This is a genomic window from Amycolatopsis keratiniphila subsp. keratiniphila (assembly GCF_001620365.2).
In the GTDB taxonomy this organism is placed as follows: domain Bacteria; phylum Actinomycetota; class Actinomycetes; order Mycobacteriales; family Pseudonocardiaceae; genus Amycolatopsis; species Amycolatopsis keratiniphila.
In genome coordinates this window covers 1-115,343 of the sequence record NZ_LQMT02000029.1, presented here as the reverse complement: position 1 = coordinate 115,343, position 115,343 = coordinate 1, and the positions used below count along the sequence as shown (strand labels likewise).

General features: G+C 69.4%; 97 protein-coding genes, 1 pseudogene and 1 riboswitch (1 of these 99 running past the window's edge). Of the genes and pseudogenes, 40 read left to right on the top strand and 58 right to left on the bottom strand.

What is annotated here, in order from left to right; translation table 11 throughout:
• Window positions 1–558: the 3' portion of an SDR family oxidoreductase gene (locus AVR91_RS28135; protein ID WP_063275979.1), read on the top strand. It extends 333 nt beyond the left edge of the window; 558 of the gene's 891 nt are visible here — the last part of the coding sequence; its start codon lies beyond the left edge, outside the window; the stop codon is at window positions 556–558.
• Between the two features lie 15 nt (window positions 559–573).
• On the top strand, window positions 574–921 hold the full coding sequence (locus tag AVR91_RS28130) for a darcynin family protein (RefSeq protein WP_063275980.1): 348 nt from the start codon (window positions 574–576) through the stop codon (window positions 919–921).
• Between the two features lie 211 nt (window positions 922–1,132).
• Here the strand turns inward: AVR91_RS28130 and AVR91_RS28125 are convergent, their stop codons facing one another.
• The 7 genes from AVR91_RS28125 to AVR91_RS28095 all read right to left on the bottom strand — a co-directional run bounded on the left by AVR91_RS28125 (window position 1,133) and on the right by AVR91_RS28095 (window position 8,768).
• The gene (locus AVR91_RS28125; protein WP_063275981.1) at window positions 1,133–2,737 is read right to left on the bottom strand and encodes an alpha/beta hydrolase; all 1,605 of its coding nucleotides are present in this window, start codon (window positions 2,735–2,737) and stop codon (window positions 1,133–1,135) included.
• Window positions 2,738–2,893: 156 nt separating this feature from the next.
• Window positions 2,894–3,316: a nitroreductase family deazaflavin-dependent oxidoreductase gene (locus AVR91_RS28120; protein WP_063275982.1), complete on the bottom strand. Its 423-nt coding sequence runs from the start codon at window positions 3,314–3,316 to the stop codon at window positions 2,894–2,896.
• A 46-nt stretch (window positions 3,317–3,362) separates the two neighbouring features.
• Window positions 3,363–4,340: an L-histidine N(alpha)-methyltransferase gene (egtD, locus tag AVR91_RS28115; RefSeq protein ID WP_063275983.1), complete on the bottom strand. Its 978-nt coding sequence runs from the start codon at window positions 4,338–4,340 to the stop codon at window positions 3,363–3,365.
• Complete coding sequence (gene egtC, locus AVR91_RS28110) at window positions 4,337–5,101, bottom strand: ergothioneine biosynthesis protein EgtC (RefSeq protein ID WP_063275984.1); 765 nt, start codon at window positions 5,099–5,101, stop codon at window positions 4,337–4,339. Before egtC ends, egtD begins: the two co-directional genes overlap by 4 nt.
• 5 nt (window positions 5,102–5,106) lie before the next feature.
• Window positions 5,107–6,456 (bottom strand): ergothioneine biosynthesis protein EgtB, encoded by a 1,350-nt coding sequence (egtB, locus tag AVR91_RS28105; protein WP_063275985.1) that lies wholly within the window; start codon window positions 6,454–6,456, stop codon window positions 5,107–5,109.
• Entirely contained in the window at window positions 6,453–7,715 is a 1,263-nt protein-coding gene (locus AVR91_RS28100; RefSeq protein WP_063275986.1) for a glutamate-cysteine ligase family protein, read from the bottom strand. The genes egtB and AVR91_RS28100 overlap by 4 nt, the downstream gene beginning before the upstream one ends.
• A 129-nt stretch (window positions 7,716–7,844) precedes the next feature.
• Window positions 7,845–8,768: a LysR family transcriptional regulator gene (locus tag AVR91_RS28095; protein WP_063275987.1), complete on the bottom strand. Its 924-nt coding sequence runs from the start codon at window positions 8,766–8,768 to the stop codon at window positions 7,845–7,847.
• A 163-nt stretch (window positions 8,769–8,931) separates the two neighbouring features.
• Here AVR91_RS28095 and AVR91_RS28090 point away from each other — a divergent pair, with 163 nt between their 5' ends.
• Window positions 8,932–10,119, top strand: coding sequence for a Glu/Leu/Phe/Val family dehydrogenase (locus AVR91_RS28090; protein WP_063275988.1), 1,188 nt, complete (start codon window positions 8,932–8,934; stop codon window positions 10,117–10,119).
• A gap of 44 nt (window positions 10,120–10,163) precedes the next feature.
• On the opposite strand, the gene pip is transcribed toward AVR91_RS28090, so the two are convergent.
• Complete coding sequence (gene pip, locus AVR91_RS28085) at window positions 10,164–11,111, bottom strand: prolyl aminopeptidase (RefSeq protein ID WP_143254126.1); 948 nt, start codon at window positions 11,109–11,111, stop codon at window positions 10,164–10,166.
• A 256-nt stretch (window positions 11,112–11,367) separates the two neighbouring features.
• Between pip and AVR91_RS28080 the strand changes: the two genes are divergently transcribed.
• On the top strand, window positions 11,368–12,189 hold the full coding sequence (locus AVR91_RS28080; protein ID WP_063275989.1) for an SCO6745 family protein: 822 nt from the start codon (window positions 11,368–11,370) through the stop codon (window positions 12,187–12,189).
• 4 nt (window positions 12,190–12,193) lie between these two features.
• Here AVR91_RS28080 and AVR91_RS28075 read toward each other — a convergent pair whose 3' ends face one another.
• From AVR91_RS28075 to AVR91_RS28060, 4 genes are read right to left on the bottom strand one after another with little or no spacing between them, the layout of a single operon-like run.
• Window positions 12,194–12,925 (bottom strand): ESX secretion-associated protein EspG, encoded by a 732-nt coding sequence (locus AVR91_RS28075; protein WP_083737769.1) that lies wholly within the window; start codon window positions 12,923–12,925, stop codon window positions 12,194–12,196.
• Between the two features lie 24 nt (window positions 12,926–12,949).
• Window positions 12,950–14,287 carry a hypothetical protein gene (locus AVR91_RS28070; RefSeq protein ID WP_083737767.1) on the bottom strand — a complete coding sequence of 446 codons (1,338 nt, stop codon included), beginning with the start codon at window positions 14,285–14,287 and terminating at the stop codon, window positions 12,950–12,952.
• Entirely contained in the window at window positions 14,284–14,910 is a 627-nt protein-coding gene (locus AVR91_RS28065) for a DUF3558 domain-containing protein (RefSeq protein WP_063275992.1), read from the bottom strand. The genes AVR91_RS28070 and AVR91_RS28065 overlap by 4 nt, the downstream gene beginning before the upstream one ends.
• Before the next feature lie 2 nt (window positions 14,911–14,912).
• The gene (locus AVR91_RS28060) at window positions 14,913–15,311 is read right to left on the bottom strand and encodes a hypothetical protein (RefSeq protein ID WP_037337342.1); all 399 of its coding nucleotides are present in this window, start codon (window positions 15,309–15,311) and stop codon (window positions 14,913–14,915) included.
• Window positions 15,312–15,514: 203 nt separating this feature from the next.
• Between AVR91_RS28060 and AVR91_RS28055 the strand changes: the two genes are divergently transcribed.
• The 5 genes from AVR91_RS28055 (at window position 15,515) to AVR91_RS28035 (ending at window position 20,325) form a co-directional block, all read left to right on the top strand.
• Window positions 15,515–16,111: a TetR/AcrR family transcriptional regulator gene (locus AVR91_RS28055; RefSeq protein WP_063275993.1), complete on the top strand. Its 597-nt coding sequence runs from the start codon at window positions 15,515–15,517 to the stop codon at window positions 16,109–16,111.
• A 148-nt stretch (window positions 16,112–16,259) separates the two neighbouring features.
• Window positions 16,260–17,606 carry a hemolysin family protein gene (locus tag AVR91_RS28050; RefSeq protein ID WP_063275994.1) on the top strand — a complete coding sequence of 449 codons (1,347 nt, stop codon included), beginning with the start codon at window positions 16,260–16,262 and terminating at the stop codon, window positions 17,604–17,606.
• The gene (locus AVR91_RS28045) at window positions 17,603–18,646 is read left to right on the top strand and encodes a hemolysin family protein (protein WP_063275995.1); all 1,044 of its coding nucleotides are present in this window, start codon (window positions 17,603–17,605) and stop codon (window positions 18,644–18,646) included. Before AVR91_RS28050 ends, AVR91_RS28045 begins: the two co-directional genes overlap by 4 nt.
• Entirely contained in the window at window positions 18,643–19,545 is a 903-nt protein-coding gene (locus AVR91_RS28040; protein ID WP_063275996.1) for a hypothetical protein, read from the top strand. Before AVR91_RS28045 ends, AVR91_RS28040 begins: the two co-directional genes overlap by 4 nt.
• A gap of 93 nt (window positions 19,546–19,638) precedes the next feature.
• Window positions 19,639–20,325 carry a hypothetical protein gene (locus tag AVR91_RS28035; RefSeq protein WP_063275997.1) on the top strand — a complete coding sequence of 229 codons (687 nt, stop codon included), beginning with the start codon at window positions 19,639–19,641 and terminating at the stop codon, window positions 20,323–20,325.
• Between the two features lie 123 nt (window positions 20,326–20,448).
• On the opposite strand, the pseudogene AVR91_RS28030 reads toward AVR91_RS28035, so the two are convergent.
• Window positions 20,449–21,273: pseudogene (locus AVR91_RS28030) on the bottom strand (aldo/keto reductase).
• A gap of 48 nt (window positions 21,274–21,321) precedes the next feature.
• Complete coding sequence (locus AVR91_RS28025) at window positions 21,322–22,140, bottom strand: helix-turn-helix domain-containing protein (protein WP_063275998.1); 819 nt, start codon at window positions 22,138–22,140, stop codon at window positions 21,322–21,324.
• A gap of 114 nt (window positions 22,141–22,254) precedes the next feature.
• Here AVR91_RS28025 and AVR91_RS28020 point away from each other — a divergent pair, with 114 nt between their 5' ends.
• The gene (locus AVR91_RS28020) at window positions 22,255–22,617 is read left to right on the top strand and encodes a nuclear transport factor 2 family protein (RefSeq protein ID WP_063275999.1); all 363 of its coding nucleotides are present in this window, start codon (window positions 22,255–22,257) and stop codon (window positions 22,615–22,617) included.
• Between the two features lie 3 nt (window positions 22,618–22,620).
• On the opposite strand, the gene gcvP is transcribed toward AVR91_RS28020, so the two are convergent.
• Window positions 22,621–25,500 carry an aminomethyl-transferring glycine dehydrogenase gene (gcvP, locus tag AVR91_RS28015; protein ID WP_063276000.1) on the bottom strand — a complete coding sequence of 960 codons (2,880 nt, stop codon included), beginning with the start codon at window positions 25,498–25,500 and terminating at the stop codon, window positions 22,621–22,623.
• Window positions 25,501–25,670: 170 nt separating this feature from the next.
• Window positions 25,671–25,772, bottom strand: a riboswitch (glycine riboswitch).
• Window positions 25,773–25,818: 46 nt separating this feature from the next.
• The gene (locus AVR91_RS28010; RefSeq protein ID WP_005150040.1) at window positions 25,819–26,400 is read right to left on the bottom strand and encodes a MerR family transcriptional regulator; all 582 of its coding nucleotides are present in this window, start codon (window positions 26,398–26,400) and stop codon (window positions 25,819–25,821) included.
• 267 nt (window positions 26,401–26,667) lie between these two features.
• On the opposite strand from AVR91_RS28010, the gene AVR91_RS28005 reads away from it, so the two are divergent.
• Window positions 26,668–27,312, top strand: a complete 645-nt coding sequence (locus AVR91_RS28005; RefSeq protein WP_063276001.1) for a TetR/AcrR family transcriptional regulator — start codon at window positions 26,668–26,670, stop codon at window positions 27,310–27,312.
• Window positions 27,313–27,390: 78 nt separating this feature from the next.
• Here AVR91_RS28005 and AVR91_RS28000 read toward each other — a convergent pair whose 3' ends face one another.
• From AVR91_RS28000 to AVR91_RS27975, 6 genes are all read right to left on the bottom strand, one after another.
• On the bottom strand, window positions 27,391–27,864 hold the full coding sequence (locus tag AVR91_RS28000) for a bifunctional nuclease family protein (protein ID WP_005150031.1): 474 nt from the start codon (window positions 27,862–27,864) through the stop codon (window positions 27,391–27,393).
• Window positions 27,865–28,084: 220 nt separating this feature from the next.
• Entirely contained in the window at window positions 28,085–28,846 is a 762-nt protein-coding gene (ftsR, locus tag AVR91_RS27995) for a transcriptional regulator FtsR (protein WP_043848101.1), read from the bottom strand.
• The gene (gene garA, locus AVR91_RS27990; protein ID WP_016334077.1) at window positions 28,843–29,310 is read right to left on the bottom strand and encodes a glycogen accumulation regulator GarA; all 468 of its coding nucleotides are present in this window, start codon (window positions 29,308–29,310) and stop codon (window positions 28,843–28,845) included. Before garA ends, ftsR begins: the two co-directional genes overlap by 4 nt.
• Window positions 29,311–29,435: 125 nt before the next feature.
• Window positions 29,436–29,819 (bottom strand): glycine cleavage system protein GcvH, encoded by a 384-nt coding sequence (gcvH, locus tag AVR91_RS27985; protein ID WP_005150021.1) that lies wholly within the window; start codon window positions 29,817–29,819, stop codon window positions 29,436–29,438.
• 63 nt (window positions 29,820–29,882) lie between these two features.
• Window positions 29,883–30,494 (bottom strand): CDP-alcohol phosphatidyltransferase family protein, encoded by a 612-nt coding sequence (locus AVR91_RS27980; protein WP_063276002.1) that lies wholly within the window; start codon window positions 30,492–30,494, stop codon window positions 29,883–29,885.
• Between the two features lie 37 nt (window positions 30,495–30,531).
• Window positions 30,532–30,765 (bottom strand): hypothetical protein, encoded by a 234-nt coding sequence (locus AVR91_RS27975; RefSeq protein ID WP_016334075.1) that lies wholly within the window; start codon window positions 30,763–30,765, stop codon window positions 30,532–30,534.
• A 569-nt stretch (window positions 30,766–31,334) separates the two neighbouring features.
• Between AVR91_RS27975 and AVR91_RS27965 the strand changes: the two genes are divergently transcribed.
• Window positions 31,335–31,583 (top strand): hypothetical protein, encoded by a 249-nt coding sequence (locus AVR91_RS27965; protein ID WP_063276003.1) that lies wholly within the window; start codon window positions 31,335–31,337, stop codon window positions 31,581–31,583.
• 23 nt (window positions 31,584–31,606) lie between these two features.
• Complete coding sequence (locus tag AVR91_RS27960; protein ID WP_063276004.1) at window positions 31,607–31,984, top strand: hypothetical protein; 378 nt, start codon at window positions 31,607–31,609, stop codon at window positions 31,982–31,984.
• 15 nt (window positions 31,985–31,999) lie between these two features.
• Here the strand turns inward: AVR91_RS27960 and AVR91_RS27955 are convergent, their stop codons facing one another.
• Window positions 32,000–32,386 (bottom strand): hypothetical protein, encoded by a 387-nt coding sequence (locus AVR91_RS27955; RefSeq protein WP_228709376.1) that lies wholly within the window; start codon window positions 32,384–32,386, stop codon window positions 32,000–32,002.
• Window positions 32,387–32,530: 144 nt separating this feature from the next.
• Between AVR91_RS27955 and AVR91_RS27950 the strand changes: the two genes are divergently transcribed.
• From AVR91_RS27950 to AVR91_RS27935, 4 genes are read left to right on the top strand one after another with little or no spacing between them, the layout of a single operon-like run.
• On the top strand, window positions 32,531–33,499 hold the full coding sequence (locus AVR91_RS27950; protein ID WP_063276005.1) for an adenylate cyclase: 969 nt from the start codon (window positions 32,531–32,533) through the stop codon (window positions 33,497–33,499).
• A gap of 2 nt (window positions 33,500–33,501) precedes the next feature.
• Window positions 33,502–34,476, top strand: coding sequence for a hypothetical protein (locus tag AVR91_RS27945; RefSeq protein WP_063276006.1), 975 nt, complete (start codon window positions 33,502–33,504; stop codon window positions 34,474–34,476).
• Entirely contained in the window at window positions 34,473–35,666 is a 1,194-nt protein-coding gene (locus AVR91_RS27940; protein ID WP_063276007.1) for an adenylosuccinate synthetase, read from the top strand. The genes AVR91_RS27945 and AVR91_RS27940 overlap by 4 nt, the downstream gene beginning before the upstream one ends.
• Complete coding sequence (locus tag AVR91_RS27935) at window positions 35,663–36,295, top strand: NUDIX domain-containing protein (protein ID WP_063276008.1); 633 nt, start codon at window positions 35,663–35,665, stop codon at window positions 36,293–36,295. Before AVR91_RS27940 ends, AVR91_RS27935 begins: the two co-directional genes overlap by 4 nt.
• Window position 36,296: 1 nt before the next feature.
• Here the strand turns inward: AVR91_RS27935 and AVR91_RS27930 are convergent, their stop codons facing one another.
• The 3 genes from AVR91_RS27930 to AVR91_RS27920 form a co-directional block, all read right to left on the bottom strand.
• Window positions 36,297–37,055 carry a D-Ala-D-Ala carboxypeptidase family metallohydrolase gene (locus AVR91_RS27930; protein ID WP_063276009.1) on the bottom strand — a complete coding sequence of 253 codons (759 nt, stop codon included), beginning with the start codon at window positions 37,053–37,055 and terminating at the stop codon, window positions 36,297–36,299.
• Between the two features lie 260 nt (window positions 37,056–37,315).
• Window positions 37,316–39,019 carry an AMP-binding protein gene (locus tag AVR91_RS27925; RefSeq protein WP_063273544.1) on the bottom strand — a complete coding sequence of 568 codons (1,704 nt, stop codon included), beginning with the start codon at window positions 39,017–39,019 and terminating at the stop codon, window positions 37,316–37,318.
• Window positions 39,020–39,059: 40 nt separating this feature from the next.
• Window positions 39,060–39,902 (bottom strand): crotonase/enoyl-CoA hydratase family protein, encoded by an 843-nt coding sequence (locus AVR91_RS27920; protein WP_063273543.1) that lies wholly within the window; start codon window positions 39,900–39,902, stop codon window positions 39,060–39,062.
• 128 nt (window positions 39,903–40,030) lie between these two features.
• Between AVR91_RS27920 and AVR91_RS27915 the strand changes: the two genes are divergently transcribed.
• Both AVR91_RS27915 and AVR91_RS27910 read left to right on the top strand, forming a co-directional pair.
• Window positions 40,031–40,918 (top strand): alpha/beta fold hydrolase, encoded by an 888-nt coding sequence (locus tag AVR91_RS27915; protein WP_063273542.1) that lies wholly within the window; start codon window positions 40,031–40,033, stop codon window positions 40,916–40,918.
• The gene (locus AVR91_RS27910) at window positions 40,908–41,468 is read left to right on the top strand and encodes a GNAT family N-acetyltransferase (protein WP_063273541.1); all 561 of its coding nucleotides are present in this window, start codon (window positions 40,908–40,910) and stop codon (window positions 41,466–41,468) included. The genes AVR91_RS27915 and AVR91_RS27910 overlap by 11 nt, the downstream gene beginning before the upstream one ends.
• On the opposite strand, the gene cobA is transcribed toward AVR91_RS27910, so the two are convergent.
• The 6 genes from cobA to rpmB all read right to left on the bottom strand — a co-directional run bounded on the left by cobA (window position 41,456) and on the right by rpmB (window position 44,152).
• On the bottom strand, window positions 41,456–42,673 hold the full coding sequence (cobA, locus tag AVR91_RS27905; protein WP_063273540.1) for a uroporphyrinogen-III C-methyltransferase: 1,218 nt from the start codon (window positions 42,671–42,673) through the stop codon (window positions 41,456–41,458). The two genes, AVR91_RS27910 and cobA, sit on opposite strands and share 13 nt — an antisense overlap.
• Window positions 42,674–42,727: 54 nt before the next feature.
• Window positions 42,728–43,135 (bottom strand): ankyrin repeat domain-containing protein, encoded by a 408-nt coding sequence (locus AVR91_RS27900; protein ID WP_063273539.1) that lies wholly within the window; start codon window positions 43,133–43,135, stop codon window positions 42,728–42,730.
• 63 nt (window positions 43,136–43,198) lie between these two features.
• Window positions 43,199–43,447, bottom strand: coding sequence for a 30S ribosomal protein S18 (gene rpsR / locus AVR91_RS27895; RefSeq protein ID WP_016334059.1), 249 nt, complete (start codon window positions 43,445–43,447; stop codon window positions 43,199–43,201).
• Window positions 43,444–43,749, bottom strand: coding sequence for a 30S ribosomal protein S14 (gene rpsN / locus AVR91_RS27890; RefSeq protein ID WP_016334058.1), 306 nt, complete (start codon window positions 43,747–43,749; stop codon window positions 43,444–43,446). Before rpsN ends, rpsR begins: the two co-directional genes overlap by 4 nt.
• Window positions 43,749–43,916, bottom strand: coding sequence for a 50S ribosomal protein L33 (gene rpmG, locus AVR91_RS27885; protein WP_016334057.1), 168 nt, complete (start codon window positions 43,914–43,916; stop codon window positions 43,749–43,751). Before rpmG ends, rpsN begins: the two co-directional genes overlap by 1 nt.
• A complete protein-coding gene (rpmB, locus tag AVR91_RS27880; RefSeq protein WP_005149951.1) occupies window positions 43,916–44,152 on the bottom strand; it encodes a 50S ribosomal protein L28 in 237 nt (78 codons plus the stop codon). Before rpmB ends, rpmG begins: the two co-directional genes overlap by 1 nt.
• Window positions 44,153–44,236: 84 nt before the next feature.
• Here rpmB and mrf point away from each other — a divergent pair, with 84 nt between their 5' ends.
• Genes mrf through AVR91_RS27860 form a run of 4 tightly spaced genes read left to right on the top strand, consistent with a single transcriptional unit; the run spans window position 44,237 to window position 46,972 of the window.
• On the top strand, window positions 44,237–45,490 hold the full coding sequence (gene mrf, locus AVR91_RS27875) for a ribosome hibernation factor-recruiting GTPase MRF (protein WP_063273538.1): 1,254 nt from the start codon (window positions 44,237–44,239) through the stop codon (window positions 45,488–45,490).
• Window positions 45,487–45,744: a type B 50S ribosomal protein L31 gene (locus AVR91_RS27870; protein ID WP_016334055.1), complete on the top strand. Its 258-nt coding sequence runs from the start codon at window positions 45,487–45,489 to the stop codon at window positions 45,742–45,744. Before mrf ends, AVR91_RS27870 begins: the two co-directional genes overlap by 4 nt.
• Window positions 45,744–45,902 (top strand): 50S ribosomal protein L32, encoded by a 159-nt coding sequence (rpmF, locus tag AVR91_RS27865; RefSeq protein WP_063273537.1) that lies wholly within the window; start codon window positions 45,744–45,746, stop codon window positions 45,900–45,902. The genes AVR91_RS27870 and rpmF overlap by 1 nt, the downstream gene beginning before the upstream one ends.
• Entirely contained in the window at window positions 45,899–46,972 is a 1,074-nt protein-coding gene (locus tag AVR91_RS27860; RefSeq protein WP_063273536.1) for a GTP-binding protein, read from the top strand. The genes rpmF and AVR91_RS27860 overlap by 4 nt, the downstream gene beginning before the upstream one ends.
• A gap of 89 nt (window positions 46,973–47,061) precedes the next feature.
• Here the strand turns inward: AVR91_RS27860 and AVR91_RS27855 are convergent, their stop codons facing one another.
• The 10 genes from AVR91_RS27855 to AVR91_RS27810 all read right to left on the bottom strand — a co-directional run bounded on the left by AVR91_RS27855 (window position 47,062) and on the right by AVR91_RS27810 (window position 56,588).
• Window positions 47,062–47,358 carry a hypothetical protein gene (locus AVR91_RS27855; protein ID WP_063273535.1) on the bottom strand — a complete coding sequence of 99 codons (297 nt, stop codon included), beginning with the start codon at window positions 47,356–47,358 and terminating at the stop codon, window positions 47,062–47,064.
• A gap of 96 nt (window positions 47,359–47,454) precedes the next feature.
• Complete coding sequence (locus AVR91_RS27850) at window positions 47,455–48,870, bottom strand: class I adenylate-forming enzyme family protein (RefSeq protein WP_063273534.1); 1,416 nt, start codon at window positions 48,868–48,870, stop codon at window positions 47,455–47,457.
• 21 nt (window positions 48,871–48,891) lie between these two features.
• Complete coding sequence (locus AVR91_RS27845; RefSeq protein ID WP_063273533.1) at window positions 48,892–49,584, bottom strand: DUF899 domain-containing protein; 693 nt, start codon at window positions 49,582–49,584, stop codon at window positions 48,892–48,894.
• On the bottom strand, window positions 49,581–50,030 hold the full coding sequence (locus AVR91_RS27840; RefSeq protein ID WP_063273532.1) for an SRPBCC family protein: 450 nt from the start codon (window positions 50,028–50,030) through the stop codon (window positions 49,581–49,583). Before AVR91_RS27840 ends, AVR91_RS27845 begins: the two co-directional genes overlap by 4 nt.
• Complete coding sequence (locus tag AVR91_RS27835) at window positions 50,027–50,362, bottom strand: ArsR/SmtB family transcription factor (RefSeq protein WP_016334049.1); 336 nt, start codon at window positions 50,360–50,362, stop codon at window positions 50,027–50,029. The genes AVR91_RS27840 and AVR91_RS27835 overlap by 4 nt, the downstream gene beginning before the upstream one ends.
• Entirely contained in the window at window positions 50,352–50,783 is a 432-nt protein-coding gene (locus AVR91_RS27830; RefSeq protein ID WP_063273531.1) for an SRPBCC domain-containing protein, read from the bottom strand. Before AVR91_RS27830 ends, AVR91_RS27835 begins: the two co-directional genes overlap by 11 nt.
• A 76-nt stretch (window positions 50,784–50,859) precedes the next feature.
• The gene (locus AVR91_RS27825; RefSeq protein WP_063273530.1) at window positions 50,860–52,260 is read right to left on the bottom strand and encodes a pyridoxal phosphate-dependent decarboxylase family protein; all 1,401 of its coding nucleotides are present in this window, start codon (window positions 52,258–52,260) and stop codon (window positions 50,860–50,862) included.
• Window positions 52,257–53,561, bottom strand: coding sequence for an MFS transporter (locus AVR91_RS27820; protein WP_016334046.1), 1,305 nt, complete (start codon window positions 53,559–53,561; stop codon window positions 52,257–52,259). The genes AVR91_RS27825 and AVR91_RS27820 overlap by 4 nt, the downstream gene beginning before the upstream one ends.
• A gap of 34 nt (window positions 53,562–53,595) precedes the next feature.
• Window positions 53,596–54,555 (bottom strand): sphingomyelin phosphodiesterase, encoded by a 960-nt coding sequence (locus AVR91_RS27815; RefSeq protein WP_063273529.1) that lies wholly within the window; start codon window positions 54,553–54,555, stop codon window positions 53,596–53,598.
• A 17-nt stretch (window positions 54,556–54,572) separates the two neighbouring features.
• Window positions 54,573–56,588 carry a neutral/alkaline ceramidase gene (locus AVR91_RS27810; protein WP_063273528.1) on the bottom strand — a complete coding sequence of 672 codons (2,016 nt, stop codon included), beginning with the start codon at window positions 56,586–56,588 and terminating at the stop codon, window positions 54,573–54,575.
• A 324-nt stretch (window positions 56,589–56,912) separates the two neighbouring features.
• On the opposite strand from AVR91_RS27810, the gene AVR91_RS27805 reads away from it, so the two are divergent.
• Window positions 56,913–58,250, top strand: a complete 1,338-nt coding sequence (locus tag AVR91_RS27805; RefSeq protein ID WP_323807898.1) for an IS1380 family transposase — start codon at window positions 56,913–56,915, stop codon at window positions 58,248–58,250.
• Window positions 58,251–58,595: 345 nt separating this feature from the next.
• Here AVR91_RS27805 and AVR91_RS27800 read toward each other — a convergent pair whose 3' ends face one another.
• Window positions 58,596–59,621, bottom strand: a complete 1,026-nt coding sequence (locus AVR91_RS27800) for an LLM class F420-dependent oxidoreductase (RefSeq protein WP_063273526.1) — start codon at window positions 59,619–59,621, stop codon at window positions 58,596–58,598.
• A 12-nt stretch (window positions 59,622–59,633) separates the two neighbouring features.
• Window positions 59,634–60,554, bottom strand: a complete 921-nt coding sequence (locus tag AVR91_RS27795; RefSeq protein ID WP_063273525.1) for an oxygenase MpaB family protein — start codon at window positions 60,552–60,554, stop codon at window positions 59,634–59,636.
• A gap of 90 nt (window positions 60,555–60,644) precedes the next feature.
• On the opposite strand from AVR91_RS27795, the gene AVR91_RS27790 reads away from it, so the two are divergent.
• Window positions 60,645–61,238: a TetR/AcrR family transcriptional regulator gene (locus tag AVR91_RS27790; RefSeq protein WP_063273524.1), complete on the top strand. Its 594-nt coding sequence runs from the start codon at window positions 60,645–60,647 to the stop codon at window positions 61,236–61,238.
• Here AVR91_RS27790 and dmpG read toward each other — a convergent pair.
• Complete coding sequence (dmpG, locus tag AVR91_RS27785; protein ID WP_016334040.1) at window positions 61,229–62,263, bottom strand: 4-hydroxy-2-oxovalerate aldolase; 1,035 nt, start codon at window positions 62,261–62,263, stop codon at window positions 61,229–61,231. The genes AVR91_RS27790 and dmpG overlap by 10 nt on opposite strands.
• Window positions 62,260–63,162 (bottom strand): acetaldehyde dehydrogenase (acetylating), encoded by a 903-nt coding sequence (locus tag AVR91_RS27780; RefSeq protein ID WP_063273523.1) that lies wholly within the window; start codon window positions 63,160–63,162, stop codon window positions 62,260–62,262. Before AVR91_RS27780 ends, dmpG begins: the two co-directional genes overlap by 4 nt.
• 41 nt (window positions 63,163–63,203) lie before the next feature.
• Between AVR91_RS27780 and AVR91_RS27775 the strand changes: the two genes are divergently transcribed.
• A complete protein-coding gene (locus tag AVR91_RS27775) occupies window positions 63,204–63,971 on the top strand; it encodes an IclR family transcriptional regulator (protein ID WP_063273522.1) in 768 nt (255 codons plus the stop codon).
• Window positions 63,972–63,976: 5 nt separating this feature from the next.
• Here AVR91_RS27775 and AVR91_RS27770 read toward each other — a convergent pair whose 3' ends face one another.
• The 3 genes from AVR91_RS27770 to AVR91_RS27760 all read right to left on the bottom strand — a co-directional run bounded on the left by AVR91_RS27770 (window position 63,977) and on the right by AVR91_RS27760 (window position 66,424).
• Window positions 63,977–65,080, bottom strand: coding sequence for an LLM class flavin-dependent oxidoreductase (locus AVR91_RS27770; protein ID WP_063273521.1), 1,104 nt, complete (start codon window positions 65,078–65,080; stop codon window positions 63,977–63,979).
• Between the two features lie 90 nt (window positions 65,081–65,170).
• Complete coding sequence (locus tag AVR91_RS27765) at window positions 65,171–65,881, bottom strand: MBL fold metallo-hydrolase (RefSeq protein ID WP_063273520.1); 711 nt, start codon at window positions 65,879–65,881, stop codon at window positions 65,171–65,173.
• An 18-nt stretch (window positions 65,882–65,899) separates the two neighbouring features.
• Window positions 65,900–66,424: a DinB family protein gene (locus AVR91_RS27760; RefSeq protein WP_063273519.1), complete on the bottom strand. Its 525-nt coding sequence runs from the start codon at window positions 66,422–66,424 to the stop codon at window positions 65,900–65,902.
• A gap of 134 nt (window positions 66,425–66,558) precedes the next feature.
• On the opposite strand from AVR91_RS27760, the gene AVR91_RS27755 reads away from it, so the two are divergent.
• Window positions 66,559–67,410: a DMT family protein gene (locus AVR91_RS27755; protein WP_063273518.1), complete on the top strand. Its 852-nt coding sequence runs from the start codon at window positions 66,559–66,561 to the stop codon at window positions 67,408–67,410.
• On the opposite strand, the gene AVR91_RS27750 is transcribed toward AVR91_RS27755, so the two are convergent.
• Both AVR91_RS27750 and AVR91_RS27745 read right to left on the bottom strand, forming a co-directional pair.
• On the bottom strand, window positions 67,391–68,428 hold the full coding sequence (locus AVR91_RS27750; protein ID WP_051552942.1) for a FecCD family ABC transporter permease: 1,038 nt from the start codon (window positions 68,426–68,428) through the stop codon (window positions 67,391–67,393). The two genes, AVR91_RS27755 and AVR91_RS27750, sit on opposite strands and share 20 nt — an antisense overlap.
• A gap of 20 nt (window positions 68,429–68,448) precedes the next feature.
• Complete coding sequence (locus AVR91_RS27745; protein ID WP_063273517.1) at window positions 68,449–69,492, bottom strand: FecCD family ABC transporter permease; 1,044 nt, start codon at window positions 69,490–69,492, stop codon at window positions 68,449–68,451.
• Between the two features lie 104 nt (window positions 69,493–69,596).
• On the opposite strand from AVR91_RS27745, the gene AVR91_RS27740 reads away from it, so the two are divergent.
• The 3 genes from AVR91_RS27740 (at window position 69,597) to AVR91_RS27730 (ending at window position 74,229) form a co-directional block, all read left to right on the top strand.
• Window positions 69,597–71,282, top strand: a complete 1,686-nt coding sequence (locus AVR91_RS27740) for an ABC transporter ATP-binding protein (protein WP_063273516.1) — start codon at window positions 69,597–69,599, stop codon at window positions 71,280–71,282.
• Window positions 71,279–73,030, top strand: coding sequence for an ABC transporter ATP-binding protein (locus AVR91_RS27735; protein ID WP_063273515.1), 1,752 nt, complete (start codon window positions 71,279–71,281; stop codon window positions 73,028–73,030). The genes AVR91_RS27740 and AVR91_RS27735 overlap by 4 nt, the downstream gene beginning before the upstream one ends.
• Before the next feature lie 113 nt (window positions 73,031–73,143).
• Window positions 73,144–74,229, top strand: coding sequence for an iron-siderophore ABC transporter substrate-binding protein (locus tag AVR91_RS27730; RefSeq protein ID WP_063273548.1), 1,086 nt, complete (start codon window positions 73,144–73,146; stop codon window positions 74,227–74,229).
• A gap of 375 nt (window positions 74,230–74,604) precedes the next feature.
• Here the strand turns inward: AVR91_RS27730 and AVR91_RS27725 are convergent, their stop codons facing one another.
• The 4 genes from AVR91_RS27725 to AVR91_RS27710 form a co-directional block, all read right to left on the bottom strand.
• Window positions 74,605–75,627, bottom strand: a complete 1,023-nt coding sequence (locus AVR91_RS27725) for a metallophosphoesterase family protein (protein WP_228709375.1) — start codon at window positions 75,625–75,627, stop codon at window positions 74,605–74,607.
• Between the two features lie 110 nt (window positions 75,628–75,737).
• Window positions 75,738–75,947 carry an MbtH family protein gene (locus AVR91_RS27720; protein ID WP_007029404.1) on the bottom strand — a complete coding sequence of 70 codons (210 nt, stop codon included), beginning with the start codon at window positions 75,945–75,947 and terminating at the stop codon, window positions 75,738–75,740.
• Window positions 75,944–98,170, bottom strand: a complete 22,227-nt coding sequence (locus tag AVR91_RS27715) for a non-ribosomal peptide synthase/polyketide synthase (protein ID WP_228709373.1) — start codon at window positions 98,168–98,170, stop codon at window positions 75,944–75,946. Before AVR91_RS27715 ends, AVR91_RS27720 begins: the two co-directional genes overlap by 4 nt.
• Window positions 98,171–98,201: 31 nt before the next feature.
• Window positions 98,202–99,545: a lysine N(6)-hydroxylase/L-ornithine N(5)-oxygenase family protein gene (locus AVR91_RS27710; RefSeq protein WP_063273512.1), complete on the bottom strand. Its 1,344-nt coding sequence runs from the start codon at window positions 99,543–99,545 to the stop codon at window positions 98,202–98,204.
• A 137-nt stretch (window positions 99,546–99,682) separates the two neighbouring features.
• Here AVR91_RS27710 and AVR91_RS27705 point away from each other — a divergent pair, with 137 nt between their 5' ends.
• The 7 genes from AVR91_RS27705 to AVR91_RS27675 all read left to right on the top strand — a co-directional run bounded on the left by AVR91_RS27705 (window position 99,683) and on the right by AVR91_RS27675 (window position 107,578).
• Window positions 99,683–100,630, top strand: a complete 948-nt coding sequence (locus AVR91_RS27705; RefSeq protein WP_063273511.1) for a methionyl-tRNA formyltransferase — start codon at window positions 99,683–99,685, stop codon at window positions 100,628–100,630.
• Between the two features lie 100 nt (window positions 100,631–100,730).
• Window positions 100,731–101,696 carry an RNA polymerase subunit sigma-70 gene (locus tag AVR91_RS27700; protein WP_063273510.1) on the top strand — a complete coding sequence of 322 codons (966 nt, stop codon included), beginning with the start codon at window positions 100,731–100,733 and terminating at the stop codon, window positions 101,694–101,696.
• Window positions 101,696–102,133: a PPOX class F420-dependent oxidoreductase gene (locus AVR91_RS27695; RefSeq protein WP_063273509.1), complete on the top strand. Its 438-nt coding sequence runs from the start codon at window positions 101,696–101,698 to the stop codon at window positions 102,131–102,133. The genes AVR91_RS27700 and AVR91_RS27695 overlap by 1 nt, the downstream gene beginning before the upstream one ends.
• A 231-nt stretch (window positions 102,134–102,364) precedes the next feature.
• Window positions 102,365–104,473, top strand: coding sequence for an alpha-galactosidase (locus AVR91_RS27690; protein ID WP_063273508.1), 2,109 nt, complete (start codon window positions 102,365–102,367; stop codon window positions 104,471–104,473).
• A 126-nt stretch (window positions 104,474–104,599) separates the two neighbouring features.
• Complete coding sequence (locus AVR91_RS27685) at window positions 104,600–105,868, top strand: extracellular solute-binding protein (RefSeq protein ID WP_063273547.1); 1,269 nt, start codon at window positions 104,600–104,602, stop codon at window positions 105,866–105,868.
• Between the two features lie 7 nt (window positions 105,869–105,875).
• On the top strand, window positions 105,876–106,763 hold the full coding sequence (locus AVR91_RS27680; RefSeq protein WP_228708289.1) for a carbohydrate ABC transporter permease: 888 nt from the start codon (window positions 105,876–105,878) through the stop codon (window positions 106,761–106,763).
• Window positions 106,760–107,578: a carbohydrate ABC transporter permease gene (locus AVR91_RS27675; RefSeq protein WP_063273507.1), complete on the top strand. Its 819-nt coding sequence runs from the start codon at window positions 106,760–106,762 to the stop codon at window positions 107,576–107,578. The genes AVR91_RS27680 and AVR91_RS27675 overlap by 4 nt, the downstream gene beginning before the upstream one ends.
• Before the next feature lie 186 nt (window positions 107,579–107,764).
• On the opposite strand, the gene AVR91_RS27670 is transcribed toward AVR91_RS27675, so the two are convergent.
• Complete coding sequence (locus AVR91_RS27670; RefSeq protein WP_063273506.1) at window positions 107,765–109,402, bottom strand: ABC-F family ATP-binding cassette domain-containing protein; 1,638 nt, start codon at window positions 109,400–109,402, stop codon at window positions 107,765–107,767.
• 147 nt (window positions 109,403–109,549) lie between these two features.
• Here AVR91_RS27670 and AVR91_RS27665 point away from each other — a divergent pair, with 147 nt between their 5' ends.
• Window positions 109,550–110,440, top strand: a complete 891-nt coding sequence (locus tag AVR91_RS27665) for a PaaX family transcriptional regulator (RefSeq protein WP_076153644.1) — start codon at window positions 109,550–109,552, stop codon at window positions 110,438–110,440.
• Window positions 110,441–110,476: 36 nt separating this feature from the next.
• Entirely contained in the window at window positions 110,477–111,256 is a 780-nt protein-coding gene (locus AVR91_RS27660; RefSeq protein WP_063273505.1) for an enoyl-CoA hydratase/isomerase family protein, read from the top strand.
• A 4-nt stretch (window positions 111,257–111,260) separates the two neighbouring features.
• Here the strand turns inward: AVR91_RS27660 and AVR91_RS27655 are convergent, their stop codons facing one another.
• Both AVR91_RS27655 and AVR91_RS27650 read right to left on the bottom strand, forming a co-directional pair.
• Complete coding sequence (locus AVR91_RS27655) at window positions 111,261–112,169, bottom strand: CU044_5270 family protein (protein ID WP_063273504.1); 909 nt, start codon at window positions 112,167–112,169, stop codon at window positions 111,261–111,263.
• Window positions 112,162–112,764 carry an RNA polymerase sigma factor gene (locus AVR91_RS27650; RefSeq protein WP_063273503.1) on the bottom strand — a complete coding sequence of 201 codons (603 nt, stop codon included), beginning with the start codon at window positions 112,762–112,764 and terminating at the stop codon, window positions 112,162–112,164. Before AVR91_RS27650 ends, AVR91_RS27655 begins: the two co-directional genes overlap by 8 nt.
• Window positions 112,765–112,984: 220 nt before the next feature.
• Between AVR91_RS27650 and AVR91_RS27645 the strand changes: the two genes are divergently transcribed.
• Window positions 112,985–115,201, top strand: a complete 2,217-nt coding sequence (locus tag AVR91_RS27645) for a glycosyl hydrolase family 18 protein (RefSeq protein ID WP_063273502.1) — start codon at window positions 112,985–112,987, stop codon at window positions 115,199–115,201.
• The last annotated feature ends 142 nt before the right edge of the window (window positions 115,202–115,343 follow it).

Below are 115,343 nucleotides of genomic sequence, written 5' to 3'. Positions count from 1 at the left end.
TCGACCCTCGCCACCGGACGCCCCGCCACCGAGACCGACCTCTCCCCCGCCGTCGGCCCCGGCTCCCACCGTGGCGGAGCCGAGAACCTCGCGCTCGAATACGCCGGAAAGGGCATGCGGGTGATCAGTGCCCGCTTCGCGCCGTCCGTGCACGGCGTGGGCGACCACGGTTTCGTCGCCGCCCTCGTCGCGGCCGCCCGCAAGCACGGCGTATCGGGGTATCTCGGCGACGGCAGTGCGGCGTGGGCCGCCGTGCACCGCACCGACGCGGCCCGGCTCGTCCGCCTGGGACTGGAAGGCGCGCCCACCGGCTCGCTGCTCCACGCGGTCGCGGAAGAAGCCGTCACCACGAAGGAGATCGCCGGAGCCATCGGACGGACGCTCGACGTCCCGGTGATGTCCGTGGCCCCGGAGAACGCCGCCGAGCACTTCGGTTTCGTCGGCCGGTTCTTCGCACTGGACATGTCCGCGTCCAGCGACCGCACGCGCGAACTCCTGAAGTGGACCCCCTACGGACCGAGCCTGGCCGAGGACATCGAAGCCGGCGCTTACGCCTGATCGAGAGGAAGCACCATGTCCGAAGTGACCGCTTTCATGCTGGTGAAGACCACACCCGAATGGCTCGGGCTGACCGTCGAACAGCGCGTGGAGGCCTTCAAGACCGAGATCCTCCCCGCCATCGAAAGCAAGGTGAAGGGCGTCCGGTCCCGCTTCTTCGACACCGAGTTCTACTCCGCGCGAGTGACCGACGTGTGGGTCTGGGAGGCCGAAGACCACCACTCGTACCAGCTGCTCGTCGAGGCGCTGCGCGAGACGCCGTTCTGGGACCGGTACTTCGAGGTGGTCGACCTGCTGGTCGGGGTCGAGAACGCGTACGCCTCGAACTACGGTCTGGACGCCTACGCGAGCGTCAGCGTCTGAAACCGAGGGGTGAGCCAGGCGCACCGGCGGCCGCGACCAAGCCGAAGCCGGTGCCCTGGTTACCCACCCGGATCTCCTGGACGTGGGGTTCGCCCAGGGGCCGATCCGGCCCTCCCCGTCCGGAACCCTAGGGCCGGGAGTTCGGGACCGGTCCCCGGACGCCACGAAGGCCACCGCCGAGACGGTGGCCTTCGTGGTCTTCAGCCCTGGATCAGGCGGTTTCGAACGGCTGGACGTTCGGCTGGAAAACCTGGCCGTTGGCCGGGACCTTCAGGTCGATCAGGTAGTCGGCCGTCACCTTGTCCACCCCGAGCGAGTCGCCCAGGATGCAGTGCCCGAAGGCGTCGACCGAGAGGAGCCGGGCGTTGCCCAGCTGGTCGGCCATCCGCTTCGAGAACAGGTACTGGGTCGCCGGGTCGTAGTAGTTGCCGACGACCAGGACCGGGGTGTCGGTCTTGGCCTGCCACGGGCCGCGGTAGACGTCCGGCTTCTTCACCGGCCACACCGGGCAGCCCGCCACGTCCGAGAACGCCTGGTAGCGACCGAAAGTGGGCGATTCCTTCTCCCACTTCGCGGCGATCTCGGGGACCTTCTCCTGCTTGATCGTGATCTTCTTGTCCGAGCAGTTCACGGCGAAGTACGAGTCGTCGCCGGTGTACGGGCTGTCCGGATTCGCGTCCGCGCGCCCGTTCGCCCCGGACCGCAGCACCTTCAGCTCGACGGCCTGCGCCGCCTGCGTCTGCGCCGCGGGCGGGTGGACGACGTTGTACAGCGCCTGCAGGTCGTCGGCCAGCGGCGGGAACGACGTCGGCGAGTACAGCACCCCGGCCACCGTGCTGGTGAACGCGTTGATGTCGTAGCTGCTCCCGTCCGGCAGCTTGATCGGCTGCTGGCGCAGGTGGTCGCGGATCTCGTCGAACTTGTCCCGCGGCGTGCCCGCGCTGAACGAGCACTTCGGCCCGACCTGCGCGCACTTGCGCAGGAAGGCGTCCAGCGCGATCTCGAACCCGCGAGCGCGCTCGCGGTCGTACTGCACGCCGTCGCTGGTGCGCAGCGCCGGATCGACGTTGCCGTCGATGACGATCGCCCGGCTCTGCTTCGGGAACATCGAGGTGTACGTCGACCCGATCAGGGTCCCGTACGAGAAGCCGGCGAACGTCAGCTTCTGGTCGCCGACGGCCGCCCGCATCTTGTCGAGGTCACGCACGACGTCCTTGGTGGACATGTGGTTCAGCAGCGCGCCCGCGTTGTTCTTGCAGAACTGGCCGTAGTCGCGGTACGAGGCCAGCGTCCCGGAGATCTCCTGCCGCGACAGCGGCACGGGGATCTGCGCGGCGAAGACGTCGTCCGCGTCCTCCTGCGTGGTGAAGCATTTGAGCGGGTTGCTGGCCCCGACGCCGCGCGGGTCGAACCCGATCAGGTCGAACCGGTCCAGCACCTGCGGCTGGAAGTAGTTCGTGGCGCCGATCGGCATCCGGAACCCGGAGCCGCCCGGACCGCCCGGGTTCAGGAACAGCGAACCGACCTTCTTGTCGGGCGTCTTCGCCGCCCGCTTCAGCATCGCGATGTCGATCGTGCCGAGCGCCGCGTTGTCGTGGTCGATCGGCACGCGATACCGGGCACAGCTGTAGAACTTCACCTGATCGGCCGGAACACCGCGGAGCTGGTCCGCCGTGCAGGCACCCCAGTTCACCGGCGCCGTCGCGCCGACCTGGGCGGCGGGCGGCCCGGCTTCCTGGGCGGCGACCGCCGTCCCGGACGCCCCGGTCAGCGCGGCGCCGGCCACGAGTGCCCCTACCAGTGCGAAACCGCGCACCGGCCTCCTTGTGGATCTCGGCAAAACGACTCCTCCCTCGGCTGGCGACGTGACGGACCACGTCGCACGATGCGCCGCCGACGTCACGGCGCGTAACACCAAAGGAGCCTCGCACAGGCCGGTAACCCAGTCACCGGCCGAAAGGATGGTACGAACCTATCGAGTGGTTGTCTTCAACTCGAAAATCGGTAACACACGGCGAGCGGCCTCGGCCTCCATGGAGTAACCGGGCCAGAACTCCACCAGCAGTTTCCACATCGCTTCGTACTCGTCACCGAGCAGTTCCCTGGCCCTGACCGGGATCTCCTTGCCTGCCAGCGCGACGACCGCCTCGGGATTCGAGCGCAGGTTGTGTGTCCACGCAGGATCGTTCGGCTTCCCCCAATTGGAGCCGACGAGCACGAAATCCTCACCGTGCGGGAAGTACAAAAGATTGGTAGCGCGGGGCAGCCCGCTCTTCCGCCCGGTCGTGGTCAGCCGCAGGGAAGGGAGCCCGGCCAGCGCGACCAGGCTCACCTTCCCCTTGAACAGCCGGTGAAGTCTCTTGTCCACCCAGATGATCCCGCCCGCGAGCCCCATCAGCCACGGTTTGGTGCCGAGTACGCGGGCGAGCGATGTGAGAGGGTTAGCCACGGACAGATCTTGCCAGGCTCACCCCGAACCGCGATTCCGAGTCCGTCCACCATTTCTCCACGGAGAAACCGGCTTCGGCCAGTTCCGCGGCGATTCCCTCCCGCCGGAACTTCGCGGAGATCTCGGTGCGCACGTATTCCCCCTCGGCGAACTTCACCTGCAGGTCGGCGCCCGGGATGTCGACGGTCAGCGCCTCACGCGCACGCAGGCGCATTTCGATCCATTCGTTCTCCTCGTCCCAATACGAGACGTGGTCGAACGCGGCCGGGTCGAAGTTCGCGCCGAGGCCGTTGTTGATCACGTGGAGCATGTTGCGGTTGAACTCGGCGGTCACCCCGGCCGCGTCGTCGTACGCGCGCTCCAGGGTCTCCCGGTCCTTCACCAGATCCGTCCCGAGAAGGAACCACTCCCCTTCGTCGAGCACCTCCCGGACCGAGCGCAGGAAGGTGGCGCGGTCCGCGGGGAGGAAGTTCCCGATCGTGCCGCCGAGGAAGACCACCATCCGCGGCCGGTCGCCCGGCAGCAGGTCGAGGTGCTGGGTGAAGTCGCCGACCACGCCGCGGACCTCGAGGGACGGGTAGTCGGCGGTGATGGCTTCAGCCGCCTCGGCGAGCGCGGTTTCGGACACGTCCAGCGGGACGAACTCCTTCAGCGTGCCGTGACTCGTGAGCGCGTCGAGCAGGAGCCTCGTCTTCTCGCTCGATCCGGAGCCGAGTTCGACGAGGGTGTGCGCGCCCGAGCTCGCGGCGATCTCACCACCGCGCACGGCGAGCACCTCCCGCTCGCTCCGGGTCGGGTAGTACTCGGGAAGGGCGGTGATCTTCTCGAACAGCTCGCTGCCGCGCGCGTCGTAGAACCATTTGGGCGACAACCACTTCTGGTCCGCCTCCAGGCCGGTCCGGACGTCCGCGCGCAGCTGCTCGGTGATATCCGATTCGCTGTGGTGTACGTCGAGGTCGAGTTCGGTCATCGTGCCTCAGGGCTCCGATCGGCTTCGAGGGGCAGGATCTCCACGCCCGCGCCGGTGACCCGGACGGCGTGGCGGTCGGGAACGGGAGTCCATCCGGGATCGTCGTCGCACGGTTCCGACGCGACGAGCACACCGTCTCCGGTGTCCCGATAGGACAGGGAATGCGTCCACGCGGTACCGATGAGCGTCCGGCCGTCGGTCAATAGGAGATTGAGCCGAGAACCCGGCCCCGCCTCCTCGACCACTCCGGTCAGCCAGGTGACGGCCGCGAGCGGGTGTTCGCCCGCCTCCAGCCGTTCACGCAGCAAAGCCCACAGCAGTACCGAATCCGTGGTCGCCTCCAGGGTCATCAGCCGGGTGATCGGCAGCTTCGCGGCGAGCTCGGCCATCGAGTCCGGCCAGCCCCGGACCAGCCCGTTGTGGCTGAAGAGGTAGCCGCCGCCGGTGAACGGCGCGTTCGCCGCCTCGACCACGGGCATCCCCGTCGTACCGTTACGGACCGCCGCCAGGAAGGCGTGCGAGCGGACCGATCCGGCGAGGGCGGGCAGATCCCCGTCCGTCCACAAGGGAGCGGACCGGCGCAGCCGCAGCGGCTCGGGGCCTTCGGCGTACCAGCCGAGGCCGTACCCGTCCGCGTTGACCGAGCCGCCGCCCCGCATGTCACGGGGGGCGTACGACTGCACGAGCAGCGAATGAGGGGCGTGGAAGAGCGTCTCGGCGGGCGAACGCGGCTCGCCGAGATACGCGACGTGACGGCACATGCCGCTCAGGCCACCTCGCTCGGCCGCGCGTCCCGGGCACAGCGGAACCCGGAGAAGATCTGCCGCCGGATCGGGTGATCCCAGTTGCGGAACGTGCCGCGGATGGCCGCCGCGTCCGTCCCGAACGAGCCACCGCGCAGGATCCGGTAGTCCCCGCCGAAGAAGACCTCCGAGTACTCCTTGTACGGGAACGCGGCGAATCCCGGATACGCCTCGAAACCGCTGCTGGTCCACTCCCAGACGTCGCCGATCAGCTGGTGGACGCCCAGCGGCGAGACACCCGCCGGATACGCGCCGACCTCCGCGGGCCGCAAATGCCGCTGCCCGAGGTTGGCGTGGTCGGGGGTCGGCTCCTCGTCGCCCCAGGGGAACCGGCGCGACCGGCCGGTCGCCGGGTCGAACCGGGCGGCCTTCTCCCACTCCGGCTCCGTCGGCAGGCGACGCCCCGCCCAGGCGGCGTACGCCTCGGCCTCGTGGAAGGAAACGTGGACCACGGGTTCCGCGGCGGGCACCTTCTCGTAGACGCCGAACCGCGTCCGCCACCAGCCGTCCTGCTCCCGTTTCCAGAAACGTGGCGCGTCGATGCCGTGCTCGCTGCGGTACGCCCAGCCGCGCTCGCTCCACCACTTCGGGTCTTCGTAACCGCCGGAATCGAGGAACTCGGCGTACGCCCCGCAGGTGACCGGCGTGGTGTCGATGAAGAAGGCGTCCACCGCGACCTCGTGCGCCGGACGTTCGTTGTCCAGCGCCCACGGCTCGGCGGAAGTGCCCATGGTGAAGGCACCGCCGGGCACGAACACCTCCGCGGGCAGCGGCCCGGACCGTGACGGCGGCGGGGCGGGCGCGTGCAGCACCGGATCACCCTTGCGCAGCTGATGGGTGGCCAGCATCGTCTCGTCGTGCTGCTGCTCGTGCTGGGTGATCATGCCGAAGGCGAAGGCGTCCTCGGTGAGCCGCCTGCCTTGCAGCGGAACGGTTTCCAGGATGTCGAAGGATTTCTCCCTGACCTCGCGGACGTACTTGCGCGCTTCCTCCGGGCCCAGCAGTGGCAGCGCCGGGCGATCCGCGCGGGCGTGCTGGAACGCGTCGTAGATGTCGTCGATGTCGGGCCGGAGCGCCTCGCGGCCGCCGACGTCGCGTACCAGCCAGAGCTCCTCCTGGCTGCCGATGTGCGCGAGGTCCCAGACCAGCGGCGACATCAGTTTCGAATGCTGGCGGACCAGGTCTTCGTCGTCGACGCTCGTCAGCGCGACACTGCGCTCGCGGGCCCTGGTGAGCGCCTCGGCCGCGTGGGCCCGCAGGTCTTGCGGGCTCAGCGCGCGAAGCGGGTTGGTCTCGGTGCTTTCCACGCTCATGACTGGTGGCTCCTCGAACCCCTCACGAGGGATTGCACGCCCTCGCTGATCTCGGTGATGGTCTCCGGCGGCAGACCGGTCGTGCCCAGCTCCGCACAACCGAGGTCCACCACCTTGCTCGCGACGTCGGCGATCGCCTGGTCGGCGAGGCCGAACCGGGCCGCGCACTCCCATCTGCCCACGACCGGTTCGCACAGTTCGAGCACCTTGTCCACTGTGGACGGACGCGCGAGCAGTGCGGCCAGCAGGGCCACCGGATGCAGCCACCTGGCGGCGGGCTGGGCGTCCAGGTAGCGGATCTCCAGGTACCCCTGTGGACGGACCGGGGTGAAGAACGTCGTCAGGTGATAGGCCAGGTCTTCCTCGGTCGGCTTGCCGAGCCCGGCGCCCTCGCCCCGTCCGTCGATCCAGTCGGCGAAGGTCAGGGAATCGGGCGCGTCCCAGTGGCCGTCGGAACCCGGAAGCACCATCAGCGGGGTGTCCAGGATCCTGTCCGCCCACTCGGCGGCCGGATCCTTGCCCGGTTCCGCCGACCGGGTGCGGGCCTTTTCCGTCTCCATGACGGCGAGCCAGCGCGCGGACGCGTGGCCGGTGTCGCGTCCGGCGTGGATCCGGGAATTGGCGAAGGTGGCGAGCAGCGGCGGACCGAGCGCGTGCACGGCGGCCCAGCGGACGGCCAGGTCGTGCGCCTCGCCGGCGTCCACACAGACCTGCAGGCCCGCGGTGCTGCACATCATCGTCGCGCCGCCGGCGCCCATCGGGGCGAAGCGGCGTTCCATCGCGGCGTAGCGAGGGGTGCCCAGCTTGCGGGCGGGCGCGCGATGCCTGTCTATCCCGGTGTCCCCCAGGTACAGGCCTTGTGCGGCGAGAAGACTTTCGAGATGGGCCAGATCGGCCGAGACGACGGCGTCCAGGTGGCGCAGCGTGGTCTGTGGTCGAGCGGAGATCTCCACCTGGCATCCGGGCTCGAGGCTCAGCGGTGAACCTGCCGGAAGCGGGAGGGCGGGGCTGTCGGGGCGCAGTGTCCGCGGCGTATGCGGGCCGAGCGCGGCGGCGAGATCGTCGGGATCGAGGGGCCGGGCGGGATCGTCGGCGTAGTGCACGGTGAATTCCAGCTCTACGCCGAGAAGTCTCGGTGGCCCGTGTTTGAAGCACACGGAAGCCACATACGCCTCACCTTCGGCGCGGTCCGACAGAACCTTCGCCGTCGCGTTCGACGCGCTCCCGGACTTCTCGGGGAAATCATGAACAGTAGTCATCTTTCCGCCGTCCAGTCGGTTGTCCGATAACTGAGATACCTTGACTTCGGACGCTACACGCGAGGTCCGACAAAATCAGGCCGGTTCTTGCCGGGCAGGATTCCCGGACCACCGTCCGGGACGGGACGATCAGGGCAAAGCGGGCTCCGTGCCCAGGCCCAGTGCGGCCGCCGCGTTCCGCACCGCCTCGATCACCAGCTGCAGCGCCGGCCGCCGTGACGAGGTCGTCCGGTAGGCGATCGAAACCGTCCGGAGCAACGGTGTGGTCAACGCGACGACGTCGATCCCCGGCGGCCGCAGCCCGAGCCCGAGGTCGGAAACGAGGGTCACCCCGAGCCCCGCCCTGACCATCGCCATCGCCGTCGACTGCTCCTCGACCTCGTGGTTGATCTTCGGTTCGAATCCGTGCCGATGACAAGCCGTGCGCACCGCGCGACCGAAATGACTCTTCGGGCTGGCGAGGATCCAGGGATGCTCACCCAGTTCGGGCAGAGAAGCACTCCCGGCGGGTACCGCACCGGCGGGTACGGCGGCGTGCAGCCGTTCGACCGCGATCACCGCGCGCTCCAGTCCCGCGTCCCACGGCATCGGCGCGTCGGAATAGTCGAGGACGAACGACAGATCCAGTTCGCCGTCACGGACGGCGTCGGCGGTGTCCTCTGGAGCCAGCTCACGGGTCCGGACCTGGATGCCCGGATGCTCACCCGCGAGCGCGGCCAGCGCGTGCGGCAGCAGACCGGACGCGACCGAAGCCCACACCCCGGCCATGAGACGGACCGAAACGGTCTCCTGTGCCTCCTCCAAGGCCAGTGTCGCCCGTTCGACCGACCCCAGGATCTCCTCGGCGTGCTCGGTGAGCAGCAACCCCAGTTCGGTCAGCTGCACCCGTCTGCCGAATCGTTCGAACAGCTTCGCGCCCACGTCCCGCTCCAGCTGAGCCAGCTGCTGCGATACCGCCGAAGCGGTGTAATGCAGCGAAGCGGCCGCCGCCGTGACGGTGCCGCGCCTGCTCAGCTCGCGGAGCATCCGCAGGCGGTGCAACGAAAGCTCCATAACCCCAACGTAATCGGGTGCGGTCGCGGACGCCCGGTGACGCGTTACACCAGTTTCTCTGCACATCATCGTTCAGATTCGGTAAATGGACGCGCGCGCCCGCGCGGGCGCACCCTCGGAAGTGGCGCAGGAACGACCCCGAATCCACGAAGGAGGTGGCCGCATGGCCGCGAGGAACGCCGAACCGCTGATGAGGCTCGTCTGGACCGACCCCGTCACCGGTGCCACCGGCTACCTCGTAGTGCACAGCCTGGTCTCCGGCATCGCGACCGGCGGGACCCGGATGCGCGCGGGCTGCACGATGACCGAGGTCGAGGACCTGGCGAGGGGGATGGCGAACAAGACCGCGACCTTCGGCCTGCCGGTGGGCGGAGCCAAGGGCGGTATCGACTTCGATCCGAAGGACGAACGTGCTTTCGGTGTGCTGGAACGGTTCTGCTCGTTCCTGCGGCCGTGGATCGAGAACCACTGGGTGACCGCCGAAGACCTCGGCGTGCCCCAGCACCTGATCGACGAGGTGTTCGCGAAGCTCGGGCTCGAGCAGTCGTACCACGCCGCGATCCGTCGTTCGGCCGATCCGGCGCACACCCTTCGGCGTGTGCAGGCCGGGCTGAACACCCCTGTCCCCGGCGGGCTCCTGCTCGGCGACGTGATCGGCGGCTACGGCGTCGCACAGGCCTGCCTCGGTGTCGCCGACGCGTGGGAATGGGACGCCGACGAGACCACGGTCGCCATCCAGGGCATCGGCACGATGGGCGGCGGCGCGGCCTGGTACCTGCACGAAGCCGGGATGAAGGTGGTCGCGGTCGCCGACGCGGCCGGCACGCTGTACCGGCCCGAAGGCCTCGACATCCCGGCTCTGCTGGAACTGCGTGACTCCTACGGCGAGGTCGACCGGAGCCGGCTCCCCGCCGACGTACGGTTGCTCCCCCGCGACGAGATCGTGGCGACCGAGGCGGACATCCTCGTCCCGGCGGCGATCTCCTACGCGTTGCGCGCCGGGAACCAGGGCGCCCTCAAGGCGAAGGTCGTCATCGAAGCGGCCAACGCGGCGACCACACCCGACGCGGAAGCGGCACTTGCGGCCCGCGGTATCCCGGTGATCCCGGACTTCGTCGCGAACGCCGGCGCGGCCGCGTGGGCCTGGTGGCTCCTGCTCGGCGAGGTCGGCGCCGACCCCGCCGATTCGTTCCTGCGCCTGCGGACCGAGATGCGGGCGAAGGTGGCCCTGCTGCTGAGTTCGTGGAACCTCGACCGGATCGCACCCCGCACGACGGGTTTGCGACTGGCCGAAACCACCCGTTCGGACGCCACCGCCCCGGAATCCGCCCCCGCGCTGGTCATCCCCTGACAACGAGGTGAAGGCCCCTCCCTCCGAGGGGCCTTCACGCTCGTTCAGGAAGCGAAGCGGTCCGTCGCCCCGATGAGGACTTCGCGCATCGGCTCGTCCTGGGTGCTGTGGCCGACCTCGTCGATGATCACCAGTTCGCTGCCGGGCCACGCGTGTGCCAGCTCCCACGGCGTGCCGATGAGGTTGCCCAGGTCGAGACTTCCTTCGGCGAGCACTGCCGGGATGTGGGCCAGTTTCCCGGCCTCCCGCAGGACCACGCCTTCGTCCAAAAAGGACCCTTGGCTCCAGTAGTGCGTGACCAGCCTGGCGAAGGCGAGCCGGAACTCCGGACTTTCGAAGCTCTTGTACGGCGGGGAGGTCGGGATGATCGCGTCCTCCCAGGCGCACCAGTCGGCCGCCGCCTTCCCGTGCACCTTCGGATCGGGGTCCATCAGCAACTTCAGGTATGCCGCCGCCAGGTCACCGTAGCGGTCCTCCTCGGGAACGCCGTCACGGAACTTCGCCCATGCCTCGGGGAAGACGCCACCGAGGCCGCGAGTGAGCAGGTCGGTCTCGCTCCGCCGTCCGGTCGCCAAGCCCATCAGGACCATCTCCGAGACCCGGTCCGGATGGCGCTCGGCGTAGACCAGCGCGAGCACCGAGCCCCAGGAACCGCCGAAGAGCAGCCACTTCTCGATGCCCAGGTGCTCGCGAAGCCGTTCCATGTCGGCGATCAGGTGGTCGGTGGTGTTGGTGGAGAGGTCGGCCTCGGGCTCTCCCGCGTGCGGGGTGCTCCGGCCGCAGCCTCGCTGGTCGAACAGCACGACGCGGTACTTGGCCGGGTCGAAATACCGGCGAAGGCCGGTGCTGCAGCCGGTCCCGGGGCCACCGTGCAGCGTGACGGCGGGTTTGCCGTCGGGATTACCGCAGACCTCCCAGTACACGAGGTGCCCGTCGCCGACGTCGAGCATCCCGTGGTCGTACGGTTCGATTTCCGGATACAGCCGTGTCACGTTCTCGTCCTCCCAGACCCAGCCAGAAATACAACAGCGCTGTCACAATAGCGGCAGTGAGTGTCCGGGCGCGCGCTTTTTGTTGGCATCCGAAGTGGGGTGAAGGGGACTTTCCTCGCGTCGGATGCGGTGAAAGTCCCCTTCACCCCACGTTCCCCGAATTTCCGTCAGCCAGAGTGTCTGTTCAGGCCTTGGACGTTCGTGGACAAGGTGAGCGGCCACCATGAGGGTGCCGCCACGAACCTCAGGGGATGAGATGTCGCACGCCCGCCGCATGTACGACCTGGTCGAGCCCATCGGCCTGGTGCCCTACTTCGCCGACGAGTCGGACGAGGCGCTGATCGCGCTCGGCCTGCGCAACCCATGGGACGCCTACTTCGCGGGCCGGGCCGCACCGTTCGGCCGGTCGGTGCCCGCCGAGGTGATCCACGCGATCTTCTACAACTTCGCCCCCGGCGAGGTGGCCCGCCACATCCCGAAGGTCTGGGAGTTGACCACGCCCGAGGCGGCGCTAGCCGCCCGCGAACGGGGCTGCGTCGCGGGGATACGGCGGATTCTCGGCGAGCTCGCCGACTCCCCTCGGGTCACCCGTGCAGGTGACCTTCTCCTGAAAGCGGCGACCAGCGCACCGGTGGAGGGACGTGCCCTCTACGCCGCCCTTCGCACGCTTCCGGTCCCGCAGGAGCCCGTGGCCAGGCTGTGGCACGCCGCCACCCTCCTGCGTGAACACCGCGGCGACGGCCACACCGTCGCCTTGCTGGCCGAAGGCATCGGCGGAACCGAGTCCCACGTGCTCCACGCCCTGTCGACCGGCATCCCCGCGAACAAGTTCGGCCGGGTCTGGCACCTTCCCGCCGACCAGCTGACCACGGTCGTCGACGGTATGCGCGACCGCGGTCTCATCGGGACGGACGGCTGGCTCACCCCCGACGGCCGCGCCGCGAAGGAACGCGTCGAGGCCATGACCGACCGGCTCGCGGAGACGCCGTACGGCGCCCTGAGCGCCCACGAACTCGAGCAACTCGTCGCCGACCTCGAACCGATCTCGGCCGCGCTCCGGGCGGTGTTTCCGTGGTGACGGCCTAGCCGGCCAAGGTGCTGGAGACGTGCTGAAGCGCGTCTACCAGCTCCGCCGGGCCGGCGGGTCCGATGTGGACGACGGCGTCGTTGCCGTGGCCGGTCGTGTAGCTGAGGTACCGGCCCCAGTCGGTGTCGGCGAAGTGGAGCGGATCCTCGGCGGCCACATGCCTGCCGACCTCGTCCCGCTTGCCGACGTAGAGCTCGCCACTCCCCTCGACCGGCCGCTGCACGAGGCTGACGATGTCCGCGATCACCGGCGGCAGCGAATGCGTGTCCGGGCCGCGGCGGGCCGCTTCCTCGAGCTCGTACGCGCGGACCGTGCGCAGCCTGCCGCCGCCCGCCGGGACGGGCGGCAGCTGCTCGATCAGCGTTTCGGGCAACCGTCGCCGATCGATCTCCTGCAACCCGACCCAGTCGCCGGACGCCACCGCCAGGACCGCCTGCAGTCCCAGCGAAGCGGCGAGCACGCCGTAGGTCTGGCCTCCGGTGTTCACCCAGCCGTAGTACTCGATGGCCGGTTTCGTGAGCACCGGAAGCCAGTCCAGGAAGTCGACCGACGCGCGGCCGCTCGAATCCAGCAGCCCGGCCTGCGCCAGCGCCGCTTCCACTCGCTTGTCCGCCTCCGCGCGGGCCGTCCTGGACAGCCAGCGCGGTTCGGGACGCAGCGTGATGTGCAGCTCGCCGACGCGTTCGCGTTCGGCGAGCGCCGCCAAGGCTTCGACCGGGACGTCCACCCGGCCTGTTCTCACGGTCATCCGCTACTCGCCGATGACCGGCGGACTGGTCCGCTGGTCGGTGCCGAAGATCGCGTCCGGGTCGGCCTCGATCAGGTAGTCGGGACGCTGGTGCTCGTCGTCCTCGTCGCCGTCCGCGCGCCTGCCACCGGCTCCCATCGGGCCGCCCATCGCCCCCGCGCCGCCACGGCCGGCGCCGCCACGGCCACCGGCCAGGTGGTCGGCACCGCCCAGGCCTCCGATGCCGCCAATACCGGAGCCCCTACCCGAGCCGAGACCGCCGGAACCGGGAGCGCCGGCCTTGCCGCCGGTGCCGCCCTCGCCACCGAGCAGCCTGCCCGCGGCACTGTTGGACGGGGGCACGTTGCGACCACCGCTGGTTCCCGGCGGATTCTGGCCCGGGCCATTGGGGTTGTAGTTCTGGCCGGGGCCGTTCGGCAGGCCGATGACGTTGTCCGAGTCTCCGCCGGGACCACGTCCGGGAGTCCTGCCGGGGATATCGGTCGTCGGGCCCGGCTTGCCCTTGCCACCGCCGGTCGGGCGTGTGGTGTCGTCCCCGTCGCCCGGCTTGCGCGTCGTGGGGGGCGGGATGGTGGGGTCGGGCCGGTCCCTCGGGATCACCGAGCGGTCGTCGTTGGGGCCCGGTTTGGTCGGGGTGCGGTCGTCGCCGCCCGGCCTGTTCTGATTCGGGTTGGTGCCGTTGTCGTCCGTGCCGCTGGTGTCGGTGCCGTCGTTGTCGTCCCCGCCGCCGTTCCTGATCGGCTTGACCGGGATGACCGGCGGGTGGACCGGGGGCGTACCGCCGGGGGTCTTGACGCTGACGTCCGCGCCGTCGCTCTTCAGCACGCCGTAGTCGGTCGGCAGGCTGGAGCTCGTGCTGCTGGTGACCGAGTCGTACTGGTCCATCACGCGGACGTTGTTCTGGTTCGCCGCCTCGTGCTTCGCGACGCCCTCTTGGTAGTTCTTGATGTCGTTGTTGACCATGAACGGCCCGGCGATCGGGATCGCGCCCTTCAGGCCGGTCGTCCAGGGGTTGGGCTTGTCCGGCTTCGGCGGCACGGGGACGACGGACGACCCCGAATCGTCGAAGCTGTCGGCCTGCGTCGTCACCGAGTCCCTGGTCTGGAACAGCGGGTCGGCGGTCTCCTTGAAGGCCTGCTCGAGCGGGCCGGCACCGGCGTTGGCCGCGTCGGCGGCGGAACCGGTCCAGGACGCCGTCATCCGCGTCTGCAGGGACTTGATGGCCATGCCACGCTCGACGTAGGCGTTCGAGAGCTCCGCGACGCGATCGGCCGCGCTGCGCAGGTTGCGAGTGTCGCCCTGGGTGAAGTTCTCGTAGATCTGTTTGCCGTCCACCCTCATGCCCCCTTGAGTGTCTTGATCAGGGCCGACGCGACCTTCTGCGCGGTCCCACAGGAATCCTGTTCGTCGCCGTAGCCGGCGGCCAGGGTGTTGACCGTCAGGTCGTCCGCGACGCCCACCGCGAGATCGCAGTTACCGCGCGCCCGCCGGTCCTGGATTCCGTAATAGACGGTCGGGTAGCCGTCGACCTCGGGGCCCGGCTCCAGAAACCGCAGCTGCCCGGATTCCTTGGCCTTGTACATTCCGGCCAGGCCGCCCGTGCCCTTTTCGCGGTTTCCGCTGCCGAGGATGACCTGCAGTGTCTCGCCTTTGCCCCTGATGAACCAACCGCAGCTCGGATTGCTCGACTCGGACCTGGGCTCGCCGGGCTCGGTGAACCCCAGCTCCGCCGCCGAGGCGGCGGGAAGCAGCTTGCAGGCGTCACCGACGTACGCCGAAGCGTCCAGCGGATTCGCCACCTTCGGGACGTTCGGATCCTCCGGTGCGCCGGAAGACTCCGACGACGGCGCCGACCCACTGCTGGGCGACGGTTTCCCGGGGTTCTCCCCCGTGCAGCCCGCCACCGCGACGGATACGAGCACGAGCGCCGCCACAGCGGCGCGTTTCCTCAACACGTTCGGCATCCTCAGGTCGTGCGCATGGTGTTGGCTTGGTCGGTGACCATCGTCTTCGTCCTGGCGATCTCGAGCTTCGCGATGTAGCCGGTGATGTATTCCTTCATCGAGTCGTTCTGCTTCTGCAAGGCGAGCAGCGAATCAACGCCGGAATCGACATAGCTGGAGCTGGCCTCGTCCCGGCCCGGCGGACTCAGATCGGCGAGGATGTCCTCGATCTTCATACCGTCCTCGGAGACCTTCTTCAGCTCGTCCTGCCACAGCCCGATGACGGTCTTCAGCTCCTCGGGGCTCATCTCGAACCCGCCGCCACCGCCGCCCCCACCGCCGTAAACGGTCGGTTCCTTCGGCGTGGTGAGGTCACCCCAGACGGCCTTGATCGCGCTCGCGGCGTCGCCGATGATGTTCACACCCGCACCTTCCCCTCAGCACTCACACACGGTGATGGACAAAGAGTAGCCAAGCGGCGGACGACGTGTCAGCCGATCCGGCCGAGTGATCGGACGTGTCTCGGAGCCGTCCGGTTCCCGCTGAGGGTGGATCATCCCGCGAACTGGTCACAGTACGTACGTACGGATTGCATTAACCGGGTTCCCGGTGACAGGATTCCAGGATGCCACGGGTCAGCCAGGATCACCTCGACGCACGCCGGCGCCAGATCCTCGACGGCTCGCGCGTGTGCTTCGCACGCCATGGTTACGAGGGTGCCACCGTCCGGCGGCTGGAAGAGGCCACCGGCCTGTCCCGTGGCGCGATCTTCCACCATTTCCGCGACAAGGAGTCCCTCTTCCTCGCCTTGGCCGAGGACGACGCGGTGCGCATGGCCGACATCGTCGCCGAGCAGGGTCTCGTCCAGGTGATGCGCGAGCTGCTGACGAACCGCAGCGAACACCCCGCCGACTGGCTCGGCACGCGGCTGGAGGTCTCCCGCCGGTTACGCACCGACCCCGAGTTCCGTGCCCGCTGGGCCGAGCGGTCCCATCAGCTGACCGCCGCGACCCGCCGTCGTCTGGAGCGCCAGCGCGAGGCCGGGATCCTGCGTGACGACGTCGACGTCGTCATCCTGACCGCGTATCTCGAACTGGTTCTCGAAGGTCTCGTCTCCCACCTCGCGATGGGCCAGCCGGGTGACGATCTCGGCCCCGTGCTCGACCTGGTCGAGGAGAGCGTGCGGCGGCACCGTGCCCACGCGACCGGGGGAACGCGTTAAGATTGTCCCATCGTCGCAGTACAGCGGCGGTGTCAGTTGATTCCGATCGAGGAGTGACTCTTTTCGTGCGCGACGCGCAGTCACCTGGTGACAGTATCGAGCCGGGTGGCACACCCGGCTGTTCCGCGGCTCTTCCCGCCGGCAGGAAATGATGGAAATCCTGCTCGCCGTTCTCGGCATTCTCCTGTTCCTCCTGCTGACCGTCGGCACCGGCCTCGCCGTCGCCGCCGAGTTCTCCCTCACCGCGCTCGAACGCAGCACGGTCGACGCGAACGTCCGCCAGGTCGGCGACAAACGTGCGCACACCGTGCAGAAGGCGCACCGCACGCTCTCGTTCCAGCTCTCCGGTGCCCAGGTGGCGATCACCATCACCACCCTGATCACCGGTTACCTCGCGGAACCGGTGATCGGTGACCTGCTGCACCCGCTGTTCACCGCCGTCGGGTTCTCCGAAGGCGTGGCGAACGGTGTCTCGCTGGCCGTCGCGCTGATCCTGGCCACGTCGCTGTCGATGATCCTCGGCGAAATGATGCCGAAGAACCTCGCGATCGCCCGGCCGCTGCAGACCGCGCGTGCCGTCGCGGGATACCACTCGAGGTTCTCGTCGCTGTTCCGCTGGCTCATCACCCTGATGAACAACAGCGCCAACTTCCTCGTCCGCAAGTTCGGCGTCGAGCCCCAGGAGGAACTGCGGTCGGCCCGGTCGCCGCAGGAACTCGGCTCGATCGTGCGCTCCAGCGCGGAAAGCGGCACGCTCGACACGTCGACGGCCGAACTGCTGGACAAGTCGCTGCGCTTCGGTGAGCGGACGGCCGACGAGCTGATGACGCCGCGCGTCCAGCTCGAATCACTGACCGTGGACGACACGATCTCCGATCTCATCGAGATCTCGCGTCGCACCGGCTTTTCGCGTTTCCCGGTCTACACCGAGGATCTCGACGACGTACAGGGTGCGGTGCACATCAAGCAGGCGTTCACCGTCCCGGCCGCCCAGCGCGCCACGGTGCGGATCGGTTCGGTCATGCGGCCGATCCCGACGGTTCCCGAATCGCTGCCGGGCGACTCGCTGCTCAACCGGCTGCGGGATTCCCGGTTCCAGCTGGCGATCGTCGTCGACGAGTACGGCGGCACCGCGGGCCTGGTGACCCTGGAGGACGTCGTCGAGGAGATCATCGGCGACGTCCGCGACGAGCACGACGAGCGTGAAGCGCCGTCCTCCCAGCAGGTCGGCGCCGACAACTGGCTCGTGTCCGGACAGCTTCGCGCCGACGAGGTCACCGACGAGACCGGGTTCCGGATGCCCGACGGCGACTACGAGACCATCGCCGGGCTGATCCTCGAACGGCTCGGCCGGATCCCCTCCCCCGGCGACGCCACCGATCTCGACGCCTGGCGGCTCACGGTGACCAAAATGGACCGTCTCCGCATCGCCGAGGTCGAAGTCCGCCGGGTCAGCGAAACCGCGACCTCCGCCGAGCAGGAGCCCGCCCGATGAGCGACTGGTTCAACATCTTCCTCGTCGTGGTCCTGCTGCTGGCCAACGCGTTCTTCGTCGGCGCCGAGTTCGCGCTCATCTCCTCGCGCCGCGACCGGCTGGAAGCCTTGCTGGAGCAGGGGAAGACCCGCGCCCGGATCGTCATCAACGCGAGCAAGAACGTCTCGCTGATGCTGGCGGGCGCGCAGCTCGGCATCACCATCTGCTCGCTGCTGCTGGGACGGCTCGGCGAGCCGGCCGTCGCGCACCAGCTGGCCGGATTCTTCGAGCTGCTCGGGATTCCCGATGTCCTGCTGCACCCGATCTCGTTCGCGATCGCGCTGGCGTTCATCACCATCCTGCACGTCCTCATCGGCGAGATGGTGCCGAAGAACCTCGCGATCGCCGAGCCGGAGAGGCTGGCGCTGTGGCTGGTCCCGGTGCACGTGGCCTGGGTGAAGCTCGCCAACCCGTTCATCTGGCTGCTGAACTTCGTGGCGAACTCGCTGCTGCGGGTGGTCAAGGTCGAGCCGAAGGACGAGCTCGAAACCGCCTACACCTCCGACGAACTCGCCGAACTGCTCAGCGAGTCGCGGCGCGAGGGGCTGTTGGAGCACTCCGAGCACCAGCGGCTGAGCAAGACACTGTCCTCGGTGGAGAAGACGGTGGCGGACGTGCTGGTCCCGACGGCTCAGCTGACCACGCTGCCCTGCTCGCCCACGCTGGGCGATGTCGAGCGCGCGGTGTCCTCGACCGGGTTCTCCCGCTTCCCGGTGTGCACCGACGACGGGACGCTGACCGGCTACATCCACGTCAAGGACATCCTCGACCTCGTCGGCGAGGATCCGACCACCGTGGTGCCCTCGGACAAGACGCGGGCGCTCACCGAACTGCACGCCGACGCCCGGCTGGACGAGGCGTTGTCGGCGATGCGCAAGGAAGGCAGCCACCTGGCGCGGGCGCTGAGCCCGGCCGGCGCCGCGGTCGGCGTCGTCGCGCTGGAGGACCTCGTCGAGGAATACGTGGGAACCGTCCGCGACGGTACCCACGTCATGTCATGACCGTCCTTCCCGAGCCCGTGTGGCGGGCCCGGGAGGACGAGCACGTGACGCGGATGCGGCGCTGGACGACACCGCACCAGCGCCGCCGCTCGCGGGGCGAGAAGCATCCGGTGCTCGACTTCCTCTTCAGCTACTACTCGCACCGGCCAGGGCATCTCGAGCGCTGGCAACCGGGCCCGGGCGTCGTGCTCGAAGGCGCGTCCGCGCGCCGGTTCCTGGAGCGGAAGGGCTACCTGGAGACACCGGACGGCGTCATGCTCGATCCGGCGGGCTTCACCGAGGGCCGGGCCAAGACCGCCGAGTTCGTCCTCCGGCTGCTTTCCGCGACCGCGTCCCGCTCTCCGAGACTCAGTTGTTTCGGGCTTCACGAATGGGCAATGGTTTACCGGGAATCCGCGAATGAGGTTCGCCACTCACAGCTTCCGCTCCGGCTCGGTTCGGCGGGGACCGACGGCGTCGTCGAGTCGCTGGAGATCCGATGCGGACATTTCGACGCGTTCCGGTTCTTCACCGAGCCCGCCCGGCCGCTCAACATCCTGCGGCCGGCGCGGGAGGACCAGGTCGACTTCGAGCAGCCGGGCTGCCTGCACGCCAACATGGACCTGTTCAAATGGGCGTACAAACTCGACCCGTTCGTCCCCGCCGAGCTGGTCGGGGACTGCTTCGAGCTGGCCGCGGACATCCGCGAGCTGGACATGCGGGCCAGCCCGTACGATCTGGCGTCGTTCGGGTACTCGCCCGTGCGGATCGAGACCCCGGAAGGCCGAGCCGCGTACGCCCGCGCACAGGCCGGTTTCGCCCGCCGGGCCGCGCCGCTGCGTGAGCACCTGATAGCGCATTGCCAACGACTTCTGAGCGAGTTAAGGAAAGTTCCCGCGACACGCGGAAAACAACTGTGAGTCGTCGCATTCCCCGTAACATCCTCCCCTGTTAGAGTGATAACGGTTTGATTGCATACGCAGCGCGAGCGCGCACGTTTCGAAAGGACAACGATGGGGCGACACAGCGCGGTCGAGGAGCCGGTGCCGCATCCCCTCGACCCGCCGAAGCGGCCTCAGGGTCGTGGTGAGGCGACCGGTTCGCACCGGATCGTCGGGAAGAAGGCCCCGCGGCGGCGGATCGCCAAGTGGCCCATCGCCTGCCTGGTCCTCGTGGTCCTGGTCGCGATCGGCGTGCTCGGCTGGAACTGGGCGGACGGCGAGCTCAACACCCGCGCCGAGGCCCAGGCCAAGGCGTGCAGCGCAGGCGACACCCCGATGCGGGTCATCGTCACCCCCAGCATCGAGAAGCCGGTCCGCGCGGCGGCCGAGCGGTGGAACAACGCCGCGACCGTGGTCCGCGACCACTGCGTGGTCATCCAGATCGACGCGCTTTCCTCCGCGTCCGTGCTCGACGGCCTCGTCGGGCGGACCAACCTCGACTCCATCGGCGGCCTTCCCGCCGCCTGGATCCCCGAGTCCTCCTACTGGGTGACCGAGCTGAACACCGCGAAGCCCGAACTGGTCGGTTCACCCGCCCAGTCGGTCGCGACCGCGCGGTCCGCCGACTACCCGCTCGTCGGGCTCGCCGGCAAGACCATCGACGAGGTCCAGATGCGCGCCGCGCAGACGTTCCGCCAGTACCTTCAGCAGCCCGCCCAGCAGGCCGACTTCGCGGCCGCGGGTATCAAGGCCACCTGAGGCCCCGAACCACGGGAAAGGCCCCTTCGCCGCTCGGGAAGGGGCCTTTCCCGTACCTCGTGAGTGATGAGGCCGGCGTGCGCGCAGCCGTGACTCGCGTGATTGAACCCGCAACTCGCGTGATCACGAGGAGAAGGTGTCCGGGTCCGGGCCGGTGCGCGTTCCGTCGTCGAACTCGGCGAGCGCCGCGAGATCGTCTTCGGCGAGTTCGAAGTCGAAGACGTCGAAGTTCTCGCGGATCCGGGACGGTGTCACGGATTTCGGGATGGCGACCGTGCCGAGCTGCAGATGCCAGCGCAATACGAGCTGCGCGGGGCTTTTGCCGTATTTGGCGGCGAGGGCGGTCAGCGTCGCGTCCGAGAGCAGGGATCCCTGCGCGAGCGGGCTCCACGCCTCGGTGACGATGCCGTGCTCGGCGTGGAACTCCCGCAACGCCTTCTGCTGAAGCCGGGGATGCAGCTCGACCTGGTTGACCGCGGGCACGATCCCGGTCTCGTCGAACAGCCGCCGCAGATGCGGGACATGGAAGTTCGACACCCCGATGGCCCGCGCCCGGCCGTCCGCGTAGAGCTTTTCCAGCGCCCGCCAGGTTTCGACGTACTTCCCGCGGGCGGGCATCGGTCAGTGGATCAGGTACAGATCGACGTGGTCCAGCCCGAGCTCCGCGAGGCTCGCGTCGAACGCCCGCAGCGCCTCGTCGTAACCGTGGCCCGGATTCGGCAGCTTCGTGGTGACGAACAGGTCGTCGCGGGGCACTCCCGCCGAGCGGATCGCCTCGCCGACCCCGGCTTCGTTCCGGTACGACGCGGCGGTGTCGATGCTGCGGTACCCGGCCTCGATGGCGGTCCGGACGACCTTGGCCGTGTCGCCCGCGGGCACCTGCCAGACGCCGAAACCGAGTCGGGGGATGGCTACCTCGTTGTTCAGGACGACGGAAGGCACGGCCATGGAAGGGAAATCCTCACTGGGGTCTGCGGCTGGGCTTCTTGTCCCGCATCATTCCATCCCACGCGCGGCGTACGCGCGCAGATATTCGGCCGTGTCCGCGTCGGCCGGGAAGAAGGACTCGATCACCAGCTCGGCGACCGTGACGTCCAGCGGCGTCCCGAAGGTGGAGACCGTGCTGAAGAACGTGAGTTCGGCGTCCTCGTGCCGCAGCTTCAACGGGACGAAGATGTCACCCGGTCCGGGGACCTCCACCTCGGGAACGGGGTCCGCACACGGATAGGTGAGCAGTTCCTCCAGCAGCTCGGTCAGCATCGGGTCGGCGGTCTGGATCACCTGACGCCGCAGCCTGCCGAGCAGATGGGCACGCCACTCCCCCAGGTTCAGTACGTACGGCGCCATCCCCTCCGGATGCAGCGTCACCCGCAGGACGTTGACCGGCGGTGTCAGCAGGGCCGGCGAGACCAGGCCGGTCATGAGCGAGATGCTCGCGTTGGCGTCGACCAGGTTCCACCAGCGGTCGACGACGGCGGCCGGGTACGGCTCGTGGCCGGTCATCAGCTGGCGCACCGCCTCGCGGACGGCCGCCAGCTCCGGGGCGGCGAGACCGGTTTCGGCGTACGCGGGCGCGTACCCCGCGGCCAGCAGCAGCTGATTGCGTTCCCGCAAGGGCACCTCCAGATGTTCGCCGAGCCGCAGCACCATCTCGCGGCTGGGCTTGGACCGGCCGGTTTCGACGAAGCTCAGGTGCCGGGTGGAGATGTCCGCCGAGATGGCGAGATCCAGCTGGCTGATCCGGCGGCGGTCACGCCATTCACGGAGGAGTTCCCCGACGGGGCGGCCCGCGCTCACTGTGGTCGTCACGATCACGAACCTACGGCCCCGGGTGCCGCGCCGCCATTACCTCCCGCGTAATCGACGGGACCCGCCCTCGGCCGACAGAGTTGCGGCATCGGTTACCCCACAACGAAAAGAGGAGACACCATGTCGGACATCCAGCGCGTCGCCGAGCAGTACATCGCCGTGTGGAACGAGACCGACGCGGACAAGCGCCGCGCCCTGATCGCCGACGTCTTCACCGAGGACGCCGCCTACACCGACCCGCTCGGCGCCGTCACCGGCCACGACGGCGTCGACGGCTTCATCGCCGGCGCGCAGGCCCAGTTCGCGGGGCTGAAGTTCAGCCTGCCCGCGGCGCCCGACGCGCATCACGACATCGCGCGGTTCCAGTGGTACCTCGGCCCGGAGGGCGCGGAGGAGCCGCTGGCGATCGGTTTCGACGTCATCACCGTCGAGGACGGACGGATCAAGCAGGTGCTGGGTTTTCTCGACAAGATGCCCGGCTGACCCTCACGCGAAGGCCTCCGGTGGCGGACAGGAGCAGACGAGGTTGCGGTCACCCGCGCCCCCGTCGATCCGGCGCACCGGGGGCCAGATCTTCGAGGCGGTGAACCCGGCCGGGAAGACCGCGATCTCCCTGCTGTACGGGCGATCCCACTCACCCGCGAGACAACGCGCGGTGTGCGGCGCGTTCCGCGGCGGGCTGCCCTCCAGCGGCCACTCCCCCGCGGCGACCTTCTCGATCTCGCCGCGGATCGCGATCATCGCGTCGCAGAACCGGTCGAGTTCGCCGAGATCCTCGCTCTCGGTGGGCTCGACCATGAGCGTCCCCGCGACCGGGAAGGACATCGTCGGCGCGTGGAGCCCGTAGTCGGCCAGCCGCTTGGCGACGTCGTCCACGGTGACGCCGGTCCGTTTGGTGAGCGCGCGGAGATCGAGGATGCATTCGTGCGCGACCAGGCCGTCGTGCCCGGAGTACAGCACCGGGTAGTGCTCGGCGAGCCGTTTGGCGACGTAGTTGGCGTTCGCGACCGCGGTCAGCGTCGCCCGCTTCAGGCCTTCCGCGCCCATCATCCGGACGTAGGCCCAGGAGATCGGGAGGATCGACGCGCTCCCCCACGGCGCGGCGCTGATCGGCCCCACCCCGGTCGCCGGGCCCGCGTCCGGCTGCAGCGGATGGTTCGGCAGGTACGGCGCCAGATGCGCGCGAACCCCGATCGGGCCGATACCCGGTCCGCCGCCACCGTGCGGGATGCAGAAGGTCTTGTGCAGATTGAGATGCGAGACGTCCGCGCCGAACTTCCCGTACTGCGCCACCCCGATCAGGGCGTTCAGGTTCGCGCCGTCGACGTACACCTGGCCGCCCGCGTCGTGCACCAGCGCGCAGACCTCGCGGACGGTGTCCTCGTACACGCCGTGCGTGGAGGGATAGGTGATCATGATCGCGGCGAGGTCGTCCGCGTGCTCGTCCACAGTGGACTTGAGGTGTCCGAGGTCGATATTGCCCTCGTCGTCGCATTTCACGACGACCACGCGCATCCCGGCCATGACCGCGCTGGCCGCGTTCGTCCCGTGCGCGCTGGACGGGATCAGGCAGACGTCACGGGCGGCGTTCCCGCGTTCACGGTGGTACGCGCGAATCGCCAGGAGACCGGCGAACTCGCCCTGGCTTCCGGCGTTCGGCTGCAGGGAGACCGCGTCGTAACCGGTGATCCCGGCGAGCCATCGCTCCAGATCCTTGACGACGGTGAGCAGACCGGCCGCGTCCTCGGCGGGCGCGAACGGATGCAGCCCGGCGAACTCGGGCCACGTGATCGGCTCCATCTCGGCCGTGGCGTTGAGCTTCATCGTGCACGAGCCCAGCGGGATCATGCTCCGGTCGAGCGCGACGTCCTTATCGGACAACGCCCTCAGGTACCGCAGCAGCGCCGTCTCGGAGCGGTGTGCGTGGAAGACCGGATGGGTCAGATAGTCGCCGGTGCGGCGCAGATCCGGCGGGAAACCGTCCGCGGTGTCCGTGTCGAGCGAGTCCACATCGGACACCGCGACCCCGAACGCCTTCCACACCAAGGAAAGATGCTCACGGGTGGTCGTCTCGTCGCAGGTGACGGCGACGTGGTCGGAGTCCACGAGCCTCAGATTGACCCCGAGTTCCCGTGCCGTGCCGACGATCCCCGCCGCACGGCCCGGGACGGAAACCGTGACAGTGTCGAAGAATTCGCAGTGCACGACGTCGACACCGCTCTCGGCGAGGCCCGCCGCGAGCACCGTGGCCATCCGGTGCGCGCGGTTCGCGATGGCGCGCAGCCCTTCCGGGCCGTGGTACACCGCGTACATCGACGCGATCACCGCCAGGAGCACCTGTGCGGTGCAGATGTTGCTCGTCGCCTTCTCGCGGCGGATGTGCTGTTCGCGGGTCTGGAGCGCGAGCCGGTACGCGGGCGCGCCGTCGGCGTCCTTCGACACCCCGACCAGCCGGCCGGGCAGTTGCCGTTCGAGCCCCTGCCGGACGGCGAGGTACGCCGCGTGCGGTCCGCCGAAGCCCATCGGGACGCCGAAGCGCTGCGTCGATCCGATCGCGACGTCGGCGCCGAGTTCACCGGGCGGCCGCAGCAGGGTCAGCGCGAGCGGATCCGCGGCCATCACCACGGCCGCGCCCAGCGCCTTGACCTCGGCGATGGTGTGCTCCCATTCGCGGACGACCCCCGAAGCACCCGGATACGACAGCAGCACGCCGAAGAAGTCGCCGCCGAGCCCGAGTCCGGTGATGCCCTGGGACAGGTCCGCGGTCACCAGGTCGATGCCGAGCGGTTCGGCGCGGGTGCGCAGCACCTCGATCGTCTGCGGAAGGGTGTCCTCGTCGACCACGAACCGGTTCGATTTCGCCTTGCCCGCTCGGCGGACCAGCGTCATCGCCTCGGCCGCGGCGGTCGCCTCGTCCAGCATGGAAGCGTTGGCGATCGGCAGGCCGGTCAGGTCGGACACCATGGTCTGGAAGTTGAGCAGCGCTTCGAGGCGCCCTTGCGAGATCTCCGGCTGATACGGCGTGTACGCGGTGTACCAGGCCGGGCTCTCCAGCACGTTGCGGCGGATCACGGGCGGGGTCACGGTGTCGTGGTAGCCGAGGCCGATCATCTGGACCATCGGCCGGTTGCGCGCGGCCAGCGCGCGGAGTTCGGCGAGCGCGCCGGTCTCGGTGGCGGGCGGCGGCAGGTCGGGCGGGGTCGCGGACTCCCGCAGCGACGCGGGGACGGCCCGCTCGGCGAGCTCTTCGAGGGAGGCGACGCCGACGACGTCGAGGATGCGCTCGAGCTCTTCGGCACCGGGACCGATGTGCCGGTCCGCGAAGGGGGTTCCGGATTCGAGAGCGGCCAGTGACACGGGCTCCATCGGGGACCTCCCAAGACGCGGGGGTGGGGCCGGGACGATTGTCCTGGCCCTCCCCACTCTGTCCGTACCCCCGAGGGGGCGCCTGAGAGTTTCGCCCGAGTGTTGAGCCGGGCTTGCACCGTCGGCGGGGCCGCCAGGCTGTGACCTGGCGAACCACTTTCCAGAGGCGTCTCTTCCGCGCGGTCCAGGGTGCCTGAGAGGTTCCGGGGAGGACTTGCTCCTTCGGCGCCGAGCTCAACGGTTATCGACTCGGTCTCTCCCGCGCGGATTCGTCGACCGCGGAAGTGAGCCTACCCTGCCGCTCCCGCGGCCTCATGATCAGCCGGTGCGACGGGCGTTGCGGCGCTGCGTGAGCTCGTCCGGCGTGACCGTTTCGATCACGCCGCCGTCGGCCCGCTCGGCCGGGAACTCGTGGATGGTGCCGCTGATCTCCTGCATCGCGCCGCTGACCGCGATCCCGAAGACACCCTGCCCGCCCTGGAGTAAATCGACGATCTCTTCGGGCGAAGTGCACTCGTAGACGGTGGTGCCGTCCGAGAACAGGGTGACCTTGGCGAGGTCGCGGACGCCGCGCAGGCGCAGGTGGTCGACGGCGACGCGGATGTTCTGCAGGGAGACGCCGGTGTCCAGCAGCCGCTTGACCACCTTCAGGACGAGGATGTCCTTGAACGAGTAGAGCCGCTGCGAGCCGGAACCGTGTGCCGTGCGGATACTCGGCGCGACCAGCTTCGTGCGGGCCCAGTAGTCGAGCTGCCGGTACGTGATCCCGGCGATCTGGCAGGCGGCGGGGCCGCGGTAGCCGACGAGTTCGTCCGGGAGGGAAGAGTCGGGGAACAGCTCGCCCTGCTCGCCGTCAGCGACCGGAACGAGCGGCTCTTGAGGGCTACCAGCCTCGACCACGCCATGCCTCCCCTCGCCCGACCTGGCGGCCGGCGAACAAAGCCGCGCGGACCCACGGGAGTCCGCACCGGAGTTCCTCGTCAAGACGAATGCCCCAGACATCCGAATCACACCTTGGCGATTCACCTTCATTGACGGTAAGCGCGTCCGGCAAACCGGTCAACGCGACGCGCGGTCGGCCTCAAGCTCTTCTTGAGGCTTGTCGAGGACAGTCGCCCGTTCGGCCGCATGGTTGCCGGTTTTACTCAGTCGTGTTAATTTTTACTCATGCAAGTAAATCCCTCCACCCAGAGTGCCCTGCAAGAGGTCCAGGCGGAGCTGGGGCTGTCGGTCACCGAGGCGGCCCGGCGGGCCCAGATCGTCGGGGCCGCGATCGCGACGATCGCCGACTTCGGCTACCACAAGACGTCGTTCGCGAAGATCAAGGAGCGGGCCGGGCTGTCCAGCACCCGGATCATCTCCTACCACTTCACCAACAAGGCCGGCCTGATGCAGGCCGTGGTCACCACCGCGACCGGGATGAAGGACAAGTTCCTCGAAGAGCGCATCGAGGGCAAGACCGACCGTGCCGGGCTGCTGCGCGGCTACATCGAGGCGGAGATCGCCTTCCTCGGCTCGTACCCGGAACTGGTGCGGATCATGGTCGAGATGGCGTCCAGCGGCTCGGACGCCGAGGGCTGGTTCATGTCGGCGCCGCTCGTCGAGGAGTTCCGGACCGGGCGGCTCGAACGCCAGCTGCGCCAGGGCCAGCAGGAAGGCGCTTTCGGCGACTTCGCGGCGGATGTGATGGCACTGTCGATCGCGCAGGCAATAGACGGCGTCGCGGCGAAGTTCGCGGCGGATCCGAAGTTGGACCTGGAGCGGTACGGCCGGGAGCTGGCCGACCTGTTCCTCAAGGCGACCGCGGCCTGATCCGCATTCAGAGGACTAAACGCGCACGAAGAAGGGGCGGCACCAGCAGGCGCCGCCCCTTCGGTCAAGTTCCCGGGATCAGGTGTCCGCGCCGCGGAAGTCCTCCGGCGAGACCGAGTCGAGGAACTCGCGGAACTTCTCGACCTCGTCCTCCTGCTCGTCGGGGATGATGAGGCCCGCTTCTTCCAGCACCGCGTCGACGGCGTGGATCGGCACCCCCACCCGCAGCGCCAGCGCCACCGAATCGCTCGGCCGCGCCGAAACCCGGATGTCCCCGTCGAAGACCAGTTCCGCGAAGAACGTGCCTTCCTTCAGGTCGGTGATCACGACCTGTTCCAGCTCACGGCCCAGCGCGCCGATGACCTCCTTGAGCAGGTCATGGGTCAGCGGACGGGCCGGGCGGACTCCCTGCTGCTCCAAGGCGATGGCGGTGGCCTCGACCGAGCCGATCCAGATCGGCAGGTAACGCTCGCCTTCGGTTTCCCGCAGCAACAAGATCGGCTGATTCGCGGGTAGCTCCACCCGCACGCCGACGACGCGCATCTCGCTCATCGGGCTTCGCCTCCCTCTCGTGCGCACGGGCCGCAACGCTTGTCTCGACGACCAAGCGACGGTAGTCCCGACGCTACCCGTCTTCCGAGCGCTGTGCTCGCTGTCTCCGACATTCTCGGTTCGCCCGTGGCAAACCCGACTCTCACGGTACGGCATAGGGTGCCGAACATTCAGGCATTGACAAGTGGCCTCACAACGGCTCCCGGCCCCCTGGAACCGTTCAACCGCCCGTGACAGCCCGTATTCCGGCCTTCACCAAGAGCGTGTGCAACGCCACGGTCAAGGCCGCGAGTTCCCGGACGACCTCGTCGCCCCTCGCTTTGGCGTCCTCGTCACGATGCCGATACACCGGGGTCACGATCTGCTCCAGCAGGCCGACCTCGCGGTCGGCCGCCGCCCGGAAGGCACGCAGATGTCTCGGCTCGATACCGAATTCGGTCATCGCCTTCACGGTCTTGGCCACGAGGACCGCGTCGGGGTCGAAGAACCCCGCCGCACCTGGGCGCACCAGACCGTATTGCCGCAGCTCAGCCAGGGTGGCGGCGTCGATGCCGGCCTGGCGGAGCAGATCTTCCTCGGTCAGCCTGATCTCGCGATCGGTCTCGAAGTCCCCGGGGGACGGCAGTCCGCCGTTCTCCCCCGGGGCTTCGAGTGAAACGAGTTTCCGCGGCAGCCTCGGCATCGCCGCTTCCGGCGCGGCACCCCGATCCGCCGCGTCCAGCTGTTCCTTGATGACCTTCAGCGGCAGGTAGTGATCCCGCTGGGCGGACAGGACGAACCGCAACCGCTCCACGTCCGCCGGAGCGAACTGCCGGTACCCCGACGGGGTCCGGCCCGGCTGGACCAGACCCTCCGCCTCGAGGAACCGGATCTTGGAGATGGTGACATCGGGGAAGTCGCCGCGCAGCTGTGCCAGCACGGCCCCGATGCTCAACCCATCGCGCTGCGACGCATCCCGATCAGGCCGCCCGGCCGCCGTCACCGTGCCCCCTGGCCCCCGGAACCCGGGCCGGTCAGGAAGACCAGGCGGAACTTGCCGATCTGCACCTCGTCGCCACCCGCGAGGACGGCCTGGTCGACCGGCTCGCGGTTGACGTAGGTGCCGTTGAGGCTGCCGACGTCGATGACGACGAACTCGCCGCCCTCACGGCGGAACTCGGCGTGCCGCCGGGAGACCGTGACGTCGTCGAGGAAGATGTCGCTGTCCGGGTGCCGTCCCGCGCTGGTGGTGTCGCGGTCCAGCAGGAAGCGCGAACCCGCGTTCGGGCCGCGCTTGACGACCAGCAGCGCGGAACCCGCGGGCAGCGCGTCCACACCCTGGACGGGGGCCTCGGCAGCCGGAGGAGCCTCAGTGCCTTCGACGTCGGCCAGGAAGTCGGCCCGGAAGACAGAAGTCCGCTCCGGAGACTGCTCCGGGGGAACGCCGGGCCCGTCGTTCGTGCTCACCTGAGCTCTCCTAACGCATGTGTGTTGCCACTACTCAAGAACGTGTGGAGGTCAAACGTACCGTGCCTGATCGAATCTCCGGCCCGCGGCTCCCCCTACTCTTCCCGAAGGGCCACGGCCTGCGGCTATTCCTTGATCAGCGCCTGGTACGCCTCGGCCTCCAGCAGGGATTCCACCGAGCTCGCGTCGTCGAGACGGAGCTCGATCAGCCAGCCCTCGCCGTACGGGTCGCTGTTGATCAGCTCGGGCGACTCGGTCACCGCGTCGTTGACCGCGACCACCTCGCCGTCGAGCGGGGCGAACAGCTCCGAGACGCTCTTGGTCGATTCGACCTCGCCGAACGCGTCGCCCGAACCGACCTGCTTGCCGACCTCGGGCAGTTCGACGAACACCACGTCACCGAGCTGATCCTGGGCGTACTCCGTGATGCCCACGCGCACGAGCCCGCCGTCGCGCACGGAGACCCACTCGTGCTCCTCGGTGTACCGCAGTTCTTCTGGAGTGGACAACGCCGCTCCCCTTTCTGATGCCCTCACTCGAAACCGACGCGCGCAGTTTCGCATCCCGCCGGGTCACGCGCCCGGCGCCTCCCGCAAGGCGCGCACGGTCTGGACGATGTACAGCACGCCCGAATAGACGTACAGGACGGCACCCCACGCCGTGAAGGCGTAGCCGATCGGCCGGGCGATCGCGGCGATGTCGGAGCCGCCCTGGGTGAGCAGCAGGAACGGGAAGGCGTACATCAGCACGAAGGTGGCGCCCTTGCCGATGTAGGTGACCTCCGGCGGGGCGAACCCCCGCCGCCGCAGCAGCAGGACGCAGACGCCGAGGACTACCTCCCGCACGACCAGCGGGACCACCAGCCACCACGGGATGATGTCGCGGATCAGGAAGGCGATGAGGGTCGCGAGGATGTAGAGCCGGTCGGCGGCGGGGTCCAGCAGCTGGCCGAGCCGCGACATCTGGTTGAGCCAGCGGGCGAGTTTGCCGTCGAGCCAGTCGGTGAGCGCGCTGAACACGAGCAGCGCGAGCGCCCAGCCGTCCTCCTTCGGGCCGAGGAGCAGCCACAGGAAGACCGGCACTCCGGCGAGCCGGAGGATCGAAAGCATGTTGGGGACGTTCAGGGCCTGCCGCAGCAGGGAAGGCTCTTCGCTGGTCACGCTCGGTTCGGGGGGCGTACTCACCCGCTCAGCCTAGCCAGCGGCGGCAGGTCCTCCCGCGTCAGCTGGCCCGGGTGTGCGTCCAGCCGCGGCGTTGCAGGTCCGCGCTGGTCAGCGCCACGGGCCTGCCTCGGTGGTCGGTGCCCATCCAGCGATGGTGGCCGGCCGAGTTCTCCAGGACGTACGGGCGGCCGCCACACCAGACGACGGTGCACGGGGCCGTCGGGGGAAGCTCCGTGCTCGCCGGTGCGGTGGCCTGGGGTGACGCGGGGTCGGTCTGTTCGTCGGTCTTCATCGCTCTCACGGTTTCGGTGACGGGGACTGGGACACGCCGGAGCGCTACTTTCCTTTTCGGCAGAACGGGGCCGCGCGTTAACGGCTCGGCACCGGATTCGTCCGATCGGTTCGCGACGACAGCAGGGTGTTGCCGCGCCGTGAACGGCATATTAATTGTCCACAGTGGACAGTGGTCGGGCGGTCCTCGCGTATCGCGGCGGCACGGTCGCGATAGCCTCCCGCGAATCGAACGTGGCTCAATGCCACGACATCGGGCCCGGCCGGGTCAGAATGGGCCGGCCACGACCGGCCGACGAAAGGATCGCCTTGCCCGTCTCGACGACCACGGGAACGTGGCGGCGCCTGTTCGCGGTCTGCGCCGTCGCCGGAACGCTCGCCGCCTGTTCGGGCGAAGCTCCGCCACCGCCAGTCACTTCGATGTCGGTCTCACCGCCGTCACTCTCTTTGAGCGCTTCCCCCGTCTCGGTGCCACCGATCCCGTCGCAAACCGCGCCGAGTCCGTCCGCCGCCCCGACTTCCGCCCCCGCACCGAAACCCGCTGAACCGGTACAGGGCTCCTGCGGGACGGTGACCGCGGCGAGCGGGCTGACCCTGCAGGTGCTCAACGGGCCGGGTGTCTCCTGCGCGGACGCGACCGGGGTCGTCGATTCGTTCCACAAGAGGATCGCCGGACGTCAGTCCGCGGGCTCGGACGAGCCGGTCAGCGAGACCGTGGACGGCTGGCTGTGCGTCTCCGGCGCCCCCGCCGCCCAAGGCGGCACCAGTTGCAGCAAAGGCGAGCAGAACGTGTTCGCCGCCGTCGTCCCCGTCGAATGAACCATCCCCGAGAAGAAGGGCCCATGAAGAGCCTCGCCGTGCTTCCCGCCGCGCTCGCCGTCGTCCTGCTGGGCGGTTGCGGCGCCGATCCCGCGCCCGCGGCCGCACCGCCGCCGTCCTCCCCCGCTTCCACGCCGGCACCCGCCGGAACACCCTGCGGCGAGATCGCCGGACTTCAAGGCGCGAAGAACAAGGTCGTGGCACGCGGGAAAACCGACTGCGGCGAAGCGACACAGGTACTCACGGACTACTTCGCCAAGCTGACACCCGCCGAAGCGGCGTCGCCGCAGGGCCCCGGACCGGTGGTGATCGGCGCCTGGACCTGCGGGAGCGGACCGAACGATCCAGTGACGAGCTGTTCGACCGAGGACGACCGGCAGATCGACGCCACCCGGAGCTGAGCACGGCCGGCGGCGTCACTTCCCGCGACGCCGCCGGTACAGGACGCCCAGTCCGATCAGCATTCCGAGCAGGACCAAGCCGACGAGCGCGACGACAACCAGGCTCAAGACCCGCGAAGTCTTCGACCGGTAGGCGAATCCGTCACCGGCGAAGATCCTGTCGCCTTCCGCGACCCTCTCACCGTCGATCCTCCCCTGAGCGGTGCGCCCGTCGTCGAATCGCCACCCGGCCGAGCAATACGGGAAGCTGCCGCTCATCGGCGGCCCCTCCTCGACGCATCCGGAGACGGCGGTGACCGTGACGTCCTCTCCGGTGTTCAGTTCGCGCACGCGGTCGCCGAGGGCTCCCCCGGTCACCCACAACAGGAAAACGAGCGGGATCCCGCCCAGCAGCAGCTGCAAGAGAATCCTGGAAGTCCCCGGTTCACCTGGCAAGAAAATCCCTTCTTCCCGACCGTTCCAGGCTATTCGCCGAAGCGACGGAGCAGCACGGGATTTGTACCCACCCCCTTGCCAGCCGAAGTAAGAGTCGTCTAGACTCAAACTATGCTCACCAGGGAAGACGCCATGAAGGCGGTCGAGGACGCGGCCGACCCGGCCGTACTGTTCGCCCGCCATCGCTACCGTGAACTGGCGGCCGTGCTCCACCCCGACCGCAATCCCGGCGACGCGCGGGCCCACCGCGCGGCCGCCATGCTCAACCGCCTCCACGACGAGTGGAAACGGTCCCGGCGTCAGACGGTCACCACGGCGACGTCGGCGTACACGCTCGTCGCGCCGTACGCGGTCGGCAGTGTCGCCACGACCTACCGGACCACCGGCCCGCATCTGGTCAAACTCGTCCGCGATCCGGCGCTCAACCCGCTGATCCACGCCGAATGGGAGGCGTTGCGCGCGCTCGACGGCTTCACCGAACGGCACCGGTGGCTGCGCCCCTATTACCCGCGGCTGCTCGACACGTCGGGCCCCGTGGCCAGGGGCGATCGGGCGTTCAGCGTCCTGGATCCGCTCGTCGACGGCTTCCTCACCCTCGCCGACATCGGGAAGGCCTTTCCCGGCGGGCTCGACGGCCGCGACTACGCCTGGATGCACCGTCGCCTCCTGCGTGCCGTGGCAGGCGCGCATCGGGCTGGTTTCGTCCACGGCCACCTCACCGCGGACAACGTGCTCGTTCATCCGGCACAGCACGGCATCGTCGTCGCCGGCTGGTCCTTCGCCGTCGAAGACGGTGCGCTTCCGCTGGCGGCCGACAAATCCGTCCGCTACCCACCGGAAGTCCACAAAGGACTGCCGATGACCGCTGCCACCGACGTCCACATGCTCCACAGCTTGATGCTGGAACTGCTGGCACCGGACGAAACCCGCCAACGCCGGTTCGCCGAGGGATGCCTCCAGGTCATCCCCGCACACCGACCCGAGGCCGTCGATCTGCTCGACGAGTACGACGAACTGCTCGCCGACCTGTACGGCCCCCGCACCTTCCGACCGTTCATCATCCCCGAGACAGGAGCCTGACCATGGGACACGGACACTGGGACGACAACGCCTACGCCGCCGCGAAGACCTTCCGCGCGGCCAAGGGCGAGGACGACTTCGGCTACACCGCCGATCTCCGCTCCAAGCCCGCGAAGGAATGGAAGGTCGCACCCGCGCTGGACCCGCTGAACGCCGTGCGGGAATGCCGGGATTCGGCCGACCACAGCGATTCGACGCCGATCGCCGTGCTGTTCGACGTCACCGGTTCGATGCGCCGGGTGCCGCGGATCATGCAGGGCAAGCTCGGTAAGCTGCACGGTCTGCTGAAGCGCCGGGGCTACCTGACCGACCCGCAGGTGCTGTTCGGCGCGATCGGCGACGCCGACAGCGACCGGGTTCCCTTGCAGGTCGGGCAGTTCGAATCGGACAACCGGATGGACGAGCAGCTGCGCACGATCTTCCTCGAAGGCGGGGGCGGCGGGCAGAAGAGCGAGTCCTACGAACTGGCGGCGTACTTCATGGCGCGGCACGTCGTGACCGACGCGTGGCAGAACCGCGGCCGCAAGGGCTATCTGTTCATCATCGGCGACGAGCTGAACAAGCCCGCGCTGGAGGCCCGCCACATCCGCCGGGTGATCGGGGACGACGTGCGGGAGGACATCGACCCGGCCTCGGTGTACCGGGAGCTGGCGCGCAAGTGGCACGTCTACTTCGTGCTGCCGAACCAGTCCTCGTACTACAACGACCCGCAGATCGGTGAGCACTGGAGCGATCTGCTCGGCCAGAACTTCCTGAAGCTGGACGACCCGGGCGCGGTGTGCGAACTGATCGCCGCCACCATCGGGCTGGAAGAGCGGGTGGTCGACGTCGACCGCGCGCTCGCCGACCTCGCGGACGTCGGCTCGGTCGCCGAAAGTAAGGCGGTCGGCAAGGCGCTGGCGAGGCTGGGCACCAAATCGGTCGTCACGTCGGCGGTGCCCGAGGCCGACGGGCCGAGCGACGTGGTGCTGCGATGAGTCTCCTTGATGGTCACGTGGTGGTGGTCGGGCTCGGCTTCGGTGACGAAGGCAAGGGCGCGGTGGTCGACGCGCTCTGTGCCGCCCGGCCCACCACCGCGGTGGTCCGCTTCAACGGGGGCGCGCAGGCCGCGCACAACGTCGTCGTGGACGGGCGGCACCACACCTTCAGCCAGTTCGGGGCGGGCACGTTCGCCGGCGTGCCCACCCATCTGTCGCGGTTCGTGCTCGCCGAGCCGTTCGCGCTGGCCGCGGAAGCCCGGCGGCTCGAAGCGGTCGGCGTCCGGAATCCGCTTTCGCTGCTGAGCGTGGACGGCCGGGCGCTGCTCACGACGCCGTTCCACATCCACGCCAACCGGGCCAGGGAGGAGGCCCGTGGCGTGAACCGGCACGGTTCGTGCGGCAAGGGCATCGGCGAGACCGTCTGGTACTCGCTGTTGCCCGGGGCCGTGCCGGGGGACGTCGTGGAGAGCCAGGAGGTGATCGGGACGCCGGGGGAAGCGCCCACGGTCGCCGACTGCGCCCGGCCGTCGGTGTTGCGGCGCAAACTGGACGCGCTCGCGCGGTTCTACGCGCCGCTCGCCACGCCACCGCACAGCGTGGACGAACTGGTGGCGCTGTACCGCGATTTCGCGGGCGCGGTGCGGATCACCGACGGGGACGAAACGGGGCGGCTGGCGGATTCCGGGCGGCTGGTGTTCGAGGGAGCGCAGGGGGCTCTCCTCGACCAGTACCACGGGTTCCATCCGCATACGACCTGGTCGACGACCACGCCGCACAACGCCCGCGCCCTGTTGGGCGGGCGCCCGCACACCGTCGTGGGAGTGACGCGGACCTACCTCACCCGGCACGGCGCGGGCCCGCTGCCGACCGAGTGCGCCGCCGTACTCGCCCGCTTTCCCGAGGCGCACAACGAAACCGGCGAGTTCCAGGGCGCGTGGCGGGCGGGCCATCTCGACGCGGCGTTGCTGGACTACGCGATCGCGGCCTGCGACGGCGTCGACGCGCTCGCGGTGACCCATCTCGACGCGACCGGGCTGAAGGTCGTACCCCGGGACGGTTCGGCCGCCGTCGATCTGCCGGATCCGCTGGCGTGGTTCGGCGCGCGGCTGCCGGTGGCCGTCATGGGGTACGGCCCGGACAGGGCCGGTTACCGGGTCGCGGAGGCAAGGTCGACAATCAACGCGTGATCGATTCGACGCCGGTGTCCGTTGACGTGCTCGTGGTGCGGTTCGCCCCCGGCACCCGGAACGTGCTGCTGGGAATCGCGCCGCGGGCGGCCGAGCCCTTCGAGGGGGAGCTCGCCCTGCCCGGGGTGCTGCTGGGACTCGGGGAACGGTTGCGGGAGGCGGCGAGCCGGGCGGTGGTCGGCAAACTCGGCCTCCCGACCGACGCGGTCTCGGCGACCGGACAGCTCGCCACCTTCGACGAGCCGAACCGTGATCCCCGCGGCCCCACGCTCTCCATCGCCTTGTGGGCCACGGTGAATCCCGCGCTCGACGATCCGGGGAACGTCGTCTGGGTGCCGCTGGACGAGGTCCCTCCGCTGGCGTTCGACCACGACCGGATCGTCGCGGACTGCCGCCCGATGCTGGCCGAACGGCTGTGGCGGGACGTCGCCTTCACCGCCGGGCTGCTGGGCCCGATCTTCACCACGGCACAGGCGCTGGACGCCACCGAAGCGCTGACCGGGGACCGCCCCTATCCGGCCAATCTCGGCCGGACGATGGAGCGGGTCCCCGGTTTGCGGCGTACCACCGAACACGCGGCCGCCCTCCCCAAGGGAGGACGGCCGCCGTCCCTGTGGCGCTGGGAGTGACTCAGATCCCGCAGGAGGACGCCGACCAGAACCGCGTCGACCGGTGTGCCACGTGCGTGTGATCGTTGTGGCCGGGGTAGCCCGGGCCGAGGATCTCGGCGAACCCGTGGTTACGGGCCTGCTTCGCCAGTCCGCAGAAGCCCTGTGAGCCGGCACCGAGATCGACGGCGTCACCGTAGAGATGACGGCTGTTGGTCGCGCCGCCGACCGCGTTGTTGCAGGCGACGCTGCGGAAACCGCCGTTGACGTCGATCGGCCGGTCGCCCATGGCGTGCCGCATCGCCTGCAGCTTCCACATCGAGACCAGCGCGTTGGCCTTCGCCGTCGCCGGTGGGACGTTGCCGCCCGACCAGTCGGAGTTGCACCGGTTCAGTTCCGCGTAGGTGAAGTTGACCGGCGTGCAGTCGTCGTCCTGCAACGCGTAGAGCTTCGAGAACGTGGCCGGACCGGCGATGCCGTCCGCCCCCAGCCCGTACGCCTGCTGGAACCGGGTGACCGCGGCCTTGGTCCCCGCGCCGAACTGGCCGTCGAGGGCGAGCACGCCGCCGTAACCGGGGTACCCGGCCACGCGGATCTGCAGCTGCCGGACGTCCTCACCGGACGCGCCTTCCGACAACGTGCGTCCCCAGGAGTAGCAGGCGTCGGCGACGGACACATCGCCCGCAGTCACCGGGCCTGGATCGGCGGCGGCCGGGGTGGCCACCGCGGTACCGAGCCCCGCCACCAGGGCGAGCATCGGCAGGAGGAAACGAATGCGCATGACAGGAACACCTTTCAAAGCAGGGAAGGTGAGACCCGTGACCCCCACGGGTTGTCAACGATTCACTGCCGAGGATGCTAACGCGGTTCCGGTTACCGCGCTGTGGGTCGTTCGACCCACACGCCCGAACCCGGAACTCGCGTGATTGAAGACGTGACTCGCGTGATTGGAGGCGGAACGCGCCGGATCACGCGAGTTCCGCCCTCGATCACGCGAGTTCCGTGTTCAATCACGCGAGTTCGGGGTTCGGGGCCGGGCCGTCAGCCCTTCAGCTGGGGGAAGTCCTCTTCGCGGAACTCCCCCGCCGGGCGGCCGTCGGCCTCGTTTTCGCGACCGCGCAGTTCGACCCGCCGGATCTTGCCGGAGATGGTCTTCGGCAGTTCGGTGAACTCCAGCCGACGGATTCGCTTGTACGGGGCCAGATGTTCCCGGCAGAAGGCCAGGATGGACACCGCGGTGTCGGCCGTGGGCTCGTGTCCGTTCGTCAGGACGACGTAGGCCTTCGGTACCGCCAGCCGGATCGGGTCCGGCGCCGGGACGACCGCCGCTTCGGCGACCGCTTCGTGTTCCAGCAGGACACTTTCCAGCTCGAACGGCGAGATCCGGTAGTCCGACGCCTTGAAGACGTCGTCCGTCCGGCCCACGTAGGTGATGTAGCCGCGTTCGTCGATCGAGCCGACGTCGCCGGTGTGGTAGAAGCCGTTCGCGAAGGCCGCGGCGGAGCGTTCCTCGTCGTCGGCGTAGCCGGCCATCAGCCCCACCGGCCGCTTGTCGAGGTCGAGACAGATCTCGCCCTCCTGCGCGCGCTCCCCGGTCACGGGGTCCACGAGTGCCACGGTGAAGCCGGGCAGCGGGCGGCCCATCGACCCCGGCACGACGTCCTGTCCGGGGGTGTTGGCGATCTGGACGCTGCTCTCCGTCTGCCCAAAACCGTCGCGAATCGTTACGCCCCAGGCCTTTTCGACCTGGTCGATCACCTCGGGGTTGAGCGGCTCGCCCGCGCCGACCACCTTGCGCGGCGGCGTCTTCAGCACGGTCAGATCCGCTTGGATGAGCATCCGCCACACCGTCGGCGGAGCACAGAAACTGGTGATCCCGCACCGTTCCATCTGCGCCATCAGCGAGACCGCGTCGAACCGTGCGTAGTTGTAGAGGAACACCGTCGCCTCGGCGTTCCACGGCGCGAAGACGTTGCTCCACGCGTGTTTCGCCCAGCCAGGCGAGGAGATGTTGAGGTGGACATCGCCCGGCTCCAGGCCGATCCAGTACATTGTGGACAGATGGCCGACCGGGTACGAGACCTGGGTGTGCTGCACCAGTTTCGGCTTCGCGGTGGTCCCCGAGGTGAAGTACAGCAGGAGCGGGTCTTCCGCCGCCGTCGGGCCGTCGGGCGTGAAGGTGTCGGCTTCGTCGTAAGCGTCCACGAAGGACTGCCAGCCCTCGACCCGCTCACCGACGGCGATACGCGTGTAGTCGCCCTCGACGTTCTCGAACTTGTGCGCGTCGACGGACCGGATCACGACGTGTTTCGCCGCGCCCCGCTCGACCCGGTCGGTGAGGTCCGCCGGGCCGAGCAAGGTGGAGGCCGGGATGATGACGGCGCCCAGTTTGATCGCGGCGAGGATCGTCTGCCACAGCTCGCCCTGGTTGCCCAGCATCAGGATCAGCCGGTCGCCCCTGGCCACGCCGAGCGAACGCAGCCAGTTCGCGACCTGATTGGACCGCCGCGCCATTTCCGGATAGGTCCAGCGGTTCTCGATGCCGTCCTCTTCGACGATCCACAGCGCGTACCGGTCCTGATTGGCCGGATCCGCCGCGACCACGTCGAACCAGTCGAGCGCCCAGTTGAACTCGTCGGGCCGGGGCCAGGTGAAGTCCCGATAAGCGGTTTCGTAGTCCTCGCGATGGGCCTGCAGATAGTCCCGTGCCTCGCGGAACGTGCGGTATGCCTCCGAAGCGCTCACGATCGTCCTCCTGGTCCGCTGGTTGGGCCGCCGGTTCTTTCTACTCCCCCTTGAACTCGGGCGCTCGGCGCTCGAGGAAGGCCTGCACGGCCTCGCCGAGATCCTTGCTGGGCAGGAACGCCGCGTTCCAGGCCGAGACGTAACGCAGGCCGTCCGAGACCTGACGTTCGGTGTTGGCCGAGAGGACGTTCTTGGTGCCCTGCACGACCAGCGGCGGGTTCGTGGCGATCTCCGCCGCCAGCTTGCGGGCCTCGGCCAGCAAGCTGTCCTGATCCGCGTAGACGTCGTTGACCAGGCCGATCTTCTCCGCGCGCGCGGCGTCGATGTCCTTGCCGGTCAGCGCCAGTTCGCGCAGGTGCCCCTCGCCGATGATCGGCGCGAGCCGCTGGAGGCTGCCGAGGTCGGCCACGATCGCGACCTTGACCTCGCGCACGCTGAACTTCGCGTCGGCGCTCGCGAGCCGGATGTCGGCGGCCGCGACCACGTCGACGCCACCACCGATGCACCAGCCGGAAATGGCCGCGATGACCGGTTTGCGGCATTCCGCGACCGAGGACACACTCGCCTGGAGGGTCCGGACCTCGTCGAGGAACCTGGTCCGCGGGCCCGCGAGCGCGTCGCCGCCGAGCATTTCGCCCCAGCTGGGCATCATCGCGGGCAGGTCGAGCCCGTAGGAGAAGTGCTTGCCACTCCCGGTCAGCACGACCGCCCTGACCTGCGGGTCCGCGTCGAGCGCGCGGAAGACGATCGGCAGCTCACGCCAGAAATCGGGGCCCATCGCGTTGCCCTTGGACGGACCGAGCAGCGTCACTTCGGCGACGTGCCCGTCGATCTCCACCTTGAGCGAAACGAGATCGGGAAGACTGTCAGCTGTAGCGGTCATGGGGTCATCTTGACTCATGTGATTGACAGGCTGCCAACGGCCACTGTGCCCGGCCGCCCCTGAGATGCTTTCCTGGTACCAGCGAGTACTACCGGTGAGTACCGACGATCGACGAAGGACGGTGGGATATGAGCCCGGCCAGCAGCGCCACCGCGGTCGCCGACCTGCCCGCGCCGGCCCCCGGACGGCGACGGGAACGATCCTCCCGGCCGATCGAACTGTCGGGATCCTTCACCCATGAGGGTCACCGGCTCGCCTACACCGAGTTCGGCTCCGGCGACCGGGTGGTCGTGCTCACCCACGGCATCATGCTGACGCGGCGGATGCACGCGCCGCTCGCCCGCAGGCTGGCCCGCGCCGGTTTCCGGGCGGTGACCCTCGACCTGCTCGGGCACGGCGATTCGGACCGGCCCACGGACTCCTGGCTCTACTCGATGCCCGCGTTCGCCGAGCAGACCGTCGCGCTGCTCGACCACCTGGAGATCGACGCCGCCGTCATCGGAGGGACGTCGCTGGGCGCCAACGTCGCGCTCGAAGTCGGCGTCGCCGCGCCGGAGCGCGCGCTCGGCCTGGTCGTCGAGATGCCCGTGCTGGACAACGCGATCGTCGCCGGGCTGATCACGTTCGCGCCCCTGCTCATGGCCGCCCGGTTCCTGCCGGTGACCGTGCAGGGCGTGGCGCTGGCGGCGAAACTCGTGCCGCACGGCAACCAGTGGGTCGACGTCGTCACCGACACGCTGTCCCAGCAGCCCGCGCCGATGGCCGCGCTCCTGCACGGCGTGCTCTTCGGCCGGATCGCGCCGCCCAAGTCGATCCGGTGCAGGATCGAGACCCCGGCGCTGGTCATCGGGCACGAGCGCGATCCGATCCACCCCTTCGGCGACGCGGACACCCTGGCCGCGGACATGCCGGCGGCCGAGTTCGTCCAGGCCCGCAGCCCGGTCGAGTTGCGCTTCGACCCCACCCGCCTGACCGACACCATCGCCGACTTCTCCGCGCGCTGCCATGACCGTTGAGCCGGCGCCGACCCGGGACGCGGGCGCGGAAGAACTGCGGACCGGGCGGCTGCTCTTACGCCGCCCGGATCCCGGAGACCTCGACGCGATCTTCGCCCTCCACACCGATCCGGAGGCCTGCGCGCACAACCCTTCGGATCTGCTGGAGACACGCAAGGAAGCGGAACTGCTGTTGCTCCGCTGGTCGCACCAGTGGAACCGGTACGGCTTCGGGTACTGGACGATCCGTCGGCACGACTCGGCGGAGCCGCTGGGGTTCTGCGGAATCAAGATCGTCGGCTTCCGGCGCCGCCCGGTGCTGAATCTCTTCTACCGCCTGTTCCCCGCTTCCTGGGGTTCCGGGTACGCCGGCGAGGCCGCCACCGCTGCGGTGGGCTGGGCCCGCGCCCACCGGCCGGACGACCTCGTGATCGCCCGCGTCCGGCCGGAGAACGTCGCGTCGCAGCGGGTGGCGCTGCGGGCCGGGCTGGTCCGCGCGGAGCACCTCGACACCCCGGGCGACGACGGCACCGACTGGTTCTTCGTCTCGGACCCCGGCTACGAAGGCTGAGCCAGCCCCGCTACCGGGCCGAAGACGATCACAGCGGGCGGCCGCACCCCGGCCGTCGCCGCGTCCTCGACCACCTTGTCCAAAGTGGAGCGGAGAACCCGCTGTGTGCGCATGGTGCCGTCCTCGATGATCGCCACCGGCGTGTCACCCGGCCGCCCCGCCTGGAGCGCCTTGGCGAACAGCGGAAGCCGCTCGACCCCCATCATCAGCACGATCGTGCCGCGCATCTTCGCCAGCTGATCCCAGTCCACCAGCGACTTCTCGTCGTCCGGCGCGACGTGACCGGACACCACGACGACCTCGTGCGCGACACCGCGGTGGGTCACCGGGACGTCCGCCGCGGCGGGGACGGAGAACGCGCTCGTGATGCCCGGGACCATCGTCACCGGGATGCCCGCTTCGGCGCAGGCGAGGACTTCTTCGAAGCCGCGGCCGAACAGGTACGGGTCGCCGCCCTTGAGCCGCACGACGAACTTCCCGGCCTTGGCCCGTTCGATGAGGGTGGAGTTGATCACGTCCTGGCTGGCGGCACGGCCGTACGGGATCTTCGCGGCGTCGACGATCTCGACATGGGGCGCGAGTTCGTCGAGCAGTTCGCGCGGGGCCAGCCGGTCGGCGACGACGACGTCGGCCCTGGCGAGGAGACGGCGGCCGCGGACGGTGATCAGTTCCGGGTCGCCGGGGCCACCGCCCACGAGGGCGACGCCGGGGAGGTCGTCGTGGGCGTCCGGCATCCGGCCGTCGGCGACGGTGCCCGCCCGGAGGCCGTCGAGGACGCTGTCCCGGACGGTGGCCGACCGCAGCGGCTCGCCGCCGGAGAGCACGCCGACCAGGAGCCCGCCGTGCCTGCCGGACGCCGGGGTGACCGCGCTGCCGAGATCGCCGTCGTCGGCGCGGACACAGAACACCCGCGCGCGTTCCGCCTCGGCGCAGACGGCGGCGTTGACCTCGGGGTCGTTCGTGCACGCCAGCGCGTACCAGGCGTCGGTGAGGTCGCCCTCGGTGTAGCGGCGTTCGTGCCAGACGATCTCGCCGGCGTCGGCCATGGCGCTCACCGACGGCGTGGTGTGCGGCGAGACCAGTTCGACCCGCGCGCCGGCACTGATCAGCCGGGGCAGGCGGCGCTGGGCGACCGTCCCGCCACCGATCATCACGACACGACGGCCGGCCAGGTCGAGGCCGGAGAGGTAATGCGGGTCATCCATGCGGGGCAGTGTAAGGATTCAGCGCCCCGGACCGCGATCCGAGTGAGAACCGCCTCAGCGCTCGAGCAGAGCCAGCAGCTCGGTGTTGCCGAACATCCTGGCCGCGTCGATCGCCGAGGGCTCCCCCGCCGTCGCGTCCGCGCCGCCCTTGAGGAGCGCCTTCACGACCTCGGGCTCGTTCTTGAAGACCGCCCCGGCGAGCGGGCTCTGGCCCCGGTCGTTCTCGCGGTTCGGGTCGGCGCCGCGTTCGATCAGCGCCGCGACGGTCTCCGCGTGACCGTGGTAGGCGGCGAGCATGACCAGCGTGTCGCCCCGGTCGTTGGTCAGGTTCGGCGAGATCCCCGCGTCGACGTACGCGGCGAGTTCGGCCGTCGCACCCGAGCGGGCGAAGCCGAACACCTTGGCCCACAACTCCAGCAGTTCGGGATCGAATTCCTCGGCCTGTCCGGGGTTCTCCGTCATGGGGCCGATTCTTTCACAAGGCCGCGGTCCGGGCGGTGCGTCGCACCACCCGGACCGGCGGTGTCAGCGCCCCGCGTTGGGGTACGGCAGCAACGCCATCTCGCGGGCGTTCTTGATCGCCGTGGCGACCTGTTTCTGCTGCTGGGGCGTCAGCCCGGTGACCCGGCGGGCACGGATCTTGCCGCGGTCTGAGATGAACTTCCGCAGCAGGTCGGCGTCCTTCCAGTCGACCTCGGTGATCTTGTTGGCGTGCAACAGGTTCGTCTTGCGCTTGTACGGACGGTCGCGGTTCGGCTTGCCCATCGCGCTCACCAGCTCGACTTCGTGACGCCGGGCAGTTCGCCGTTGTGCGCCATCTGCCGCATCCGGACCCGCGAGAGCCCGAACTTCCGCAGGTAGCCACGAGGGCGGCCGTCGGCGGCGTCGCGATTGCGGATCCGGGTCGCGCTGGCGTCCCGCGGCATCGCCTGCAGGGCCGACACGGCGGCCGCCTTCTCCTCCGGCGACGCGGAGGGCGAGGCGATGGTGGCCTTCAGCTCACGACGCCGTTCGACGTAGCGGGCGGCGACGACCTTGCGCTGCTCGTTCTTGGCGATCTTCGACTTCTTGGCCATCAGCGCTCCTCCTTGAACTCGACGTGCTTGCGCGCGATCGGGTCGTATTTGCGCAGCACCATGCGGTCCGGGTCGTTCCGGCGGTTCTTCTTGGTGACGTAGGTGTAGCCGGTGCCGGCGGTCGAGCGGAGCTTGATGATCGGCCGGATGTCGGTGCTCTTGGCCATCAGAGCTTCACCCCTTTCGCGCGGAGCTCGGCCACGACGGCTTCGATGCCCCGCTTGTCGATGGTCTTCATTCCCTTCACCGAGACCCGCAGCCGGACCCAGCGCCCTTCGCTCGGCACGAAGTACCGCTTGGCCTGCAGGTTCGGCTCCCAGCGCCGGGACGTGCGCCGATGCGAATGCGACACCTGCTTCCCGTAACCCGGTTTGCGGCCGGTGACCTGGCACACGGCGGACATATACCCTCCCAAGTTGATATCGGTTGTCGTTTTCATTTACTCTACACAGCCGAACCAGAACGCCCTCGACGCCCCGGAGCTTCAGTGACCGACAACCCCCGCGTGCCCCTCGTCCTGATCAGTGGCCTCGCACCGGGACCGAACGCCGACCTCGCCGAGCGGCTGCGCCTCGCCGAACCCGGCACCGCCGTCGTGCATCACGACCTGAGGCAGATTCACTCCGGAGTGGTCCGACGGCGCATCCGGCTCGGCGACCGCGACCAGCTGACGGTGCTCGAACTGGCGCACGGCTGCGTCTCGTGCACCCTGCGCGAAGACCTGTTGCCCTTGCTGCGCAAGCTCTCCCAGATGCCGCAGGTGCGGCGGATCGTGGTGCGGCTCGACGAGGCGATGGAGCCCGAACCGGTCAGCTGGGCGCTGCACAACGTCCTCGTCGGCGAGCGGCCGGTGATCGAGGACGTCGACCTGCGGGCCGTGCTGACGGTCGTCGACTGCGCGGGCTGGCTGGCCGACAGCACCGGCGACGACACGCTGGCCGAACGGAACCTGCTCGCCAGCCCCGAGGACGAGCGCACCGTCGCGCAGGTCGCGCTGTCCCAGGTCGAGTTCGCCGACCTGCTCGTCCTCGCCGGAGCGGCGACCGACGCCTGGTCCGCGGCGAAGGCCTCGGCCGTGCTCGACCGGGTCGCGCCGTCGATCCCCCGCGTCGAACTGTCCTCAGTGGGCGGAAAGACCGTGCTCGACGCCGTCCCCGCCGACGCCCGGCGCGGCGAGGTCACCGACATGCACGGACCGTTGCTGCGCGGCCAGCCGCCGTTGCACACCGACTGCGGGATCGGGCTGCTCACCTTCACCTCGCAACGCCCGTTCCACCCGGAGCGCCTCCACGACGCGATCGACGTCCTGCTCGACGGCGTCGTCCGCACCCGGGGACGGCTCTGGGTGGCGAGCCAGCCCGACATGGCGCTGTGGATCGAATCCGCGGGCGGCGGGCTCGGCGTCGGGCACGCCGGGCCGTGGCTCGCCGCGCCGGACGGCCCGGACTGGGCCGCCGTCTCCCCCGAACGACGCACCCTCGCGTCCCTGCGCTGGGACCCGCTGTTCGGCGACCGCGCGCAGGAACTGGTCGTCGTCACCGATCAGGCCACTCCCGACGAGATCGAAGCCGCGCTGAACGGGGCGTTGCTGACCGAGGAGGAACTCGCCGCCGGTGAGCAGGAATGGCTCCGCTACCCGGATCCGTTCGGCGAGTGGCACGAAGAACCGTGTGAGGACACGGAAACCGACCCCGAGAAACACGACGTGAACGCGTCGAACCGAAAGGACGAAACGCAGTGAAACCGGGAATCCACCCCGACTACCACCCTGTGGTGTTCAAGGATCTCTCCACCGGGGACGCCTTCCTGACCCGCTCCACAGCCACCTCGGAGCAGACCATCGAGTGGACCGACGGCAACACCTACCCGCTGGTGAACGTCGAGATCAGCTCGTGGTCGCATCCGTTCTGGACCGGCAATCAGCGGATCATGGACAGCGCCGGGCAGGTCGAGAAGTTCCACCGCCGCTACGGCCGTCGCGGAGGGTCGAAGTAATGGCCGTCCCGAAGCGGAAGATGTCGCGTAGCAACACCCGGTCCCGTCGCTCGCAGTGGAAGGCGGCCGTGCCGGATCTGGTGCCGATCAAGGTGAACGGCGAGACGAAACTCGTGCCGCGCAAGCTGATGAGGCATTTCCACGAAGGTGGGAAGTGACGACGCCGGTCACGGTGCTGTCCGGGTTCCTCGGCGCCGGCAAGACGACCGTGCTCAACCACGTCCTCGCCAACCGCGACGGGCTGCGGGTGGCGGTGATCGTGAACGACATGAGCGAGGTCAACATCGACGCCGCGCTGGTGCGGGACGGGAACAGCCTGTCCCGCACCGAGGAACGGCTGGTCGAGATGACCAACGGCTGCATCTGCTGCACCTTGCGCGACGACCTCCTGGAGGAGGTCTCGCGGCTGTGCGAGGACGGGCGGTTCGACTACCTGCTCATCGAATCGAGCGGGATCTCCGAGCCGATGCCGGTGGCGGCGACGTTCTCGTTCCTGGACTCCGCGCGGCTCGACACGATGGTGACCGTGGTCGACGCGGTGAACTTCGAGCGGGAACTGGCCGCCGGGGACGGCCTGACCGAACGCGGGCTGGACCAGTACGAGGGGGACGAGCGGACGGTCAGCGACCTGCTGATGGACCAGATCGAGTTCGCGGACGTCCTCCTGCTGAACAAGGCGGACCTCGTCCCGGCTCTCTCCCTAGACCGGCTGACGGCGGTGTTGCGACGGCTCAATCCGGCCGCCGAGGTCGTCGTCGCGACCCACGGCCGCGTCCCGCTCGACCGGGTGCTCGGCACCGGACGCTACGACGTCGAGCGGGCACAGGAAGCACCCGGGTGGGTGGCGGAACTCAACGGTGACCACGTGCCGGAGACGGAGGAGTACGGGATCTCCAGTGTCGTGTTCCGTGCCTCGCTCGCCTTCGATCCGGAACGGTTGTGGGACTTCGTCGGGCGGCTCGACACCGGGGAGTTCGGGACGGTCCTGCGGTCGAAGGGGTTCTTCTCGCTGGCGTCGCGGCCGGGGGTGACCGGGCTGTGGTCGCAGGCCGGTTCGGTCGCCCGGTTCGAGCCACAGGGGGTCGAGGAGGCACCGCGGCAGGAACTCGTGTTCATCGGTGTGGGGCTGGAGAAGGACGCGCTGCTGGACTCGCTTCAGGCCTGTCTGGCGGGCGGTCCGGCGGGTTCGGATCCGTTTCCGGAGTGGGAAGCGGTACACGTCCACTGACTAGCCTGCGGCAAGTACATGAAGGCCCCCTTCCTTGCGTCTAGCGCAAGGAAGGAGGCCTTCATGTACTTGGGCACGAGCGGACGAGGTCAGTGGTCGTCGTAGTGGTCCCCGTGCGCGGCGTGGCGGTGGCCGTCGTGCAGGTAGTCGACGTGATCGCCGTGCGGCACCGCGACATGGCCGCAGCCCTCGCCGTGGGCGTGGTCGTGACCCTGGTGCGGGACGTGATCGCCGGTCTCGCACTCGTCGAAGTGTCCGTCGTGGGCGCGGTGCAGATGCCCGTCGTGCACGTAGTCGACGTGGTCTCCGTGGGGTACGGCGACATGGCCGCATCCTTCGCCGTGAACGTGCGTGTGGCCGGCGTGTTCGATGTGTGCGGCGGTCATCACCGGGTCCTTCCTGTGCGGAAATGCCTGATCAGGCGGACGGTAGCACCGGCATACGAGCCCAGCAGCGCTCTCACCCGACCGAGTTCCCCCGGCTCACGCGATACGGCGGCGGTGCCCGGCCCAGAACGGTGCCCGGAGCGCCCGCTTGTCGATCTTGCCGATGGCCGTCAGCGGCAGCGCGCCGGTGAAGTCCACATCGGACGGTACGAAATGCTCCCGCCCGAAGAACTCCCTGGCGTGGGCCCGGACTTCCTCGGCCGACAGCTCTCCCGAGGCGACCACCACGGCGTGGACCCGTTCGCCCTCGCCGTCGTCGCCCGGCACACCGAACACGGCAACGGAACGGATCAGCGGATGCCGCGCGAGCGCGTTCTCGACCACGGTCGAGTACACCTTGGTGCCGTGCTCGCCGGTGATGATGACGTCGTTCGCCCGGTCCAGCAGGTAGAGATAGCCCTCGTCGTCGAACCGCCCGAGATCGCCGGTCCGCAGCCAGCCGTCCCCGATCGGCGCCGAACCGTGGTAGCCGTCCATCATGGACAGTCCGCGGACCAGGACCTCGCCGTCGTCGATCCGGGCCTCCATACCGGGGACGATCCGGCCGACGGACTCGAGCCGCTCCGGCCGCCCGTCGAGTTCCGCCGCGGAAATGCTCGCGATCATCGGCGCCTCGGTGAGCCCGTATCCCTGCCCGACCACCGGCCCGAACACGTCGAGTGCCTGGGCCAGCCGCCGCGGCGGAAGCGGGGCGGCACCCAGGGAAAGCTGCCGCACACTGCCGACGTCGGTCGACGTCATGGCCGGATGGTCGAGCACCGCCGCCAGCCGCGCGGGGGTGAGGGACAACGAGGTGATCCGGTGTTCCGCGATCGCCTCCAGTACGGCGCCCGCGTCGAAACCCCGCAGCAGCACCACGCTTTCCCGCCGCAGGATCGCGCCCAGCACGGTGGCGTTGCCGGTCATATGCGTCATCGGCGCGATCAGCAGGGTGCGGCCCGGCCCCGCCGGATCCGGCGCGAAGATATGGGCCATCCCGTCGTAGATCCCGCTGTGCCGGATGAGTTTGGGCGTTCCGGTGGTGCCACCGGTGGGGAACACGACGGCGACCGACCCCGGCACTTCCGCCGGGTCGGTACCGTCTTGGTCCACCAGTTCGTCGAGCGAGGTCACCCTCGCGTCGCCGTCGGGCCAGTCCGCCGCGTGCTCGGCCACCAGGGTCGTGACCCCTGCCGCCTCGACCGCGGCGAGGCGATCCGGCGCACTCGCCGACGCGGCGACGAGGAGGACCGTCGAACCCCGCAGCTGGGCGGCAATCTGCAGGAGGACCGTTTCGGGCCGGTTGCCGGCGTCGATGGCGACCACCCCGCCCTCGGGCAGTCCCGCGTACATCCGGCGTACGAGTTCGAGCGCCTGCCCGTAGCCGGTCTCCACGCCGTCCTGGACGAACAGCACCTCGTCGCCACCCGATCGAAGCGCGTCCAGCACCCGGGTCAGAAACAGACTCTCCACCGGCCGGACCCTAGCCCAGGCTCACGACCCCGAGCAGCACCCGCCACCGGACGACGCGGGTTCCTCGTAGGCGTCGTGCCAGTTCCACCATTCGTATGGCGGCGTCTGCGGGTAGCCCTCGGGCGAGTCCTCCCACTCCTCCTGCCGCCCCAGCGCGGTGATGTCGAGGTAGCTCCAGGTGCTGCCCATCGTCTCGTCGCCGCGATCGTTGACGAAGTACGTCCGGAACACCTGATCACCCTCGCGGATGAAGGCATTGGTCCCGTGCCACTCGTCCACGCCGAAATCGACGTCGAAGTCACTGGTTATCGTGTACCACGGCATCGTCCAGCCCATCCGCGTCTTCAGCCGCGCGATGTCCGGCTGCGTGCCTCGCGAGGCGAAGGCCAGCGTGGTGTCGCGGGCGTTCAGATGCGCGACGTGCGCGACCTGGTCGGCGACCAGCGAGCAGCCTTTGCAGGCGTGGTCGGGGAAGCCCTCCACGCCGGGATCGAAGAAGGCCCGGTAGACGATCAGCTGACGGCGTCCCTCGAACAGGTCGAGCAGGTTCACCGTCCCGGACGGTCCTTCGAACTCGTACGGCTTCTCGATCGCGAGCCACGGCATCCGCCGCCGCTCGGCCGCGAGCGCGTCGCGAGCACGGGTCAGCTCCTTTTCCTTCACCAGCAACCGAAGGCGCGCTTCCTCCCATTCGGCCGCGGACACGGTGTTCATCGCGCCAGCTCCGCGGGCAGCACGCTCTGCCGGTTCGGCTGCCCCTCGCCGGTGGTGATCAGGTCCCGCAGGCTGGTGCCGACGTAGAAGGTCCACGCCTTGTGGCAGACGTCGAAGCATTCGTACTCCGGGACGAGCCCGTGATGGGTGAAGCGCGCTTCGGTCTTGCCGTCCTTCTCCTCGATCTCGAAGGTGATCGTGGTGCCGACCCATTCGGTGTCGTCGCGGGTGAAGTCGAAGTGGTTCTCGAGGACCAGCCAGGAGACCTTGCGGCCCGGCACGGACTCGGTGATCCGGATCCGGCAGCGGTGAACCTCCTCGTAGTGGTACTCGAACTCGTCGCCGGTGTACTCGATCTCTTCCGACCACCACCGGCGGACGTCGGTGAAGGCGTCGTAGACCTGCCGCGGCGTCCGGTCCACGGTGAAGCTCGTCGTGAAGCTCATGCTGAACCCTCCAAATGGTCTTTCAGAGCCGCGAGCGGCCCGTCCCAATCGCGGGCGAGCGCGGCGAGGAACTGCTGGGCGACCTGCATCGGCGCCGAGTGCAGCCGGTAGCGGACGCGGCGCCGCTCCCCTTGTTCCGGGGTCACCAGGCCGGCGTCGGTGAGCAGTGCGAGGTGCTTGGCGATGGCCTGCCGAGTGATCGGCAGGCGTTCGGCCAGGTCGGTCGCCGTGGCCGGACCGCCCGAGGCGAGCGTGGCGAGGATGCTCCGCCTGCTCGGGTCGGCCAAGGCGACGAAGACCTGTTCGGCGATCGCTTCGATGTCAGGCGGCATCGAGGTATTCGATCAGTTCGTCCAGCTCGGCCGCCCACCCCTTCGTGTTCCCGTCGAACGCGACCTGGTGGACGTCGTCCGGCAGCTGGGAAAAACCGGTCTCGACGACGGTGAGCCGCGTGCCTCCGCCGTTCGGGGCGAGGGTGAACTCGACGTAGGTACGGCGAGGGTCGTCGTCGGGCAGACCGTAGATGTTCCAGGTGAAGCCGAAGATCTCGGGCTCTTCCACGCGCTCGACGCGCATGGTCGCCTTGTGCCCCTCGTCCCATTTCATCTCGGCGTCGCCGCCGGGCCGCAGGTCGATGCTGGCCTGGTTGCCGAACCAGGTGCCCAGACCCTCGGCCGTGGTCAGCGCGGCCCAGACCTTCGCGGGCGGGTGGGCGATCTCGACGGTGCGTTCGATCCGGTCGGGGAATCCCACGACAGCCTCCTCAAGTAGCAATCAATCGGTTGCTATAACTTTGTATAGCAACCGACTGATTGCGTCAAGGGGGGGGTCAGGCGGCCGTGTACAGCGCGCCGAGGAACTCGAGCAGCAGCCGCTCCCGCAGCGGACCGGGCGCCGTGGCCAGCAGGGCGTTGATCTCCGCCATCCGGGTGGGCAATCCCGCGCCGCCGCCCAGACCCGCCGCCGCCAGCAGTCCGGCGAACTGCTCCGGCGTCAGCGTCGCGGGATCCAGCGCGGCGACGAACTCGGCCACCTGCGGATCGACGACGATCGGTCCCGCTTCCCGGGCGGCCGCGACCGAACCAGCGAGATCGGCCAGGAAGTCCTTCTCGCTCCCCCGGTTGGCGGCCGTCACGGTCAGGTGCAGGTTCGCGGGCGACGACTCGTGGGCGAACTGCGGCTGGACGTACCAACCACGCTCGCGCATCTCGTCCGCGACGGTGAACAGGTCGAATCCGGCGTCATCCGCCACGGTGAACGCGAGCAGGGTCGACACCGGATCGCCGAGGACCCGCAACCTGTCCAGCGCCCCGATCCCGGCACGGAGCTCCACGGCCGCCTCGCGCGCCGCGGAAGCCAGCTTCCGGTAACCCTCTTCGCCGACATGACGCACGACGGCCCACGCGGCGGCGAGCGGTCCGCCGGAGCGCGTGCTCTGCAGCGTGGTGTTCAGCATCGTGTAGCCGGGCCAGTCCGCGCTGGCGAAGTACTGCGAACGGCGCAGCCCGGCGTCGGCGTGCAGCAGGACCGACACGCCTTTCGGGCAGTACGCGTACTTGTGGAGGTCCACCGAGACACTGGTGACACCGGGAACGTCGAAGCCGAACGGGCCGAGCCCCAGGTACGGCAGCACCCAGCCGCCGATGCAGGCGTCGACGTGGAACCGGACGCCGTCCAGCAACGCGGCGATCTCCGGGATCGGGTCGAGGACGCCGTGCGCGTACGACGGCGCGCTCGCGACGACGAGCACCGTGCTCTCGTCGACCGCGGCTGCCATCGCCTCGGGGACGGCGCGGAAGCTCACCGGATCGACCGGCACCGCGACCACGTGCACGCCGAAGAAATGCGCCGCTTTGTGGAACGCGGCGTGCGCGGTCGTGGGCAGCACGATGTTCGGCGTAGCCACGTCCGGACGCGCGTCGCGAGCGGCCAGGACGGCGAGCATGCACGACTCCGTACCGCCCGAGGTCACGGAACCGACCGTCTCCGCCGTACCGCCCAGCAGCCGCGCGGCGGTGCCGACGAGGTCGTTCTCCATCCGCAGCAGGCTCGGGAAAGCCGTCGGATCGAGCCCGTTGGCCGACGAGGCCAGCGCGTGCGCGGCGGAGCCGAGTTCGTCCACTTCGGACAGACCGCTGTCGTAGACGTACGCGAGCGTCCGGCCGCCGTGGGTCGGCAGGTCCCCCGCCCGAAGTTCCCGAAGCTCCTTCAGGATGTCCTCGGCGGTCACGACCGGCGCTCCAGGACCGACCTGCGCAGCAGCGGGATACCGAACAGGATCAGCACCGCCGGGAGGATCGACGCGCCGAGCAGGATCGCCGTCAGCGCGCTGTCCGGTTGCGCGGCACCCGGCGCGAGGCTGGACTGGTAGCCGCCGAACTGCAGCACCAGTCCCCAGATCCCCGGGCCGAGCGCCAGTCCCAGCGTTTCGGACGCGGTCCAGACCCCGGCCGCCACCCCGGCCCTGGTCTCCCCGGTCCGCTCCTCTTCGTCGCTGATCAGATCCGGCAGGATCGCCAGCGGGAACACCGAGATCCCCGCGTAGCCGACGCCGCAGAAGGCGACGAACACCATCGTGACGGGGAACGGGAACACCTTCGCGCCGAGAAGCCCGAACAGACCGACGCCGAACGCGGCGGTGGCGAGCCGGAACCCGACGAGCTTCCCGACACTCGCCCCGAGCTTGGGCCACAACGGCATCGTCAGCAGCGCCGGACCGACGAAACCGACGAACAGGACCGTGGCGTAGCCGGAACTGCCGAGGATCCGCTCGGCGAAGAACGGGATCGCGGCCAGCACCGTGCCGATACCGAGCGCCTGGACGAAGTAGACGCCGAGCAGCCAGCGGAACGGCCGCCACTGCGCGAGTGTCCGGAGCAGTTCACGCGGGCTCACCGTGTTCGGCCGCAGCGCGCCGACCGGCGCGTCCTTCAGCCCGAAGTACACGCCGAGGGTCGCCAGCAGGATGATCACGGCGATGAACACGCCCATGACGCGGTAACCGGTGACGCCGCCGACGAGTTCGGTGATCGCCGGGGCCCCGCCGCCGCAGATCAGGATGGCGACCGCGAGGAAGCCGATCCGGATGCTGGTCAGCTTCGTGCGTTCGTCGGCGTTGTCGGTCAGTTCGGCGGGCAACGCGTTGAACGGCACCTGGAAGAACGCGTACGCGGTGGCGCACAACAGGAACACGACGACGACGTAGATCGCGTCGGGCACCGGGCCGCCGAAGCCGGGGTGGGCGAACAGGGCCGCGAAGAGGATCGACACGCCGATACCGCCGAAGAGCAGGAACCGGCGGCGGCTGCCGGTGCGGACCATGTCCGCGTCCGACAGCCTCCCCGCGATGGGGTTGAACAGCACATCCCATGCCTTGGGAATGAACACGATCGCGCCGGCGACGCCCGCGGCGACGCCCATCGTGTCGGTGAGGTACTTCAGGAGGAGCAGGCCGGGAACCGTGCCGAAGGGGCCGGTGACGAACGAGCCGAGCGAGTAGCGGTACCTCGTCCGTGCTGGCAGGGCTGCCATGATCCTCCTCGAGGCGGTTCTCCCGATGAAGGCCTCAGTATTGGATCTTGGCCACCACCGGGTAGTGGTCGGAGGGAATCGTGCCACCGTCGTAATGCACGAGCTGTACCGGGCCGACAGCGGCGAGTGGACGGCCGCCCGCGCGTACGGCCCCGACGTAGTCCAGCGAGTCGCGGTAGGTCGCCGGAACGGACTTCGCCGCGTTCGGGTTCGTCGCCGCGTCGAAGGTGTACGCGCCTTCGCCCGTCGTGCGGAGAACACCGTCGAGGAAGGCCTCACCCTGCTGGACCTGGGTCCGGCCGAGGGAATCCTTGCGCGCTTGTCCCGCCCAGTACTCGATGTTCAGGTCGCCCGCGATGACGACCGGCTCGCGGGCGGGGGCGTATTTCGTGACCAGGTCACGGATTTCGCCGAGCTGCGCCATCCGGACGTCGTGCGCCTTCGGCAGCGTCTCCGGCCCCTCGTCGGCCTGCATGTGGGTGCCCGCGATCCAGACCGGCTTCCCGGCGACGACCAGACGGGCGAGCGCGGCACCCTTGTTCGACAGATAGTCCGCGGTACCGGAGTAGGAATTGCGGAAGACCAGCTGGTGCTGTTCGGTCACCGGTGCCTTGCTCAGCACGGTGACCCCGCCGTTGACCACGATCGGGGAATTCGAGCAGTTGCCGTTCACCGTGGTCCAGCCCGGCGACGTGGAGCAGTACTGGCCGACGAGCGGGGTCTGATGCGGCCAGACGTCCTTCAGCCGGTTTCGCAGTTCCTCCGCCTGGGCGCTGAACGCCTCGTCCAGGACGACGACGTCGGCGTCCTGCGCACGGATGACGTCCTCCGCCGCGCGAGCCCTGGCCTGTTTGTCCGAAGTGTTCGGACTGGCGATCCAGGGCAGCTGCCAGATGTTGAACGCCATGACCTTCACCGAGACCGCCGCTTGGGCGGGCAGGGCGGTTCCGGCGAACAGGGCGGCGGCGATGGCGAGTACGGCGAGCTTCCGCACGAAAGACCCTTTCGGTGTCAGGAAACGACGAACGTCCGCGAAGTCCCGCTGAACGCGGAGATCGCCCCGTTCCAGCCGTTCTTCCAGTTGCCGAAGTGGACCACGCGATACTTGCCGATCGGGGCGTTCGCGGGGATCTTCCAGTGGACGACGGCTTTCGATTCGGCGACGAACGTCCGCGCCCAGTGGTACTTCGTGTCCCAGTCACCGTCGTCGGCGTGGCGGACCCATTTGCCGTCGACCAGCCGTTGGATCTCCAGGAAGGTGCCGCCGCGCCGCAGGTCGTTCTTCGGATGCCCGGTGACGAACTCGACGACGACCTGCTCGCCGCGCGCGTAGGTGCTCTTCGCGTCGGTCAGGACGTCACCGAAGCTCTTGAACGCGGGCGGGCTGTCGAAGACGACGCCGGGCTGGAAGTTGATCAGCTTGCCGCGCAGATCGCGCGGCGTCGGGCCGTGCGGGACCGCTGTCCCCGCCTTCATCGCCGCCGCGAGTTTCGCGAATTCCTGCTGGTACGCCGGAAGCGTGTAGCGGCCGTAGAGGGTCGACGCGCCTTCGTACTGCTGCGAGTCGTACTCCTCCGGCGTGGTGACGTACTGGCTGTAGGCGTTGGCGTAGCCCTGGATGAGCACGTTCTCCAGCGGGACACCGAGTTCGGCGGCGACGGTCCGGCGCAGGCGCAGCCCGGCGACGATGGTCAGTTCGGCGGGCACGGCCACGAGGTGCAGCTGCCCGATCCGGACGAGCTGCAGCGGCAGGACCTCCGGCGTCCACGGATACGGCTTCATCGCGCCGAACGGCACCGCGATCACCTTCGGCGCGTGCGCGTCGGCGAGTGCCTGCGGGATTGGCGCGTCGATGCCGCCGAGCCAGTCGATGAACGGGTTCTTGACCCCTTCCGGCAGCGGCAGGCCGGGGCCGTCCTCGCGGCTGCCCGCCAGCATCGAGACGCCGATCGCGGCGGTGCAGGTGCGCTGCGGCCGCCCGTTCGGGGTGTACTTCGCGTCGACGGTCACGTCGGACATGTCCACGTAGCACATCCGGTGGTCGACGCCGCCCGTCACGGCCTCGGCGGCGGTGTCGAAGGCGCTCTTCGCCGCACGGAACTGGAGATCCCCGATGGTGCGGGTGTTCTCGAACTCGGTTTCGGGCGTGCCGGGTTCGAGGTTGAGATTCGGGCTCATGTCGCCGGTGTTGGTCTGCGGGAAGGCGGCGACGAACCGCGGGTTCCCGTCGAGGTAACGCACGCCGGCGTGGTCGTGCTCCCACTCGTAGGCGGCGTAACCCTTGTTGTCGCCGCTGATCAGGTGGTTGCCGTTGCTCATCGACGTCCCGTGCGTGGCGAACCAGCTGATCGCGCCGACGTCGACGCCGTTCTGACTGAATCGCAGCACCGTGACGGCCGGGTCGATCGCCTGCGGGAAGTGGTCCTTGTCGGCCTGCGGGTTCAGGTCGAAGGCCTTGCGGGAACGGTTGACACTCGCCTTGGTGAGCTCGGCGCGGCCGAGCCGGATCGACCCGGGCGCGAGGTTCGCGTGCGCGCGGCCGATGGCCTCGAAGATCCCGTCGACGTGCGCGTCGTACACCTGCTGTTGGAAGCCGAGGATCGCCAGATCGTAAGCGGCGTAATGGGAATCCCCGCCGCACGCGGAGTGGGTGTGCGTGGCGTTGAGCAGCACGTTCTGCTCGGTGTACAGGTCGCCGTACGCGGCCTGGAGCTTGCGAAGCACGCCTTGATGGACGGACTGGAACAGCGCGCCGAGGTCGGCGGTGACGAAGGCGATCCGCTTGGTGCCGTCGTCGACCACGAACGCCCGCGCCCGGGTGCGGAGGTGGATGCCGGCGGTCTGCTGCTGCGGCATCGAGTAGCCCATCATGCCGTTCTCGGCCGCCGGGCCGGTGACGTCGGAAAGGCCGACGCCGACGCGGAAACCCTTCGTCGGCGCCGCTTGCGCCTGCTGGGCGCCGAGCACGCTCGCCGCGACGGGCAACGCCGCCGCACCCGCGAGAACCCGCCTCCGGCTCACCGTCATGAGTCGCACCTCCCGGCCACGAACATGAACCGACTTCACGTTCGTGGCCGGGACGCTACGTGATGGGCCTCACTGCCGCAACCCCACGAAAGGCGGGCGCCTCACACACTGCTCAGCATGTCCACAAAGGATGTTCCACGACGGTCGAGTGTGGAGGATTTGGGACGTTCAACCTGGATCCACCGGTGTGGTGTGGGTGTTGGGGTGTGTCCGGGTACGCAAATGCCCTCTGGCTTGGGATGATTGTTCTTGCGACGGAACAAATCCACCTAGCGAGAGGGCATCTGCTGGATGCGATCTTCTCATACCGCCGGTTCGGTGTCGGTGAGGTTCGATGATGCGGGTCTGGTGTCGTGCGCGGGGCTGGTGCCGGTGCTGCGGCTGGCCGAGGACATCGGCCTGGGCGGGCTGATCGAACAGCGGGTTGACCTGGGGATTCCGGTCGGGGCGAACACGGACGCGAAAGCACTCTCGGTGGTGGCGGGCATGGTCGCCGGGGCGGACTCGATCGAGGACCTGGACGTGATCCGGCATGGTGGGATGCGCCGGTTGTTCACCGGTCTCCGCGCGCCCTCGACGTGTGGGTCGTGGTTGCGCGGGTTCACCCATGGCCACGTCGGTCAGCTCGCCTCGGCCGTGGCCGAGGCTCTGGTCCGGCTGGCCGGGCGGGTGCCGTCGCTGCTGGCCGGGGTCGAGCAGCTGGCGTTCATCGACATCGATTCCAAGATCAAGGAAACCTACGGTCACGGCAAACAGGGCAGCGGGTTCGCCTATAACGGCGTCCGCGGCCTGAACCACCTGGTCGCGACCCTCTCCAGCCCGGTCTGCGCGCCGGTGGTCCTGACCGCCCGGCTGCGCGGCGGGAACGCTGATTCCCGCCGCGGGGCGGCGTCGATGATCACCGAGGCGATCGGTCTCGCCCGCCGGGCCGGCGCGACCGGGACGGTCGTGGTCCGCGCGGATTCGGCGTTCTTCACCGGCCCGATCATCACCGCGATCCGCAAGGCGGGCGCCTGGTTCTCGGTCACCGCCCAGAAAAACGTCGCCACCCAGGCTGTGATCGACCGGATCGACGAGGATCAGTGGGACGAGATCGCCTACCGGCACCCGATCCCCGACCCCGAAACCGGCGAGTTGATCACCCACGCCGAGATCGCCGAAACCACCCTGACCGCGTTCACCAACACCACCCAGAACCCCGGCCGCCAGGTCACCGCCCGGCTGCTGGTCCGCCGCACCCCACGGTTCAAAGCCGACGCCCAGGGCGAGTTGTTCCGCACCTGGAACTACCACGCCGTGTTCACCGACACCGGCTTCGACCTGCACACCGCCGACGACTATCACCGCAAACACGCGATCATCGAACAGGTCTTCGCCGACCTCAACGCCGCAGCCCTCGCGCACTTCCCCTCCGGCCGCTTCCCCGCCAACCACGCCTGGCTCATCCTGGCCTGCCTCACCCACAACCTGCTCCGCGCCACAGGCTGCCTCACCAGCGGATTCCACGCCAAAGCCCGCACCGCAACCCTGCGCCGGCACCTGATCGCCATCCCCGCCCGCATCACCCGCACCGCCCGCCGCATCACCCTGCGACTACCAGCGAACTGGCCCTGGCAAACCGCCTACCAAACCCTCTTCACCGCAACACACCGAACAACCTGACCCCCGCTCCCACAACCAGACCACAGTGGACACACCGGATGCGACGGCCGGCGAACCACCCCGCCCACCAACCAAACACAAGATCAACAACCATCACCAAGACCAACCCACAACCACACCGGTGGATCCAGATTCAACGTCCCAAATCCTCCACACTCGAGTCACATCGTCAAGGGGACGCTCGCGTCTCGAATCTTGATCAACGGAGCAGTGGGGACACTCGACGTCCCTGATCCTCCGTTGATCAAGGTCGCAGCCGAGCGGGGAGGATTCCGGACACCGAACGCCCCAAATCCTCCACACAACCTGTCGCATCCAGAGGACTAAATGCATGCTGGGAGCGGGCTACCCGCGGGTCTCGGCCACCTTCGTGAGCGTCGCCGCATCCCCCCGCAGCAGCAACGTGGTCACCACGGTCTCCTCCCACACCGCCAGTTCGTCGCGGATCTTCTCCGCCGGCCCGATCAGCGACGTGTCCTCCACCAGCGATGTCGGGATCGCGGCGGTCGCCTCGTCCTTGCGCCCGGCCAGGTACAGCTCCTGGACCTTGTCGGCGACGTCCTCATACCCCATCCGGGCGAAGACGTCGTGGTGGAAGTTGACCGATTTCGCGCCCATACCGCCGATGTAGAGCGCGAGCGACGGTTTGATCCAGCTCGCGGCCTCTTCGACGTCGTCGTGGACGAGCACCGGGACGGACGCGGCGACCTCGAAATCGTCGAAACCATGCCGGGCACCGGGGCGCGAGAAGCCTTCCTGCAACGCTGTCCGGTAGAAGGCGTCGCTCTTGGGCGAGAAGAACAACGGGAGCCAGCCGTCGCAGATCTCCGCCGACAGCGCCACGTTCTTCGGTCCCTCCGCGGCGAGGAAGATCGGGATCTCCTTGCGGAACGGGTGCACTGTGGACTTCAGCGGCTTGCCGAGCCCGGTGCCACCCTGCAGCGGCAACTGGAAATGCCGCCCGTCATGCGTCACCGGCGCCTCACGCGCGACGACCTTCCGCACGATGTCGACGTACTCGCGGGTGCGCGCGAGCGGTTTCGGATACGGCTGCCCGTACCAGCCTTCGACCACCTGCGGCCCGGACGCGCCGAGCCCGAGCACGAACCGCCCGCCCGACAGATGGTCCAGCGTCAGCGCGTGCATCGCCGTCGCGGTCGGGGTACGCGCCGACATCTGGACGATGTCGGTGCCGAGCTTGATCCGGCTGGTCGACGCGCCCCACCAGGCGAGCGGGGTGAACGCGTCCGAGCCGTAACCCTCGGCGGTCCACACCGAATCGAAGCCGAGTTCTTCGGCCCGCAGGATCGCGTCCAGCGCGCCCTCCGGTGGGCCGGAGGACCAGTAACCGAGGTGGTAACCAAGCTTCATCGAGGCTCCTCGTCAGACGTTCGGTGAGTAGTGCTCGGGTTTGCCCCGCTCCGAAAGCGGCGGGAGGTTCCTCGCGGGAGTCTCGACCAACGGCGCGTCCGGGGCCAGTTCGCCACGCTCGCGGCGCCAGCCCGCCCTGGCCCGCGGGTGGTAGCGGCGATCGCGCGGGACCAGCTTGAACGCCGCGTTGATCAGCTTCCCCACCCGGCGGTGCCGTCGCTCGTCGCGTTCGGTCCACGTGTAGCCGAGCCGCTCGCGGATCGGCGGGTCGTACAGGCCGATCGTCAGCCAGACGAAGTTCCGCGCCACGTGCCCGCGCACGAGGTTCCACGCGAAATCCGGCAGCCAGGTCAGGAAATGCGGTTTGGCTATGTCCCCGATCTCGAGGACGTCGCGCGTGGCCTTGTTGTCCTCCAGCACGTCCTCGCACATGCGCTTCCAGTACAGCTGGAAGTCCTCCCACGACTCCGGCACCGGGCGCATGCTCATCCCGTACATCTCGTACCACTGCACGTGCTCTTCGAAGAGTTTCCGCTTCTCGGCCTCGCCGATGCCGCCGCAGAAGTTGTCGGCGATGAGGATCGCGCTCACGAAGAACGTCGAATGCGCCCAGTAGAACGTGTCCGGGTTGAGCGCGTGATAGCGCCGCCCGTGTTTGTCGACGCCCTTGATCCGATCGTGGTAACCCCGCACCTCCAGCGCGGTCTGCCGCGCCCGCGGGCCGTCGTAGATCACTCCCCCGATCGGGTAGAGCGAGCGGAACAGCCGCTGCCAGCGCTCCTCGAAGAACCGCGAGTGCTCTTCGACGCCCGCGCCCAGCTCGGGGTGCATGTTCTGCATGGATCCGGCCCAGAGCGCGATGAGCAGCCCGCGCCAGTCGCCGAAGTACTTCCAGGTCAGCGAATCCGGTCCCAGCGGCCGCGGCTGCGTCATCCCCGGTCTCCTCAATGAGCTGGTTAAATTGACCACAACTGTTGTCAGGTTAAAGTTGACAACGGCCGTAGTCAACAAGAGGAGCCGATCATGGCCGGCCGCAGCTGGGCAGGCACGACCCTGGACGACCGCAAGGCCGCGAGGCGGGGACAGCTCGTCGACGCGGGCCTCGACCTGCTCGGCACCCAGGGCAGTGCGGGGGTGAGCGTCCGCGCGGTGTGCCGCCACGCCAAGCTGACGGAGCGGTACTTCTACGAGAGCTTCGCCGACCGCGAAGAACTGGTCGTCGCGGTCTACGAGCACATCGGCGAGCAGGCCCGGCAGGCGCTGGTCGACGCGGTCAGCGACACCGCCGAACCCGCCGAACGGGCGAAGGCCGCCGTCCGCGCGTTCGTCGAGTTGATGCTCGACGACCCGCGCAAGGGCCGGGTGCTCCTGCTCGCGCCGATCACCGATCCCGCGCTGACGACGCGCGGGATCGCGCTCCTCCCCTCCTTCGCCGAGCTGGTCAGCGGACAGCTGTCGCACGGTGACGCGGCCGAGCGGCAGATGACCTCGATCGGACTGGTGGGCGCGCTGAGCAACGTGTTCATCGCCTACCTCGACGGCTCGCTCAAGGTGAGCCGCGAGCGCCTGATCGAGCATTGCGTCCGCCTCGTGCTCGGCGCCGACCGTCAACCCTGACCGCGTTCGGCGACCAGCTGCAGGGCGATGTCGATGATCATGTCCTCCTGCCCGCCCACGTACTTCGCGGCGCCGACGCGGTAGAGGATCTCGTGCGCCGGGACGTCGTAACGTTCCGCGGCACGTTCGGCGTGCAGGAGGAAACTCGAGTACACCCCGGCGAAACCCTGCACGATCGACGACCGGTCCATCACCGGCAGCCGGGTGATGTAGGGCTTCACGACGTTCTCGGCCGCGTCCATCAGCACGTCCTTGTCGACGCCCGTGCGGATCCCGAGCCGCTCGAAGGTGGCAGCGAGGACCTCGGTCGGCGAGTTGCCGGCGCCCGCGCCGAGTGCCACGAGCGAGCCGTCGATCTGCCGCGCGCCCGCCCGGTAGGCGAGCACCGAGTTCGCGACGCCGAAGCTCAGGTTCTGATGCCCGTGGTAGCCGACCTGCGCCTCGTCCCCGAATTCGGCGACCAGCGCGGCGACGCGTTCGCTCGCGTCCTCCAGGATCAGCGCCCCGGCGGAGTCGACGACGTACACGCACTGGCAGCCGGCGTCGACCATGATCCGGCCCTGTTTCGCCAGCGCCTCGGGCGTGGACATATGGGACAGCATCAGGAAACCGACCGTCTCCAGCCCGAGCTCGCGCGCCGCGCCGAAGTGCTGGACGGAGACGTCGGCCTCGGTGCAGTGGGTCGCGATCCGGACCGCGCCGGCGCCGAGGTCCGCGGCCACCCGCAGGTCGCCGACCGTGCCGAGACCCGGCAGCAGCAGCACCGCGATCTTCGCGTGCCGTGCCTCGTCGACCGCCGCCTCGATCAGCTTCCGTTCGTCCACAAGGGAAAACCCGTAGTTGAACGTCGAGCCGCCGAGCCCGTCGCCGTGGCTGACCTCGATCAGCGAGACCCCGGCGTCATCCAGCGCCCGGACGGTGTCGCGCACGTTCTTCTCGGTGAACTGGTGCGCCATCGCATGGCTGCCGTCGCGCAGGCTCGTGTCGACGATCCGGACCTCACGGCTCACGTCGTCCCAGCTCATGCCGCCACCTCCTGAGTGGCCAGGAGGTCACCGACACGGGCGGCCGCGGCCGTCATGATGTCGAGATTCCCGGCGTATTTCGGCAGGAAGTCCCCGTTCCCGGCGACCTCCAGGAACACCGCGACCCGTGCCTGCCCGCTCCAGCCAGGCCGGGGCGGGTCGTACTGCGGATCCGCTTTCAGCGTGTAGCCCGGCACGTATCCCTGGACGGTTTCGACCATCCGGTGGATGGATTCGCTCACCGCGTCGAAGTCCGCGTCCGGGTCGATCGCGCAGAACACGGTGTCGCGCATGATCATCGGCGGTTCGACCGGGTTGATGATGATGATCGCCTTGCCGCGGCTCGCTCCCCCGACGAGTTCGATCCCGCGCGCCGTCGTCGCGGTGAACTCGTCGATGTTCGCGCGCGTGCCCGGCCCGGCCGAACGCGACGAGACGGACGCGACGATCTCGGCGTAGGGCACCGGCGTCACCCGCGAGACCGCGTGCACGATCGGGATCGTGGCCTGGCCGCCGCAGGTGATGAGGTTGACGTTGGGCACGTCGAGCCGTTCGGGCAGGCCAACCGCGGGGCAGGTGAACGGGCCGACCGCGGCCGGGGTCAGGTCGATCGCGCGGATCCCGGCGGTGGCGTAGCGCGGCGCGTTCGCCAGATGCGCCTTCGCCGAAGTCGCCTCGAAGACCAGGTCCGGCAGCTCGTCCCGCGACAGCAGCCAGTCGACACCGCCGGCGGAGGTCTCCAACCCCAGCTCCGCGGCCTTCGCCAGCCCGTCCGACTCCGGGTCCACGCCGACCATGTACCGCACCTCGACGTGCTCGCTGCGCCTCAGCTTCGCGAGCAGGTCGGTGCCGATGTTTCCGGGACCGACGATCGCGGCCACCGCTTTCCGTTGCGCCATGCCAGGTGACGCTCCCCGAGCGGATAGGGCACACTCAACCCATGCGTGCCGCTGGGCGGAACGACGACCCGGAACGAACCGGAGCGGACGGCCTCGTCGCCGCCCGTATCTCCGCGCTGCTCTCCGCCTTCCGCCCCGGCGACGACGCGCTCGGCGTCTCCGAGCTCGCGCGTCGGACGGGGTTGGCGAAGTCGACCGTCCACCGGCTCACCGGGCATCTGGTCGCGACCGGTCTGCTCGAACGCGAGGGCGCGGCGTTGCGGCTCGGGCTCAAGCTGTTCGAGATCGGCCAGCTGGCGGTCCGGCGCCGAGGGCTCGTCGAGGCGGCGCGGCCGTATCTCGCGGATCTGCGCGAGGCGACCCGCAACACCGTGCACCTCGCGGTCCTGGAAGGCACCGAGGTGGTCTATCTCGACATCCTCCGGGGGCCCGACGCGCCGTCACTGCCGTCCCGGATCGGTGGCCGGTTCCCCGCGCACGCCACCGGCGTCGGCAAGGCGATCCTCGCCTTCTCGCCGGAATCCGTGGTGACACAAGTGATCGAGGCCGGGTTGCCCCGCGTCAGCGTACGGACGATCACCGCCGCCGGTCTGCTTCGCCGTCAGCTGACCAAGATCCACGATGAAGGAATCGCGTTCGAACGGGAGGAGTCCGGCGTCGGCGTCGTCTGCGCCGCGAGCCCGCTGCTCGACGCGCACGGTGTCGCGGTGGCGGCGTTGTCGATCTCCGGCTGGTCGAATCGCATGCACACCAACCGCGTCGCGCCTGCGGTCCGGACCGCGGCTTTGGCTCTTTCCCGCACCCTGTAACGGCTTTACGCGACGAGCCCGCGGCGGACCAGCTCCGGCCGCACTCCTTCGCCGAACCAGTACGCCTCTTCCAGATGCGGGTATCCGGACAGGACGAACTCCTCGATGCCGTGCGCGTGGTACTCCTCGATGAGATCGGCCACCTCGCTGTGGCTGCCGACGAGCGCGGTGCCCGCCCCGCCGCGCACCAGGCCGATCCCGGCCCACAGGTTGGGGTACACCTCCAGCCCGCGGACGCCACCGCCGGTCTTCCCGCCGTGCAGCGCGGCCATTCGTCGCTGGCCGACGGATTCACTGGCGGACAACTGTTTCTGGGTATGGGCGATCCGCTCCGGGTCGATCGCGTCCAGCAGTTTTCCCGCCTCGGCCCAGGCTTCCGCCGACGTGTCACGGGAAAGCGTGTGCAGCCGGATGCCGAAACGGATCTTGCGACCCTGCTCCTCGGCGAGTTCGCGGACTTTCGCGATCTTCTCGGCGACCTGCGCGGGCGGTTCGCCCCAGGTCAGGTAGACGTCGGCGTGCCTCGCCGCGACCGGCAGTGCCGCCGCGGACGACCCGCCGAAGTAGATCGGAGGGACCGGATCAGGCGCCTCCCGCGTGGTCGCCCCCTCGACCTTGAGATGCTCGCCGTCGAAATCGAACGGCTTTCCGGTCCACACCCCGCGCACGATCTCGAGGAACTCGCCGGTGCGGGCGTACCGCTCGTCATGGTCGTGCCAGTCGCCGAATCGGCGCTGCTCGACGGCGTCGCCGCCGGTCACGACGTTGAGCAGCACGCGCCCCTGCGAGATCCGCTGGAACGTCCCGGCCATCTGCGCGGCCAGCGTCGGCGAGATCGTCCCGGGACGGAACGCGACCAGGAACTTGAGGCTTCGCGTTTCGCGGATGAGCGCGGCCGTCGTCAGCCAGGCGTCCTCGCACCAGGTGCCGGTCGGTGTCAGGACGCCTTCGAAACCGTTGGCCTCGGCGGCGCGGGCGATCTGCGCGAGATAGTCGAGGCTCGGCTCACGCGCGGAGGACGCCCCGGCGGCGCGGCTGGCGTGGAAGTGCTCGACGATCGTCCGGCCGTCCCCGGTGGTGGGCAGGAACCAATGCAGCTTGAGCGTCACGGTTCCGAGCTTCGGCTTCCGGGGCGGGCCGGGTCAATCGGCGGGCTCCGCGTCCCGCGATCTGGACGCGTTCAGTCCTCTGGATGCGCCTCAGCCGCCGAACATCAGCCGCCATTCCTCCAGCGACTTCGGCTGGAACACGAAGTTCGTGTCCTTCACCCGCGACAGGTTCGCAGACGGCTCGGCGGAGTACTGGTGCCCCGGATAGACGACCGGATCGCCGTCCAGCCCGGCCAGCCACTGCAGGCTCCGGTAGATGGCTTCCGCGTCGCCGCCGGGGAAATCGGTCCGGCCGCAGCCTTCGAGGAACAGCGTGTCCCCCGAGACGAGCTTCCCGTCGACCAGGAAGCACTGACTGCCAGGTGTGTGGCCCGGTGTGTGCAGCAGCCGGATCGGCACCGCGCCGACCTCGAGGACCTCGTCGTGCTCGTGCGAACGCAGATCGGTGCCGGATACGCCCGTGGTGCGGCGGACCCACTCCGTTTCGGCGCCGTTGACGTGGATCGGCACCTGGACGCGCTCCAGCAGTTGCGCGATCCCCGGCAGCGAGAACCCCATCATCTCGCCGCCGACGTGGTCGGGGTGGTGATGCGTGGCGAGGACGCCGGTCAGCCGCATGCCGTCGGCTTCCAGCAGGTCCAGCAGATCACCCACGGCGTACGCCGGGTCGACGACGACGGCCTCGTTCGTCTCCCGATCGCCGATCAGGTAGGAGAAGTTGACCATCTGCGTCGCGATGGGATCCCCGACCGCGAAGTCACGGCCCGCGAGCAACTGCCGGAAGTACAGCCTGTCAGCCATGGCGCACACCTTACGGCGCTACTCCCCCGTGGTTCCGTCGGCCAGCTCCCGCAGGACGTCCAGATGCCCGACGTGACGCGCGGTCTCCTGAAGCACGTGGGCGAGCACCCAGCGCACGGTGAACTTCCCCGACCTGCGCGCCCGGTCGTCCGGCGAGATGCCGGCCAGCGACGACTCCGACAACGCCCACTCGGCGCGGTATGCCTCGACGACCGAGCGCGGGTCGTCGTCCTCGGCCAGGTCCCAGCTCGGATCCGGTGAGCCTTCCCACAGCGACGGCAGATCCGCGCCGCCCGCCTCGATCGAAAGCCACCAGCGTTCCACCGCGGTCAGATGCTTGAGCACTCCCAGCGCGCTCATCCGCGGGGACGACGGCAGGGGTGTCGCGACCGCCTGTTCCCTGGTCAGCCCGGCGACCTTGTTGACCGCCGTGGCGCGCAGGAAACGCAGGAAGTCCCACTGGATCCCGGTTTCGTCCTCGGCGATCCCGTCCGGCCAAGCCCGCTCCACCGGCTCGACCCGACTCGAACTCGTGTTCGACATGGACTCACTCTACACATACGGCGAACTCGCGTGATCAGACGGCGAACTCGCGTGATTGAGCGGCGAACTCGCGTGATTGAAGGCGGGACTCGCGAGATCTCGGGGTGGGCACCGCAGGGCTAGGCTCGGGATCCATGTGGTGGGGATTGATTTGCGCGTTCTTCGCGGCCTGTGCCTACGGCGTCGCTTCGGTGATGCAGGCGATCGCCGCGAAGGCGACTTCGGGCGCCGAAGACCGCGTCGATCCCCGGTTGCTCGTGCGGGTGCTGCGGCAGTGGAAGTTCGTCGCGGGGCTGGCGCTGGACGTCATCGGGTTCGTCGCCCAGGTGGCCGCGCTGCGCGTGCTGCCGCTGTTCGTGGTCCAGGCGGCGCTGGCGGGCAGTCTCGCGGTGACCGCGGTCGCCGCGCGGACGCTCGGCGTCCGGCTGGGCCGTCGCGAATGGACGGCGGTCGCGGTCGTCTGCGCTGGGCTCGCTTTGCTCGGGATGTCGGCGGAGAGCGAGGGTTCGGAGCCGACCGGGCTGGGTTTCCGGCTCGTGCTGATCGGCGCGGTGGTCGTCCTCGGCACGGCCGGGATGTTCGCGGGCCGCGCGGCACGGCGGATCCGGACACCGGCGCTGGGCCTGATCGCCGGTCTGTGCTTCGGTGTCGTCGCACTGTCCGGCCGCGCCCTCACCAGCCTCGCCCCGCTGGATCTGCTGACCGACCCGGCCACGTACACGCTGGGTGTGGCGGGCGCGCTGGCGATGTTGTTCTACGCCACCGCGTTGCAGCGCGGCAGTGTCACCACCTCGACCGCGATGATGGTGATCGGCGAGACCGTCTTCCCGTCCCTGAGCGGCGTGCTCGTGCTCGGCGACACCACGCGACCGGGTTTCGCGGCCGTGGCGGCGGTCGGTTTCGTGCTCGCCGTTTCCGCCGCGCTCGCGCTGGCCCGCTTCGGCGAGCCCGCCCCGATCGAGCCGGTCAGCGCGCAGCCGGGCTGACCCCGCGCCGGGACACCAGCAGCCAGGCCAGATACAGCCCGCCGATCGCCCCGGTCACCAGGCCCACGGGCAGGCCCGCGAAGAACTGCTGCGTGACCAGATCGCTCGTGACCAGCAGAAGCATGCCCATCAGCGCGGCGGCGGCGAGCCCCGGTCCCGAAGAGCGGGTGAGCCGCTTCGAAAGCTGCGGCGCGGCGAGGGCCAGGAACGCGATCGGCCCGGCGGCCGCGGTCGCGATCGAACACAACCCGACACTGACGGCGAGCAGCACGATCCGGCTCCGCTGGACCGGCACGCCGAGCCCCATGGCCGAGTCGTCGCCCATCTCCAGCAGGGAAAGCCTTCTGCCGTAGACGAACCCGGGCGGAAGCAGGACAGCGAGGGCGATCGCGACCGGGACGACGTGCTCCCAGCCGCGTCCGTTGAGCCCGCCGACCAGCCAGGCCTGCGCCGCGAGCCCGTCCTGCCAGGAGGCCCTGGTGATCAGGTAGGAGTTGAACGCGATGAGCATCGCGTTCACGCCGATGCCGACGAGGATCAACCGGAAGGTGTGCACGCCACCCTTCAGCGCGAGCAGCGCGATCAACGCCGCCGTCGCGACGCCGCCGACCAGCGCGCCCAGCGACACCTGGAGCATGCCGCCGTGCACCACGATGATCGTCAGCAGCGCACCGGCCGCCGCGCCTTCGGTGAAGCCGATGAAATCGGGGCTGCCCAAGGGATTCCCGGACAGGCTCTGCAGGATCGCGCCGCTGACCGCGAGCGCGCCGCCGACCAGCAGGGCGGTCAGCAGCCGGGGCAGCCGCAGCGTGGTCACGATGAACTCGGTGGCCCGGTCGCCGAAACCGAACAGCGTCTGGATGACCTCGCCGACGGAGAGCGGGTAGTCGCCGGTGGTCATGCTGACCGCGCCGACGAAGAACACGGCGACGGCCAGCAGGGCGACGACGATCGCGGCCCGCGGGGTGACGCGCAGGGAAAGCCCGCCGCCCGGGGTGCGCAGGACGCGGGTGCTCATCCGTGGGTGCTCCTTGGTGATCACAGGCGGGCCAGCTTCCGGCGGCGGCACAGCGCGATGAACACCGGCGCCCCGAGGAACGCGACGACGATCCCCGCCTGCAGTTCCTCCGGAGGGTTCAGCACGCGGCCGACGACGTCGGCGCCGATCAGCGCGATCGGCGCGAGCAGCATCGAGTACGGCAGCACCCAGCGCTGATCCGGGCCGACCAGCATCCGCGCGGCGTGGGGCACGGCGAGCCCGAGGAACAGGACCGGCCCGATCGCCGCGGTGCCCGCGCCGCAGAGCAGCATCACCACGACCGCGCCCAGCACCCGGGTGCGGCCCACGTGGGCGCCGAGCGCCTTGCCGGTCTGGTCACCGAGCGCGAGGACGTTGAGCGGGCGCGCGAGCAGCAGCGCGATGATCACGCCGAGCACGACGAACGGCGAAATTTGCAGGAAGACGTCCCATTTGCGGCCGCTGAGCGAGCCGACGTTCCAGAAGCGGAACTGGTTGAACGTCTCCGGCATCAACAGCAGCACACCGACGATGTACGCCTGGAGCACCGCCATCACAGCCGAACCGGCGAGCACGAGCCGGTCCGGCGTGGCGCTGCGGCCCGCCGAGCCGAGGACGTAGACCACGATCGAGGCGATCGCGGCGCCGGCGAAGGCGAACCAGATGTAGCCGAGCACGCTGGTGACACCGGCGAACGCGATCCCCGAGACGACGGCGGCCGCGGCACCGGTGTTGACGCCGAGCAGGCCGGGGTCGGCGAGCGGGTTCCTGGTGAGCGCCTGCATCACCGCGCCCGCGAGCCCGAGCGCCGCGCCGACGACCAGGCCCAGCAGGGTCCGCGGGATACGGAGGTCGTGGATGATCACCGCGTCGGTCGAGCCGTCGTTGTGCCACAGCACCGACCAGGTGGAGGTGAACGGGATGCTCTTCGACCCCACCCAGATGCTGAGCAGGAACACGAGCGCCAGCAGCGCGAGCCCGACCACCAGACCGCCGGCGCGGAACGTCCGTGCCGCCGTGCTGGGCGGGGACGCCGCTTCGGGCGGGCGTTCGGTGACGACCACGGGACCTCCTTCGAGTGAGGCGAGGCTAACCGAACGCCGGAGTTCACCTCAACGAGCTACCTACTTAGACTAGCCTTACCTACCCCGCGAACTAGGAGGCGCCGGTGACCGCAACGGCCACCACCAGCCGAAGCGTCCTGCGCCAGGCGATTTCCGGGCAACGACGGCAGGTCACGCTCGCATCCGTGCTCGCGGCCGGGCACCAAGGCGGCGAAGCACTCGTTCCGGTGATCATCGGCGTGGTGATCGATCAGGCGGTCGACGGCGGCTCCGTGGGCACGCTCGTGTTCTGGCTCGCCGTGCTCGCCGTGGTCTTCGCGGGACTGTCCTACAGCTACCGCTTCGCCGCGCGCGCGGCCGAAGGCGCGTCGCTGCGGGCCGCGCACGACCTCCGCATCGCGATCAGCCGTCGCGTCCTGCATCCCGGCGGGGGCGCCGACAACGGCAAGCTCGCCGGGGAACTGGTCAACATCGGCACCAGCGACGCGCAACGCGTCGGAGTGGTGAACGCGGTGCTGCCGTTCGGGATCGCGGCGCTGGCCGGGGTGCTGGTCAGCGCGGTCGCCCTCCTGCGCATCTCGCTGCCGCTGGGGCTCCTCGTGCTGCTGGGCACGCCACCGCTGCTGTATCTCGCGCATCTCATCGGCAAACCGCTCGAACGCCGCAGCGAGGCGGAACAAGAGCGGTCGGCGCATGCATCGGGGGTCGCCACGGATCTGGTCTCCGGGTTGCGGGTGCTCAAGGGCATCGGCGCCGAACCGGCCGCCGTCGCCCGCTACCGCGACACGAGCCAGGACTCGCTCAAGGCGACACTGCGCGCCGCGCGGGCCAAGGCCTGGCACGACGGCGCGGTGCTCGCGCTGACCGGCGTCTTCATCGCGATCGTCGCCCTCGTCGGCGGGCATCTCGCGTCGTCGGGGTCGATCAGCGTCGGCGACCTCGTCGCGGCCGTCGGGCTCGCCCAGTTCCTGCTCACGCCGTTCCTGATCTTCTCGTGGGTCAACGGCGAGCTCGCGCAAGGCCGCGCGTCCGCGTCCCGGGTCGCCGACCTGCTGACCACGCCCGCCGCGGTCGAACCGGGCGACGGCGAACTCCCGTCGCCCGCCGGCGGGAACGTGCGGCTCGACGCGGTCTCGTACGGCAGCCTTCGCGGTGTCGACCTCGACGTCCCGGCCGGGCAGCTGATCGGCGTCGTCGCCGCGGATCCGGCCGCCGCGACCGATCTGCTCGACTGCCTCGGCCGCGCGGCAGACCCCGCCGAGGGCCGGGTGCACGTCGACGGGGTGGATCTGTCCACTGTGGACCCCGAACGGGTACGGGAGGTCGTCCTGGTCGCGGCACACGACGCGGATCTGTTCGAAGGGACACTCGCGGAGAACGTCCACGCCGGGGACGGCCCGCTCGACGAGGCACTGGCCGCGTCGGCGGCGGACGAGGTCGCCGCGGCGCTGCCGGACGGCACCGGGACCGCGGTCACCGAACGCGGACGTTCCCTCTCCGGCGGCCAGCGGCAACGGGTCGCGCTCGCCCGCGCGCTCGCCGCGGACGCGCCGGTGCTCGTCGTCCACGACCCGACGACGGCGGTCGACACGGTGACCGAGGCGAAGATCGCCACCGGGCTCGCCCGGCTACGACGAGGACGGACCACGATCCTGGTGACCACGAGCCCCGCCCTGCTCGCCGTGGCGGACCGCGTCGTCGTCCTCGACGGCGGCCGGATCACCGGCGAGGGCGGTCACGCCGAACTCGTCCGCGATCGCGCCGACTACCGCGCGGCGGTGCTGTCATGACCCGCGAACTCCTGCCCACCGCCGACGGCAAGCGGATCCGGGCGGTCCTCGGCGAACTTCTTCGCACGTCGAAGGCCCGCGCGGCGGGCGCGCTCACGATGCTCGTCGGCGCCACCGCGATCGGGCTGCTCACCGCCCGCCTGCTCGGCCACATCGTCGACCTGGTCATCGAGAAACGGCCCGCGACCGAACTGGCGACGCCGGTGGCTGCGCTGGTCCTGGTCGCCGTTGCTCAGGCGATCACGACGGCTTTGGGTGTCTCGCTCACCGCGAAGCTCGGCGAAACCCTGCTGGCGGAACTGCGCGAACGGTTCGTCGACCGCGCGCTGGGGCTCCCGCTGGAGCAGATCGAACGCGCGGGCTCCGGCGACCTGACCGCCCGCGTCACCAACGACGTCACGGTGGTCGCGAGGGCGGTCCGCGAAGCCCTGCCCGAACTGGGCCGCTCGGTCCTCACCATCGTGCTGACCCTCGGCGCGCTCGCCGTCCTCGACTGGCGATTCCTGCTCGCCGCACTGCTGGCGGCGCCGATCCAGCTGCACACCGTGCGCTGGTACGTCCGCAACGCCGTCCCGCTGTACGCGAAGCAGCGGATCGCGACCGGTTCGCAGCAGCAGCAACTGCTCGACACGATCGGCGGTGCGAAGACCGTCCGCGCGTTCCGGCTCGCCGACGCCCACGTGGAGCGCGTCCGGCAGCGGTCCGAGGGCGCGATGGACCTGATGCTGCGCGGTGTCCGGCTGATGACGAAGTTCTTCGCCCGCCTCAACCTCGCCGAGTTCATCGGTCTCTCGGCCGTGCTCGCGGCCGGTTTCCTGCTGGTGGGCGCGGACGCGGTGACCGTCGGTGCCGCGACCGCGGCGGCGTTGTACTTCCACAGCCTGTTCGGCCCGATCAACACCGCGCTCGCGCTGGTGGACGACGCGCAAGCGGCCGCCGCGAGCCTCGCCCGGCTGGTCGGGGTCGCCGATCTGCCCGCACCGCGCGAACCCGAGCGGCCCGCGAGGCCCGTCGACGCGTCGGTGAAGGCGGCCGGGATCTCTCATTCCTATGTGGACGGACACCCGGTACTGCGGGACGTCGACCTCGACCTCTCCCCCGGTGAGCGGGTCGCGCTGGTCGGGGCGAGCGGGGCAGGGAAGACGACGCTGGCCAAGCTGATCGCCGGGATCCACGCCCCTGCTTCGGGAACGATCTGCGTCGGCGGGGTCCCGCTCGACGAGCTCGGGCCGTCCGCCACGCGGCGGGCGGTCGCGCTGATCAGCCAGGAGGTGCACGTCTTCGCCGGTTCGCTGGCGGACGACCTCCGCCTCGCCCGTCCGGACGCGTCCGACTCGGATCTGTTGGCAGCACTGGAAAAGGTCGGCGCACGGGGTTGGGCGGAGGCGCTGGGTCTCGCGACCGTCGTCGGCGAGGGCGGTCATCAGCTGACGGTCACCCAAGCGCAGCAGCTGGCGCTGGCGCGGCTGGTGCTCGCGGATCCGCCGATCGCGATCCTCGACGAGGCCACAGCGGAAGCCGGGAGCGCGGGCGCGAAAGTCCTCGAAGCCGCCGCGGCCGCCGCTTTGGAGGGACGGACCGGTCTCGTCGTCGCACACCGGCTGACGCAGGCGGCGGCGTCGGACCGCGTCGTCGTACTCGACGCGGGCGCGATCGTCGAAAGCGGGACACACGACGAACTCGTGGCCTCGGGTGGTCAATACGCAACGCTTTGGGCGGCCTGGTCGGACAACCGTTCACAGACGTGACCCGGGACGCACCGTCACCGGTTGCAATCGGCCCGTCGGCGTCTTAGGTTAGCCAAACCTGATTCTCGATTAATCCGGCATCCCGCCGGACCTCCGATCACGAAGGACGGATGATGGCCCGAATCCCCACCCTCTCCGCCGTGCGAGGGCGCCTGAAGACCGCCGGTGTACTGGCGTCCGCCCTGGTGCTGGCCGCCTCGCTCACCGCGTGCGGAGGAGGCGGCGAGTCGGCCAGCCCGGCCGCGCAGAACTCCGCCGGCTCCGCGGTCGACGCGAACGCGTTCCCGACCACCATCGAGCACAAGTACGGCAGCACCACCATCACCCAGGAGCCCAAGCGCGTCGTCACGGTCGGCCTGACCGAGCAGGACGCGCTGCTCGCCCTCGGCGTGGTCCCGGTCGGGGTCACCGAGTGGCTCGGCAAGTTCCCCGGCACGATCGGCCCGTGGGCCACCGACAAGCTGGGCGGCGCCGCGCTGCCCGAGGTGCTCAAGGACGTGGACGGGCCGCAGTACGAGAAGATCGCCGCGCTGAAGCCGGATCTGATCATCGCGCTGTACTCCGGGCTCACCAAGGAGCAGTACGACAAGCTGAGCCAGATCGGTGTCCCGGTCGTCGCGCAGCCTAAGGAGTACAACGACTACGGCATCCCATGGAACGAGGCGACCAAGAAGGTCGGCCAGGCCGTCGGGCGCGCCACCAAGGCGAACGAACTGGTCAAGGCCGTCGAGGACAAGTTCGCCCAGGCCCGCAAGGAGCACCCGGAGTTCGCTGGCAAGTCGGCACTGATGGCGTCGACCTACGAGGGCTACTTCGTCTACGGCAGCCAGGACGGCCGCTCGCACATCCTCGAATCGCTCGGCTTCAAGCTGCCCGCCGACCTCGACGCCGTCATCGGCGACAAGTTCGGCAAGAGCCTCAGCGCCGAACGGACCGACCTGCTCGACCGCGACGCGCTCGTGTGGCTCATCGACACCCCGGCCAAGGCGCAGGAGATCCTGGGCAAGGACGCGCTCTACACCGGTCTCAAGGTGGCGAAGGAAAAGCGCGAGGTCTTCATCGAGAACGAAGGCAACTACGGCAGCGCGGTCTCCTTCGTGACCGTGCTGAGCCTGCCGTACGTGATCGACCGGATCGTCCCGCAGCTGGCCGCGGCGGTCGACGGTGACCCGAGGACCGAGGTCAAGCCGGCCAGCTGAGGTCGGCGGTTGCTAAGTACGTGAAGGCCCCCTTCATTGCGCCTGGCGCAATGAAGGGGGCCTTCACGTACTTATGGGCATGTGCACGGCCCGAACCGGGTCACGTCGCGTCCGGCACTCGACGATGTAGGAATCGGGACACTCAACGCCCCAGTTCCTACATCGTCGGCCGCCTAGGCCAGGTCCGGTATGCAGGTAGCGAATCCGGTCCGCTCTAACCGTCGTTACCGCTCACAAGGCGACGGGCCGAACCGGCGCTTTCGTGTGTTTGAGCGGACGGCACACGTGATCAGACGGACGACACGCTCGCGCCGCCGCTCGCCGTCCGTCCAGTCACACGTGTCGTCCGTTCGAACACGTGTGTCGTCCCTCCGGTCACGCGAAACCCCAGGAGTTGTGCAGCGGCACGGTGATCTGCTTCAGCCAGGACTTCGTGGTGAAGTCGCGGGCCTTGATCACCACCGAGCCGGGCGAGACCTCCACCTGCAGTCCCTGGTTGAACGCGCCGCCGAGGGACACTTCCCCGCCCTTGCCGTCGTCCGTCCACCCCGTCTGGACGGCCGCGGTGTTGACCACGGTGAACCCTTCGAGGTTGCCGGTGCCCGGGACCACCCGGCGGACCACCCAGTCCGACAGGTTGAGATCCCAGTGCGTGTGCCCGGAGAACAGGAACACGTCGCGGTGACGGCCGAGGATCGAGAGCAGCCTGTCGGCCTGGAGGTAGTCGGACCGGTAGAGCTCGTTGTGCGTACCGGAGACCGTGTTGGGCAACGGATGATGTGTCAGCACCATCACCGGGCTGCGCCGGTTCGACCAGTACCGGAGCCGCTGCTCAAGCCAGGTGAACTGGCCGTCGCTCATCCAGACCTCGTCCCACAGCTTGGGGTCGTGGTACTTCGCGTACCGCTCGGTCCCGAGACACAGCACCGGAACCCCGCCGAACGACGTCTCGCTGTAGACGGTGTTGCGGCCCGCGAACCGGTAGAAGCTGCGGAACAGCGAGTCCTCGGTCGTCCCGTTGGGCCAGGTCTCCTGGGCGAGTGTGTCGGGGTCCCGCCATTTCGGGACGTAGAACTCGTGGTTGCCGATGGCCCACGCGACCTCGCGCGGATGCGGATGCTTGTCGAAGGTCGAGCGAAGCTGGGCGTACTCGAAGTCGTAGCCGCGCGGGGTGAGATCACCCGCGATACCGAGCCCCGCACTGCGCGGGTTGACCGCGTTCAGGTCGTCGAGCGCCTTGCCGAAGTCGGTGAGGTCGCCCTGGATGTCACTCAGGATGTTGAAGCGGACGACAGGCCCGTGCGGGCCCCACTTCGCCTGTGCCTCGGCCTGTCCCGGCAGCATCGCCGCCCCCGCCGCCGCGCCACCGGCGGCCACCATGAACGCTCTTCGATCCATAACCCGAACGCTACTCACGTTTTATGGCCGAAATCGGTCGCGCTTCTGAACAACGCAAGTCCGTGAAGGCCTCCTTGAGGGACCAGGAGGCCTTCACGGACCGAAGCGGGTCAGGACTCCATGGCCTTGACGAGCGAAGCGGGCCGCAGGTCCGTCCAGTTGGTCTCGACGTATTCGAGGCACTCCGGACGCGAGGCCGGGCCGAACTTCGTGGTCCAGCCCGCCGGCACCTCGACGAACTCGGGCCACAGGCTGTGCTGTCCCTCGTCGTTGACGAGCACCAGGTACGTACCGTCGGGGTTCTCGAACGGGTTCGTCATTCCTTGTTCTCCTTCTGTACGGCCGGTGAATCAGCCCGGCGAGTGAGCGCGTCCAGCGCGAGGAACCAGCCTTCCGCGAGTTCCCGCACCGAGGCTTCGGTGAGCACGGCCTCCGGCCACAACCAGTGTGCGCCCAGTTCGGGACCGCCCGGACGATCCTCGGCCACGACGTTGACCGTCAGCGCGTGCGAGACCGGCATCCCGTCGTCGGCGCCGAGTTCGGCCGCCTCGGCCTCCGCCGCGTACGACCAGTCGGTCGCTTCGGGGACGCCGATCCGGCCCAGGTAGTTGAACTCGATCTGCGGCTTCGCGAACTTCGCGAGTTCAGGTCCGGTGCGAGGGTCGAGGTAGCGGAGCACGCCATGCCCGATGCCGCCGTCCGACAACCCATCGAGGTGAGCCTGGACCCGCTTCAGCGCGTCGTCGGCGGCGGGCCCGCCCGCGAACGCGTCGTCCAGGTCGACGTCGCCCAGGTCCAGGCACACCGGGAACACGCTGGTGAACCAGCCGACCGTCTGCGAAAGATCCGCCAGTTCCTCTTCGCGGCCGTGCCCCTCGACGTCGACCAGCACCGCCCGTCCCCCGTCCCGGCGCCAGCGGGCGACGGCGAGGGCGAGGCCGGCGAGCAGGACGTCGTTGATCGTCGCCCGCGACAGCAGCGGGGCCGTCCGCTCGGCGGGCAGCCTCAGCGACACCTTCCGCACGGTCGCCTGCACGTCCCGAGCCGGGTCGAGCGGCCGCTCCAGCGGGATCGGATCCCCACCGCCCAGCACCGACTTCCACCGGTCCAGCTCACGCGAACGGTCCTGTATGGACAGTGCCCGCGACCATCGCCGGAACGAAGTGTCCACAGAGGGCAACTTCGGCGGCTCACCGCGGGCGACCGATTCCCACGCGGAAGCGAGGTCCGGCAGCAGGATCCGCCACGAGACGCCGTCGACGGCGAGGTGATGGATCATCAGCAGCAACCGGCCTGGTCCCGACGAGCCCGCGTCGAACCAGGTCGCACTCAGCACCACACCGGCGTCCGGGTTGAGCCGGGAACGAGTCGGCACCGCGTGCCGCTCGATCAGCGCGAACAGATCGCCGTCCTCGGCGTCGACCCGCTCGACGCGCGCCTCGGCCGATTCGGCCGCTCGGAGCACCCAGCCGTCGGTCGACCGGTCGAGCCGCGCACGCAGCATGTCGTGCCTCGCCACGAGCGCGTCGAGCACGGTCTTCAGCTGCTCACCGGTCATCCCGGCGGGCGTCCGCACCAGCGCGGCCTGATGGTAACCGTCGATCGGTCCGCCGAGTTCGCGGAGCGCGTGCATGATCGGCGTGAGCGCGATCGTGCCGTCGTCTTCGATCCGTTCCGCGACCTCCGCCAGCGCCGCGACCGTCCGGCCCGCGAAAACGTCGTGCGGCGTGATCTTCAGCCCGGCCGCGCGTGCCCGGCCGACCAGCCGCATCGCGACGATGCTGTCCCCGCCGAGGGCGAAGAAGTCGTCATCGGCACCCAGCTCCGGCACGTCGAGCACCTCGGCGAAGAGTGCGCACAACGTCTTCTCCAGCGCGGTCTCGGGCGCGCGGCCACCGGCCAGCTCCGCGTAGTCCGGCGCCGGCAACGCCTTGCGGTCCAGCTTGCCGTTCGACAGCGTGGGAAGCGCGTCGAGCGTGACGAACGCCGCCGGGACCATGTAGTCCGGCAACATCTCGGCCGCGAACCGCCGCAGCTCGTCCCGCTCCACAGTGGACACGACGTACGCCACGAGTTGCTTGACCCGTGGGCGATCCTCGCGTACCAGGACGACAGCCTGCGTGACGTCGCCGTGCCGTTCGAGCACGGCCTCGATCTCACCGGGCTCGACCCGGAACCCGCGGATCTTCGCCTGGTCGTCGGCGCGCCCGCCGAAGTCCAGGCGCCCGTCCGCGGTCCAGCGGGCGAGGTCACCGGTGCGGTACATCCGGGCACCCGCCGGGCCGAACGGATCCGCGACGAACCGCTCCGAGGTCAGCGCCGCCCGCCCGAGATAGCCGCGAGCGAGCCCGGCACCGGCGAGGTACAGCTCACCGGTGATCCCGGGCGGCACCGGCCGCAGCGCCGCGTCCAGCACGTAGGCGCGGGTGTTGGCGACCGGACGGCCCACCAGTGGCTTTTCGCTGTCGCCGATCCGTGCCACGAGTGCGTCCACTGTGGACTCGGTCGGCCCGTACAGGTTGAAGGCCTCGGTGCCGTCCAAAGTGGCCAGACGCCGCCACAGGCTCTCGGGAACCGCCTCGCCGCCGACGCCGATCACCGCGAGGGGGCACCGGTCGCCGTCGAGCAGGCCCGCGTCCGCCATCTGCGCGAAGAACGACGGCGTGACCTCGATGAAGTCGAAACCCTCCCGTTCGATCATCGCGCCCAGCAGTTCGGGGTCGCGCCGCGTCTCCTCGTCCACGATGTGCACGGCGTGCCCATCGAGCAGCCACAACTGCGGCTGCCAGGAGGCGTCGAAGGAGAACGACCACGCGTGCCCCACCCGCAGATGCGCCTTGCCGGTGGCCTCGACCGCGGGCCGGTGCAACGTGGCGCGGTGGCTGTGGAACAGGTTCACCACACCACGATGCGGGACGACGACACCCTTCGGCGTACCGGTCGAGCCCGACGTGTAGATCACGTACGCCGGATGCTCCGGGACGAGCGGACGGACGCGGTCCCGGTCGGTCAGGTCGTGTGCCTGCCGGTCTTCGGTGACGAGCGCGCAGAGCACCAGCGTCTCGATCTCGTTCCGGGGCAACGACTCCAGCAGTTCGGGCTCGGTCAGGATCACCTTGGGCCGCGCGTCGGCGAGCATCGCGGCCAGCCGTTCGGCCGGGTAGTCCGGGTCGAGCGGCAGGTACGCCGCCCCCGCCTTGTGGACCGCGAGGATCGCCAGCAGCACGTCGGCCGAACGCGGCAGCGCCAAGGCGACGAAGTCCTCGGGACCCACCCCGTGGGCGACCAGCGCCCTGGCCAGCCGGTTGGCGCGCTCGTTGAGTTCGGTGAAGGTCAAGACGACCGCACCGGACACCACCGCCGTCGCGTCGGGTGAACGCCGGACCTGATCCTCGAACAGACCGGCCACAGTGGACGGTTCGACGTCCAGCGCCGTCACGTTCCACTCGCGCACGATCAGGTCCAGGTCGGCCTCGCCCAGGATGTCGGCCCGGCCGACGGGGGCGTCCACATCGGACACCATCGTCGCGAGCACGCGCTCCATCGCAGGCAGAAGCCGTTGCGGCAGGCCCGCGTCGAACAGGTCGGCGCGGTACTCCGCGGTGAGCTTCAGCCGCGCTCCCGGTTCCACCGCCCAGGTGAGCGGATAGTGCGTGGAGTCGTCGTGGCGCACGATCTCCCCGCGCAACCCGGTACCCGTCTCGTCCTCGTCCGCGCCCGGGTAGCTCTCGAACACCATGAGGGTGTCGAACAGCTCCCCCAGCCCGGCACCGCGCTGGATGTCGGCGAGCCCGAAGTGCTGGTGCGTGAGCAATCCGGACTGCTCGTCCTGGACCCGGCCGAGCAGGTCGCCCAGCTTCTCGGCCGGGTCGAGCACGATCCGCACCGGGATGGTGTTGATGAACAGGCCGATCATCCGCTCGACCCCGGCCAGTTCGGGCGGGCGTCCGGCGACCGTCGCGCCGAAGACGACGTCCGCCCGGCCGGTGAGCCTGCCGAGCACGATGCTCCACGCCGTCTGGACCAGCGTGTTCAGGGTCAGGCCGCGTGAGCGGGCCAACGCGGTGAGCGCCTCGGTCGACTGCTCCGGCAACTCCAGTGACAGCCGCTCCGGCAGGGCCGGGGTCCGCTGGGGGTCGTGCGGGACGAGATGTGTCGGCTCGGTCAGGCCGTCGAGCGCCTGCCGCCACGCGGCCTCCGCGGCTTCCTGATCCTGGTCGCCGAGCCAGGCGAGATGGTCGCGGTACTCCCGGCCGGGGCTCGGATCGGCGCCGGCGTAGAGCTGCGACAGCTCCGCGAAAAGCTGCGGCACCGACCAGCCGTCGAGCAGCACGTGCTGGTGGGTGAACACCAGCCGGTGCCGTCTGTCCGGCAGGGCGAGCAGCAGGAAACGCAGCACCGGCGCGGCCGCCGGATCGAACCGGCGCCTGTCGTGGGCCATCTCCGCTTCGACGGCGTCCGGCGCATCCACGAAACGCCAGGGAACCGTGACCGAACGCGCCACCAGCGCGACAGGGCGGCCGGACGCGAGGTATCGGTAGCCGGTCCGCAGGACGGCGTTCCGGTCGACGAGCGCCTGAGCGGCGTCGCGCAATCGAGCCGGATCGAGCGGTCCTTCGAGATCGAAGGACACCTGGACGGTGTAGACGTCCGGTCCGTCGCCGTCCATCGTCGCGTGGAAGAGCAACCCGGCCTGCAACGGCGTCAGCGGCCACACCTCGGCCGTGTCCGGCGCGACGTCGAGGATCTCCGCGCGCTCGCTCGCGTCGAGCTCCATCAACGGCTTCCCGCTCTCCGGCGCGGATACGTCGAGCCGCACCGCGCTGACCTCGGCCAGGGCCGCGACGGTCCGGTGCCGGAAGACGTCACGCGGGCTCAGCAGCAGCCCGGCACTCCGCACGCGGCCGACCAGCTGCATCGCGACGATGCTGTCGCCGCCGAGGCGGAAGAAGTCGTCGTGGACACCGACCTTCTCCAAGCCGAGCACCCCCGCGACGAGCGACGCGAGCAGTTCCTCGCGAGGTGTGCGCGGGGCGTCGCCGGTGACCTCGCCGGAGAAGTCCGGCGCGGGCAGCGCCTTGCGGTCGAGTTTCCCGTTGGGTGTCAACGGGAACGCGTCCAGCACCACGAACGCGGACGGCACCATGTACTCCGGCAAGGTGGCCTCGGCGAGCCGCCGGGCCCGCTCGACGTCGGTCTCCCCGGTCAGGTACGCGACGAGCCTGCCCTCCCGCAGGACCACCCGCGCGGAGAGCACGGACTCGATCTCGCCCAGCTCGATCCGGAAGCCGCGCAGCTTGACCTGGTCGTCGGCGCGGCCGAGATAGTCGAGCGCGCCGTCCGCCCGCCACCGCGCGAGGTCACCCGTGCGGTACATGCGCTCCCCCGCGGCGAACGGGTTCGCCACGAACCGTTCCGCGGTGAGCCCGGCCCGGCCGAGATACCCGCGCGCGAGCTGCTTGCCCGCCAGGTACAGCTCGCCCGCCACACCCGGCGGCACCGGCCGCAGCCGGGCGTCGAGCACATGGACCTGCGTGTTCCACACCGGACGTCCGATGGGGACGGTGTCATCGACGACCTCCCACGAGGTCACGTCCACCGAGGCCTCTGTCGGCCCGTAAAGGTTGTGCAGCGGGACGGTCACACGAGCGGCCAGCTCGGGCGGCAGCGCCTCGCCACTGCACAGGACGCGGCGGACGCCATGCCACTCCGGCTCTTCGGCGAGGAACGCCTCCAGCATCGACGGGACGAAGTGCAGCGTCGTGATCCGCCGGTCGCGGATCAGCTCCGCGAGATACCGCGGATCCCGGTGCCCGTCCGGTTTGGCGACCACCAGTGTGGCGCCGGTGATCAGCGGCCAGAAGAACTCCCACACCGACACATCGAAACTCGACGGCGTCTTCTGCAGCACGCGATCGTCGGCCGTCAGACCGTACTCGTCCTGCATCCACAGCAACCGGTTCACGATGCCCTCATGCGGCACCACGACACCCTTCGGGCGGCCGGTCGAACCGGACGTGTAGATCACGTACGCCGGGGACGCGGGATCCACGGCACGCCGCAGGCTCTCTCCCGAATAGCCGTCCAACACCGGCAGCTCGTCCAGTACGACCGTCGGAGCGGCATCTTCGAGCATGAACGCGATGCGATCGGCCGGATAGTCCGTGTCGAGCGGCAGGTACGCCGCGCCCGCCTTGTGCACCGCGTACAGCGCGACGACCAGGTCGATCGACCGCGGCAGCGACACCGCCACCACCGACTCCGCGCCCACACCCTGCTCGACCAGCCACCGCGCGAGCTGATTCGCCCGCGCGTCGAACTCCGCATACGACAGCTCGACGTCCTCGAACACCACAGCCGGAGCATCCGGCGTCCGCGCCACCTGCGCCTCGAACAACTCCGGCAACGTACTCGCCGGGACGGCGTGCGAGGTGTCGTTCCAGTGCCTGAGCAGCGCGCGCTCGTCCTCGCCGAAGACGTCCAGTTCACCGACCGGGATCGTGGGGTCGGCGGCCACCTGCTCCAGAACGGTCACCAAACGCCGCGCGAACGACTCGGCGGTGGCGTGGTCGAACAGGTCGGCGCTGTACTCGATCGCGCCGGAGATCCCGTCGCCGTGCTCCAGGAAGCCGAACTCGAGGTCGAACTTCGCGACGCCCTGCGCGAAGTCCTCCTGCTCCGCACGAAGTCCGGGCAGTGTCAGCCGGTCCTCGACTTCGGGCAGGTAGACCACCATCACCTGGAACAGCGGATGCCTGGCCAGCGAACGTTCCGGGTTGACCGCGTCGACCAGGCGCTCGAACGGCAGCTCCTGGTGTTCGAAGGCGGCGAGGTCGGTAGCGCGTACCCGGGAGAGCAGTTCGCCGAACGCCGGCTCGCCGGACAGGTCGGTGCGCAGCACGAGCGAGTTCACGAAGAAGCCGATCAGCGGCTCCAACCGCTCGTCCAGGCGGCCGGAACTCGGTGCGCCGAGCGGGATGTCGTCCCCGGCGCCGAGCCGGTGCAGCAGTGCCGCGACCGCGGCCTGGGCCAGCATGAACATGCTGACGTCGTGCCGCTGGGCCACCTCACGCAGCCGTGCGGTGAGCGCGGCGTCGATCGGGAAGGTGACGAGACCGCCGCGATGGCTCGATTCGGCCGGACGCCGCCGGTCCGCGGGCAGCGGCAGTTCGTCCGGCAGGTCCGCCAGCGCTTCCTGCCAGAACCGGAGGTGCCCGGAGGCCGTCGAATCGAGCAGTTCGCGTTGCCACAGGGCGTAGTCCGCGTACTGGACCGCCAGCTCTGTCCACTGTGGAGCGGTTCCGGCGAGACGCGCCTCGTACGCGGTGGCGAGGTCGGCCATGAGCGGTCCCTGCGACCACTCGTCCGTCGCCACGTGGTGGATCACCAGCAGCAGGACATGTTCCCGCGGCGACACGGCGAAGACCGCGGCCCGGATCGGGAGTTCCTCGTCGAGGGCGAATCCGCGACCGGCCTCCGCGGCCAACTGCGCCGAAAGGTCGCCCGCTTCCTCGAAACGGACCTCCGGGCGCGCGTCGATCAGGATGCGCTGCGCCGCGACGCCACCTTCCTCGACGAACACCGTACGGAGCGGCTCGTGCCGCTCGACGAGGTCGCCGATCGCCGCCCTCAGTGCCTCCGCGTCCAGCTCGCCGTGCAGCCGCCAGGCGAGCGGGATGTTGTAGGTGGGCGTGACCCCTTCGAGCCGGTACAGGAACCACAACCGTTGCTGCGCGGGCGAAAGCGGCAGCAGCTCCGGCCGGTTCCCCGCGCTCAGTGCCGGCTGGGCCGACGGTTCCGCGAGGCGTTCGGCCAGTGCCGAGACCGTCGGCGCGTCGAAGACGTCACGGACCGACACCGTGGCGTCCAAGTTCGCCGAGATCCGGCTGACCAGGCGCATCACGAGCAGCGAATGCCCACCGAGGGCGAAGAAACCGTCGTCGACCCCGACCCGTTGGACGCCGAGCACGTCGGCGAACAACGCGCACAGGGCCTCTTCCCACGCGTTCCTCGGCTCGCGTCCCTCGGTGGTCGCGAACTCGGGTGCGGGCAGGGCTTTGCGGTCGAGTTTGCCGTTCGGGGTCAGCGGGATCTCGTCGAGCACGACGAACGCCGACGGCACCATGTGGTCCGGCAGCTTCGCGGCCACCGCCTCCCGCAGCCCGTCGACCGAGCCGACGACGTACGCCACCAGCCGGTCTTCACGGGCGACGACCACCGCGCGCGTGACGGACCCGGACGCGGTCAGCGCCGCCTCGACCTCACCGAGCTCGACCCGGAAGCCGCGGATCTTCACCTGATCGTCGACGCGGCCCAGGAACTCCAGCACGCCGTCGTCCGACCAGCGCGCGAGGTCCCCGGTGCGGTACATGCGCTCCCCCGGGCCGCCGAACGGGTCGGCGACGAACCGTTCCGCGGTCAGCCCGGGCCGGGCCAGATACCCGCGAGCGAGCTGCACACCGGCGAGGTAGAGCTCACCGGGGACACCCGGCGGGGCCGGGTTCAGCCGCGCGTCCAGCACATACGTCCGCGTGTTCCACACCGGACGTCCGATCGGGACGGACGGCGTCGTCCCGGTACCGGCCCGCCAAGCGGTCACGTCGACGGACGCTTCGGTCGGGCCGTAGAGGTTGTACAGCGGGACGTCCACGCGGGCCGCCAGTTCCGACGGCAGAGCCTCACCACTGCAGATCACGCGCCGCAGGCCGGTGCATTCGGCGGTCTCGAGGAAGAGAGCGAGCATCGACGGTACGAAGTGGACGATGGTGATCCCGGCCGTGCGGATCAGCTCGGCGAGATAGGCCGGGTCCTTGTGCCCCTCCGGTTTGGCGACCACCAACGTGGCACCAGTGATGAGCGGCCAGAAGAACTCCCACACCGACACATCGAAACTCGACGGCGTCTTCTGCAACACCCGGTCATCAGCCGTCAGACCGTACTCGTCCTGCATCCACAGCAGACGGTTCACGATGCCCTCATGCGGCACCACGACACCCTTCGGACGCCCCGTCGAGCCCGACGTGTAGATCACATACGCCGGAGACGACGGGGCCACGATCCGCCCCAGGCTCTCGGAGGAGTACCCGTCGAGAACGGGCAGTTCTTCGAGCACGACCGCGGGGGCGGCGTCTTCGAGCATGAACGCGATGCGATCGGCCGGATAGTCGCGGTCGACCGGAAGGTAAGCACCACCGGCCTTGTGCACGGCGTACAGCGCGACGACGAGGTCGATCGAGCGCGGCAACGACACCGCCACCACCGACTCCGCACCCACACCCTGCTCGACCAGCCACCACGCGAGCTGATTCGCCCGCGCGTCGAACTCCGCATACGACAGCTCGACGCCCTCGAACACGACAGCGGGGGCGTCCGGCGTCCGCGCCACCTGCGCCTCGAACAACTCCGGCAGGGTCGCGGCCGGGACTTCCCGGGCCGTGCGGTTCCACTCGTTGACCCGCGCCAGTTCGTCACCGACGAGGACGTCGAGCGTGGCGACCGGCCGCTCGGGCTCGGCGGTGACCTGCTCCAGCACGGACGTGAGCCGGTCCAGCAAACGCGCGGCCGTCGCCTCGCCGGCGAGGTCTTCGGCGTACTCCAGCATCAGCGTGGCGGTGGTGCCGTCGTCGACCATCGTGAAGTGCAGGTCGAACTTCGCCATGCCGGTGTCCATCTCGAACCACTCGGCGGGCAGTCCGAGCACGTCGTGCGCATCGCTCTGCCGGTGGTAGCCCACCATCACCTGGAACAACGGGTTCCGCCCCGCCACCCGGGGCGGATTCAGCCGCTCGACGACACTTTCGAACGGCAGGTCGCCGTGCGAGAACGCGGCCAAGTCGGCCTCGCGCACCCTTTCGAGCAGGGCGGCGAACGTCGGCTCGCCCGAGAGGTCGGTGCGCAGTACCAGCGTGTTCACGAAAAACCCGACGAGGTCGTCGAGCGCCGCGTCGGTCCGCCCGGCGATCGGCGCGCCCAGCGGGATGTCCTCCCCGGCGCCGGTCCGGTGCAACAGCGCGGCCACCGCCGCCTGGAGCACCATGAACGGGCTCGCTCCGGCCTTCGCCGCCAGGTCGCGCACCGCGGCCGACAGTTCCTCGGAGAGCGGGGATTTCACCTTGCCGCCCTCGCCCGTCGGCTGGAGCGGACGCGGCCGATCCAGCGGCAGGGTCAGCTCGTCCGGTGCCCCGCGCAGGGATTCCGCCCAGTAGGCGACCTGCGCGGCACCGTGCTGAGCGAGGAAGTCCTTCTGCCACAGAGCGAAGTCGGCGTACTGCACCGGGAGATCCGTCCACACGGGACTGTCACCGGCGAGCCGCGCCTGATAAGCCGACGTGAGGTCGCCCAGGAACGGCCGGTCGGACCATTCGTCGGTCGCGCTGTGGTGCAGGACCAGCGAGATCACCTGGTCGTCTTCACCGAGCCGCAGCACCCGCAGCCGGACCGGGATCTCCCGCGCCAGGTCGAACGGCGTCCGCGAGAGCTCGGCGATCCGGGCAGCCAGCTCAGCCTCGTCGCAGTCCTCGACAGCGAACGGGACTTCCGGCGCGTCGAGAACGCGCTGGTAGGGCTCGCCGTCGTGCTCGTCGAAGACAGAGCGCAAGACTTCGTGCCTGCCGAGCACGTCGCCGAGCGCGGCCCGCAGCGCGCCGAGATCCAGGGCTCCACGCAATCGGAAGGTCAGCGGGAAGTTGTAGGCGACCGCGTTCGCTTCCATCCGGTCCACGAGCCAGAGACTGCGCTGGGCGGCGGAAAGCGGGATCCGGTCGGGGCGCTCGGCGCGGACCACGGCTGCCCGCGCCGGTTCGCCGCCGCCCGCGCGAGCGGCCAGCTCCGCGACCGTCGGTGCCTCGAACAGGTCACGGATGGCCAGTTCGGCACCGAGTTCGGTGCGAGCCCGGCTGATGAGCCGGGTGGCGAGCAGGGAATGGCCGCCGAGATCGAAGAAGTTGTCCTCGACGCCGACCCCGTCCACGCCGAGGACTTCGCCGAAGAGCGCGCACAGCGTCTCTTCCTCGGCGGTCTCGGCCGGACGGCTTTCGGCGAGCCGCACCGTCTGCTCGGCGTCCGGGAGTGCGCGGGTGTTGAGCTTGCCGTTGTCGGTCAACGGCAACGCGCCGAGCGTGACGAACGCGGCCGGGACCATGTAATCCGGCAGCTCCGCCTTGAGCCGGTCCCGCAGGCGCTGCACGAGTTCGCCGCCACCACGCGCCGCCGTCGGGCTCGTCGCGTACTTGGCCAGGCTCGTGCCCACCGAAACCGGCTGATGCACCCCGGTGACCAGCGCGTCCGTCTGTCCCCTGTGGACGAACACGGCCTCGAAAGCGCCGTCGGCCGACCAGGTGCAGTACACCCGGAACCCGAGCCGGTCGCCGAGTTCGTGCACGTCCTCGGGCTCGACCCCGGCCGGAGCACGGAAGAGGTCCAGGACGTCGATGAGCGGCGCACCGGCGTCCAGCGCCCGCGTCGCCTCGACCTCGGGCGTCTGGCGGGCGTCCGGGATCCGGCTCACCCGCAGTGTCTCCGCACCGGCGAGGCGGTCCTCCAAAGCGGCGAGCGAACCCACTTCATCCCAGGACAACCGCGGTGCTTGCGCGACCGAGAAGGTCTCGGCGGGCTCTTTCACCAGGACCGCGTCGTAGCGGTACCGGCTCAGCTCGTTGTGCAGCCGGGCGCGTTTGATCCGGACCTGCGCCGCGACGTCCGGGAGCCGCCGCGCGAGCGCGGTGAAGTAGTCCGGGTCGATCAGCAGTTCCTTCTCCAGCGCGGCACCGCGTTCGATCGCGCGGCGCACCTGGGCGACGTCGGAGGTCGCGTCGGCGCGGGTGAGCTGGATCGCGGTGTGGAAGGCGCGGGCGAGCCGCAGGTTCCGGACGTCGCCGACGAACAGCGCGCCGCCGGGGGCGAGCAGGCCGATCGCCCGGGTGATGACGTCGGTCAGGTAGTCGACGCTCGGGAAGTACTGGATGACGGAGTTGATCACGATCGTGTCGAACCGGCCGGCGGGCAGGCCGTCGAACACGTGCGCCGGCTGGGCGCGCAGGTTCACCTTGGCCGCCAGCGCCGGATCCTGTTCCAGCTCGCGGTTCAGCTTCGCGATCACCGGCGCGGCGAGGTCGGTGCCCCAGTACTCCTGGACCAACGGCGCGATCTGTCCCATGAGCAGACCGGTGCCGACGCCGATCTCCAGCACCCGTTCCGGTTTCAGCTCGGTGATCCGGTCGACGGTCGCGCGCCGCCATTCCCGCATGTGCTCCAGCGGGATCGGGTCGCCGTCGTAGCTGGAGTCCCAGCCCGCGAAGTCCTCGGTGAACAACGCGGTCGGGATCTCGGTGTACTCGTCGGAGTAGATCTGCTGCCATTCGCCGACCTGGTCGGCTTCCGCTTCGGCGCGCGCGTCCCCGCTCAGCTCGGCCGGGACGACGTAGCCGATGAGCCGCTGCAGGCCAGGAGCCGACGGGTCCGGCCGCGCGATGACGGCGGCCTGCGCGACCTCCGGGTAGCGGCTGAGCGCGGTCTCGATCTCGCCGAGTTCCACCCGGTAGCCGCGGATCTTCACCTGGTCGTCGGTGCGGCCGAGGAAGTCGAGGTTCCCGTCGGGACGGCGGCGCACCAGGTCACCGGTGCGGTACATGCGCCCGCCACCGGGCACGAAGGGATCGGCGACGAACCGTTCGGCCGTCAGGCCGGGACGGCCGAGGTAGCCACGGGCCAGGCCTTCGCCCGCGATGTAGAGCTCGCCCGCGACACCGTCGCGGACGGGCCGGAGCCAGGCGTCGACGATGTACGCGCGGGTGTTCCAGATCGGCTTGCCCACGGTCGGGGTGTCGCTGTCGGTCGTGCCGCCACCGAGCGTGTTGATCGTGTACTCGGTGGGGCCGTACAGGTTGTAGCCGTAGGTGCCGTCGGTATCGCGCAGCCGGTTCCACACCGACTCCGACACCGCCTCGCCGCCGAGCAGCACCAGCGCGGGCCGGTGCCCGTCCAGCAGCCCTTCCTCGATCAGCAGATGGGCGTACGTCGGCGTCACGTTGACGACGTCGACCTCGTGCTCGTCGCAGTACGCCACGAGCGCCCGCGCGTCCCGGCGCAGTTCCTCGTCGCAGACGTGGACCTCGTGCCCCTCCACGAGCCACAGCAGTTCTTCCCAGGACATGTCGAAGGCGAACGACACGGTGTGCGCGATCCGCAGCCGCCGTCCGCCCGCCGACGCGATGGCCGGGGCGAAGATCGCGCCCTGGTGGTTGAGCTGCATGTTCGTCAGGCCGCGGTACGGCGTGACGACGCCCTTGGGCTTCCCGGTCGAGCCCGAGGTGTAGATGACGTACGCCGGGTGTTCCATGCGGTCCGCGCGGCTCCGCGCGAACAGCGGGCGTTCGGCGTCGGAGATCGGGCCGTCGCCGAACGCCCTGTCTTCGTGGTCGTCCACGAGCACCCGGGGCGTGTCACCGGGCAGCGTCGCCGAGACGTCCTTTGTGGACACCAAGCAGAGCGGCCTGGCGTCTTCCAACATCACCGCGAGCCGCTCGACCGGGTAGTCGAGTTCCAGCGGCAGGTACGCCGCACCCGTCCGCAGCACGGCGAACAGCGCGACGACCATGTCGATCGAACGTGGCAGGCCGAGCGCGATCACCTGTTCCGGCGCGGCCCCCTTGGCCAGCAGCAGCCGGGCCATCCGGTTGATGCGCGCGTCGAGTTCGGCGTAGGTCAGCTGTTCTTCGCCGAACACCAGGGCGGTCTCGTCGGGGGTCCGCTCCGCCTGAACGGCGAGCAGATCCGCGATCGTGTCCTCGATGACGGGGTGTTCGGCTTCGGCCCAGCCCGCTTCCAGCGCGGCACGGTCCTCAGTGGACACCGTGGCCAGCGCGGCGACCGGTTTCGCCGGGTCGTCGACGATCTGCGCGACCAGTGACGTGAACCGGTCGAGCACCGACGCCGCTTCGGCGGCGTCGATGACGTCGTCCCGGTAGGACAGTGTGACCCGCGTTTCCTCGCCCGGGGTGACCACGAGCGTCAGCGGGTAGTGCGTGGCGTCGATGTTCAGCAGGTCGGTGATGCCGTGGCGGTGCCGGAGGCCGTCGCGCCGTTCGTCACCATCGGCGTTGCGCAGCACGAACAGCGTGTCGAAGAGGACACGGTGCCCGGCCTCGCGTTGCAGCACCCCGAGGCTCATGAACTCGTACGGCGTCAGGTCCATCCGCTCGGACTGCAAGCGCCGCACCAGGTCCAGCACGGATTCAGCGGGGTTGAGCCGCACCCGGGTGGGCACCGTGTTGAGGAACAGGCCGATGGTGTTCTCGATCTCGGGAACGGCAGCCGGCCTGCCCGCGACCGCGGCGCCGAACACGACGTCGTGGCGTCCGGTCATGGTCGACAGGACCAGGCCCCAGGCGGCGTTGAGCACGGAGTTCACCGTGAGACCGTGCCTGCGGGCCTGCTCGCGCAAGGCCCGGCTGAGCCCGGAGGGCAGCACGGTGTCCAGGTTGACCGGGGTCGCCGGGGCCAGGTCACGGCCTTCGGGCCCGACGACGGTCGGCTCCGCGAGGCCGGACAGCGCCTCGCGCCACGCGTTCGTGGCGGCCTCGATGTCCTGCCGGTCCAGCCAGCGCAGGAAGTCCACATAGGACCCCGGCGCGGGCAGCGTCCGGTCGTCGCCGCCGAGGTCGTACAGCGCGAACAGCTGCTCGATGAACAGCCAGGCCGACCAGCCGTCCCAGAGCAGCAGGTGCCGGTTCAGCACCACGCGGTCACGGCCGTTCCCGAGCCGCACGAGTTTCAGCCGGAACAGCGGCGGGGCGCCGAGGTCGAACCGCGTCGCGCGGTCCTCGGCCATCAGCTCGTCGAGCTTCGCCCGTTGTTCGTCTTCGGGCAACGCCGAAAGGTCCACTTCGGACACGGGCGGCTCGACTTCGGCCGCCACGAACTGGACCGGGCCACGCAGCCCCTCGCTGGTGAAACCGGCGCCGAGGCTCGGAATCCGCCGCAGCAGCGCGGACACCGCCGCCCGGAGCCTGCCGGCGTCCAGGCGGTGATCGAAGTCGATCGCCTCCTGGATCGTGTAGATGTCCACCCGGTCGGAGTTGTAGCTGGAGTGGAAGAACAGGCCTTCCTGCAGCGGCGACAACGGCCACACGTCGACGACCGGCACCGGGCTGGACCGCTCGACCCGGTCGATCTCCTCCTGCGTCAGCGACACCAGTTCGAGGTCGGACGGCGTCAGCCCCACCGGAGCGTCGGTGTCCACGGCCGCGAGTCCGACCAGGGCGGCGGCCCAGCGTTCGGCCAGGTCTCCGCCCGGACCCGCGAACGTCGCGGTCAGCCTCGGGCCTTCCTCGGTCTCCTCGCAGGCGACGCCGATACGCACCGCATGGTCGCCGGATGGCGGCGTGGCCGCGTATCCGGCGACCTGCCACTCCCCCGGTCCGGCCGGGACTCGGCCGTCGTATCGCAGGGCGATCCGCGGCTTCGCGAGCCCGGCGAGCAGCGGTCCGGTCTGGGCATCGAGGTAGCGCAGCGGGCCGTAGCCCTCGGGGGACTTCCGGACGGTTTCCTTGACGGCTTTGAGCATCGCGAGCGGCTCGCCGGACGCGGTGATCCGTACCGGGCGGATCGAGGTCAGCGCGCCGATCGTGTCCGACGGGTCGACCCGGCCGTGCAGATCGACGAGCAGGTCACCGTCGACGGCGATCTTCAGTGCGGTCAGGAGAACATCGGTCACGTCGCCGTGCACGGCGGACGGCAGCGCGCCGACGAGCGTCCGGGTGTCCTCGACCGACAGGGTGATCCGGCGTTCGGTGACCTCGCCGTCGACCTCGAAGGAGACCGGCGCAAGTGTTCCGGCCCAGTGCTCGACCTCGCCGAGCAGCGTGGGATCCTGTGCCGCGCCGGTGATCCGGCGGGCGATGGTCCGCAGCGACGTCCGCGCCGGGGTGAACGCCGGCGGGCGGCCGTCGGTCACGGCCTGCCAGGCGATCGCGAGATCGGCGGACAGCGTCGTCAGGCTCCGCGCGTCCAGCAGGACCGGATGCGCGATGAGGAGCAGTCTGCCCGGTTCGTCGAACCAGACGGCCTGCAGGAGGTTGTCGGTCAGCCTGCCCGCGGCGTCCCGGTACTCGTCTTCGAGGGCTCCCGATGCGTGACGGAGCAGGTCCGCGGCCTTGACGGTCCCTTGTGGACGGACTTCCAGCGACCACAGCACCGAGGCGACCCGCGACAGTGTGAGCCGCAGGCCGTCGTGGTGGTCGAGCACGAGCTGCAGGGCCGAGGCGAGCGTCTCGAGGTCGGCGCCGGAGGGCACGGTCAGCAGCACGGACTCCGGCTGGACCGCGTCGCCCAGCTCACGCAACCGGAGCATTTCCGGCAGCAGCGGGACGGCCCCGATGTCGTCGGCGTCGGCCACCGGCTCGGCCGGTGTGGCGGACGCGGCGAGCGCGGCCGGGGTCCGGAGTTCGAACACGTCCTTGGGGCTCAGCTCGAATCCGGCCCGCCGGGCACGGCTCGACACGGCGATCGACGAGATGCTGTCGCCGCCCAGCAGGAAGAAGTCGCCGTCGGCGCCGACGGTCTCCAGGCCGAGGACGTCGGCGAAGATCCGCGCGAGCGCGCGCTCCTGCTCGGTCCCGGACGCGGCTTCGGTCCGGCCGGTCTCGGGTGCGGGCAGGGCCCGGACGTCTAGCTTTCCGCTGGGGGTCAAGGGGAACTCGTCGAGGACGACGAACGCCTGCGGGACCATCGGTGCGGGCAGTGCCTCGCCGAGGGCGGTACGCAGGCTCTCCGGATCCGCGCTCCCGGCGACGTAGCCGACGAGCGCGCCGTCCTTCGCCACGACCGTCGCGGCCGTGACCTCCGGCTGCGCGACGAGAACCGCCTCGATCTCGCCGAGCTCGATCCGGTTGCCGCGGATCTTCACCTGCCGGTCGGTGCGGCCGAGGTACTCGATCTCGCCGTCGGCGCGGCGGCGCACCAGGTCGCCGGTCCGGTACAACCGCTGCCCCGGTTCGCCGAACGGGTCGGCGACGAAGCGTTCGGCGGTCAGCCCCGGCCGTCCGTGGTAGCCGCGGGCCAGCTGGACACCGGCGAGGTACAGCTCGCCCGCCACGCCGTCGGGCACCGGGCGAAGGCAGCCGTCGAGGACGTGCAGCCGCGTGTTCCACACCGGACGTCCGATGGGGACAGTGGCGCCGTCGGCACCGGTGCTGGCGAAGAAGGTCACGTCCACGGCCGCCTCGGTGGGGCCGTAGAGGTTGTGCAGCGGGACACCGGTGAGCGAGCGCCACCGTGCGGCGGTCTCGCCGGGCAGTGCCTCACCGCTGGAGAACACCTGGCGCAGCGATCCGAGATCGCCGGTGGCCTCGTCGCTGCCGAGGAAGGCCGCGAGCATCGACGGGACGAAGTGCAGGGTGGTGATCCGCCGGTCCCGGATCACTCGCGCGAGATAAGCGGGATCGCGGTGACCGTCCGGTTCGGCCAGCACCACCGTGGCGCCTTCGCACAGCGCCCAGAAGAACTCCCACACGGACACGTCGAAACTCGACGGCGTCTTCTGCAGCACGCGGTCCGAGGCCGTGAGCCGGTACTCGTGCTGCATCCACGCGAGCCGGTTGACGATCGCGCGATGCGTGACGGCCACGCCCTTCGGCCGCCCGGTCGAACCCGACGTGTAGATGAGGTACGCGGTGTTGTCCGGTCCTGCCGGCGCCGCCTCGACGTCGTCCACGGGCTCGCCGGTCACGGGGACCCGAGTCAGCCCGGCGACATCCGGGATCCGCGCGGCCGTCCCCGGTTCGGAGAGCACGAGACGCGCACCGGAATCGGCCAGCATGTATTCGAGCCGGTCCGCGGGATAGTCGAGGTCGATCGGCAGGTACGCGGCCCCGGCCTTGAGGACACCCAGCAACGCGACCATCAGCTCGGCCGACCTCGGCACGGCGACGGCCACGACCTCTTCGGGACCGGCTCCCAGCGAACGCAGCCTGCGCGCCACCCGCTCCGCGCGGGCGTCGAGGTCCGCATAGGACAGTTCGGTGTCCTTGAACATCACCGCCGTCGCCGACGGGGTCTTGGCGACCTGCTCGGCGAAGGCCTCGGCCAGCGTGCGCTCCGGCACGGGGTGCGCGGTCGCGTTGAGATCGGCGAGGCGGCCGCGTTCGGCGGGCGAAAGGAGGTCGAGCGCGGCGACCGGCAGGCCGGGGTTCGCGCTCAGCGTCTCCAGCAGCCGCGCGAACCGTTCCGCGAGCTGTCCGGCCGCGACCGCGTCGATCCTCGCCGCGTCGAACTTGAGGCTGAACCCCAGGTCGTCCCCCGGTGTCGCGATCACCGCGACCGGGAAGTGCACCGCGTCGGTGACTTCGACGCCAGCGAGGCGGACGGCTCCGGAGGCGCGCTCGTCGTCACGCGGGAAGTTCTCGACGACGACAAGGGTGTCGAACAGTTCTTCCTGCCCCGCGCCCGCGAGGCGCTGCAGTTCGCCGAGGCCGAGGTGCTGGTGGTCGAGCAGAGCCGCCTGTTCGTCCTGCAGCCGTCGCAGCACGGCGGCGACGGTCTCGGCCCCCGACCAGCGCAGCCGCACCGGCACCGTGTTGATGTAGAGGCCGACCGCCGATTCGAGGCCGGCGGCGCCGGTGTCACGGCCCGAGACCGTGCTCCCGAACAGGACGTCGTCCCGTCCGGTGAGGCCGCCGAGCAGGAGCCCCCAGGCGCCGTGCAGGACGGTGCCGAGGGTGAGCCCGTGCTCGCGGGCCATCGCGGACAACGCCGCCGTCGCCTGCTCGCCGAGGTTCAGGTGCAGCCGCGACGGCCGTCTCGCCACCCCGGCTCGTTCGTCGATCAGCCGGGTGGGTTCGTCCACTTCGGACAACGCCGTCCGCCAGGCCTCGCGCGAAACCTCGTGATCACGCGAGGCGAGCCGCCGCAGGTGCTCGGCCCGGGTGCCCGCTTCCGGCAGTACGGGTGCTCCCCCGTACGCCGCGAGCAGTTCGCGCAGCAGCACCACGACCGACCAGCCGTCGGCGATGATGTGATGGAACGTGAGCGCCAGTTTGGCGCGATCCTCGCCGAGCCTGGTGAAGGTCGCCCGCAGCAGCGGAGGCCGGGCGAAGTCGAACCGGCGCGCACGATCGGCCTCGAAGGCTGCCTCGGCGTCTTCGGCGGCCACCTCGCGCCAAGGCAGTTCGGCGTGCCGTGCCACCGTCTGGACGACCTGGCCGTCGTCGAGCTGCCGAAACCCGGACCGCAGCGACGAATACCGGTCCAGCAGCGTCTGCGTCGACCGGCGCAACACGTCGGCGTCGACATCGCCTTCGAGGTCCAGCACCTCCTGGACCGTGTAGATGTCGGCGGCCGGACCGCCTTCGAATTCCGCGTGGAAGAAGAAGCCTTCCTGCAACGGCGTCACGGGCAGGACTTCGGCGTATTCGGCGAGCGACGCACGTTCGACGTCGGTCAGTTCCAGCAGCGGTCGCTCGTCCACAGTGGACTCGGTACGCACAGCTTCAGCGCAGACGGCCAGCGCTTCGGGAGTCCTGTGCTGGAACACCTGGCGCGGGGTGATCGCGAGACCGTGTTCCGCCGCGCCCAGCACCAGCCGGATGGACAGGATGCTGTCGCCGCCGAGGGAGAAGAAGTCGTCGTCCGCGCCGATCGTGGCCAGGCCGAGGACTCGTGCGGCGACGTCGCAGAGGATCCGTTCCCGTTCGGTGGCCGGCGCGCGGCCGGTCGCGGCGGCGCCGAAGTCCGGCAACGGCAACGCGGTCCGGTCGAGTTTGCCGTTCGGCATGATCGGCAGCCGGTCGAGTTCCACGAAGGCCGACGGCACCATGTAGTGCGGCAACGCCGCTTCCGCGTGGGCGCGCAGGTCTTTCAGCAGTGACGGCGATCCGTCCGCCTGCGGCACGACGTACGCCACCAGGCGCCGGTCCCCCGGTTTGACCTCGCGCGGCACGACGGCGATCCGCTCGACCCCGGCGTACGCGGCGAGGGCGGATTCGACCTCCCCGGGTTCGATCCGGAAGCCGCGGATCTTGACCTGGTGATCGGTGCGGCCGAGGAAGTCGAGGTTCCCGTCCGCGCGCCAGCGGACCCGGTCGCCGGTGCGGTACATCCTTTCTCCGCCACCGCTGAACGGATCGGCGACGAAGCGTTCAGCCGACAGCCCCGGACGCCCCGCGTAACCCCGGGCGAGACCGCGTCCGCCGACGTACAACTCCCCTTCGACACCGACCGGGACCGGTCGCAGCGCGGTGTCGAGGACATAGCAGCGGGTGTTCGGATCCGGGACGCCGATCGGGATCGGCCCGCTCCAGCCGGGCTCGGCCGCCCATAGCGTCGAGTTCACCGTCGCCTCGGTCAGCCCGTACGCGGCGACGACCTTCAGGTCTTCGGCCCAGCGCGCGATCAGTTCCGGCGGGACGGTCTCGGTGCCGACGATCAGCACCGCGCCCTTCGGCAGCTCGCAGTCCGCCGGGAGGGCCGCGACCAGCGACGGCGGCAGGATCATATGCGTCGCCGCGTTGGCGGCGATGTACCCGGTCAGCTCCACGCCCGCGACGCGGCGGTGCGACGGCACGACGATCAGTGTCCCGCCGACGCACAGCGACATGACCAGATCCCAGACCGTCACGTCGAATCCGGTGGAGGCGAACTGCACGACCCGGCTGTTTTCGCCGATGCCGATCCGTTCGGTCGCCGTGCTGATCAGGCTGCCGATCCCGTCGTGGGACAGGACCACGCCCTTCGGCTTCCCGGTCGAGCCCGAGGTGTAGATGACGTAAGCGGCCTGGCCCAGCGCGATCCCGCTCACGTCCACAGTGGACGAGTCAAGCTCCGCGAGCTCGGCGGTGATCGCCGGGTCGTCGAGCAGGATCCGCTCGACGTCCACACCGGACGGGAGCTGGGCGGATTCCTCCACAGTGGACACCACGATCCCCGCGCCCGCGTGCGAGAGCATGTACGCGAGGCGGTCCTCGGGGTGGTCCAGGTCGAGCGGGAGATACGCGGCCCCGGCCTTCATCACGCCTAGCAGGGCGACCACGAGATCGGCCGAACGCGGCATGGCAACGCCGACGACGTCCTCGTCACCGACCCCACGCCGGCGCAGCAGCCGCGCGAGCCGGTTGGCGGCGGCGTCGACCTCGGCGTAGGTCATCCGGACGTCCTCGCAGACGACGGCCTCGGCGTCCGGTTTCCGCGCCACGACCCGCGCGAACGCCTCGGGCCAGGAAACCTCGGGCGAATCCGCGACCGCGGTCCCGAGCTCCAGCACCCGGGCCCGCTCCTCCGCCGAAAGCAGGTCGATGACGGCCAGCGGCAGGTCCGGGCCTTCCAGCAGGGCATCCAGCACGGCGGCGAACCGGCGACGATGGTCGGCGAGTTCGTCGTCGGACGAGACGGCCGCATCGGCGTCGAAGTCGAAACGGAGGCCCCGGCCCTCGCCCGCGTCGTACACGGCGATGGCGACGTCGCTGATCGGCCCGAGTTCGAGGTTGTGCACCGTCGCGCTCGCGTCGCCGAACGCGAGTTCGCCGTCCACGGCCATGTAGTTCACGCTCAGCCCGACGAGTTCGTGCACCCCGCCGCTCGCGCCGAGTTCGCGGGCCAGGTCCTCCCCGCGGTACCGGCTGTGTTCCAGCAGCGCGGAGACCTTCTCCGCGACCTGGGCGACGAGTCGCGACGGCGTCGTCTCCGGCCGCACGGTCAGCCGCAGCGGCAGGACGTTGGAGACCATGCCCGGCTGTTCACGCAGGGCGCGGGTGGTGCGCGCGGTGACCGGGAGGCCGAGGACGACGTCTTCGGCGCCGGTCACACGGTGGGCGTACGCCGCCACGGCGGCGATCGCGACCCGGGACAGCCGCGTCCCCGCGTCCAGCGCGAACTTCCGCAGACGGCCCGCTTCGGCCGCGGGCAGCTCCCACGAATGCCGTCGCAGCCGGACCCGGCCCGCCGACGCGCGGCCGAGCAGTCGCACCGGGTTCGGCCTGCCGGAGAGCTCGCCCAGCCAGTACTCCCGGTCGGCTGTCCCGTCGTAGCCGGACTCGGCCAAGCCCGCCAGCGGCCAAGAGACCTCCTCGGCGGTGCCCGAATAGAGCACCGCCGCGCGACGGGTCAGGACGGCCTGCCCGTGCGCGTCCATCACGAGATGGTGGTAGCGCTGGAACCAGCGGACCCGGTCCCCGGCCAGGATCAGCAGCGTGTGCGCGGTGAGCGGGCCCCTGGCGGGGTCGGTCACGACGGCGAGTTCGGCCCGCGCCCACTCGTCGGCGGCGCGCTCCGGATCCGGCTCACCGCTGAAGTCGAGCACGGCGACCTCGCCGGGAGCGGCCGGACGCTGGACCGGCGTGTCACCTTCCAGCCCGACCGTCACGTGCAGACATTCCGCCTCCGCGACCGCCCGCCGGACGGCGTCACCCAGCCGGGCGAGGTCGATGGCGCCGCGAAGCTCCACGAACCAGCCGATCGTGTAGACCGGATCGGCCGGGTCGAGCTGCTGGGCGAGCCAGATCCCCTGCTGTGCCGGGGTCAGGGGAAAGCCGCGGTTCATCGGTTTTGCCTCCACCGTTGAGAAAGCGCTTGGGATCGTCCGGGCCTCAGGCGGGCCCGGACCCGCTCACCGCGTACGCGGGCCGGGACGCGCCGGCCGCGCGCCGGTCCACAATGGACTGGAGGATCTCGCCGACCCGGACGGCGGTGTTCGACAGCAGCGAAGACGTGATGCCGTGCGTGTGCTCGGTGCCGCCCTGCAGGTAGATCCCGCCGTCGAGCGGCGGCTCGGTGACGATCCGGTAGTCGCGTTCGACGCGGAGCCTGCCCTCGTCGTCGCGCGCGCAGGTGGAGGCGAGCTCGCCGAGCAACGGCGTCGGATCCGCCGGGCTGTACCCGGTGGCGTACACGACGAAGTCGGCGTCGAGCCTGGTCCGCGCCCCGGTCTCCAGCGCCTCGACGGTGACCCGCACTTCGGACCCGGTGTCGGTGACCTCGGTGGGCCGGGAGACGTTGATCAGCTTCAGCCGCTCGATCCCCTGCACCTTCTCGCGGTAGACGCGCCGGTACAGCTCGTCGATGAGCTCGATGTCCACGGCCGAGTAGTTGGTCGCGCCGTGGTAGCGCATCAGACGGTCCTTGACCGCCTCGGGTGCCTCGTAGAACCGGCCGACCGCCTCGGGGTCGAAGATCCGGTTGGCGAACGCGCTGTCGTCGGCCGGGCTGTAGCCGTACCGCGCGAACACCGCGCACACCTCGGCGCGGGGGAAGCGATCGTGCAGCAGCGCGCTGACCTCCGCCGCGCTCTGGCCGGCGCCGACGACGACGAACCGGCGCGGTTCCTCGGCGGCCATGCCCTCGAGCCGGAGCAGAAGTTCGCTGTTGTGCCAGATCCGTGTGCCCGGCGTCACACCTTCGGGGAGATTCGGCCGCAGGCCGGTGCCCATCACCAGGTTGCGGGCGCGCAGGTTCACCAGCTCGCCGTCGGTGCGGGCGTGCACGTCGAAGAACACGATCTCGTCGCCGTCGAACACCGGCGTGACGGAAAGCACTTCCGTGCCATAGGAAACCAGGTCGTCGACCTTTTCGGCCGCCCATTCGAAGTAGTCGTGGAACTCGATCCGCAACGGGAACAGGTTCTTGTGGTTGATGAAATCGACCAATCGGTCCTTGCTGTGCAAATACGACAGGAAGCTGAACGAACTGGTCGGGTTCCGCATCGTCGCCAGGTCCTTGAGGAAGGAGACCTGCATGGTCGCGTTGTCGATCAACATCCCGCGGTGCCAGCCGAAACGAGCCTGACGCTCGAGGAAGTGGGCCGTGACGGTCTCGGCCCCGGGCGCGGCGTTGTGCTCGGTGACGGCGATGGCGAGCGCGAGGTTCGAGGGACCGAACCCGACCCCGACCACGTCGTAGACCGGAACCCGTTCACCGACCACTGCTCGTGCCATCTTGAACCCCTTGCGCGGCTCAGCCGCATCTCGGTACTTCGCAACAAAGACCAGGGAACCCTAACCTAAGTTAGGTGAGGCTCAACTAGTACTTTCAGTGGTGATGTTCATCCCTCGACCAGGAGGAGGCCAGTCCCATGCGGGTCGCCATGTTCGGATACCAGACCTGGGGACACCGCACCCTGCGGGCGTTGATCGACGCGGGCCACGATGTCGCCCTCGTCGTCACCCACCCGAAGAGCGACCACGCCTACGAGAAGATCTGGTCCGACTCCGTCGCGGACCTCGCCGAGGAGAACGGGATCCGCGCGCTGCTGCGGCAACGTCCCGACGACGCGGAACTCCTGGCGGAGCTGAAGGAAGCCGATCTCGACCTGATCGTCGCCAACAACTGGCGCACCTGGCTGCCGCCCGAGATCTTCGAGATGCCGCGGTACGGCACGCTGAACGTCCACGACTCGCTGCTGCCCGCCTACGCCGGTTTCTCGCCGCTGATCTGGGCGCTCATCAACGGTGAGAAGGAGGTCGGCCTCACCGCCCACATGATGGACGCCGACCTCGACGCGGGCGACATCGTGCTGCAGCGCTCCGTCCCGGTCGGACCGAAGGACACGACGACCGATCTGTTCCACCGGACGGTCGACCTCATCGCGCCGATCACCACCGAAGCCATCGAGCTGATCGCGAAGGGGGACTTCACACCGGTCAAACAGGACAGGTCGAAGGCCAGCTTCTTCCACAAGCGCGCCCTCGAAGACAGCCTCATCGACTGGTCGTGGCCCGCGGACGAGATCGAGCGGCTGGTGCGCGCCCAGTCCGACCCGTACCCCAACGCCTTCACTTACCACCGCGGCAAGCAACTGCGCGTGATCCGCTCCTCGGTTTCGGTGGGCCAGTACGGCGGTACTCCCGGCCGGATCTTCATCCGAGAGGGTGAAGGCGTCGTGATCGTCGCCGGCCCCGAGTCGCGCCGCGGCCGCTCGCACGGGCTCGTCATCGAGCGGGTGCGGACCGAGGACGGCACGGAACTGGCCGCCACCGACTACTTCCGGACCATGGGCGGATACCTCACCACCCGCCCCTGACCTGCGGTTTCGCCGGTCCCGCGAAAAAGTCATCGCGGGACCGATGAGTTCCGGCGAAGGGCGCCGTTACATCGGGTAAGAACACTCGATGGGAGGCGCCATGACCGACACGATCGCCGCGGCGAAGGCGGGCGACGAAACCGCCTTCGCCGCGCTCACCGGACAGCACCGCCGGGAACTCCACGTCCACTGCTACCGGATGCTCGGCTCGTTCGACGAGGCGGAGGACGTCGTCCAGGAGGCGTTGCTCAACGCGTGGCGCGGGCTGGACACCTTCGACGGCGGCAACTTCCGCGCATGGCTGTACCGGATCGCCACCAACGCCTGCCTCGACGCGATCCGCAAGAAGGACCGCCGGGTGCCGTCGGTCCGCTCGTTCGCCGAAGTCCCTTGGATCCAGCCGTATCCGGACCGCCTGCTGGACGAGATCGCGCCGCCCGAGGCCGAACCGCACGCGCTCGCCGTCGCCAGGGAGACCATCGAACTCGCCTTCCTCGCGGTCTTGCAAATGCTGCCGCCGCGGCAGCGCGCGGTGCTGATCCTGCGCGACGTGCTCGGCTGGCAGGCCGCCGAAACCGCCGAACTGCTCGATCTCTCGGTCCCCGCCGCGAACAGCGCCCTGCAGCGGGGTCGCGCCACCCTGCGTGAACGCCTCCCGCAGCAGCGCGGCGAATGGTCGGTCCCGGCTCCCTCCGAAGAGGAACGGGCCCTGGTCCGGCGGCTCGTCGAAGCCCACGACAGCGGCGATTTCAGCACTTTGAGCAGTCTGGTCCGCGACGACGTCCGCGTGACCATGCCGCCGGAGCCCCACTGCTACATCGGCCTCGAACATCTCGCCCGGCACGGCAGGATCGCCGAGGAGATGGGCGAATGGCGCGCCGTCCCCGTCGACGCGAACCGGATGCCCGCGTTCGCCTCGTACCTGCGGCGTCCCGGCGACACCGTCTTCCGGGCGTTCAAACTCGACCTCGTCCGCGTCGTCGACGGCAAGGCCGCGGAGTTCACCACGTTCGACAGCCACCTGTTCCCGGCCTTCGGCCTGAACGCCATCCTGGAGGGAAAGTAATGCCGGAGAAGATGACCGACGACCAGCGCCGCGCCTTCCTCGCCGAAGGCACCCGCACCGCCGTCTTCGCGACGGTCCGTCCCGACGGCAGGCCGCACGCGGTACCGGTCTGGTTCGCCCTCGACGGGGACGACCTCCTGGTCAACCTGGGTGCGGACACGGTCAAAGGCAAGGCGCTCAAGGAGAATCCGCGGGTCTCGGTGGTCGCCGACGACCCCCTCCCGCCGTACTCGTTCGTCAGCGTCGAGGGTGTCGCGGAGATCGTTTCGGATCCGGACGGCGTGCGTCTCGGCTCGGAACTGATCGCCCGACGGTACCTCGGCGAAGCGGGGCAGGAGGTCATCGACGGCTGGCTGGCGTACGCGACTTCGCCGGGGAAGGTGATCGTGCGGGTGCGGCCGGAGCATTTCGTGGCGATCGCGAAGGTCGGCGGCTGACCGCGTCCTCTGTGCCTACTGGTGCGGCGTGAGCGAAGACGTAACTCGCGTGATCAGGCACGTAACTCGCGTGATTGGAGGCCGCACTCGTGTGTTCCGCCGCTGATCACGCGAGTTCCGCCTTCAATCACGCGAGTTCCGGCTTCGATCACGTGAGTACGGCGCCAGGCGTGATGTACCGCCGAGCGGGAGCCACTGGTCACCGCGGGCGTTCGGCGTAAGGATGGGCCCGTGGCCGAGATCGTTTTCGACGACAGCACCCGTTCCTGGCTCATCCGCACGGCAGCCACGAGCTACGCGCTCCGGCTGACCGACGACGACGCGCCTTCCCACGTCTACTGGGGCCCGGCGCTCACCGCCGGCCAGCTCGCCGACGTCCTCAGCCGGACCGAGGAACGCTGGGATTCCTTCAACGATCCCAACGAGGGGCTGGACGAGCTCGCCGCCGACGGCGGCACCCGGTACTGGACCCCCGCCCTCCAGGTCCGGTTCGCCGACGGGACCCGCGCCCTCGAATGGCGGTACCTCGGCCACGACATCGAAGACGGACTCCTGCGCGTCCACTTCCGCGATCGCCACTACCCGCTGCGGATCACGCTCGGCTACCGCGTCCCGGCGGGCACGGACGTCATCGAACGCTGGACCGAACTCGCCCACGACGGCACGGACGGCCCGATCGAGATCTTCCGCGCGGACTCGGCGACCTGGGTCGTGCCGGTCCGGCCGGACTACCGGATCAGCCACGTCACCGGCGGCTGGGCGGCCGAGAGCCAATTGCTCCGTGAGCCCGTCCCCCACTGCGAGACAACGTTCGGCAGCAGGCGCGGCATCACCAGCCATCACGCCAATCCATGGGTGATGCTCGACGACGGCGAAGCCACCGAGCGACACGGCGAGGTCTACAGCGCCGCGCTCGCGTGGAGCGGTTCGTGGCGGATCACCACCACCCGCTCCTCCACCGGACGGCTCACCGTGACCGGCGGCTTCGGCCAGGACGGCGTCGTCCCCCGGCTCGCACCCGGCGACACGCTCACCACGCCGGTCTTCGCCGGGTTGTACACCGACGGCGGATTCGGCGCCGCGAGCCGTGCCTGGCACGCGTACACGCTCGACCATGTCCTCCCGCATCCCGGCGAGCTCCGGCCGGTGCTCTACAACTCCTGGGAGGCAACGGGTTTCGACGTCACCGAAGCCGGTCAACGCGCGCTCGCGGAGAAAGCCGCCGCGCTCGGCGTGGAACTGTTCGTGATGGACGACGGCTGGTTCGGCGCCCGGAGCGGTGACCACGCCGGCCTCGGCGACTGGCAGGTCAACCGCGACAAGTTCCCCGACGGTCTCGACCCGCTCGTCCGCGAGGTGCATCGGCTCGGCATGAAGTTCGGGCTCTGGGTCGAACCCGAAATGGTCAACCCGGACAGCGATCTGTACCGCGCCCACCCCGACTGGGTCCTCCACTATCCACATCGGACACGTTCGGAACTGCGACGACAGCTGGTGCTCAATTTCGCGCGGCCGGACGTCGTCGAATGGGCGTTCGGCACGCTCGACTCCCTCGTCGCCGAGCACGGGATCGACTTCCTGAAGTGGGATATGAACCGTCCCTTCAGCGAAGCGGGCTGGCCCGGCGACGGGAATCCGGACACGCTCTGGGTGGAGCACACCCGCTCGGTCTACGCGATCATGGACCGCCTGCGCGCCCGTCATCCCGGGCTGCGGATCGAGGCGTGCAGCGGCGGTGGCGGGCGGATCGATCTCGGCGTGATGGCCAGGACAGATCAGGTCTGGACCTCCGACAACACCGACGCGCTCGACAGGCTCGTCATCCAGCACGGCTACGGCCAGGTGTACCCGGCGCGCGCGACGTCTGCGTGGGTCACCGACGACCCCAACTTCGTGACCCGGAGGTCCACTCCCCTGCGTTTCCGGTTCCATGTCGCGATGGCAGGTGTCCTCGGCATCGGCGGCGACATCGTGAAGTGGGCCGAGGAGGAGCTGACCTACGCGCGCGAACAGATCGCGCTGTACAAGGACATCCGGCCGGTCGTCCAGCACGGCAGGCTCCACCGTCTCGTGCCGCCTGTCACCGACGGTGTCTCCGCGCTGCAGTACGTGGCGGCCGACGGCGGCCGCGCGGTGGTGTTCGTGTACCGGCAAGCGGCACATTTCCACACTCGCGAACGGCCGGTCCGCCTGGAAGGTCTCGACCCCGCCGCCCGCTACCGCGACGAGGACACGGGAAAGGTGTGGCACGGTGCCCCGCTCCTGGCACACGGCCTGTTCCCCGGCCTCCCGGACGGCGATTTCGCCAGTGCGGTGATCCGCTTGACGAAGGTGCAATAGATCAGATGTATCGCCGCTTTTCGCCCAGAAGAAGCCGCTAGGGCCGCTTGACATCCCCCTAGACATCCGATCGAATGCCGTCGTATATGAGACGTCGTGCATCGCCGCGAGAAGGGTGACTGGGGCATGAGAAGGTCCTTCGCGTTGGGAGCCGCACTACTCCTCGCCGCGAGCCTTACCGGATGCACCGTCGGCGGGACGAGCGCCTCCGGCGGCGAGATCACCTTCCTGACGTTCGAGACGCCGAACCTTCCACCGTCCTATTGGGACTCCGCCATCAAACGCGTCACGGACCGCAACCCCGGCCTGAGCGTGAAGAAGCTGGTCGCCCCGTCGACAGACCGCACCGGTTACGCCAAACAACTCCTGCAGTCCGGCCAGTTCCCCGACGTCGCGATCGCCGTCGATTCGGCCGGGTTCGCCGAATCGGGCAACCTGTACGCGTGGACGCCCGAGGAGCTCAAGGACTTCCAGTTCCCCGGCGCCAACCCGATCAAGGGCGGGCACCACCAGCTGCCCGCCAACACCCAGACCATCCCGCCGATCTACTACAACAAGAAGCTCTTCGCCGACGCCGGGATCACCTCGGCGCCGTCGACCTGGAACGAGCTCCTCGCGGCGTCGGAGAAATTGAAGGCCAAGGGCATCACGCCGTTCACGATCGGCGGCGGCAAGGAAGGGTTCCCGTCCGCGATGCTGCTGGACGGCCTGGTCAGCGTCGACGTCTACGGCAAGACACCGGACTGGCTTTCCCAGCGGCGGGCCGACAAGGTCAAGTTCGCCGACCCGGCCTTCCGGCAGGCGTTCGGCAAGTTCGCCGATCTGGTGGCCAAGGGGTACATCGACAAGACCCAGGTGTCCCGGGACTATTCGGCGACCGAGGCGGCCTTCCTCAACGGCGAAGGCGCGATGTACCCGATGGGCAACTGGTTCGCCGCGAGCGCCGACGCCAAAAAACCGCCGTTCGAGATCGGCGTCTTCAACTTTCCTTCCGAAGACGGGAAACTCGTCGTGCCCGCGTACACCGGTGGCGGCATCGTCGTCAACGCGAAGTCGCGGAACCTCGACGCGGCAAGGAAGTTCGCGCTCGCGTTCCAGCTGGACAAAGAGCAGATCGACGCCTCGGTCAAGGCCGATGGCCTGTTCCCCGCGATCAAGGGCTACACGCCGCCTGCCGACGTCGGACCGGTCTTCAAGGCGGGATACGAGCTGTACAAGGAAGCCGTCGCGAAGAACGCGGTCGTGAACGCCTTCAGCTGGGAGACCGCGGACGACGGGCTCCTGCCGGGCATGAAGGACAAGGTGTACCAGGCCGCGCAGGACGTCATCACCGGCCGCAGAACGGTGGCCGACGCGTGCGCGTTCCTGGACACCGAGTGGGCGAAGGCGCGCTGACATCACGATGGCGAGAAAACCGATCCTGCCGCGGCTGTGGCATTTCGCCTCGTTCGGCGCACCTGGAGTCGTCATCTACCTGTGCTTCGTCATGGCACCGATCCTCATCAGCTTCGGCTACAGCCTGACGAACCACAACCCGTTCAACCCGCCGGCGGAATTCGTCGGCCTCGAGAACTACCGGCTGCTGTTCCAGGACGAACAGTTCCTGAACGCGCTCCGGGTCACCACGATCCTGACCTTGATCGTCGTGATCGTGCCGAATGTGCTCGGGCTCGGCGTCGCGGTGCTGCTCGACCGGAAAGGCTGGCTGTACAACGCTTTGCGGAGCGTGTTCTTCACGCCCGTGATCCTCAGCTCGGTCGTGGTCAGCATCATCTGGACGAAACTGCTCGACGACCGGGGCCCGGTCAACGACGCGCTCCGCGCCCTCGGCGTCGAGCACCCGCCGGGCTGGCTTTCCGACCCGGATCTGGCGCTGTACTCGGTCGCGTCGATCGTGTGCTGGCAGATGCTGGGCTTCTGCGTGGTCGTGTACCTCGCGGGCCTGCAGGGTGTCCCGGCCGAACTGCTGGAGGCCGCGGAGATCGACGGTGCCGGGCCGGTCCGCCGGTTCCGCGCGGTGACCTGGCCGCTGCTCGCGCCTTCGCTGACGATCAACACCGTCGTGCTGCTGATCTCGGCGTTCAAGACCTACGACTACGTCAAGGTCGTCACCAACGGCGGGCCGGGTTCGGGGACCACGGCGACCATCGCGTTCGACGTCCTCGCCACCGGCCTCGACGCGAACCACGTCGGCTACGCGTCCGCGATGGCCATGGTGATGCTGGTGATCGTGGCGGCCTTGACCACGATCGTGCTGCGTTTCCTCCGGCGGCGGGAGGTGGACCTGTGAGCACGAAACTCCGGCCTATCGCAGCGATACTGGTGAGCGCGCTGTTCGCCGTGCCGCTGTACTACGTGCTCGTCAACGTGTTCAAACCCGGCGACCAGATCGCCCGGACGCCGGCGTCGGTCCCGCTGCCACCGACGCCGGCCAACATCCACGCAGTGCTCACCCGGCCCGACGGCCTGTTCTGGGTCAGCCTGGCGAACAGCCTGCTCGTCACCCTGCTCTCGATCCTCGTGCTGACGGTGCTTTCGGCCATGCTCGGGCACTACCTGGCGCGTTCGGCCAAGCGGTGGACCAAGGTGCTCGCGCTGATCCTGTTGGCGGGCTTGATGATCCCGCCCCAGGTGATCCTCATCCCGGTCACCGAGGTGCTGCGGCTGACCGGCTTGATGGCGACGATCCAGGGGCTGGTGCTGTTCAACGTCGGCTACTACGTGCCGTTCGGGGTCTTCGTGTTCACCGGGTTCATCCGCGGGGTGCCGGTGGAACTCGAAGAAGCCGCGCTGCTCGACGGTGCGAGCCGGACGCAGGTGTTCTGGCGGATCGTCTTCCCGCTGCTGCGGCCTGCGACGGCGAGTGTGCTGATCTTCCTCGGCGTGTGGATCTGGAACGACTTCATCGATCCGCTGATCATCCTCGGCCCCAGCCAGGGGACCACGGTCACCACCGGGATCTACCGCTCGATCGGGCAGTACCAGGCGGATCTCGGCAGCGTCTTCGCGCTCATGTTCCTGGCGACCCTGCCGGTGCTGATCTTCTATCTGGCCCTGCAGAAGCAGTTCGTGAAGGGGCTCACCGGCGGCGCGACCAAGGGCTGACCCGCGTTTAGTCCTCTGGATGCGGCACGCATTCAGAGGACAATCGAGCGGTAAGGCAAAGGCGTCGTGGTCGCGGGCGGGTCGATGATGGGGTGAAGGCTCCCTTCGCCGCGTCTAATGCGGTGAAGGGAGCCTTCACCCCGGTCACTCACCCGCGCCACGTTTGCCTTACCCCTCGATGAATGCTCAGAGTTCGGTGACCTTCCCCTCGGCCACTTCCAGCCGCCGGGTCGTCGCCACCGCGTCCAGCATCCGCCGGTCGTGCGTCACCAGCAGCAGCGTCCCCGGATAGTCCGCGAGCGCCGACTCCAGTTGCTCGATCGCGGGCAGGTCGAGGTGGTTCGTCGGCTCGTCGAGCACCAGCAGGTTCACCCCGCGTGCCTGCAGCAGCGCCAGCGCCGACCGGGTCCGCTCCCCCGGCGACAACGTGGCCGCCGACCGCAGGACGTGCGCCGCCTTGAGCCCGTACTTCGCCAGCAATGTCCGCACGTCGGCGTCGGCGAGTTCCGGCACCTCCCGGGCGAACGCCTCGACGAGCGGAAGGTCGCCGAGGAACAGCTTCCGCGCCTGGTCGACTTCCCCGACCACGACACCGGAACCGAGCGAGGCGGCGCCCTCGTCGACCGGGACCCGCCCGAGCAATGCCGCGAGCAGCGTCGACTTCCCGGCGCCGTTGGCCCCGGTGATCGCGACCTTGTCCGCCCAGTCGATCTGCAGGTCGACCGGGCCGAGGGTGAACCCGCCCCGCCGCACCACCGCGCCGCGCAGGGTCGCCACGACGGCACCCGCCCGAGGCGCCGCGGCGATCTCCATGCGCAGTTCCCATTCCTTGCGCGGTTCTTCGACCACTTCGAGCCGCTCGATCATGCGGTCGGTCTGGCGCGCCTTCGACGCCTGCTTCTCGGTCGCCTCGCTCCGGAACTTGCGGCCCACCTTGTCGTTGTCGGTGGCCTTGCGCCGGGCGTTCTTGACGCCCTTCTCCATCCACGAACGCTGCATCGCACCACGGGCTTCGAGCGAGGCCTTGGTGTTCGCGTACTCCTCGTACTCCTCCCGGGCGTGCCGACGCGCGACGGCGCGCTCCTCCAGGTACGACTCGTAGCCGCCGCCGTAGGTCCGCACCTGCTGCTGCGCGTAGTCGAGTTCGACGACGCGATCGACGGTGCGGGCGAGGAATTCCCGGTCGTGGCTGACCAGCACGGTCCCGGCGCGGAGCCCGGTCACGAACCTCTCCAGCCGTTCCAGGCCGTCGAGGTCGAGGTCGTTGGTCGGCTCGTCGAGCAGGAAGATGTCGTACCGGCTCAGCAGCAACGAGGCCATCCCGGCGCGCGCCGCCTGCCCGCCCGAGAGCGAAAGCATCGGCTGGTCGAGGTTGACGGTGAGCCCGAGATCCGCGACGACCTCGCCCGCCCGGTCGTCCAGATCCGCCCCGCCGAGCGCGAGCCAGCGGTCGAGGGCCAGCCCGTAGGCGTCGTCCGCGCCGGGTTCGCCCGCGGTGAGCGCCTCGGTCGCGGCGTCGAGCGCGACCTGGGCGGCGGTGACGCCGGTGCGCCGGGAGAGGAACGCGCGGACGGACTCACCCTCGCGGCGTTCCGGTTCCTGCGGGAGGTGACCGACGGTGGCCGTCGGCGGGTTCAACCGGACACTGCCCTCTTCCGGTGGCACGAGGCCGCCGAGGGTCTTCAGCAGGGTCGACTTGCCCGCGCCGTTCACCCCGACGAGACCGATCACTTCGCCCGGGGCGACGACCAGGTCGAGACCGGAGAACAGAACACGGTCGCCGTGGCCGGCGGCGAGATCCTTGGCAACGAGTGTGGCGCTCATGAGATCGGTAAGTCTACGGGGACCGATTGAACAGCTCGTGGTCCCTCGGAAGAGTGGCAAGTATCCAAGCGATCACGGAACGTGGGTAACCTGGTTGTTCTTCTGGACCCGAACGAATCCCCCGAGCATTGAGGTCGGTGACAGCAAATGGCGGACTCCGCCACCCCGGTCCCCGTCGTCCACCAGCAGAAAGGCGGTACCCGCAGGCCGACATTGAGCAGGCGGCGGGAAGTCGGTCATGCCAGCGCGCGGTCGCTGCTGATGACGATCCTCGGCGAGTACGTCCTGCCTCGCGACCAGGCGATCTGGACGTCGACGCTGGTCGAGGCGCTGCGCGTGCTGGACATCGAAGAGAAGTCCGCACGGCAGGCGCTGGCCCGTTCCTCCGCCGAGGGCTGGGTGGTCTCCGAACGCGTCGGACGAAGAGTGCGCTGGTCGCTCACTCCACCAGGCAGGCGCCTCCTGACCGAAGGCGCGGAACGGATCTACGCCTTCGGCAACGAGGAAAAGGCGTGGGACGGGCGCTGGCTGATGCTGATCGTCTCGGTCCCCGAAGCGAAGCGGGATCTCCGGCACCGGCTCCGCACGCGGCTGACCTGGGCCGGGTTCGGCTCCCCGGTCGCGGGGGTCTGGGTCAGCCCGGACCTCAGCCGCCAGCGGGAGGCCCAGCAGATCGTGCAGGATCTCGGCCTCGACGCGCAGGCGATGTCGTTCACCGCCGCCTACGGCGACGTCGGCGACCAGGAGACGATGGTCGCGCGGTCGTGGGACCTGAGCGATCTGAAAGACCGCTACGAAGACTTCATCGACCGCTTCACCGGTCTGCGTCCCTCCGGCGAAAACGGCGTCCTGCGCGCGCAGACCGAACTCGTACACGAATGGCGCAGCTTCCCGTTCCTCGATCCGCGGCTTCCGCTAAAACTTCTCCCCGACGGTTGGAGCGGCGTGCGCGCGGCGGACCTCTTCCACCGCAAGCACGTCGAATGGCGACCGGAAGCACAGGCGCAATGGGACGAACTCGCGGCGACCTCGGGCTAGGGTCACGGGAAACCGACCCACCGGAGGGAACCCGCCTTGGCCACCTCGATCCGCCTCGACCGTGAAGCCGACCTCGCCGTCCTGACCATCGCTTCGCCGCCGCTGAACCTCTACACGGCGGAATTGCAGCGCGAGCTGGGCGAGGCGATCGGAGAACTGGAGGCCACGCCGCCGCGCGCGGCGCTGATCCGCGCCGAGGGCAAGATCGTCAGCGGCGGGGTGGACGTCTCCCTGTTCGACGCCCAGTCGAGCCCCGCCGAGGCGAAGGTGCTCTTCGACGAGATGCTGGCGATCCCGGACCGGATCGCCGCACTCCCGTTCCCCACCGTGTTCGCCGCCCACGGCCTGTGCCTGACCTGGGCCTTCGAGGTCGCGGTCGCCTGCGACATCATCCTCGCGAGCGAGAAGGCCAAGTTCGGCCTGGTCGAACGGGTCGTCGGCCTGACCCCGACCATGGGCGGCACGCAGCGGCTCGCCGCCCGCGCCGGGGTCGGCCGCGCCAAGGAGTTCGTGATGACGGGCGCGACCTACGACGCCGCGACCCTCGAACGCTGGAACGTGGTCAACCGGGTGTTCCCGGCGGACGGCTTCGACGAGGCCGTCCGCGCGTTCACGACCGACCTCGCCCAGGGGCCGACGCGGGCGCACGCCGCCACCAAGAAGGTCCTGGAGCACTACGAGCACGGTGGCGTCGCCGAGGCGAACGAGCACATCACGACCATCGCCGCCGGGCTCTTCGAGACCGAAGACCTGCGCGGCGCGGTGAAGTCGTTCCTCGCCGACGGTCCCGGCAAGGCGACCTTCACCGGCCGCTGAGCCGCTACGGCCGCCGACCGACCGCGTCCACCACGCCGGACGCGGTCACGGCCGTCGAATTCGTCCCCAGGTACAGGAAGGTGTCGGCGGCGAAGACGATCACCACCGGTTTCGCCACCTTCGGGTCGTCATGCGGTCCGAGCGGCCACGTGATGCCGACACCGGGCCTGCCCGCCGCGTCCTGGGCGTGGTCGACGGCGCGCAGCCCCGGGACCTTCGCCGCCGCGCCGTACAAGGCGGCCCGGACCGCGGGTGAAAGGTAGCTCTCGTTCGCCAGCGAGAGAACGTCCTTGCCCATCGCGTTGAAGTCGCCGTCGTGCCCGCCGCGGCCGGCGTTGAGGTAGTCGAACATCGCGTCCGCGTCGGTGGGGAGATCCGCCCGGTGACCGGGTGATGGCGTGCACGGCTCCATGACACCGTCGAGCGGCTCTCCGCCCTTGTACACCTGAGCCCGTCCGTTCCGGCACCCCGGAAGCGGGATGGAACCGCCGTCCGCCATCTTGATGAGCCCGTCATGGGTGCCATCGGCCGAACGCCACGATTCCCGCTCGCCGTCGGGCTGCTTCGTCTTCGTGTAGACGAATTGGTCGGGCCTCGGCGGTGCGGCGGGAGACTTCAGGGCGGCCGTGGCGGCGTTCCGGAGCACCGTCACGGGATCCGCGACGGCCGCTGGAGGTTCGAGACCGACCTGGTCGACCGGCGCCAGCGTGACGACGGCGGTGATCGCCGCGGCGAGGCCGACCGCCCCGGCGCCGGTCCAGACCCAGCGCCGCCGTTTCTTCAGCGGCACCGCGTTTTCCGTTCCGGCGTGGGCGATTTCGGCCATCAATCGCGCGCGTGCCGAGCCGAGGGCTTCGGATTCCGCGAGAGGCATCGATCCGGTCCGCTCGGCGATCAGTTGCAGCTCATCCATGGGCAGGGATCTCCTTCGAAGTCGTGATGTCCGAGCGGCCCAGCGCTTCGCGGACCTTCCGGCGGGCACGGTTGAGCCGCGATCGGACGGTGCCGAGCGGTATGTCCAGAGCCGCGGCGATCTCCTCGTAGCTCAGGCCTTCCCCGGCGAACAGCGTGAGCGTGTCGCGATCGCCGTCGGCCAGTTCCGCGAGCGCGGAGTCCAGCAGTTTTCCCATCGCCTCGGCGGTCACCTGATCGGCGACGCGCTCGGCATGCCCTTCTTCGTCGGGTGGCGGGCCGAGGGCTTCCCGCAGTTTCAGCTCCCTGACCTCCTCACGGCGCCGCTGTGCGACCAGGTTGGTCGCGATGCCGTAGAGCCACGGCCGGGCATCGCGGCGCTCGGTGTCGTATCCCGCGCGTTTGCGGAAGGCGATCAGGAACGTCTCCCCCAACGCGTCTTCCGCGGCCGCGGGCCCGATGCGCCTGACCAGGTAGCGGTGGATGTGCGCGGCGTGCCGGTCGAAGATCGCGGAGAACCGTTCCGGGCTGGTCACCGACCTCGCGATCACTTCCGCGTCCTCCGGATCGCCCGGATCCGCCTCGGATGAGCTCATGGACCGCCTTTCGCCGTTCATCGGTGTCACTTGTCGTCCGCATCCGGCGTCGAACGGGTTCACGACCGACGAATCGGTCTAGACCTTTTATGCGTGCCGCGCTACATTCATCTGTGGTCTAGACCACGCGCGCCATTTTCCGAGCAGGTCAGTCTCGCCGCCTCTTTTGGAGAGAACCGCCATGAGACGCACCAGAAGAAGACTACTCAGCGCACTCACCGTGACACTCCTCGCCGCCGGGCTCCTCGTGGCCGCAGGTAATCCGGCGTTGGCGGCGGGCCGCCTCCGCGCCGCCTTCACCTTGGCCGGGAACACCGGTGAGTACACCGTCACGAATCCCAGCGGCGAAACCGTCGCCGACTGGTCCATCACCTTCACCGTGCCCGCCGGCGTGACCGCCACGAGCGGCTCGCACGCCACGGTTTCCCAGTCGGGCAACCAGGTCACCCTCACCCCGGCGTTCTACATCAAGTCGCTCGCGCCGGGCCGTTCGACCTATCCCTACAGCCCGTCGTTCCAGCTCAGTTCCGGGGTCAACCCGACCACGTGCCGGATCGACGACGCCAACTGCGACGGCTCGGGCGACGCACCGCCGTCGACGCCGGCCAACCTGCGTCTCGTGGCGAAGACGACCACGACCGCCGCGCTGGCGTGGAACGCCGCGGCTCCCGGCTCGCTGCCCGTCGTCGGCTACGACGTCTACCAGGGCACCACGCTGGCGGCCTCGGTCACCGGCACCGAAGCGAGGATCACCGGGCTGACGCCGAACACGGCCTACAGCTTCACCGTCGTCGCCAAGGACCGGAAGGACGCCAAGTCGCCACCCACCCCGGCGCTGGCGGTCACCACCAACAACCCGAGCGACGACACCCAGGCGCCGACGGCGCCGTCGAACCTCCGCTCGACCGCGGTCACCTCGGGTTCGATTTCGCTGGCGTGGAACGCGTCCACCGACAACACCGGCGTCGTGTCCTACGACGTCTACCGCGGCACGACCCTCGCCACCACCGTCACCGGCACGACCGCGACGGTGACCGGGCTTTCACCGTCCACTTCGTACTCTTTCACGGTCAAAGCCCGTGACGGTTACGACAACGTCTCCGCGGCGAGCGCGGCCGTCAGCGCCCGCACCGGCGACATCGTGAACGGCTACGCCCGGGTCGGCTACTTCGTGCAGTGGGGCATCTACGGCCGCCAGTTCTTCGTCAAGAACATGGTGACCAACGGCTCGGCCGCCAAGCTGACCCATCTGCTGTACGCCTTCGGGAACATCGACCCGGTCAACCACACCTGCCTTTCGGGCGTCACCAAGGGAACGACGTCCAACCCGCAGGACCCGAACCAGGGCGACGGCGCCGGCGACGCGGAAGCCGACTACTCGCGGCCGATGTCCGCGGCCCAGTCCGTCGACGGCGTCGGCGACACCGGCTGGGAGACGCTGCGCGGCAACTTCAACCAGCTGAAGAAGCTCAAGGCCAAGTACCCCAACCTGAAGATCCTCATCTCGCTGGGCGGCTGGACCTACTCGAAGTACTTCTCCGACGTCGCGGCCACGCCCGCGTCGCGGCAGAAGTTCGTCGCGTCGTGCATCGACACGTACCTGAAGGGGAACGTGAAGCCCTACGGCGGCGCCGGCGGGCCGGGCACGGCCGCGGGCATCTTCGACGGCATCGACATCGACTGGGAGTGGCCCGGCAGCCCCGACGGGCACCCCGGGAACCACTGGAGCGCCAACGACAAGACGAACCTGACCGCGCTGCTCGCCGAGTTCCGCACACAGATGGACGCCTACGGCGCGACCACCGGCAAACGGTACGAACTGCAGGCGTTCACCCCCGCCGACCCGGCGAAGGTGAAGGGCGGTTGGGAGATCCCGAAGATCTTCGACTACCTCGACGTCGCGAACGTGCAGGGCTACGACTTCCACGGCTCGGGCAGCGACAACTCGTGGGAGCCGAACCGCACCGGCCACCAGGGGAACCTCTACGCCGACGCGGACGACCCGTACAACTTCAAGTTCAGCGTGGAATCGGCGATCAACGCCTACACCGAAGCCGGTGCCAATCCACGGAAACTGACCCTCGGGCTCGCCTTCTACGGCAGAGGCTGGCAAGGGGTCGCGGACGGCGGGAAGAAGGGCGAATGGCAGAGCGCGACCGGCGCCGCGCCAGGACAGTTCGCCGAGGAAGCAGGTACTCGTGGCTACGCGAATCTCTTGGCCAGCGTCCCCAACTGCGCCGTCCAGCACGACACCGCGGCCGTGGCCACGTCGTGCTACACCGGCAACGGCGGGCAATGGTGGACCTTCGACGACGCCTGGTCCATCCAGCAGAAGGTCGCCTGGCTCAAGACGAGAGGACTGCTCGGGGTCATGGCCTGGGAGATGTCCGGTGACACCGGATCCCTCATGACCACAGTGGACAACTCGCTGAAGTGACGCCTCGTGAGCGGTAAGGCGAACGTGGCTCCACGGGCTCGAGCGGTCGGCCTGGGTGACCGGAAAGGCCTCGGCATGGGCGCTTCGCGGCTTTCGCTCACGACTGAAGTACATGAAGGCCGGCGGTCTCAATCGGTTGTTG

What these genes read in the sequence shown, in the direction of transcription:
- rpsN (WP_016334058.1), bottom strand. Translation starts at nt 43,749, where the DNA reads ATGGCCAAGAAGTCGAAGATCGCCAAGAACGAGCAGCGCAAGGTCGTC.
- AVR91_RS28035 (WP_063275997.1), top strand. Translation starts at nt 19,639, where the DNA reads ATGGGGCGACACAGCGCGGTCGAGGAGCCGGTGCCGCATCCCCTCGAC.
- AVR91_RS27845 (WP_063273533.1), bottom strand. Translation starts at nt 49,584, where the DNA reads ATGAACACCGTGTCCGCGGCCGAATGGGAGGAAGCGCGCCTTCGGTTG.
- AVR91_RS27790 (WP_063273524.1), top strand. Translation starts at nt 60,645, where the DNA reads ATGGCCGGCCGCAGCTGGGCAGGCACGACCCTGGACGACCGCAAGGCC.
- AVR91_RS27655 (WP_063273504.1), bottom strand. Translation starts at nt 112,169, where the DNA reads ATGGATGAGCTGCAACTGATCGCCGAGCGGACCGGATCGATGCCTCTC.
- AVR91_RS27750 (WP_051552942.1), bottom strand. Translation starts at nt 68,428, where the DNA reads ATGAGCACCCGCGTCCTGCGCACCCCGGGCGGCGGGCTTTCCCTGCGC.
- egtC (WP_063275984.1), bottom strand. Translation starts at nt 5,101, where the DNA reads ATGTGCCGTCACGTCGCGTATCTCGGCGAGCCGCGTTCGCCCGCCGAG.
- AVR91_RS27735 (WP_063273515.1), top strand. Translation starts at nt 71,279, where the DNA reads ATGACCCGCGAACTCCTGCCCACCGCCGACGGCAAGCGGATCCGGGCG.
- egtB (WP_063275985.1), bottom strand. Translation starts at nt 6,456, where the DNA reads ATGAGCGTGGAAAGCACCGAGACCAACCCGCTTCGCGCGCTGAGCCCG.
- AVR91_RS27960 (WP_063276004.1), top strand. Translation starts at nt 31,607, where the DNA reads ATGAAGAGCCTCGCCGTGCTTCCCGCCGCGCTCGCCGTCGTCCTGCTG.
- AVR91_RS27685 (WP_063273547.1), top strand. Translation starts at nt 104,600, where the DNA reads ATGAGAAGGTCCTTCGCGTTGGGAGCCGCACTACTCCTCGCCGCGAGC.
- AVR91_RS27945 (WP_063276006.1), top strand. Translation starts at nt 33,502, where the DNA reads ATGGGACACGGACACTGGGACGACAACGCCTACGCCGCCGCGAAGACC.
- AVR91_RS27730 (WP_063273548.1), top strand. Translation starts at nt 73,144, where the DNA reads ATGGCCCGAATCCCCACCCTCTCCGCCGTGCGAGGGCGCCTGAAGACC.
- AVR91_RS28005 (WP_063276001.1), top strand. Translation starts at nt 26,668, where the DNA reads ATGCAAGTAAATCCCTCCACCCAGAGTGCCCTGCAAGAGGTCCAGGCG.
- AVR91_RS28095 (WP_063275987.1), bottom strand. Translation starts at nt 8,768, where the DNA reads ATGGAGCTTTCGTTGCACCGCCTGCGGATGCTCCGCGAGCTGAGCAGG.
- AVR91_RS27840 (WP_063273532.1), bottom strand. Translation starts at nt 50,030, where the DNA reads ATGAGCTTCACGACGAGCTTCACCGTGGACCGGACGCCGCGGCAGGTC.
- AVR91_RS27720 (WP_007029404.1), bottom strand. Translation starts at nt 75,947, where the DNA reads ATGACGAACCCGTTCGAGAACCCCGACGGTACGTACCTGGTGCTCGTC.
- AVR91_RS27700 (WP_063273510.1), top strand. Translation starts at nt 100,731, where the DNA reads ATGACCGACACGATCGCCGCGGCGAAGGCGGGCGACGAAACCGCCTTC.
- AVR91_RS28120 (WP_063275982.1), bottom strand. Translation starts at nt 3,316, where the DNA reads ATGGGGCTCGCGGGCGGGATCATCTGGGTGGACAAGAGACTTCACCGG.
- AVR91_RS27650 (WP_063273503.1), bottom strand. Translation starts at nt 112,764, where the DNA reads ATGAGCTCATCCGAGGCGGATCCGGGCGATCCGGAGGACGCGGAAGTG.
- AVR91_RS27710 (WP_063273512.1), bottom strand. Translation starts at nt 99,545, where the DNA reads ATGGCACGAGCAGTGGTCGGTGAACGGGTTCCGGTCTACGACGTGGTC.
- AVR91_RS27835 (WP_016334049.1), bottom strand. Translation starts at nt 50,362, where the DNA reads ATGCCGCCTGACATCGAAGCGATCGCCGAACAGGTCTTCGTCGCCTTG.
- AVR91_RS27670 (WP_063273506.1), bottom strand. Translation starts at nt 109,402, where the DNA reads ATGAGCGCCACACTCGTTGCCAAGGATCTCGCCGCCGGCCACGGCGAC.
- AVR91_RS28100 (WP_063275986.1), bottom strand. Translation starts at nt 7,715, where the DNA reads ATGACTACTGTTCATGATTTCCCCGAGAAGTCCGGGAGCGCGTCGAAC.
- AVR91_RS27755 (WP_063273518.1), top strand. Translation starts at nt 66,559, where the DNA reads ATGTGGTGGGGATTGATTTGCGCGTTCTTCGCGGCCTGTGCCTACGGC.
- AVR91_RS28045 (WP_063275995.1), top strand. Translation starts at nt 17,603, where the DNA reads ATGAGCGACTGGTTCAACATCTTCCTCGTCGTGGTCCTGCTGCTGGCC.
- AVR91_RS27765 (WP_063273520.1), bottom strand. Translation starts at nt 65,881, where the DNA reads ATGGCTGACAGGCTGTACTTCCGGCAGTTGCTCGCGGGCCGTGACTTC.
- AVR91_RS27680 (WP_228708289.1), top strand. Translation starts at nt 105,876, where the DNA reads ATGGCGAGAAAACCGATCCTGCCGCGGCTGTGGCATTTCGCCTCGTTC.
- AVR91_RS28130 (WP_063275980.1), top strand. Translation starts at nt 574, where the DNA reads ATGTCCGAAGTGACCGCTTTCATGCTGGTGAAGACCACACCCGAATGG.
- egtD (WP_063275983.1), bottom strand. Translation starts at nt 4,340, where the DNA reads ATGACCGAACTCGACCTCGACGTACACCACAGCGAATCGGATATCACC.
- rpmG (WP_016334057.1), bottom strand. Translation starts at nt 43,916, where the DNA reads ATGGCCAAGAGCACCGACATCCGGCCGATCATCAAGCTCCGCTCGACC.
- AVR91_RS27950 (WP_063276005.1), top strand. Translation starts at nt 32,531, where the DNA reads ATGCTCACCAGGGAAGACGCCATGAAGGCGGTCGAGGACGCGGCCGAC.
- gcvP (WP_063276000.1), bottom strand. Translation starts at nt 25,500, where the DNA reads ATGGAGCCCGTGTCACTGGCCGCTCTCGAATCCGGAACCCCCTTCGCG.
- AVR91_RS28090 (WP_063275988.1), top strand. Translation starts at nt 8,932, where the DNA reads ATGGCCGCGAGGAACGCCGAACCGCTGATGAGGCTCGTCTGGACCGAC.
- AVR91_RS27940 (WP_063276007.1), top strand. Translation starts at nt 34,473, where the DNA reads ATGAGTCTCCTTGATGGTCACGTGGTGGTGGTCGGGCTCGGCTTCGGT.
- dmpG (WP_016334040.1), bottom strand. Translation starts at nt 62,263, where the DNA reads ATGAGCTGGGACGACGTGAGCCGTGAGGTCCGGATCGTCGACACGAGC.
- AVR91_RS27900 (WP_063273539.1), bottom strand. Translation starts at nt 43,135, where the DNA reads ATGACGGAGAACCCCGGACAGGCCGAGGAATTCGATCCCGAACTGCTG.
- AVR91_RS28020 (WP_063275999.1), top strand. Translation starts at nt 22,255, where the DNA reads ATGTCGGACATCCAGCGCGTCGCCGAGCAGTACATCGCCGTGTGGAAC.
- AVR91_RS28065 (WP_063275992.1), bottom strand. Translation starts at nt 14,910, where the DNA reads ATGCCGAACGTGTTGAGGAAACGCGCCGCTGTGGCGGCGCTCGTGCTC.
- AVR91_RS27810 (WP_063273528.1), bottom strand. Translation starts at nt 56,588, where the DNA reads ATGACGGTGAGCCGGAGGCGGGTTCTCGCGGGTGCGGCGGCGTTGCCC.
- AVR91_RS27975 (WP_016334075.1), bottom strand. Translation starts at nt 30,765, where the DNA reads ATGAAGACCGACGAACAGACCGACCCCGCGTCACCCCAGGCCACCGCA.
- rpmB (WP_005149951.1), bottom strand. Translation starts at nt 44,152, where the DNA reads ATGTCCGCCGTGTGCCAGGTCACCGGCCGCAAACCGGGTTACGGGAAG.
- AVR91_RS27920 (WP_063273543.1), bottom strand. Translation starts at nt 39,902, where the DNA reads ATGACCGCTACAGCTGACAGTCTTCCCGATCTCGTTTCGCTCAAGGTG.
- AVR91_RS27855 (WP_063273535.1), bottom strand. Translation starts at nt 47,358, where the DNA reads ATGACCGCCGCACACATCGAACACGCCGGCCACACGCACGTTCACGGC.
- AVR91_RS28080 (WP_063275989.1), top strand. Translation starts at nt 11,368, where the DNA reads ATGTCGCACGCCCGCCGCATGTACGACCTGGTCGAGCCCATCGGCCTG.
- cobA (WP_063273540.1), bottom strand. Translation starts at nt 42,673, where the DNA reads ATGGATGACCCGCATTACCTCTCCGGCCTCGACCTGGCCGGCCGTCGT.
- AVR91_RS27930 (WP_063276009.1), bottom strand. Translation starts at nt 37,055, where the DNA reads ATGCGCATTCGTTTCCTCCTGCCGATGCTCGCCCTGGTGGCGGGGCTC.
- AVR91_RS27795 (WP_063273525.1), bottom strand. Translation starts at nt 60,554, where the DNA reads ATGACGCAGCCGCGGCCGCTGGGACCGGATTCGCTGACCTGGAAGTAC.
- AVR91_RS27910 (WP_063273541.1), top strand. Translation starts at nt 40,908, where the DNA reads ATGACCGTTGAGCCGGCGCCGACCCGGGACGCGGGCGCGGAAGAACTG.
- AVR91_RS27725 (WP_228709375.1), bottom strand. Translation starts at nt 75,627, where the DNA reads ATGGATCGAAGAGCGTTCATGGTGGCCGCCGGTGGCGCGGCGGCGGGG.
- AVR91_RS27800 (WP_063273526.1), bottom strand. Translation starts at nt 59,621, where the DNA reads ATGAAGCTTGGTTACCACCTCGGTTACTGGTCCTCCGGCCCACCGGAG.
- AVR91_RS27820 (WP_016334046.1), bottom strand. Translation starts at nt 53,561, where the DNA reads ATGGCAGCCCTGCCAGCACGGACGAGGTACCGCTACTCGCTCGGCTCG.
- AVR91_RS27780 (WP_063273523.1), bottom strand. Translation starts at nt 63,162, where the DNA reads ATGGCGCAACGGAAAGCGGTGGCCGCGATCGTCGGTCCCGGAAACATC.
- AVR91_RS28055 (WP_063275993.1), top strand. Translation starts at nt 15,515, where the DNA reads ATGCCACGGGTCAGCCAGGATCACCTCGACGCACGCCGGCGCCAGATC.
- AVR91_RS27775 (WP_063273522.1), top strand. Translation starts at nt 63,204, where the DNA reads ATGCGTGCCGCTGGGCGGAACGACGACCCGGAACGAACCGGAGCGGAC.
- AVR91_RS27695 (WP_063273509.1), top strand. Translation starts at nt 101,696, where the DNA reads ATGCCGGAGAAGATGACCGACGACCAGCGCCGCGCCTTCCTCGCCGAA.
- AVR91_RS27760 (WP_063273519.1), bottom strand. Translation starts at nt 66,424, where the DNA reads ATGTCGAACACGAGTTCGAGTCGGGTCGAGCCGGTGGAGCGGGCTTGG.
- AVR91_RS27705 (WP_063273511.1), top strand. Translation starts at nt 99,683, where the DNA reads ATGCGGGTCGCCATGTTCGGATACCAGACCTGGGGACACCGCACCCTG.
- rpmF (WP_063273537.1), top strand. Translation starts at nt 45,744, where the DNA reads ATGGCCGTCCCGAAGCGGAAGATGTCGCGTAGCAACACCCGGTCCCGT.
- AVR91_RS28040 (WP_063275996.1), top strand. Translation starts at nt 18,643, where the DNA reads ATGACCGTCCTTCCCGAGCCCGTGTGGCGGGCCCGGGAGGACGAGCAC.
- AVR91_RS28000 (WP_005150031.1), bottom strand. Translation starts at nt 27,864, where the DNA reads ATGAGCGAGATGCGCGTCGTCGGCGTGCGGGTGGAGCTACCCGCGAAT.
- AVR91_RS28050 (WP_063275994.1), top strand. Translation starts at nt 16,260, where the DNA reads ATGATGGAAATCCTGCTCGCCGTTCTCGGCATTCTCCTGTTCCTCCTG.
- AVR91_RS28070 (WP_083737767.1), bottom strand. Translation starts at nt 14,287, where the DNA reads ATGAGGGTGGACGGCAAACAGATCTACGAGAACTTCACCCAGGGCGAC.
- AVR91_RS27915 (WP_063273542.1), top strand. Translation starts at nt 40,031, where the DNA reads ATGAGCCCGGCCAGCAGCGCCACCGCGGTCGCCGACCTGCCCGCGCCG.
- AVR91_RS27665 (WP_076153644.1), top strand. Translation starts at nt 109,550, where the DNA reads ATGGCGGACTCCGCCACCCCGGTCCCCGTCGTCCACCAGCAGAAAGGC.